Raw genomic sequence first — 115,343 nt, forward strand, 5'->3', positions numbered from 1 at the left:
TGCTAGGTGCTAACAAATGTTTTAATAATTAAGCTGGCAGTGCCAGCTTTTTTGCGTTTATACGGATACTTTTCATAAATGTTCTAATGTACTTTCATTTAAAAAACGACTTAGCTTTCTCAGATTTAAGCCCTCATTTATTTCTCATCCTTTCCTCTTTGTGCAATAAAATTTTAGTGAATTATTCACAAAGAAATTAAGGTTCGCTGCGCTTAAAGAGCTAGCCTACACAAATAGAACCGATTTGATTAATTATTGGCTCTATTCGTATCACTGCAGTGCCCTTCCTTTTAATACATAATCATTTTGACAGCGGTTGCTAGCAATAATGCGGCGAAGATTTTTTTGACTAACGAGACTGGTAAGTAATGGGTGGCTTTGGCGCCTAACGGGGCGGTAAACCAGGATGTGCAAATAATACCGAATAACGCTGGTAAATACACAAATCCAGCAAATCCATCTTCTAGTGCAAAATGGCCGCTACCTGAGCTGATGTAACCAATTGAACCAAATAATGCGATAACAATGCCGCATGCGGATGCACACCCTATGGCTTTTTTCATATCGACTGAGAAGAACGTTAACAATGGTACCAAAAGCGCGCCTCCGCCAATACCGATCATCGCAGACAAGCCGCCGGTGATAGTGGTCATAATGGCTAACACACCTTTATTGGGCATGTCACGCTCAACCGATGGCTCACGCTTATTACTTACAAACATCTTTATCGCAATAAGTACCACTGTGACAGCAAACACTAAGCGAACAACCTGCTCAGGTAATAGTGCCGCTATAAAGCCACTGATAAGCGCCCCCAGTGCAACGCCCGTCATTACCCAAGGAGCAAGAGTCCATGGAACATTGCCATTTTTATGATGTGCGATTGCGGAAGACGTTGATGTAAATAATATTGATGCTAATGACGTTGCAATTGCGGCAATAACGATTTGCTCAGCTGGTAGAATTTCAAAATGCAGTAAAATAATACTCAACACAGGAACAATAACCAGTCCGCCCCCAATACCTAGCAGCCCTGCTAAAAAACCTACGCCACTGCCAAGTAAGGCGCAGTATAAAATCAACATTATCAATTCACTCATTGCGTTTATCTCTTATTATAATTTGGGAGCACTCATGCTAAATGAATGCGATTCTATTTCCTATTGAGCAGCTATCACTCACCATATTGGCCGCGAGTATATCAATATAACTGATGCCTATTGATATATTTGGCTACATTAAGCCCTGAATAATCCTCATGTTTTAGATGAAATAAACACAAGACACCCATCTAGAAGTCTAAATGTTTGGATGGCCAAGTTGGAACTCTGTTTTTTCAAGTGCCACTTCAGATAATTTATCGCTAATGGCGTGCAATATTATTAGTTGATGAATACAGCTCATGTTTTAGGTGAAATTAAACCGTTTTTATTCATGTACCGATACACGTATAAATAGCTCAACTCTTAGAGGTAACACAGTTTTACAGCGGTTTTAATCAAGCCATCAGGCACAACACAAAAACTGTGAACATCACTTACCGAGAGATCAGTAACGTTAATTCGCTCAAGAGCACAGCATAAACGCAGGTTTTAAATCAGATAATTGGATACAGATCACCATGACTAAAGATTTCACATTTACTATTAAGAGTATTTGTCTCGATGAAAATTATCATCCAGCAGCTAATACACGTATCACTACCAATTTTGCAAACTTGGCCAGAGGCAGTTATCGCCAAGCAAACTTACGCAACGCCTTAAAAATGATCGATAACCGCTTTAATGCCTTGGCGCAGTGGGATAACCCAAAAGCGGATCGTTATTCTGTAGAGCTTGAAATCATCTCTGTTGATATGGATATTGCTGGCAGTGGTAATAGCTTTCCATCGATTGAAATATTGAAAACAAATATTGTTGATCATCACACTAACAAACGCATTGAAGGTATTGTAGGAAATAATTTTTCCTCCTATGTGCGCGACTATGATTTTAGTGTATTACTGCAAGAACATAATAAAGATCAGCCTAAATTTAGTATCCCTGATAACTTTGGCGAGCTGCATGGCAAACTATTTAAATATTTTATTAGTTCTGACAGCTACAAAAAGCACTTTAAAAAGCCGCCAGTAATATGCCTAAGTGTTTCGGATAACAAGACCTATCATCGTACTGAAAATCAACACCCTGCGTTAGGTGTTGAATATCAGCCAAATGAACCGTCTTTGACTGAGCAATATTTCAAAAAAATGGGCTTGCAGGTGCGTTATTTTATGCCGCCAAATAGTGTAGCGCCCTTAGCCTTTTATTTTGTTGGTGATTTGCTAAATGATTACACTCATCTTGAGCTTATTAGCACTATTAGCACAATGGAGACATTTCAAAAAATCTACCGACCAGAGATCTATAATGCCAATGCGACTGCGGGGAAATCATATCAACCAAATTTGAAGAACCTAGATCATTCACTCACGCAAATTGTTTATGACCGTGAAGAGCGCAGTAAATTGGCGAATGAACAGGGGAAATTTGCTGAGCAGCACTTCATCAAGCCATATCAAACAGTGCTTGAGCAATGGTCTGCTAATTACGCGTAATAGCGAGTTCAATCGTTAGATTCAATCGCAACTTAAAAAGTTAACCCAAATAAATGGCATTATTTATTATGAAAACATCTATTAGCAAAACAATATTACCGACTTCAACTGCAGGCAGCTTACCTAAACCTTCATGGCTTGCAGAGCCAGAGACTCTTTGGTCACCTTGGAAACTTCAAGGTGATGAATTAATTGACGGCAAACACGATGCATTACGGATCTCTCTACAAGAGCAACAACGTGCAGGTATTGATATTGTCAGTGATGGCGAACAAACACGCCAACACTTTGTTACCACATTTATTGAGCACCTTAACGGTGTAGATTTTGAAAACCGTAAAACGGTGAGAATTCGTGACCGGTATGATGCCAGTGTACCTACTGTGGTAGGTCCTGTTAGTCGTATCAAACCTGTTTTTGTTGATGATGCTAAGTTTTTACGCAGCCAAACCAAACAACCGATCAAATGGGCGCTACCAGGTCCTATGACCATGATAGATACACTTTATGATGACCATTATAAAAGCCGCGAACAGCTCGCTTGGGAATTTGCCAAAATTCTTAATCAAGAAGCCAAAGAACTAGAAGCTGCGGGGGTTGATATCATTCAATTTGATGAGCCTGCATTTAATGTGTTTTTTGATGAAGTAAATGATTGGGGAATTGCGTGTTTAGAAAAAGCCATTGAAGGCCTTAAATGCGAAACGGCCGTACATATTTGTTATGGTTATGGTATCAAAGCCAATACAGATTGGAAAAAAACGTTAGGCTCAGAATGGCGACAATACGAAGAAGCATTTCCAAAACTGCAGCAATCTAATATTGATATTATCTCATTAGAATGTCACAACTCTCATGTACCAATGGAACTACTTGAACTTATTCGCGGTAAAAAAGTAATGGTAGGCGCCATTGACGTTGCCACCAATACCATAGAAACACCAGAGGAAGTGGCAAATACGCTACGTAAAGCACTGCAGTTTGTCGATGCTGACAAGCTCTACCCGTGTACTAACTGTGGTATGGCTCCGCTACCTCGCGCAGTTGCAAGAGGTAAGCTCAATGCGTTAACCGCAGGCGCAGAGATTATTAGAAAAGAGCTGGCTCAAAGTAATTAAAATCTAATTTATTTCATGAGGTGGAGTAACCACCTCGTCCTAATTTATTTTCAACAATTAGACTTACTACAAATACAATAAGCCTATATACACATAAAGTATTTAATACCCGCGCTTTTGCCAAAACTCAATTTCTGACATTGACTCTTGTTCAAACACTGAAAATGTTTTATCTGCAATCAGTTTGCCGTTTAGCTCTATGGTCATACGCCAGTCACCTATTTTATTGCTGATGGGTTGCCACAAGGTATCACCTAGGTAAAAGTGCCAGTCATTGTCTTTAACGTATTCAAAGCCGTCAAATGGTGGCATTACCTCACCATCAGCATCCGGTATATCAGGATGGTATATACAATAATGAAGTTTTTCGCCTTTGGCTTTTTTAATATTAATGATAAAACCAAACTCCACATCGAGTTGTGCCGGTACTTTTGTGGTAAATGCTTGAATTTGCGGTAAGGCTTTTGATGATGAGTCCCACTTTGTATAAATACCAAAGCTTTGCATAGTGATTGCGGGCTTAGTTTTTGCCATTATTTATCCTTTTTTTGATGCATTAGTTTAACGTATTTACACGGCAAAATTAAGCGCCAAAACGTTTAGGATCTTTAGGATAGAAAAAATCAGGCTGGCGATCACACAAGGCAAACTCACGGGTATTTTTGTAAGGTAGTTTCATAAACCCGGCAACCCCCACATCAGTAATGCTCACCGCATATTGCATCAACTTATTAAGCAAGCGCTTAAACTGTGCTTCTTTAGTGCCATCTAACAAACGATAATAATGATGTATTTTCATTCTATCTGGTAAAGCTTCAAAAATAATGCAGCCGGTATGATGTATTTGGTTTAACTCAAATACGCATTTGATCACTTTTTTAGGTAGCTGCAGTTGCTCGTCCGGATCTTTACCGTCTTCAAAATAAGAATGTGGTCGGGTGACTTCTGAGCTTTTTAAATTCATTACCTCATAGTCAAGCTCTGGAAGTTGTTCAAACTTAAATGCCCCTGTGCCATCACGCTCCAGTTGAATGGTCTTTCTTGCATCAAATAAACAACACTTAAATAAGCCTTTTTGATGAATGCCTTGTGCCAACATCACGGTATTATTAACCGCTTGGGTAAAAGCATGGCCTAAACTTTCATCATGCATGATCAGTGATGATTCAACGAACAGTGATTCTTCTTTCCAATGAAAGCTTAAGCCCCCTACTACTGGGTATTTTGCTAATCGGCTGATAGAGGCTAAAAATGCTTTTTCAGTATCACCGGTATCAAACAGGAATTCTTTATAATACCGGTCCAATTGAGCGTCATTTACATCAAGCAGTTGTTGATTGTGGTCGGCTTGGCGTAAAAATTGTTTACGTGAGCTATAAACCACAGTATCAGGTCGTTCGTCATCGTTACCAAACCAAAATGGAATATTGGCTCGCACATTTTCAGCTAAATTGAGCTCTGGTAAATATGCTTTAGCCATAGCAGGCATATTACGCATAAAGTAATCACCCGCCCCGTCTCTTGTAATTTTATTTTTAGAGAGCATACCGTCAATCACTTTTGCAAGCTCCATAGGGAGCCCTAATGAACTGGCTGGGATCACTTGCGCGCCAAATCGGCATGACTGTGCAGAAGCCAGTGCGTATAAGGTGGACGCCACGCCTTGCTCATCAAAACGCGGCGATGATTTAGCACCTGACATTTGCTCATCACCAATAAAATACACATCCCCCATCCGCGCATTGGTGGTACTTAAATCGCCAGACATTAAATCCATAAAGTTACTGGTAATTGGCTCGCCATTACTGTCTATTTGGGCATACACAGAGCTGCCCCAGTCCACCAGCGATAAGCCTTGGGTATGTTCATCCCACACTAGATTAGAAGGCTTGATATCGCCATGCACAATCGGTTGTGGCGTTATGCCATTTTGCTGAGTGCGAAGGTCTATTAATACATTACGCAGTTTTAGCGCTAAACTGGTGATTGCTGCGGCGCTAAAGCGGCCTTTTTTAAGTGATACTTTTTCTAAGTCTTCGCCCAGCGCGCGGGCCATCATTAAAATGCCCTGCTTTTTTATCCGTTCAAAAGCATAAAACTTAGGCACTAATGGGTTATCAACTTGCGAGAGCATATACGCTTCGTCCTCAAGTCGATCACGTACACTTTGCGCCAAGGTGATACGTGAAAATTTAAACACCCAAGGAAGTTTACGCTCATCTAAACCCGCAAATACAAATCCAAAAGCACCCGAGCCAATCATTTCAACCTGGCTGTAGCCTAAATTAGTGAGTTGCTTAATACAGATATTCAACCATTGGCGGTGTTTTTTTGCGTCATGGTGCGAAAGCAAATAGACCGACTGCTCTTCATTGATATAAAAATTGCGGATTGCTTTGGTTTTCACTGCGAGGTCTCAACGTATTCTAAAAAATGTAAGGGATAAGGGTGAAGCTAGCTTATTGATTATTAATTTTTTAGTTCTAAATTTCTAGTCATTTAGCCTCAGCTTAGCGTGTCCTGACATTTTGCGCAAAAAAAGTGTAAAAAGGCAATCTGTGTTAAAAAATAATGCACCCAACTCACTAAACGACAGGTGATACTCTTTATTCATGGTAATTGCTTAGTTAGATATTACAGACTTTCTGATTGGTAAAATAAAAGAAAAAAAGCCGCGTGATCAGCGAACTGATCACAACAGCTTTTAACAACCAGAATCGTTATAAATTAGAGTGCTTGTTCAAGCTCTGGTAGCACATCAAATAAATCTGCTACTAAACCATAATCCGCCACTTGGAAGATTGGCGCATCGGGATCTTTATTGATAGCCACAATCACTTTAGAATCTTTCATACCCGCTAAGTGCTGAATTGCGCCACTAATACCTACAGCAATATATAAGTTAGGCGCAACGATCTTACCGGTTTGACCCACTTGCATATCGTTTGGTACAAAGCCTGCGTCAACCGCAGCACGAGACGCACCAATTGCCGCGCCTAGTTTATCGGCAATACCATTAAGTAATGAGAAGTTCTCGCCATTTTGCATACCGCGTCCACCTGATATAACCACTTGCGCAGCAGTTAACTCTGGGCGCTCAGATTCGGTTTGCTCAACACTTACAAATGCGCTTAATTCACTGCTAAACACAGAATCAACAACACGACTCTCAGCGGGAGCTTGCTCACTTTGCAGATCAAAGCTACTTGCACGAACGGTGAGCACTTTTTTGCTATCCAGTGATTTTACAGTTGCGATGGCATTACCGGCATAGATTGGGCGTTTAAATGTATCAGCGTCAACCACATCAATGATTTCTGAAATTTGTGCAACATCAAGTAATGCGGCAACACGTGGCATAAAGTTTTTGCCCGTTGTAGTAGCACTAGCAACAAGATGCGAATAATCTGGCGCAAGCGATAATACTAAATCTGCGATGTTTTCAGCTAACTGATGCGCATACTCGCTATGATCAGCCACCAGCACGGTGTTTACACCTGCAATACTGGCCACTATTTCACTCATTGGTGCTACGTTTTCACCAGCAATTAGTACATCAACAGCAAAACCAAGCTTTAATGCTGCGTTTATGGTTTTAGAAGTTTCAGGCTTTAAACTGCCATTGTCATGATCTGCTATAACTAATGTTTTCATTTAAATCACCTTCGCTTGTGTTTTTAATAAATCAACTAACTGCGCTACATCATCAACAATGATACCGCCACTGCGTTTTGCCGGTTCATGTACCGCAACAAGTTCGATACGCGGGGTTAAGTCTACACCTAAGCTATCAGCTGCAATTACCTCAAGTGGTTTACGTTTGGCTTTCATAATATTTGGCAATGATGCATAACGAGGTTCATTCAAACGTAAGTCTGTTGTGACTACAGCCGGTAACTTTAATGCCACTGTTTGTAAACCGCCATCAACTTCACGCGTCACATTAACAGTGCCATTTGCTATGTCGACCTTTGATGCAAACGTACCTTGCCCGCGCCCGGTAAGAGCCGCCAGCATTTGACCTGTTTGATTGTTATCTGAATCAATCGACTGTTTACCTAAAATCACCAGTTCAGGGGCTTCTTGCTCGACGATTTTAGCAAGCAACTTTGCAACGTGCAGTGATTCTAATTTTTCGTCAGTCTCAATATGAATCGCTTTATCGGCGCCCAGTGCCAGTGCTGTACGTAATTGTTCTTGAGATGCTTTAGCACCAATGGTTACAGCAATTACTTCAGTGGCAGTGCCCGCCTCTTTTAAGCGGATAGCTTCTTCAATGGCAATTTCGCAAAATGGGTTAAGTGCCATTTTCACATTAGTTAGATCAACGTCGCTATTATCTGCTTTAACGCGTGCTTTTACGTTGTAGTCGATAACTCTTTTTATTGGAACGAGAACTTTCATAGGAACTCCATAATTATTTAAACCTACAAGCTAACGTGTACGTCAACCTATTTATTTTATGAAATCAGACTACCTCCTGTTGACGTAAACGTCAACCTAAAATAACCTTAAACTATTCATCGCCTGTAACGTTTCATTTGCAAGTATGAAATTGCCCTCGTAAAGGCACAGGTCCGTCACATAAAAGAGGTTAATATGGTCGAACGCGAAACCATGGAATTTGATGTCGTTATTGTCGGCGCAGGCCCTGCAGGCTTAGCTACCGCCATACGATTAGCGCAACAAGCACGAGAAAAACAACAAGAGTGCATGATCTGCGTGGTTGAAAAAGGCTCCGAAGTGGGCGCCCATATTTTATCGGGCGCAGTATTTGAAACCACCGCTTTGGACGAGTTACTGCCCAATTGGCAAGAACTTGGCGCACCAGTGACCACTAAAGTAACCAGTGATGAAATATATTGGTTTAATAATGACAGCAAAGCCACCGCTATCCCTCACTTTGCCGCACCTAAAACATTTCATAATACTGATAACTATATTGTCTCTATGGGTAATGTATGCCGCTGGCTTGCAGAGCAAGCAGAAAACCTAGGGGTTGAGATTTTCCCAGGTTTTAGCGCACACTCACTGATTATTGAAGATGACACAGTAAAAGGCATTATTACCGGCGATATGGGCCTTGATAGTAATGGCAATGAAAAAGATGGCTTTATGCCTGGCATGGAACTTCGTGCTAAATACACTGTATTTGCTGAAGGTTGTCGTGGTCACTTAGGTAAACAGCTGACCAATCAGTTTGCACTTGATCAAGATGCCTCACCGCAACATTATGGTTTAGGCTTTAAAGAAATTTGGCAAATCGATCCTGCTAATCACAAGCAAGGCACGGTAGTTCATGGCACCGGTTGGCCCTTAAGTGCAGATACTAACGGTGGTGCGTTTATGTACCACAGTGATAATAATCAAGTTGTAGTCGGCTTAATTGTTGATTTAAATTACTCAAACCCGCATTTAAGCCCGTTTGATGAATTTCAGCGCATGAAACACCACCCAATATTTAAAGATGTATTAGCCGGTGGCGAACGTATTGCTTATGGCGCTCGTGCGATTGCAAAAGGTGGCTTGCACTCATTACCAAAAATGCACTTCCCGGGTGGTTTGTTGGTCGGCTGTGACGCGGGCACCTTGAATTTTGCCAAAATCAAAGGCAACCACACAGCGATGAAGTCAGGTATGATTGCCGCTGAGGTGATCTTTAACGCGCTTACAAACGAGCAACAGCATACTGACTTAGTTGACTACAGCGAAGCATTTAAACAAAGTTGGGCTTATAAAGAGCTATACCAATCACGTAACTTTGGCCCTGTGATGCATAAGCTAGGAAAATTTCTTGGTGGTGCGTATAACACCCTTGATCAAAATATTTTTGCAGGGGCATTACCTTTTACTTTTAAAGATAATATCCCAGATCACGCAACGCTAGTTGATAAAAATCAGGCCAGTGTCATTGATTACCCGAAGCCTGATGGTCAACTCAGCTTTGATAAATTATCTTCGGTGTTTTTATCAAATACCAATCATGAAGAATCTCAGCCGTGTCATTTAAAACTAAAAAATAGCGCTATTCCTATCTATGTTAACTTAGTTAAATTTGACGAGCCTGCTCAGCGCTATTGCCCGGCGGGTGTGTATGAGATACAGCAAATTGCCGGCAAAGACGAGTTTGTGATCAATGCACAAAACTGCGTGCACTGTAAAACCTGCGATATTAAAGATCCGAGCCAAAACATCACCTGGGTAACACCTGAGGGAGCCGGTGGTCCCAACTACCCAAATATGTAATCTAAATACAATTAAAGCGCTTGATACAGCGTTAAAATAATATTTTACATATAAATTATAAACCTATCCTAAATTGCAGGGGCTTCGGCCCCTTTTTTGCGCTATGCTAATAAGAATTATATATGAGTGAGATATTTTTATGCCGTCGTCTAATGTTGTATTCCGTTTTTTAGCAGAGCCCACCGATGTGAATTTTGGCGGGAAGGTTCATGGCGGTGTCGTCATGAAGTGGATTGACCAAGCAGGTTATGCCTGCGCTGCTGGTTGGAGTGGTCATTACTGTGTCACTGTATCTGTCGCTGGGGTTAAATTTCGTCGCCCTATTCTAGTTGGTCAAATTGTTGAAGTTGAAGCTAAAATTGCCCACACTGGCAAAACCAGTATGCAAATCTTTATACAAGTTCGCTGTGGCGATCCGAAAACGCGTAATTTAGTTGAGACTAACCACTGTGTAATTAGCTTTGTTGCCATGGACGAAACAGGTTACCCCGTAGCAGTGCCAGAATACATCGCAGTGAGTAATGAAGACAAAAAATTAGAAAACTACGCAATTAAGATGAAAGAGATTGCCATAGAAACTGAAACTTTATTGCATAAATCAGAACCCTGATCACCTAAACTATCTATCTGTAAAAGCTACACTCTAGTCAGAAATCTTTTCTCCAGCCAAACTGAACGAGCGTTTAAATAGCGCTCATTGGTGTACTTTGTATGCTATAAAAGACTATAACTGGCTGTTTTAAAGCCAAATTAATCATGGCACGCACCATGCAATATTAAAAGTAACCGGTAATTTAAAGGTTATATTTTTTATTTTGTAAAGGAGCTATTAAATGATTAAATCAATTTCACTTTCTGCTATCTCATTAGCATTGTTAGGTTTTAATACTGCAGCTAGCGCAGAGACAACAAACATGGATTACCCTCGCGTATATACCGGTATTGGTTACGGCCAATACTCATTCCAATTTGAAGATTCTGAAAACGACATCGATTTTGACGACGACTCACAGATGCTCAAAGGCTATGTTGGTTCACAATTTAATAAGTATTTGAGTTTAGAACTGGCCTATCAAAACTTTGATGAAGTAAGTGATATAGATAGTTACGCTGAGGTAGATGGTATCTCCCTTGCTGCACGATTAGCAGCACCAATAACAGAAAGCTTTTCTGTCTACGCTAAAGGTGGTTGGTTAGAATGGGACGCCGAGGTCACCAGTGATATTCCAGCCCTTGGTGAAATATCAGCCGATCAAAGTGGTGGCGATATATTCTACGGTGCAGGTATTGAATATGCATTTACCAGTAATATGCAAATACGCTTTGAGTACGAGCGTTACGAATTAGAAGACGATATTGATCCAGATATGGACGTGGCATCAGTATCTGTACAATATATGTTTTAAGGAATGCTTAACCTGTTCTGAGGTTATTTAGCAGTAAAAGGCAGCTTCGAGCTGCCTTTTTTGTTGTTAGCGGTTAGAATATCGTATCTTTAACAGTAATTGAGTTTCATGAGCGATTTTCAACTAACGGCTATTGGCCATATTCAATCTCCTTATAAACAAAAGTTCGCCATTCCTCGCCAACCGCGTTTAGTTCCACAAGCAAAAGCTAAGTTGGTATTTGTTGCTGATTTTAACCGTGAAGAATTTGTTCGTGGTTTAGATGAATTTAGCCATATTTGGTTATTGTTTCGCTTTCATGAAACTGCTGATAAAGGCTACTCAGCCATGGTTAGACCACCGCGTTTAGGCGGTAATGAGCGCAAAGGCGTATTTGCCACACGCGCGACCTTTAGACCCAATGCCATAGGCATGAGTGCCGTCAAGCTTGAAGGCATAGAGTATAAAAATGGCCAGCTGTGTTTATTATTGGCAGGCATAGATTTACTTGATGGCACCCCGATTTTAGACGTCAAACCATATTTACCTTATTCAGATGCCATGGTTGATGCCACTGCAGGCTTTGCTGACACGCGCCCAGAAACGCAAATGACCGTTGAGTTTAGCCCGCAAGTGCAGGCGTTTATTGAACAGCAAACCAACTTCCCAGAGTTGCATGACTTTATTAGTAATGTACTTAAGCAAGATCCTCGCCCTGCCTATAAAAAGCAAAAAGAGGGTGAACAAAGTTATGGAATGACCTTGTATGATTTTAATATCCGTTGGCAAGTAAACGACGAGCATAACTATGTCACTAGCATAGAAAAAAGTTAGAAAAACACACTTAGCGCTTTAGTGTAAAAGCAACCGCTGCTAAACTGAGTGCCCAATTGAAATAATAATTTTATAACTATCGGAATAAACATGCGTACCAGTCAATATATACTCGCAACACTTAAAGAAACGCCATCAGATGCTGAAATTGTATCGCATCAATTAATGTTAAGAGCGGGCATGATCCGTCGCGTCGCGTCGGGCCTATATACTTGGTTACCCTCTGGATTACGCGTGTTACGAAAAGTCGAAAACATTGTGCGTGAAGAAATGGACAAATCAGGTGCAATCGAAATGTTGATGCCTGTTATTCAACCTGCGGATCTATGGGAAGAGTCTGGCCGTTGGGAGCAGTTTGGCCCAGAACTTATGCGTTTTACTGACCGTCACAATCGTACTTTCGCGTTAGGACCAACCCATGAAGAAGTGATCACCGACTTTGTTCGTAAAGAAGTAAGTTCGTATAAACAATTACCGCTTACTTTGTATCAAGTACAAACAAAAGTGCGCGACGAACGTCGTCCTCGTTTTGGGGTTATGCGCGCGCGTGAATTTACTATGAAAGATGCCTATTCATTTCATTTAAGTGAAGAATGTTTAGATGCAACTTATCAAGTAATGCACAAAGCATACTGTAATATATTCGATCGCTTAGGCCTTGATTACCGTCCTGTTATTGCTGATACCGGCTCTATCGGTGGTAGTGTATCTCATGAATTTCATGTGTTAGCTGAATCAGGTGAAGATGCTATCGCCTTTAGTGATAAAAGTGACTATGCAGCAAACATCGAAAAAGCAGAAGCATTAGCGCCAAGTGAAGCGCGCCCTGCTGCCGCAAAAGAATTAAAAGTATTCCCAACACCTGATGCGAAAACTATCGACGAGCTAAAGAAACACTATGGTGTAAAACCTCATCGCAGTGTTAAAACACTGATTGTTTACGGCGCGCCAAATGAAGATGGTCAACGTGGTTTAGTTGCATTAGTAATACGTGGCGATCATGAGCTTAACGAACTTAAAGCTGAAAAACATCCATTAGTAGATTCTCCACTGGAAATGGCAAACGAGGCTGACATAATTGCAGCCATTGGTGCTAAACCGGGTTCATTAGGCCCTGTTGGCTTAACAATGCCAATTTTAGTAGACCGTACAGCCAACGTAATGGCTGATTTTGTAGCCGGTGCCAACAAAGATGACGAGCATTACAGCGGTATTAACTGGGATCGCGATGTAACTGAGTATGAAGTTGCTGATCTACGTAATATTGTCGAAGGTGATCCTAGTCCATGTGGTAATGGTACTTTACATATTAAACGCGGTATCGAAGTTGGCCATATCTTCCAGCTTGGTACTAAGTACTCAGAAGCGATGAAAGCGGGAGTATTAAACGAAAGCGGTAAGAACCAAATAATGACTATGGGTTGTTATGGTATTGGTGTATCGCGTATTGTCGCAGCGGCTATTGAGCAAAATAATGATCAATACGGCATTATTTGGCCACAGCCAATCGCCCCGTTCGATTTAGCCATTGTGCCAATGAATATGCATAAATCGCATCGTATACCGGATATCGCTAATAACCTTTACGACGGTTTAAAAGCCGCAGGCTTAGACGTGTTATTTGATGACCGTAAAGAGCGCCCAGGTGTGATGTTTAACGACATGGAATTACTCGGTGTACCTTTCACGTTGGTAATTGGTGAGCGTAATCTTGATGAAAACAAGGTTGAGTTGAAAAATCGCCGTACTGGTGAAAAATTAATGATAGATATTGATACCGCTGTTGAAGCAATCAAAGCGGCCATGAACGCTTAATCATCAGCACCTTCTGAAAAAAAAACCGCGTAATGCGGTTTTTTTGTTTTTGCACGATCATTAATTGTCATAGATGTTTCGTCAAACAGTCTTATAAACGTCATTCAAGTTGCTTAACTTTGTTGTTATTACACCGTGAGTAACCTCCTATGCACGACATCGAAAAAAGTGATAAAAAGTACTACCCAGCTGTTTGGATATCCGATGTACATTTAGGCTATAAAGATTGTCGAGCAGATTACCTACTCGACTTTTTAAATAGTATTGAGTGCGATACCCTTTATCTAGTGGGTGACATCGTCGATTTATGGTCGATGAAGCGAAATTTTTATTGGCACCCTAGTCACTATCAAGTATTAGCTTGTATTCAAGCCAAAGCAGTTCAAGGTACTCGAGTGATTTATATTCCCGGCAATCACGATGAAACATTCCGACACTACGTCAATAACAGCCTATTTGGTATTGAAGTCCACCAGCAGTTTATTCACACAACCAAAGCCAACAAACGATTTCTTCTGGTTCACGGTGATGATTTTGACTCAGCAACTAGGTATAACAAACTGATCAGTATTGCCGGTGATACAGGTTATGACTTTTTACTGTTTTTAAATCGCTGGACTAATCGTATTCGACGCCTATATGGTGGTAACTATTGGTCACTTGCTGCTTGGATAAAAGCCCGCGTTCATAAAGCGCGTGAAGCAATAGAGGCATTTGAAAATGCTGCTATTCATGAGGCTAAAAAGCAAGGCGTAGACGGTATTATTTGCGGTCACATTCATCACCCACAACTCAAAGTCGTTGATGGCATTGTTTACTGTAATGATGGCGATTGGATAGAAAGTTGTACCGCAGTAGTAGAGCAAGAAAATGGTCGTATCGAATTGCTACACTGGTCTGACACTCAAACAGTGATTAATTCTGCTGATATTACCAAACTTAATCAAAATCTTGGTGGACCAAAGGCTAAACCTGAAAAATCAGTAGCTTAAAATTTAGACTGTGTGGTTTATTTTAACCACATAGCTAATTTATCTTTCAAAACTTTTGGCTTTATGGGTTTGGTAATATAATCATTCATACCAGCTGTAATACAACGCTCTCTGTCACCTGCCATAGCGCTGGCTGTCATAGCGATAATAGGCACTTTTGCATAGTCAGCACCAGCTTTGCTGCTGCGAATTGCAGAGGTTGTGTCATAGCCATTGAGGCTTGGCATTTGGCAATCCATTAAAAGCAGATCAAATAAAGGTGTGTGCTCTGTATTTAATATTTCTAGCGCATCTAGGCCATCGCTGGCACATACAATAGTGACACCGGTATTTTTTAATATTGCTTTGGCAACTTCAAGGTTGATCATATTATCATCAACCAATAATACCTTAAAGTTTGATAAATCGTATTCAACATATTCTGTTTGCTCACTACCTTGGCTAGCAACCAAAAAACTATTATTAACACCAAACAAACTTGCTAACTTATAGCTAAATTGATCTTGAGTAAGCGGCTTATTTAGCACATGGCAATTTTCAGGTACCTGCTCTTTGGCTTTTTTACTAAGCAGTAAATCACGCAAGATTAATACATATTTTTTATTCTGCTTATTACATAAATTAATCAGTGTTTGTAAGTATGGGTGATCATTATCAACAACCAGTAAATCAACTTTTAACTCTTGATATTGTGCTTGGTAGTCAAATCGTTGAATATTATTGGCCGCTACTTGGCAATTTTTAATCAATAAATTAGTGACATTGTTATATACACTGTCGCTATCTATCAGCACGCCAACCTGAATATCTTTTGCCAACTCAACGGCAGTATTAAGTCTTTTCTCAGCTGCAATATGTAATTGCACTTGCGCTGTAAAACAGCTTCCCTTGCCCTTTTCACTGGTTACACTAATATCACCGCCCATCAATTGTGCCAGCTTACGACAAATTGATAAACCAAGCCCTGTACCTCCAAAGTGGCGAGTGGTACTGGTGTCCTCTTGAGTAAAGGCCTCAAACAGCTTATCGATATTTTTTTCAGCAATGCCGATGCCTGAGTCTTCAATAACAAAGCTCATTAATAACTTTTCTTCAGTAAGATACTGACACCCAACAGTCAAACTGACTTCACCTTGATGAGTAAATTTGAATGCATTATTAAGTAAGTTTATTAATATTTGTTTTAATCGGTGGCTATCTCCGACTAACATACGGTCAATAACTTTATCAGTATACAAAAACACTTCTAAGCCTTTACGCTGTGCTTGCAGTGCCATTGAGGTGATCATATCACTGCATACAGTAATCACATCAAAACTGTGATTATCAATACCAAGTTTACCAGCTTCGATTTTTGAAAAATCCAAGATGTCATTAATCAATGTCATTAATGAGTTAGCGCTGCTATTGGCCAGATCTAAATATTGCTGTTGCTGCTGCGTTAGCGTGTCCTCTTTGAGCATTTCCAGCATCCCTAATACACCATTCATAGGCGTACGTATTTCATGGGAAATATTAGCAATAAAATCACTTTTAGTTTTACTGGCTGCCAAAGCTTGTTCAATCGCACTTTCAAGTTCAGTTGTGCGTTGTTGCACTTTTTGCTCTAACGTACTATTGAGTTTTTCAAGCTCAACTTGGGTCTGTTTAAGTGAATTAATGTTTCGTAAAATCGCTGCTACTTGGTAGCGCTGGGTAAAGATATCAAACACGCTAGTAAGTGTAATTGAGTAAAAGTGTTGTTGATCTTGCGGGTCAATAAATACGCCTTCAAATGATGGTTTTGATCCCTGTGCTATTGTTTCATCAATACATGACTTATCACCTTCTGCTAGCGAAAATAATTGCGTAAACTGGGTGTGATCAATAATGATATCAAAGCACTGTAATGCTGTTTTATTAGCATTACTGATAAGGCCATCCTCTTGTACTGTTAAAATTGCATCGAGAGAATTTTCAATAATCTTGTTATTACGCTCCTTCAAGGTGTGAAGCTCTAATTTGCGGTTTATATACCTTTGGTATAACCACACTAATAACCACAAAGCAGTGAAAAGTGAAATAATTACCAACACAAAATGATCACGGCGCTTAGCAACGTCTGTTAACAAAATATCGGTATTAATTGATACCGCAAGTTCAAGGGGCAACATGCTAATGTTATTTTCTAAACTAATACGTTGTTTTAAATAATAATGACTTGGTAAATCATGAAAAGGTAAAGTCGCTTGGCTGCTCATATCTTGGCTTTGACTAAATACACTTGACCAAGTAATGTCTTGACCAAACTCAAAACCAAATCGTAGTTTAGGATCTGGGTGAAATAAAAACTGCTGCTGATCATTTAACAGATAAACATCAACCCCAGCAGATGAACTAAAAGTAACACTATTAAATAACTCGTCAGCAAAATAATTTGTTACTAATACAGCAAATACTGCTCCTTGTTTATTAAATACCGGCTTCGCAACTCGGTAGGTGCTCACGTAGGGTATCTGAATTTGACCATGCTCTCGATTATAGTTAATCGGTGATATATAGACAGATTCACTATCTAACCTGCTGGCATTAAGCATGTAATCCCGTTGCCCTTTTTGTTGTAATAAGTCTCCCTCGAGGCGCACCACAACATCATTGATCCTATCAACACGGACAATTTCTTGACCATTATCAGCAAGGGTAATATATCAGGCTTGTAATAGCTGCTGGTCAGTGCGCATAAAGCCACTAAATATTTCAGCTAAGCGCGTTTGCCATATTGCGATGGGCGTATTTAATAGTGGATCAATAAGGTTATTTGCAGCGGCTCGACTAATACCACTGATAGGCGGCGTGACATTTAAAAAGTTGATTGACGAGACACTATCTTTTAAATGCCCTTTTAATATTTGTGCTTTTGTATCAAGCTCTTGCTGTAGTGTGGTTTGGGCAATCTGGTAAACATCTTTGCGTGCTTTTTGCTCATAAATATATAAAGCAGGAGTTGCGAAGATGAAAAAAACAGCAAAGCTAATAAAGAAAGTTTATTACTGCGAAATAAATTAGAAAATGTCAGAGGGTAGCGCATCAAAATTGCCAGTTTGCTTTCAAAACAAACTATATTATAGAGCAATTAAAAAAGTTATCTTTGAGCTTTTTATCGATTCTTAGTTTTAACCATGAAACTATAAATAAGTAATAAAAAATGACGAGCTATCCCGTCATTTTTTATTATTTAACTGAGAGTATTGTAACAACTACGCCCAGCCTACCTCTTTACAACTTGTTACCTAAATAAGACTTCTTCTTTATTAAACCATTTAACACAAAATGCTAATAGTGCACCGGCAACAATCACGGTCGCTAAAAAGATTAGTCCAAGTAACGTGTAATCAATCGTACCTTTGATAATTTCTTTAATCGCTAAAGCCACATTAGTAACCGGAATAAATGCGGTTTTAGCTGTTAGCTCAACATTCGGTAATAAAGCAACAATGATAGGAAATATCACCCCCATGCTCAGTGGTGTCATATAATTTTGTGCTTCTTTAAAACTACGCGCATAAATCGATATTGCTAACGCAAGAGAAGAAAAAATCGCCGCTACGGGTAATAAAATAATAAAAATGAGTGCCAGATCTAATACGCGTAATGAACTAAATGCTGTTTTTATAACATCCAAATCAATGAAAGAAATCGCGATACTGATCCATACGCCCATACTCAACACGGTTATCGTTGTGGTGGCGATTGACGCTGCAAGTAAAGTAATAAATTTACCTAATACAAGTTGCGTACGGGTGATTGGTGTCAGTAGTAACGTTTCTAATGTGCCGCGTTCTTTCTCACCTGCACCTAAATCAATTGCTGGGTATGTTGCTCCCATCAAAACTAATGGGATCAGTAAGTAAGGAATAAAGCCGCCTATTTTCTCACCTAAATTTTCTCGTTTATCAGCGGTATCAACTTTTACAACTTTGATTGGATCAATAATCGCACTTTGTTGCTCAACTGAAACACCATAACTCAATAGTTTTTCAGCTCTTAGCTTATTACCAAATTCTTTAGCAAGCTCTGTTACTCTGTCGAATAAAAAGTTAATCGCTTTGGCATCGTTATAAACCACTTGCCACTGGCTCTGTTTTGCGTCATCAAGGTTTTGTTTGGCATCTGCGGGTAAGAAAATACCCATATCAATGGTGCCAGCTTTAACGGCCTCAGTAAGCTCTGCAACTGTATTAAAGGTGTGTTCACCTTTGTATAATTGAAAACTTTTATGGTAAAAAACTTTATCTGTGAATGATTGCGCATATTCGCCATTGATAATGGCATAGGTATGAACTTTTTGTTCGGCTTCAAGTGTTGCTTGAGAACTAATAAATGCCATCACCGCAAATAATAATGGAAAGATAGCAACTGGCAATGCGACAATAAAAATGAGTGTTTTTTTATCACGTAATAGCTCTTTTAATTCCTTTTTAAATACTTCAAACATTATTTTTCTCCGTCAAAATATTCATAAACGCTTGATTTAGTTCGTCGCTTTTACCCACTTTTTTAAATTCGTCAAGACTGCCGTCAAAACAACTGATACCTTCGTTGATCACCGCAACGCGGTCACACAGTAGCGCTACTTCATCTAAATGATGGGTTGAAAATATAACAGGAGTCCCTTGCGCTTTAAGCCGTTTGATAAACTCGATCACCGTTTGAGTGGTCATTATGTCTAATCCAGTGGTCGGCTCATCAAGTACTACGACTGCCGGGTGGTGCACAACTGCGCGGGCTATATTGGCTTTTTGTTTCATACCCGTTGATAAATTATCAGCACGTTTATCAATAAAGCTATGCATGTCGAGTAAATCAAATAACTCTTCACACCGTGACCTAATCGCGTCTTTACTCATACCGTGCAGTTTTGCAAAATATTCGATATTTTCTTTTACCGTTAAACGGCCATATAAACCGGTACTACCAGATAGAAAACCAATAGACTTACGACCAAATAGTGGTTTTTTTATGATGTCTTCACCAGCAATAATTATTTGCCCTTCATCGGGTTTTAACGCTGTCGAGATCATTCTTAGCGTGGTGGTTTTTCCTGCACCATTAGGGCCGAGTAAGCCCAGCACTTCGCCTTTATTACAATGAAAGCTGACATCTCGCACCGAATGAAAATAATCTTTATCTTCACGGGGATCTATTTTATCGACTTTGTTTTTTTTATGGTCTTTAGTTAGCTTAAATTTCTTTTTAAGCCCCGTAACTTCTATCATGTTCATGTCCTTCGTTTTGGTCTAAAGTAATCTGTATTACTATAAAACTCGGGGTTATTATTATCATACCAGCCTGGTACGCCTAGCAGTGGTAATGGTGAGAGCTGGCTATTGTCCCTTAAACAGTTATCGACGCTAATCATCTCATAAAGGGTTTGATCAATATACTGATACTGCTGGGCTAAATCTTTACAAAATATGTCACTCGGTACTTTTACAAATAATGCTTTACCTGTCAGACCAATATACGGCTTTGTTAGCATTTCATAATTAGCGTGGCCGAACATAAATGGCGCAATGGTTTTCCCCCACAACGCTCTTTGCTCAATAAATGCCTGCTGCCATTGATGATTTTTAAGTAACGCAGGCCAAATTTCATCACTTACAGCAAGTACAACCCCACATTCATCAAACAAGGTTAAGGCATTGCGGTGTTTTGAGCGTACTTTAGTGCCGTGAAGTGTGATCTCTTCTACATGACGTTGATTGATCAATGCTTTAGTTTTAGGAAATAAACACCAGATAAGTCCACCAAATAAGTCATGCCAATTTTGTTGTCGCGTTGGTACTTTACCGGTATCAAAAATGATTTGCTCATAATAGCGCTCTTCCTCACTAAAGCAGGCGTCATCAACAAAGCGAATTGTTTGCTGATTTGCATTTTTAGCATCTAAAAATGATGAAAACCACGCACATTGCGGCCAGTCGGATAAACCATTTAAAGAAAACAGTGTATTTAAATGGCTAAATGCACCATTTTCTAAACTGTGGCTATGCCATTGTTCGTAAGGGGTAAAACGCTTCATGAGTATCTTTAGCTTTACAATTATTATGGTTGGAGTTTACCGCAAAAACTGGTTCTCTTTAATAGAAGTTCTTATACTGAGCTCACTTAAAACAAAAAAAGAGCGACTATGAAACGTTATTTTTCTCTGACACTCCTTGCAACTGCGGTACTTGCAGGATGTGCAACAACAAGTCTCACCTCTGATGATGTTAGCAAAGGGTATTATTCAATCAAGGCCCAACAACTCGCAGAGCATGTCAAAGTGCTTGCCTCCGATGAATTTGGAGGCCGCGCTCCATCTTCAAAAGGTGAAGAACTCACACTAGCTTACCTTACTGAAGAATTTAAAAAACTAGGTTATCAACCAGGTAATGGCGACAGCTTCTTACAAGAAGTTCCGTTGGTGTCTCTTGAAGCAGATCCAAACATGGTGTTAACTATCGGCGGCAAAGATTACCAGTATAAAAAAGACATGGTAATGGGCAGCAGTCGCATTAGCGAACGCCAAAGTATTAAAGACTCTGAACTGGTATTTGTTGGTTATGGTGTTAATGCCCCAGAATATAATTGGAATGATTACGCAGGTTTAGATGTTAAGGGTAAAACTGTGGTGATCTTAGTCAACGACCCTGGTTTTGCCACTAAAGATCCTGCTTTGTTTACCGGTGATGCCATGACTTACTATGGCCGTTGGACTTACAAATACGAAGAAGCCAGCCGTCAAGGTGCTGCTGGGGCTATCATCGTTCATGAAACTGCACCGGCCTCTTACCCTTGGTCTGTGGTTGAAAACTCATGGAGCGGCGAGCAGTTTGGTTTTCAAAAAGAAAACAATAATATGGACAGAGTCGCTGTTGAAGGTTGGGTAACCACAGAGGTTGCTAACGAGCTTTTCACTAAAGCAGGTTTAGATTTTGCCAGTGCAAAAGCCAATGCAGCAAAAGGCGCTTATCATGTTGATATGGGCGATTTAACAGCGTCTGTTGCGGTTAAAAACACCATCAAAAAATCAATTTCATATAACTTCATTGCGACTTTACCCGGTAGTGAAAAACCAGATGAGCATATTATATACTCAGCACACTGGGATCACTTAGGTACTGATAAAAACCGTAAAGGCGACCAAATCTACAATGGAGCACATGATAACGCGACAGGCACTGCAGGCTTAATTGAAGTAGCAGAAGCGTTTGCAAGCTTACCAAAGCACCCTAGCCGCTCAATGACTTTTTTGGCAGTGACAGCTGAAGAGCAAGGTTTATTAGGATCTAAGTATTATGCTGCACACCCAGTGATAGCAGCAAATAAGACAGTCGCTAATATTAATATGGATAGCTTGAACTTGTTAGGCAAAGTAAAAGATATCAGCGTAGTTGGTATTGGTAAATCAGAAATGGACTCGCTATTAGCACAGGCAGCTAATGCACAAGGGCGCACCGTCTCGGGCGATCCTAAACCATCTTCAGGCGGGTACTATCGCTCTGATCATTTTGCTTTCGCCAACATGGGTATTCCAGCGATGTATGCGGGTGGTGGCAGTGAAGCACTTGACGAAGATACGGCTAATTATCGTAAACGCATGAGCTTAGTGCTACGTGGTTGTTACCATCAACCATGTGACAGGTACCGTGACGAATGGGATCTATCGGGAGCTGTACAAGACTTACAACTGTTTTATCAAGTAGGTTTTGACATTTCTGAGCAACCACAATGGCCCAAATGGAATGCGAACTCAGAATTCCAAAGAAAATAACGCAAATGATATTGATTTTCATTTAATTTGAATCTAAAGTGCAACTTAGATAGTTTTTAGGTTGCACTTATGTTTTCACTTTCACTGCCCAAAATTAGTTTTCCAACGTCCACACATTTTATTACCAGTAATAAACGGATAATATTACCGCTATTGTTGTTGTGTTGTTTAGCGTATGCTCCTTTGCGAGCAATGACATTGACGGCAATGAGTGATGCGTTTTTTCAAGTTAGTATATTTGTTGCCGCCACTTTATTTATCTATTACTACGCCATCGATCGGTTGCCTCACTTAGAGCTTGGCTATTTAAGTCAAAAATCACCCTTGTTAGAAATTAGTTTTGCTTCATTACTCGGTGCTTTACCTGGCTGCGGAGGCGCCATCATAGTAGTGACACAATTTACCAAAGGACAAGCGAGCTTTGGCTCTATCGTTGCGGTATTAACAGCGACCATGGGGGATGCTGCATTTTTACTATTAGCAACGAAGCCGCTTGAAGGCTTACTTATTATGATTATTGGCCTGAGCGTTGGTATTATCAGCGGCTCCTTAGTCAATGCTTTTCATAAGCAAGATTATCTTCGCCCAGCAAAAAATGATTATGCTGATGAGTGCTTAAATCAGCCTAGTAAGGCAATTATTGTCAGCAAATCAATTTGGCAAATTATTATAATGCCCAGTCTTATTGTGGCAATAATGATTGCTTTCAATACTGACTTTTCAGCCTTTGACGCTCTACTTGCTGAGTCAATTACCTTATTTGGCGCTATTATGGCGCTATTGGCTGTGACCACTTGGGCGCTGTCGTCTAAAGGTCAAAGCTATCAACAAGTAACTTCAGAAGAAGAAACTATAACGCCCCCTTCAAAGCTATATAAAGTTTTACAAGACACCCATTTTGTCACGGCATGGGTAGTTGCCTCGTTCATGCTATTTGAGTTATTAGTTACATTTGCCGGTGTAGATTTAAAAGCCTGGTTTACCCACTATGCATACTTAGCCCCTTTAGTTGCCGTTTTGATTGGTTTTTTACCTGGCTGTGGACCACAAATAGTGGTAACTACATTGTATATTCAAGGCATCATTCCCTTTAGTGCCTTAGCTGCGAATGCAATATCAAATGACGGCGATGCCCTTTTCCCTGCAATCGCAATGGCACCACGTGCCGCATTTGTGGCAACAATATATTCGGCAATTCCCGCTTTACTCGTTGGTTATGGCTTATATTTCTTTGGGTTGTAAGTCACTGACATAAAAAAGCTCAGCGACTGCTGAGCTTTTCATTATACCAATCGTGTTAAGTTACTGACCATTTATAGCGACAAATAAATACAGTGATAACAAGGCATAAATTTTGACATGTAGTTGTTCTACTTGAAAAATTATAACGCAGTTAGCGCTTTATTTAGCTCGCTAGAATGGTTAAATATTTAAGTCAATTGGTATTATTCATTATTTAATTAAACAGTAGCGGATTCTAGAGCAACTTCTTTTGGATTTGGGCCATGATCGTTCTCCCCTTCTTGCGAATTTTGTGCATAGAAAACAATTAAAACAATCCAGCCGATTACTGGTACTAACCAAAGTAACTGCCACCAACCTGAACGATTCGTATCATGAAGACGACGAGCACCAGCACTTAGACCTGGGATCAATAGCGCGAGGCTATAGATAGTGCCAATAAACATTGTACCTAATAAGCTATCAACTGCATTACATACAATTGAGAAAATCGTATTAAATAATACGAACATCCAGTAAGCTTTACGACGGCTACGACCTGAAAAATCCGCGTAGCTGCGCAACGCATTCATATAATGTTCCATTGTATTTCCTTAGTGTTATTTTTTATATTCCCTAATAGGGCCTTTATTACTTTTCAGTAACCCTTGTATATTAATTAAAAACAACTATTTGTAAAAGAAAAACCAGCATTAAGCTGGTTTTAAAATAGGTAACGTTTAAAGTTAACTCATTGCCATCATCATTTTGGCTGGGTTCTCTAAATACGATTTCCACAAATTATTAAAACGTGCAATCGTGCCGCCATCTATCACGCGATGATCACCAGACCAACTGACTTGCATAATAGCCTTACTAACAACCTGACCTTGCTCATCAAAACGCGGGAGATGTTGTAATTTACCCAATGCCACAATCGCCACTTCTGGCTTGTTGATAATTGGCGTCGCAACTGTGCCGCCAATCGCACCAATATTAGAAATGCTAATTGTGCCACCTTTGAGATCGTCAGGGCTAACACGTCCTTCACGGGCAGCATCCGTCAATCGCGTTACTTCATTGGCTACATCAACAATACTCTTTGTTTGACATTGTTTGATATTTGGCACTAACAAACCAATTTTAGAGTCAACTGCCATACCGATATTGTGATCATCAAAGTAGCTAAGCTCAGTGCATTCATCATTTATTTTCGAGTTTAATACCGGAAATTCTTTCATAGCCAGCGATAAGGCCTTGATGAAAAATGGCATCATTGTCAATTTAACGCCTTGTTGCTTATATTGCTCTTTTAAATCACTGCGCAAAGCAATCAAAGTTGTTAAATCAATCTCATCACAAAATGTAAAATGTGGGATAGTCGTTACCGAAGCAACCATTTGTTTAGCCATTGCTGCTTTGATGCCTTTAATTGGCTCAATGCGCATGCCGCCAGTGTCGCTAGCTGTGGTTTTCGTAACGTCAGGCTTCGTTTGCAGTGGTGATGTATCAATACTATTTGGCACTTCCCCTTTCACAAACTGTTCAATGTCCTCTTTGTAAATACGGCCATTCTTACCACTGCCTGGGACTGTGGTTAGATCAACATCAAGTTCACGTGCTTTGCGTCTTACTGCCGGTGATGCGACCGCCTTTTTATTAATTACAGGGGCTGTCACTGACTTTTCAACTACTGCTGGTTTTTGCTCTACCGCTTTGGTTTGTGCTTTCACTAATGCATCATTGATATCGACAACGTTTGCTTGAGTGCCTGCAATCGACATTTGAAAAAGTGGACTGTGTACTTGTGCAACATCCCCTTTAGCATAATAAAGTTTTACCACTGTGCCGGTATATTTAGCTGGAATTTGTACGAGTGCTTTATCTGTCATTACATCACAAACGGCTTGGTCTTCTTCTATCAAATCGCCTTCGCTGACTAACCACTCAACAATTTCACACTCAACAATTCCTTCACCAATATCGGGAAGGATAAAATCCTCAACGACTTCAGAGTGAGTATTTGTTTGCGTGTGCTCTATTACGCTGGTTGTTTCTGGTTGAGTATGATCGGCTGTAGTCTCACCAGCTACATCCATTGCAAACAGCGGGGCATGCACTAAAGCAATATCCCCTTTAGCATAATAGAGCTTACTGATCACACCATCATGAACCGCAGGAATTTGCACCAGTGCTTTGTCTGTCATTACATCACAAATCGGTTGATCTTCAGCTACGGTGTCGCCTTCGGCTACTAACCATTCAACAACTTCACATTCAACGATGCCTTCACCGATATCCGGTAAAATAAAATCTTTTGCCATGATGACTCCTAAAATTCGACCGATTGCTTGATTGCTGCGAGCACTTTCAACGCATCAGGTACATATTCTTTTTCAAGCGCTAATGGATACGGAGTATCTAAGCCGCAAACACGTAAGATAGGTGATTCTAAATGCAAAAAACATTCTTGTTGGATTGTCGCCGCAATTTCTGCACCAAAACCATTAGTGATTGGTGCTTCATGGCTAACAATAAGTCGCCCTGTTTTTGTCACTGAGTTAACAATCGTTTCCATATCCCATGGTAAAATACTGCGTAGATCAATCACTTCACAACTAATACCCTGCTCACTTGCACGTTTTGCAGCATCTTCGATGATTTCCATCTGTGCGCCCCAAGCAAGTAGTGTTACATCCGTACCTTCACTAACTATTTCAGCTTTACCAAGTTCAATGCTGTAATCTTGTTCAGGAACTTCACCCGTTGATGCACGATATAAACGTTTAGGCTCAAAGAAAATAACTGGATTATCATCTTTAATTGCAGCACGTAATAAGCCCTTTGCTTGGTAAGGGTTGCGAGGGACAACAATCTTAAGTCCCGGGGTATGTGCAAAATAAGCTTCAGGTGATTGCGAATGATATAAACCACCGGCAATACCACCACCGTAAGGAGTACGGATAGTCAGGTTGCCAACATTAAACTCGTTACCGCTACGATAACGAAATTTAGCAGACTCATTTACTATTTGGTCAAAGGCTGGAAAGATATAATCGGCAAATTGAATTTCAGCAAGTGCTGGTGCGCCAAACGCTGCTAAGCCATTAGCAAAACCCATGATCCCTTGTTCGGTTAATGGTGTATTAAATACACGGTGCTGACCATATTTCTCTTGTAGACCAGACGTTGCGCGAAATACGCCGCCAAAATAGCCAACATCTTCACCAAAAATACACGCTTGCGGATGTTCAGCCATAGTTATATCAAGGGCTGAATTAATCGCATGTAACATATTCATTTTAGCCATTACTTAATTCTCCCTGCAGTCACTGGGTAAGCATCGGGGTGTTGCTTGATATGCGTTTTCAATTGCTCGTATTGACGTTGCAAAGAAGGGATCGGTGTATCATATACATCCGACACCAACTCTTCTAAGGCCGGTTTTGCAATCACTTCAGCGCGTTTTAATGCGGCTAGGATATCTTCACGAATTTGCTCTTTGGCTTTATTGTCTTCTTCTTCATTAAGCCAGTTTTGCTTAATTAACCATTTGCGAAAACGTTCGATTGGACAAGATTGATAATTTGCTTCTTCGTCTTTTGAACGATAGCCACTAGGATCATCTGATGTAGAATGCGCGCCAAGGCGATATGCAATCGATTCAATTAAAATCGGCTCACCTGTTTTAGTGGCAAGTTCACGGGCTTTTTTAGTTGCGGCATAAACAGCAAGTGCATCAGCACCATCAACACGAATCGTTTTAATACCGTAACCTACGCCACGAGAAGCGATGCCGTCGCCCTTAAATTGCTCATCCGCAGGAGTTGAAATCGCATAGCCGTTATTGCGAGCAAAAAATATAACCGGTGACTTATGCACTGCGGCCATATTTAAACCAGCATGGAAGTCTCCTTCTGAAGCAGCCCCTTCGCCAAAGTAACAGATAGTTATGTTATCTATCGTTGAGCTTAGTTCACCTGATTTTGCATCTATGTGTTTAATTTTCTGCCCGTACGCGTAACCTGTTGCTTGCGGTATTTGAGTACCTAGCGGCGATGAGATAGTCATGTAATTAAGTGCACTTGAACCGTAGTGAATTGGCATTTGGCGACCTTTACCTAAATCCAACTCATTTGAAAACATTTGATTCATAAACTGATCAAGTGTGAAGCCACGATAATGAAGTGCAGCCTGCTCACGGTATTGCGCCATGATCATATCGTCTTGATCAAGTGCCGCAGCAGACGCTGTCACTGCCGCCTCTTCGCCTAAACATTGCATGTAAAAGCTTACCCGGCCTTGGCGTTGAGCAGCTTGCATACGCTCATCAAGTGCACGAATAAAACGCATTGTTTCATATAACCGCAGCGCAGTACTTTCATCAATATCGGGGGCTGTTGCACCGTCGTGGATATCGCCATCCTCGTTTAAAATACTCAAGGTCGGAATATTTAAGGCATGACCGTCAATAAATGAGAGATCATGACTAATATTCAGCGATACGTTATTTGGATTGCTCATAACCTACCTTCTTTTGTTGTCGTAAACAGTACAAGTCAGTTGTTATTATTGGCTGTGCTCTGCAGGATAAACTTTGCAGAAACTGTACTGTATTTAAATTAAAGCTGCTAACACTTTACGTTAACGTAAAGTGTTATTCAACTAATCATAGACGAAACAAAGTTAATTGGCGACAGTGGCATTGGAAAGTTAACTATACAAAAGCATAAAGTATATACAATCATATAGTTAATGATTTGAGCTGACCTGCAAAGCAACAAATTAAATAATATTATCAGTCAGTTGTAATGGTATTACCGTTAATAATGCACGTTGTCCAAGGGCAACATCGGCATTAGGAAATATAATTGCTTCGCCTTCAACATCTGCGTAATAACAGGTCTGACCATCCGTTGCGAGTAAATCACCTTTGCTAAACCCGGTAAAATTCTCGGCATCATCCGAAAAAGGAAACGAAAAATCGTGTTCAGTGCGATTGATTGATCGGTGCACAGCAAATAACTCAAAGTCACTTGCATCAAATTCTTTATATATCACTTCTTTTTGGCTAATTAATGCGATTAGGGTCGCTTTGGTTTTCGCAAAACGACTCATATCATTTTCACCAAACGGTTTTACTTGACCAAGTTCAACGGTAAATGAATCTGCACCATGAACAAAAGAAGAATAGTAACTAAAAGTGGTGGCTGGTGATTTCATCATTAGCACCGTATTTACTCCACAGCTTAATAAAAACTGTAGTTGCGACTTTTTCCACGGTTTACCATGTAAAAAGGGATATACAGCAAATTTATCATTTTTTGAACCACGAATAGCAGTATGCAAATCGTAATGACAGCGCTCTCGCTGCTGACCGCCGCGTTGATAAAAGTCACTAACATATTGTTCAAGCTTGGCCGCTCGTGTGCGCTCATTATTCATCTTTACACCTTCGACAGTGTGATGACCATTAAATAAACGGTTTAGATTTTCTTCTACAAAACGCTTATCAATATTAATTGATTGCGGGTTACCAAAAATAAACAGTACACGCTGTGCTAGTTGTAAATCGCCTAAGATAATACGCTTAATTAATTCATCGCAAATTTCAATAGGTGCTGTTTCATTACCATGGATCGCACTTGAAAGTACCACATCGATTGTAGTTGCGCATTTTGGTTGAAACTCTATAACGCCAGTGTCATGAATAGTTACAGTGGTACCATTACTTAAAGTAAAAGCACTCGGTGCTAAGTGCCATTCATTATTACGGCTGAGAGTTAAAAAATCGCCTTGCTGTTGTAATTCGTTTAAATACTCTGAGTTGGCTGTCATAATCCAAATGCCTTCATATTATTATGCAAATGAGAAACAAAAACGGCTGAATAAATCAGCCGTTATAAAATTGTCTAAGCGTTATTAACTAATCACTGAATCAACCAACTTCTTGGCTTCTTTTTCTAATAGCGCTAAATGTTCTTCACCTTTGAATGATTCAAGGTAAATTTTATAAATGTCTTCAGTCCCTGATGGACGCGCTGCAAACCAGCCGTTTTCAGTAACTACTTTTAAACCACCAATAGCGGCATTATTACCAGGCGCATGAGTTAGCTTTTGTAAAATAGGCTCGCCCGCAAGTGTATCTGCCGTAACATCTTTCGCACTTAGCCCTTTAAGTCGCTCTTTTTGGGCAGAACTTGCAGGTGCATCTATACGTTTGTATATAGGCGCACCAAATTCGAGCTCAAGCTCTTTATAAAGTGCTGATGGAGTTTTTCCTGTTACAGCTAAAATTTCCGCGGCTAATAAACCCATGATGAAACCGTCTTTGTCGGTATTCCATACTGTACCGTCAAAACGAAGGAATGATGCCCCGGCACTTTCTTCACCGCCAAACGCGAGTGTTCCAGTACTTAGCCCTTCGACAAACCATTTAAAACCAACAGGTACTTCTTGCACTTGACGATTATTACGGGCAACTACTCGGTCAATCATCGCACTTGAAACAAGTGTCTTGCCAATTTCAACGTCTTTGGACCAATCACGATGATTTAATAAGTAATCAATGGCAACCGCTAAAAAGTGATTAGGATTCATTAAGCCGTCAGGAGTTACAATACCATGGCGATCATAATCTGGATCATTGCCAATGCTTATATCAAAATCATCTTTAAGGGCGATTAAGTTTGCCATCGCATAAGGTGATGAGCAATCCATACGAATTTTGCCATCTTTATCAAGTGGCATAAATGCAAAGCGCGGATCGACACTTTCATTGACGATTGTTAAATCTAAAGCAAATTTTTCGGCGATAATAGGCCAAAAGTTGATCCCTGAACCACCGAGCGGATCAATACCCACTTTAATATTTGCCTTTGCAATCGCTTTTACATCAACAACATTAATCAAATCTTCAATATAAGGAGTCATTAAATCTTGGTATTTAATAAAACCTGAACGGGCAGCTTTTGCAAATGGGAATAGCTCAACTTCAACTAAATCTTCTAGTAGTAGTTGATTTGCTCTGTCTTCTATCCACTTAGTAACGTCAGTATCTGCCGGGCCACCATTAGGTGGGTTATATTTAAAACCGCCGTCTTCTGGAGGATTATGTGAAGGTGTAACAACAATACCGTCAGCTAATTCATGAGGATGTAATTTGTTATGACACACGACCGCGTGACTAATCACCGGTGTAGGTGTAAAATCGTCGTTTTCTTGAGTGATCACTTGTACTTCGTTAGCAACAAGTACTTCAATCGCTGAATTGTAAGCCGCCTCACTTAACGCGTGCGTATCCTTACCTAAGAATAGTGGTCCAAAAATATTATTTTGTTTTCGGTAATCACAAATTGCTTGAGTAATGGCGAGAATGTGAGATTCATTGAATTTCACATCATATGAACAACCTCGGTGCCCTGAAGTACCAAAAGCAACACAATGTTCAGGGTTTTGCTCTAGATCGGGTTCATTTAAATAATAAGCAGACACTAATTTTGGTACATTTACTAAATCTGATTGTGTTGCAGGTTTCCCTGCACCGGAATGAATCGCCATTACATTTCCTTTATAAGTAGTCTCGAATTTTTTCAGCTTGTTCAGCACTGTAGCCTAAGCCAAGTGCCACTTCGTGTAGCATCATTTTCTTACGGGTAGTATTTGAGTTGGTCATTACCCAGTATTCACTGTCGGTAATGTTTTTTGGATTCATACTGCTGCCACTGTTTACTAACGCTTCTTTGCTGGTTGCGAAGTAAACGCGATCACGCCCTTGCACATCCAATACCGCTGAAAAATCAGTTTTATGAGTTCTATGTAAAGCAGATAAAATAAACAAAAAGCGCCCTACTACGCCTTTTTGCATCGCCAACTCTTCTTTATTGAGTATATTAAAAACACTGGCATGCGCTTGTGTCAATGGTGTGACAGCGGCTGACTTTTTATTCTCGGTCGATGAGGTGTTTTCAGTTGTTTGAGTCGTCTTTGCAACCTCATGCGTGACGGGCTGTTCTGGTTTTTCTTGCGCGGCTAAATCATTTTCGCCGTGAATATTTAATAAACGACGTAAAATAGTTGAGGCGCTTTCGCCTATACTTTGAGTGTTACTTGCAATGTATTGATATAACTCGTCGTCTATGTCAATTTTTTTCATGTTATTCCTGTCGTTACGGGTCACATTTTTTTCATCCATGCTGATTATACCCAAACCTGATTTAATTCTCTATGTTTTGCAATTTGTTATTTCACTAGGCAAACTAGGCACACTTTTATGAGATTGGTTTTGGAAACTGTGATGCTGTTAAATTACAAACAAACTGGCCAAGGGCCGCATGTAATTTTGATCCATGGATTGTTTGGTTCACTGGAAAATTTAAATGTTATAGCCAATGCATTGGCAGAAAATTTTACAGTAACGAATCTTGATTTACGTAACCATGGCCGTTCACCACACAGTGATATTATGGATTACCCGGCAATGGCTGACGACGTACTCGCCTTAATGGACCATTTAAGTATTGATAAAGCCCATTTAGTCGGTCATTCTATGGGCGGGAAAGTTGCTATGCAAATAGCACATATTAATCCAAGCTCAGTAAATAAGCTCGTAGTATTAGATATCGCTCCTGTTGCATATCAAAGTCGTCATGATGATATCATTGCGGCATTAAAGCTGGTAAAAAGCCATGCTATTAATGACCGCAAAGAAGCGGATAAATTAATGACGCAGCTAATACCTGAATTAGGTGTTCGCCAGTTTTTGCTAAAAAGCTATGCGAAAAACGAACTTGGTGAACTGCAGTGGCGCTTTAATTTGACTACCCTAAGTGAAAAATATCGCAATATTTTAGCAAATATTAAAGCAAATGATTCTTGTTTATGCGATACTTTATTTATCAAAGGGAACGATTCTGATTATATATTGCCTGAATATCGTGAAGCTATTATGGCTCAATTTAGCAACGCAAAAGCAAGAATTATTCATGGCGCAGGTCATTGGTTGCATGCCCAAAAACCAATGGCGGTTAATAAGTCTATCAATGATTTTTTAATGGCTTAATAAAGCAAAATTTAATCACGTATTTTTGACTTAGCGCACTAAATTATTACAATTTTATATGCTATAGTACGCGCCGTTTAATTTAAAGGTTATACGTTGATGGTCAGTCAGTTAATTAACGAATTTGATACCCTTGGGTTGTACTTTGGCTTAGCCGGTGTGTTCTTTTTTATCGGTATGGCTATCCAAGACGTACTAAAAAAAGGTAATGTGCCTAAATTTGGCCGTTATGTAGTATGGCTTGTGCTATTTTTAGGGTGTTCTGGTTTTATCGCTAAAGGACTTATTCAAGTTTTTTGGCAAGGTGCGGGTGTGGGTTAACCATGGCTAAGTCTGAAACAGATAGAACAACGCTCGATTTATTTGAATACGAAAAACGCCCCGGCAGACCAAAAACGAATCCCCTACCAAGGGAGGTTCAGTTAAAGGTAAATAAACGTAATCAAATAAAAAGAGATAAAGCACGTGGTTTAAAGCGTGTCGAATTTAAAGTTTCATCGCAGTTATATCAAGCGTTAAGCGATATGGCCGATGCACAAAATATTAGCCGCAGTGCGCTGATTGAAACTATTTTACAAGAAAGATTGGCTATTGATAGATAAAAGGTTTTAAATCCATGGCAAGTGTAGGTATTTTTTTCGGAAGTGACACAGGTAACACAGAACACGTAGCTAAAATGATCCAAAAAGAATTGGGTAAAAAGTTAGTGGCTGTGCATGATATTGCTAAAAGTTCAAAAGAACAGATCGCAGAATTTGATTTAATCTTATTTGGCATTCCTACTTGGTATTATGGTGAAGCACAATGTGATTGGGATGACTTTTTCCCTGAATTAGAAGAAGTTGATTTTGAAGGCAAGCTTGTGGCTATTTTTGGCTGTGGCGATCAAGAAGACTACGCTGAATACTTCCTTGATGCGATGGGTATGATCAATGACATCGTTACTGAGCGTGGCGCTATTGTTGTGGGTCATTGGCCAACACAAGGGTATGATTTTGAAGCCTCGAAAGGCATGGCTGATGACAACCATTTTGTTGGTTTAGGCATTGATGAAGACCGTCAACCAGAGCTTACTGAACAACGTGTAAAAGCATGGTCAGCACAAGTTTATGAAGAAATGTGTTTAAGTGAACTTGCTGATTAAATGCACTTTATTGCTAGTAATCGTATAAAATAGTGACGTTCGTTTTCCTATTACACATTTTATAAGTATTTCTAGCAATTGATCTTTGCACTTAATGACTAGGCACGTTATTCTTATCGTTGCTAATGTGTCGTGTACATCTTTGTAAGGTGTCTAGTATAACCAAATATAATTGAGACAGATTTAATGACTGATCATAACTTGGAATTAAAAAAAGCCGGCTTAAAAGTAACTTTGCCGCGTATTAAAATTTTAGAGATTTTACAATCTCCAGATAACCAACACATCAGCGCTGAAGATGTTTACAAAATTCTTTTGGACCTAGGTGAAGAAATTGGCCTTGCTACTGTGTACCGCGTACTTAACCAATTTGATGATGCGGGTATTGTTAGCCGTCACCATTTTGAAGGCGGTAAGTCTGTATTTGAACTCTCTGGTAGCACACACCATGATCACCTAGTATGTTTAAAATGTGGTAAAGTTGTTGAATTTGAAGATGAAATGATTGAACGTCGTCAACTTGAAATTTCAGAAGAAAATGGTATTAAATTAACCAACCACTCTCTTTATCTGTATGGCGAGTGTACTGACACTGCAGCATGTAAAGCATTTGCTGATAGCCAATAATTTATTAGCTGAATAAAAAAAACCTGCAAATTGCAGGTTTTTTTATGTCTGTTACTTTTATCCCCTCGCCTTTGAGCGAAGGGATAAAAAACTACTGCTGTGTTTTAGTCCAAGAATCACGTAAACCAACTGTTTGGTTAAATACAATGTTCTCTGACTTAGTATCACGGCTGAAGTACCCTGTACGTTCAAATTGAAAACCTTGTGCAGGCTCTGCATTAGCAAGTGATGGCTCAAGTTTTGCGTTTGCTAAAACCACTAATGAATCAGGATTTAAAGTTGTTGCAAAGTCTTCAGCTGCTGCAGGATTTGGTACGCTGAATAACCGATCATATAAACGAACTTCTGCGGTGATTGACTCACTGGCTGACACCCAGTGGATAACGCCCTTCACTTTACGTCCATCAGTTGGATTTTTGCCCAGCGTTTGTGGATCATAGCTACAGAAAATCGTGGTTATTTCGCCATTTTCGTCTTTTTCAACACGCTCTGCTTTAATAACATAAGCACCACGTAAACGAACTTCTTTATCAAGTACTAAGCGCTTGAATTTGTTATTTGCTTCTTCTTTGAAGTCTTCACGTTCAATATAAATTTCACGGGTGAACGGAACATCACGACGACCCATACTTTCATCATTTGGATGATTTGCAATTGATAAGGTTTCAACGGTATCAACAGCATAGTTTTCAATGATGATTTTAACCGGATCGAGAACGGCCATGGCACGTGGAGCATGTTCGTTTAAATCTTCACGGATACAGGCTTCAAGCATGCCCATTTCAACCATGTTTTCTTGTTTGGTTACGCCAATACGTAAGCAAAATTCACGAATTGATGCTGGTGTATAACCACGACGGCGAAGACCTGCAATGGTAGGCATACGCGGATCATCCCACCCTTCAACATACTCATTGACCACTAAATCATTTAGCTTACGCTTTGACATTATAGTGTATTCAAGGTTTAACCTTGAAAACTCAATTTGTTGTGGATGACATTCAAGACTGATGTTATCTAACACCCAATCATATAAACGGCGGTTATCTTGAAATTCAAGTGTACACAATGAATGGGTAATACCCTCTAGCGCATCTGAAATACAGTGCGTAAAGTCATACATTGGGTAAATGCACCATTTATCACCGGTCTGATGATGGTGTGCAAATCGAACACGATAAATAATAGGATCACGCAGCACCATAAATGAGCTGGCCATATCGATTTTTGCACGTAGTACACACTCGCCTTCTTTAAATTCACCAGCACGCATTTTTTCAAATAGTGCTAGGTTTTCTGAAGGACTAGTATCACGGGTTGGACTATTTTTACCAGGCTCTTTTAACGTGCCGCGATATTCACGCGCTTGATCAGCTGTTAAAAAGCAAACATAGGCTAAGCCTTTATTAATAAGCTCTACAGCATAGTCATACAAAGTATCAAAATAATTTGACGAATACTTTATTTCACCATCCCAGTTAAAACCTAACCACTGAACATCTTCTTTGATTGAATTAACGTAGTTAATATCTTCTTTTTCAGGGTTAGTATCATCAAAACGTAAATTACATTGACCACTGTAGTCTTGCGCTATACCAAAATTTAAACAAATTGATTTAGCATGACCAATATGTAAAAAACCATTTGGCTCTGGTGGAAAACGAGTATGTGTAGACGCATGTTTACCTGATGCTAAATCTTCATCAATACGGGTTCTTATAAAGTTACTTGGGCGATTCTCAATTTCCGCCATAGGAATACAATCCTCACAATAGTGCATGGTGACAAAACTACTGCATTATACCCAAACCACCCCAAGATGCGAGTTTCAGTTGGAATTAAAAGCGATTTAGGCAAGGCATTGATTGCAAATAATAGTGGTTCTATTGGTAAAATCAATAACGCAGTATAAATCGCTTTTAAACCAACCCGTTGGGCGTTTCGCAGGCACTTACTCTCATCGTTGTTACTTCTTAAAAGGGACTGCCATTGTTGCAAAGTAACGCCTTGATATTAAGCCCCTGTGAAACGCTGAATTCTGCATATTGAGGTGGTTTGGGTATATTATAAAAACAAACTTTAACATACAGTAATAGATGCGGGTTTATTACATATTGTGTGCTTAGCGGAAAATACTAGCTAAAGAACCACGACTGGGTTGTTATTTAATCTCTTAATGACGATAAATTGTTCTAGCGCAATAAAACAGTCATTCAACCAAGCTACAGTGACGTCATTAAAGTAATTCTTTTAAGGAGAAAATAATGGCTTCACTTTCACAGCATCGCGTTTATATCCCAACTACTGCACGCGCAAACCAATATATCTTAGCGGAGTTCGTACCCAGTGCCGATTTATACGCACGTTTTAGTAATATACAGCAATGTTATGAACGTTTAGCACGACAGCTATTCTCTTCATGTGATGAATACGAGCTACACAATGTACATTTGATAGCAAACGATAAGCTCCCCGTTGTTAGGTTTCATGAAGAGTCGTATTGTTTACAAACAGAAAAACAAATTTTATTCTTTTATAACCCGCGTTACCATGAAGCGCATAAATGCATTTACGACAGCAGCAAACCCAGTAAAAAAATTCGCTTACTCTTCCTTGCTACTGGTGAAGACTTGCGTGCGAATGCTGCCATATTCCATACTCGGGTTAAAAAAGTACTCGAATACCTACAAAGCACATTATTGATCGATGAAGCAGCAATAAAAGTGCGTGATCATCAACATTTAACCTATGACTTGTTCGCCAAAGCGAAAGGATGTAAAGAAAGCTACGGTTATAAACTCAGAGGACTCTACCCTCGCTACCAAAGCCGCCATTGTACACTCCCTGCAGAACATAATGAGATGACCTATACGACATTTGCGATCCCAATAACACGTACTATTAAAACTCAGTTTCATCATTTACTTAATAAGCCAACATTCACAGAGTTTTACCAGCACTTTTATGACGCATTTATTAAGCAATGCGCCGCCAAAAATTTACATTTAGCGGCGATGATAGCAAATGGTACGATGCCAATAATTAGAAACAGTAAGACTGATAACAACGATGGCAATCATGAATTGCAAAAGCTAAGTTTTTCAACCGACGATCAAAAAACGCAATATAGTCATTATTGGCATGATGAAAAACTAGTAGATTCACTGCATTTTGTTATTGTTGCCAGTGAAAAAGACGAACAAGGAATTGGCCACGGTCGGTTTATGAATCAAGTTGAAAGTGTGATCCGTACACTCATCGAACCATTATCTATTAATATAGAGCGCCAAGATATCACTGTGCGATTTTTTCAACATATCAATCATTATCTATAATAGCGAGCTTGTCGATAATGAACCCCTTAAGCTAAGTTCAGGTTAACTACAGACCTTATCCCTGCCAGTATTTTTAGCATGGTAAAGGTTTGTGTCAGCAACTTTTAATAACGTATTAAGGGCGAGTCCTGGCTGCATTTGTGCTACACCAGCACTGCTTGTTAAAGTGATTTTTTTATCGGTCAAGCTTAACGATTTTAAACAAATGCATAAGTTACCGATAAAATCATGCCCTTGTGCAAGTGTTAAGTTTGGCATTACCACAATAAACTCTTCACCACCAAAGCGAGCAAATTGATACTCAGTATCAGCTAACTGCTCTGTAAGTAACGCGCTAAAAGCAATTAGGGCTTGATAACCGATATCATGACCATATTGATCATTTACTTGTTTAAAATGATCAATATCTAAAATTGAAACTGAAAAGTTTTGTTGCTTCCCGATAAGTTGCGCTGCAATAAAATCGAGAATATAGCGACGGTTATGAGCTCCAGTGAGTGGATCTGTATTTGCTCTGCGTTGGCTTCGTAAATATGCTTTGCGTTGATTTAATGCGAAAATTGTAATGCTTAATATCGCTAATATACCAATAACAGAATAGGCTGCTTGTAACTGTCCTTCTTTAGCTAACTTATCTAAAGTAATTTGTTGGTATTTTAATTTCTCTTCAGCCAACTGCAATTTGATATCTTGTTGAGTAGATTCAAATCGTGAGCGTGCTTCTTGCTCGAGTTTCTGCTGCGTTGTTTCTTTTGCTTGCTCTGTAAGCTTAATCAATAACTTCAGTGCATTAGTAGCCTCTGCAAAACGACCTAATTGTTCTAGGCTTTGCGCCTTTAAGCTGAGTGTATTCCGGCTGTAACGGTTATTAAGCGGCCTATCGTAATCAGTCAACAATAACTCTGATGCTTGAATATATTCAAGTGCTTGCTCTGGTTGCTGTAATGCTAAGAAAGTTTTAGCAAATCCATTATTTAATGCAATTATATGCGCTGGATTTACAATCACTTTATTGACATAACTTTTAGCCAAGTATAGTAGTTGCAACGCTTGCGAATATTTTTTTTGCTTCAGAGCAACATTTGCTTTACCAGCTGGCGCTAAAAAAAGATAGCGCGGTGCTTTTACCATTGCTGATAACATTATCATTTCTTCATAACAAGCCGCCGCTGAATCAAGTTTTTCGGCGCGCTCATATGTCATGCATAAGATATAGATAACAGGCAAACCATTGACAACATTGCCGTTTTTACTGGCGAGATCGCGTGCTAAAACTGCATATTGCTCACCTTTCTCAAATAGTGACATGGTCGAATAATATGCAGCTAAACTATCATAAACATAAAGCATGGTAGTTGATGACATATTCGCAGTTTTGGCTTCAATGTAGGCATTTTCGATAATTTCTATTGCTTTAGGGTATTCCTCTTGCCAGAGCAACAGAGCCCCTTCAATTGACTCAGCTTGTACCAACATCTCTAAATCGTTTGCTTGAATAAAGGCATTTTGTGCTAAGCGGATTTGTTTAATACTTTCAGGTAACAGCCCTTCTTCTAAAGAAAAAACACTCCGATACATTAACCAATAACCTTGGATCCAATCATCGTCTTTAGGCAGTTGTTGTTGGGCAAGTTCAAAGTAACTTTGTGAACGTGCGATATCACCTTTAAATAAATACAGCCGCGCTAACAAAGTATTATTATAAGCGTGTTCAGTGGTAGAAATACGCTGAGCTGCTTGTGTAATAACTAATTCTTCGATCAACTGATTTGGTTCAGCTAATGCGCGTTGTTCGGTTACTAAAAATGCGGTACGAAATGAAGTAGATGAAAATAAATTGAAAGAGCAACAAAAGCATACAAGGTAGACTGTAAAATAAATTATTCGCATTACTGCTAGATCTTCCAATGATAAAAAGCAATCGCACATTATAACGGCAGTTTTGATTATTACCAGTAGAGTTTATTGAAACAAGCTATTGATTTTTATTATTAAATAAACAGCTAGAGATTCGGAAATTTATCATTATCTAGACATAATACTTTATAAATAATGGCAAAAAAAAGGCTCACTAAGTGAGCCTTTTTTCAAAACATAACAGGTTATTACCAGCCAGTTTTTTCTTTAAGTGCTTTACCGATATCAGCAAGTGAACGTACAGTTTTTACGCCCGCAGCTTCTAATGCAGCAAATTTCTCATCAGCAGTACCTTTACCGCCAGCGATGATTGCGCCAGCATGACCCATACGCTTACCTTCTGGTGCAGTAACACCAGCAATGTAAGAAACAACAGGCTTAGTAACGTTAGCTTTGATGTACTCTGCAGCTTCTTCTTCTGCAGTACCACCGATTTCACCGATCATTACGATCGCTTCAGTTTGTGGATCTTTTTCGAACATTTCTAAAACGTCGATAAAGTTAGTACCAGGAATTGGGTCGCCACCAATACCAACACAGGTAGACTGACCGAAACCTGCATCTGTAGTTTGTTTAACAGCTTCGTACGTTAAAGTACCAGAGCGAGAAACAATACCTACTTTACCAGGTTTGTGGATGTGACCAGGCATGATACCAATCTTAGTCTCACCAGGAGTGATAACACCTGGACAGTTAGGACCGATCATACGAGTACCTGTTTGATCTAGTTTAACTTTAACGTCAACCATATCAAGTGTAGGGATACCTTCAGTGATACAAACGATTAGCTCGATGCCCGCATCGATTGCTTCTAAGATAGCATCTTTACAAAAAGGTGCTGGTACATAGATAACTGATGCAGTTGCACCTGTTGCTTCTACAGCATCACGTACAGTGTTAAATACTGGAAGACCAAGGTGCGTTTGACCGCCTTTACCTGGGCTTACACCACCAACCATTTGTGTACCGTACTCAAGCGCTTGCTCTGAGTGGAAAGTACCTTGGCCACCGGTGAAACCTTGGCAGATAACTTTTGTATCTTTATTGATTAATACAGACATTATTTGCCCTCCGCAGCAGCAACAACTTTTTCAGCCGCGTCTGTTAGTGATTCAGCAGCAATGATATCTAGACCAGAATTCTTAAGAACTTCACGACCTAGCTCAGCGTTAGTACCTTCTAAACGTACAACTACAGGTACGTTTACGCCAACTTCTTTAACTGCGCCAATGATGCCTTCAGCGATCATGTCACAACGAACGATACCACCAAAGATGTTAACTAAAACAGCTTTAACGTTGTCATCTGAAAGAATGATTTTGAATGCTTCAGATACACGTTCTTTAGTCGCGCCGCCGCCAACATCTAGGAAGTTTGCAGGCTTACCACCATGTAGGTTTACGATATCCATAGTACCCATTGCTAGGCCTGCACCGTTAACCATACAACCAACGTTACCGTCTAATGCAACGTAGTTAAGTTCAAAACTTGCTGCATGTGCTTCACGTGCATCTTCTTGTGATGGATCGTGGAAATCACGCATTTTAGGTTGACGGTAAAGTGCATTACCATCGATACCGATTTTGCCGTCAAGACAGTGAAGGTTACCTTCATCAGTGATAACAAGCGGGTTGATTTCAAGTAGTGCGAAATCGAAATCAGTAAACATTTTACCAAGACCCATGAAGATCTGTACGAACTGTTTCATTTGTACTGGGTTAAGACCCAATTTAAAACCTAGTTCACGTGCTTGGTAAGCTTGAGGACCTACTAATGGGTCGATCTCTGCTTTGTGGATAAGCTCTGGTGTTTCTTCAGCAACAGTTTCAATTTCAACACCGCCTTCAGTAGACGCCATGAAAACAACTTTGCGAGATGCACGGTCAACAACTGCACCTAAGTACAATTCGTTGGCGATATCAGTACAGCTTTCTACTAAAATTTTAGCAACTGGCTGACCATTCTCGTCTGTTTGGTAAGTAACTAGGTTTTTACCTAACCAGTTAGCTGCAAACGCTTTAACTTCGTCGATAGTTTTAACTAGCTTTACACCGCCAGCTTTACCACGTCCACCTGCGTGAACCTGAGTTTTAACAACCCACATATCACCGCCGATTTTCTCAGCAGCTGCTGCAGCTTCTTCAGGTGTATCGCAAGCGAAACCTTGAGAAACTGGTAAACCATATTCGGCAAAAAGTTGTTTTGCCTGATACTCATGCAAATTCATGATGCTTTATCCAATTTTTTATACTAAAAGAGCTGACTATTTTTATAAATAGACAGCTATCCCAAATTGCGCACCTAGTATAGATCCCAAGGCTTAACATGAAAACCCCAGTACGACCAAAGGCGCAAAAAAAAAGCTGTGAATATGACTCACAGCTTATATTTTATACTACTGAATTAAACATCCAGTAATAAACGAGTTGGATCTTCAAGTAACTCTTTAATTGTTACTAAGAAGCCAACAGATTCTTTACCATCTATTTGGCGATGATCATAAGATAATGCCAAATACATCATAGGAAGAATTTCAACTTTACCATTCACAGCCATTGGACGATCTTGGATTTTATGCATACCCAAAATTGAAGACTGCGGTAAGTTGATAATAGGTGTTGATAGTAACGAACCGAACACACCACCGTTAGTGATAGTGAAGTTACCACCAGTCATGTCGTCAAGTGTTAACTTACCATCACGACCTTTAAGTGCTAATTCACGAATACCTTTTTCGATTTCAGCAACAGATAGCTTATCGCAATCTTTTAGTACTGGAGTCACTAGGCCACGTGGCGTAGAAACTGCAATGCTGATATCAAAATAGTTGTGGTATACGATATCATCGCCATCAATTGATGCATTTACGTCAGGGAAACGTTTTAGTGCTTCAGTAACTGCTTTTACGTAAAAAGACATGAAACCTAAACGGATACCGTGACGTTTCTCGAACACTTCTTGATACTGCTTACGAAGATCCATGATTGGTTTCATGTTAACTTCGTTAAATGTCGTTAACATTGCAGTAGAGTTTTTCGCTTCAAGAAGACGATTAGCAATGGTTTTACGTAAACGTGTCATAGGAACGCGTTTTTGTGTACGGTCACCCATTGGTGCCGCTGGCGCTGCTTCAGCTTTCGCCGCAGGAGCTGGTGACTTCAAGAATTGATCAACATCTTCTTTTGTCACACGACCATTTTTACCAGAGCCTTTAATTTTAGAAGCATCTAGGCCTTTTTCTGCGATTAAACGACGCACTGACGGTGTTAACACGTCTGAACTATCGCTAGAATCAGCAGCTGGAGCTTGTTCTTTTGCTGCAGGGGCTGCAGCTGGTGCGCCACCGGCTTTAACTTTACCGATAACTTGGTCACCCAGTACTGTATCGCCTTCTGCGTGAATAATTTCACCCATTACGCCATCTTCTTGAGCAACAACTTCAAGAACAACTTTATCAGTTTCGATATCAACTAGGTTTTGATCGCGTGTTACTGCGTCACCTGGTTGCACATGCCAAGTAGCTACTGTCGCGTCTGCGACTGATTCTGGAAGTACAGGTACTTTAATGTCCACTTCTTTACCTTCTGATGCTGGTGCTGATTGCGCCGCTGGCGCGTTTTCTTGTTTGTCTGAAGCTGGTGCAGCTTCGCTCTTTGCGTCTTCAGTTGGCGTAGCTGCATCAGCCTCACCAATGATACCGATCACTTGGTCGCCAAGTACGGTTGCACCTTCTTCTTGTGAAATTTCAGTGATCACACCGTCATGTGGTGCAACAACTTCTAAAACAACTTTGTCTGTTTCGATATCTACTAAGTTCTGATCACGGCTTACTTTGTCGCCAACACTTACATGCCATGTAGCAACGGAAGCATCAGCAACCGACTCAGGAAGAACAGGAACTTTAATTTCTGTGCTCATTGCTTATCCTTTATTTTCAATAGTAAGCGCGTCTGCGACAAGCGCTTGTTGTTCTTTAGTATGCACTGACATATAACCACACGCTGGAGAAGCAGAGGCTTTACGACCTGCATATTTAAGCTTCGCACCTTGTGGGATTGCATCTACAAAGTGGTGTTGTGAACAATACCAAGCACCTTGGTTTTGCGGCTCTTCTTGACACCAAACAAAGTCTTTCACATGTTGATAACGCGCCATAATGGCTTCCATTTCATCATGTGGGAATGGGTATAACTGTTCAACACGCACAATAGCAACATTCTCTTGCTCAAGCTTACGACGCTCTTGTAATAGCTCGTAGTAAACCTTACCACTACAAAATACTACGCGTTCTACTTTCTTAGCATCAATATCATCGATTTCATCGATCATATTATGGAATACACCTTCTGCAAGCTCTTCAAGCGACGACGTTGCAAGTGGATGACGTAACAATGATTTAGGTGTCATAACAATCAGTGGGCGACGCAGTGGTCTTACTGATTGACGACGTAACATTGCATATACTTGTGCCGGTGTTGAAGGCACACATACTTGCATGTTGTGATCAGCACATAGCTGTAAGAAACGCTCTAAACGTGCTGAACTGTGTTCAGGACCTTGCCCTTCATAACCATGTGGCAATAAAATGGTCAGTCCACATAAGCGGCCCCATTTTTGCTCACCTGAACTTAAGAATTGGTCAAATACAACTTGTGCGCCGTTAGCAAAATCACCAAACTGTGCTTCCCACAGTACTAGTGATGTTGGCTCTGCTGTCGCATAACCATATTCAAACGCCACAACCGCTTCTTCTGAAAGCACTGAGTCAAATACTTGGAAAGTACCTTGATCTTCACTTAAGTGCTGTAAAGGCGTGTAAGTGGCCCCATCAGTTTGACTATGTACAACTGCATGGCGGTGGAAGAAAGTACCACGACCTGAATCTTGGCCTGTTAAACGAATATCAGTACCTTCAGTTGCGATCGTTGCATAAGCAAGTGTTTCTGCCATACCCCAATCAAGTGGTTTCTCACCGTTAGCCATTAATTTGCGATCATCGTAAATCTTTTTAACGCGAGACTGAGCTTTATATTGCTCAGGGTAACTTGCTATTTTGTTACCTAGTTCTTTTAATTTTTCAACTGGAACGCTGGCATCGTAATCAACACTCCATTCATGGCCAACATACTTAGCCCAATCAGATGAGTGTGATGTTTCTGGTTGAATTTCTTCAACAACACAATTGCCTTCGTCTAAACCATTACGGTAGTCATCAGCCAGTGCTTTAATTTCATCTTCAGTAAACGAGCCTTCAGCCATTAACTGATCTGCGTAGATCAAACGTGGCACTGGGTGTTTTTTGATTTTTTGGTACATGATCGGTTGAGTCGCATTCGGCTCATCCGCTTCATTATGGCCGTGACGACGATAACAAACTAAATCAATAACCACATCACGTTTAAATTGATTTCTGAAATCAAGTGCGATTTGCGTAACAAATGCAACCGCTTCAGGGTCATCTGAATTAACGTGGAAAATAGGCGATTGCACCATTTTTGCGATGTCTGTACAGTAATCTGTTGAACGTACATCGTATTGTTTGCTTGTAGTAAAACCAACTTGGTTGTTCACTACAATGCGAATACTACCACCACAACTAAACGCATTTGTTTGCGATAAGTTAAAGGTTTCTTGAACAACACCTTGGCCTGCCACTGCCGAGTCACCATGAATGGTGATAGGTAGTGCTTTAATACCTGAACTGTCACCCAAACGGTCTAAACGTGCACGAACCGAGCCCATAACTACTGGGTTTACGATTTCAAGATGCGATGGGTTAAAGGCAAGAGCCATATGAACTTTGCCACCTTTAGTAGCAAAATCCGAAGAGTAACCCATGTGGTATTTAACATCACCTGAGCTTAATGTTTCTTTATGCTTGCCAGCAAACTCATCAAATAGTTCTGATGGGTTTTTACCAAGTACATTGACAAGAACATTTAAGCGACCACGGTGAGCCATACCAATAACCGCTTCTTGTTGGCCACTTTCGCCAGCACGGTGAATAAGCTCTTTAAGCATTGGTACTAATGCATCACCACCTTCAAGTGAGAAACGTTTAGCACCGGGGAACTTAGCCCCTAAATATTTTTCAAGACCATCCGCTGCGGTTAATCCTTTAAGGATACGCAACTTTTCATCTTTACTGAATGTTGGACGTGATTGCACTGACTCTAAACGTTGCTGTAACCAACGCTTTTCTTCAGTTGATGTGATGTGCATATACTCAGCGCCAACAGAACCACAGTATGTGGTCATTAGAGCTTGATATAACTCACCTAAAGGCATGGTATCGCGGCCTACGGCAAACGATCCCACGTTAAATTCACGGTCAAAATCAGCTTTAGATAATTCATGATATTCAAGCTCTAAGTCTCGAACACGTTCACGTTGCCAAATGCCCAATGGATCTAGGTTGGCATTTTGATGACCACGGAAACGGAAAGCATTTATAAGCTGGAGAACTTTGACTTGTTTAGGGTCACTGCTTCCACCTTCTGCTACCACTACTTCTCTATGCTTGTTTTTCGCAAGCGCCGCAAACTGTGCACGAACTTCTGAATGCTTAACTTCAACATCCACACCATCAACTTTTGGTAATTGTTCGAACACTTCTCGCCATTCTTCTGGCACAGAAGTCGCATTGTCTAAATACGCTTCATAAAGCTCTTCTATATAAGCAACGTTGCCGCCGTTTAAATGTGAAGATTCTAGCCATGCCTTCATCACACCTTCGTGCATTTATAAGCCCTTTTCTTTAGCGCAGAAATTAATTGTAATAACAAGATGGCCAATTCACATTAGCCATCTTACATTTATCAAGATTATTAAACCGAACGGCTTATTAACATTGATTTGATTTGTCCGATTGCCTTAGTTGGATTAAGACCCTTAGGACAAACGCTAACACAGTTCATAATACTGTGACAACGGAACACGCTGAATGCATCGTCTAAATCAGCTAAACGCTCTTCAGTTGCCGTATCGCGGCTATCAGCCAAGAAACGGTAAGCATGAAGAAGACCAGCTGGACCTATGAACTTGTCTGGATTCCACCAAAACGAAGGACACGATGTTGAACAACATGCACATAGAATACACTCATACAAGCCATCTAACTTATCACGTTCTTCGATTGATTGAAGACGTTCACCCGCCGCTGGCGTGTCATTAATTAAGTATGGTTTAACTTTTTCGTATTGAGTGTAGAACTGACTCATGTCAATAACAAGGTCACGTACCACAGGTAAACCTGGTAATGGACGTATTACAATTTTACCTTTGCCATTTTTTTGTAGCGTAGATAAAGGAGTAATACATGCTAAACCATTTTTACCATTCATGTTAACACCGTCAGAACCACATACACCTTCACGGCATGAGCGACGGAATGATAACGTTGGATCTTGCTCTTTTAATAATAAAAGTGCATCCAAAACCATCATGTCGTGGCCTTCTTCCGTTTGCAAAGTATATTCTTGCATACGTGGGGCGTTATCAACATCTGGATTATAACGATAAACAGAAAATTGTACTTGTGCCATCGTCTCGCTCCTAGTAGGTACGTGCTTTAGGTGGAAATGCTTCGCGCAGTTTAGGCGCATAGTTAACATCACGTTTGCTCATTTCATCCGTTACCGGATTGAAAACAGAGTGACATAGCCAGTTTTCGTCATCACGATCTGGGAAGTCAAAGCGAGAGTGTGCACCACGGCTTTCTGTACGGAAGTTTGCAGCGACTGCAGTTGAGTACGCTGTTTCCATCATGTTATCTAGCTCTAGACATTCGATACGTGCAGTGTTGAAGTCTAATGATTTATCATCAAGACGCGCATGCTGCAGACGTTCACGAATTTCTTTAAGTTCTTTAAGACCTGCTGCCATTGACTCACCTTCACGGAATACCGAGAAGTTAAGTTGCATACATTGCTGTAGATCTTTCTTGATTTGGACTGGATCTTCGCCTTGACCAATTGTTGAGTTTTCCCAACGATTAAAGCGAGCAAGTGACGCTTCTAAATCTGACTCAGAGGCATCTTTAGATACTTCAACATCATTTAGGTATGTACCTAAGAAGTTACCAGCTGCACGACCAAATACCACTAAATCAAGCAATGAGTTACCACCTAAGCGGTTTGCACCGTGTACAGATACACAGGCAATCTCACCAACTGCAAATAAGCCTTCAACTACTTTCTCATTGCCTTGGGCATCGATTTTTAGTACTTGCCCATTTACATTGGTTGGTACGCCACCCATCATATAATGGCAAGTAGGAATTACTGGAATTGGCTCTTTAGCAGGGTCAACGTGAGCAAATGTTTTAGCAAGATCACATACACCAGGAAGACGTAGATTAAGCGTTTCTTCACCTAAGTGATCAAGCTTAAGCTTAATGTGTGGACCCCAAGGACCATCACAACCACGACCTTCACGGATTTCTGTCATCATTGAACGAGCAACAACATCGCGTGACGCTAAATCTTTTGCATTCGGTGCATAACGTTCCATGAAACGCTCGCCATCTTTATTTAAAAGATAACCACCTTCACCACGACAACCTTCAGTTACTAGCGTACCCGCACCAGCAATACCGGTTGGGTGAAATTGCCACATTTCCATGTCTTGCATAGAAATGCCGGCACGAGTTGCCATACCAACACCGTCACCAGTATTGATGTGTGCATTAGTCGTTGATGCGAAGATACGACCTGCGCCACCCGTTGCTAGTACAACAGCTTTAGATTTAAAGTAAACAACTTCGCCGGTTTCGATATCGATTGCAGTACAACCAACAACATTACCATCATCGTTTTTAACTAAATCTAATGCATACCATTCAGAAAATACATTGGTTTTGTTTTTAACGTTTTGCTGGTAAAGAAGGTGTAATAACGCATGACCAGTACGGTCAGCTGCAGCCGCAGTCCGTGCAGCTTGCTCACCACCAAAATTCTTCGATTGACCACCGAAAGGACGTTGGTAAACACGGCCATTTTCAAAACGAGAAAATGGTAGACCCATGTTTTCTAATTCAGTAATTGCTTCTGGGCCTGTTTTACACATATATTCGATAGCGTCTTGGTCACCGATGAAATCGGAACCTTTAACAGTATCGTACATGTGCCATTCCCAGTTATCTTCATGTGAGTTACCCAAAGCAACCGTAATACCACCTTGTGCAGACACAGTGTGAGAACGGGTTGGGAATACTTTAGAGATAAGCGCACAGGTTTTACCTGATTCAGTGATTGCAAGTGCTGCGCGCATACCCGCACCACCTGCGCCAATCACAACGGCATCAAATTCACGAACAGAATATTTCACTTAAACACCCCATAAAACGATTAGACCAATAGCTACGTATGCAACGGCCATAAGGTTTAATACAAACCCTAAAACAGCGCGTAATGTTGCATTTTTCACGTAATCAGTCAGTACTTGCCAAAGGCCAATACGGGTATGAACCATAATGCAAACGAGGGTAATTAACGTAAACCCTTTCATTGCGAGGTTTGAAAACAGGCCTTGCCATGCTTCAAAAGTAACTTCTGGTGTACATAAGAAGTAGCCGATAATAAAAATCGCATACGCGGTAATTACTAGTGCCGTGGTACGTAATGAGACATAATCTTGTACACCATCACGCTTTAGAGTTGCTTGATTTAAAACCATATCCACACCCCTGCTAGAACAGAAGCCACAACGCCAAGTGCCATAGCAATTTTAGCGCTGAGGTTACCTGATTCAAGTTCTTCCCAATGTCCCATATCCATAATGATATGACGAATACCGCCGATAAGGTGGTATGCCAATACGGAAATGGTGCCCCAAGCTATAAATTTGGCAATGAATCCGCTAAACAGACCCTTGACGAATTCAAAACCTTCAGCAGAAGAAAGAGACTCAGACCAAGCCCAAATGACAAACGTTAAAGCAAAAAATAACGCAACACCGGTGACGCGGTGAAAAATTGATGCTTTAGCCGTTGCCGGCATTGATATAGTTGTTAGATCTAGATTTACAGGTCTTTGCTTTTTCACAGTTACTTGCCCATCTTGCCCACTAGGAGCTCATCTACTTGTTTTTCTTAACCCACCAGAAAACGATTTTTCTGATGGAACTATCTAAGTAAAGCTTTTTGTTACGACTAAAATTCACATTTTTGCAAAGATTAGCTGTAAAAATAACGTTTACCTACAGACAATACGGTATAAAACCTTCGATAGTATATATAGCCAAAGGTCTTTTTACAATTCTTGTTTAGTTAGAGCTATTTGCGAATTAGCCAATGGTATAATATTTAATCCCGTCAGAATATTTATTATACATTTGTGCATAATGTTTATAAAAATTGACTTTAACCCCCTCTTTCACGTTAAAATGAAAAGGATGTGCTTAAACAGATTCAGAACATAACAATCAGAGTTGTTATCTTAATAGGAGATAAATAGATGGCGGATAAGAAAGCCACAGTCCATATTGATGGTCTAGATCCAATCGAACTTCCAATTTACCAAGGTACTGCTGGTCAGGATGTAATCGATGTACGTACGTTAGGTGCTCACGGTCATTTCACATATGATCCAGGTTTCATGTCGACTGGTTCTTGCGAATCTTCAATTACATATATCGACGGTGGCAAAGGGATATTACTTCACCGTGGTTACCCAATTGAACAACTAGCCGAAGACTCAGATTATGTTGAGTTGTGTTATTTACTGTTAAACGGTGAATTACCAACTAAAGAGCAATATACTGATTTTGCATCACAAATCACACATAGCACGATGCTTGATGAGAAAATTGCAAACTTCTTCCAAGGCTTCCGTTTTGATGCCCATCCAATGGCTATGCTATGTGGTGTAGTTGGTGCATTATCATCTTTTTATCATGAAGATCTTGATATTACTGATGCAACACAACGTAAAACAAGTGCTGTAAAATTAATTGCTAAGCTTCCAACTATCGCAGCGATGGCTTATAAATACAACGTAGGTCAACCATTCGTTTACCCACGCAATGATTTAAGCTATGCAGAAAACTTCTTACATATGATGTTCTCTGTACCAGCTGAAGAATATAAAGTTAATCCAGTGACTGCTAAAGCAATGGATAAAATCTTTATGCTTCACGCTGATCACGAGCAAAATGCATCAACGTCTACAGTACGCTTAGCTGGTTCTTCTGGTGCTAACCCATATGCATGTATTGCCGCAGGTATCGCATCACTTTGGGGCCCTGCACATGGCGGTGCTAACGAAGCATGTTTAAACATGTTAGAAGAAATTGGCTCTGTTGATCGCATCGACGAATACGTTGCTAAAGCAAAAGATAAGTCGGACCCATTCCGTCTTATGGGCTTTGGACACCGTGTTTACAAAAACTTCGATCCGCGTGCAACTGTAATGCGTCAAACCTGTCACGAAGTACTTGCTGAGCTTAATATTCAAGATCCGTTGCTAGATATTGCAATGAAACTTGAGCAAATTGCATTAGAAGACCCATACTTTGTTGAGAAGAAACTTTACCCTAACGTAGACTTCTACTCAGGTATTATCTTAAAAGCAATTGGTATCCCAACAAGCATGTTCACTGTGATTTTCGCAATGGCACGTACTGTTGGTTGGATCACACACTGGGACGAGATGTTATCTCAACCTGGTCATAAGATCAGCCGTCCACGTCAGCTATATACTGGTCACACACACCGTGATTACGTAGCAACAGACAAGCGTTAATTTTATAGTTGATGCTAAATAGGGCCGCATTTGCGGCCTTTTTTGTATCTAGTCCTTGAGAAATATCACAAAGCCATTACAATTCCGGTTCAGTTTTTAATTCGGCTTTGGTGTGCTTGATGTTGAAAAGTTATGTTTAATATAGAAAAAATTCGCGCAGACTTTCCTGCCCTAAAACAACTCATCAACGGGCAACCGCTGGTCTATCTTGATTCGGCTGCAACCACCCAAAAACCACTGTCAGTTATCAGCGCGACTGAGCATTTTTACGCACGTAATAATGCTAACGTTCATCGTGGCCGCCATACCTTAAGCGAACAAGCAACCCACGCCTATGAACAAGCAAGACAGACCGTTGCCAATTATTTTAATATCGACGCAAATGAGTTAGTTTGGACCAAAGGAGCTACTGAGGCAATAAACTTAGTTGCGAATGGTTTAACTGAGCAGCTTGATAATGATTCAACCATCATCATTTCAGCCTTAGAGCATCACGCTAATATTGTGCCATGGCAACAGTTAGCAAAGCGCACGGGAGCAAAGCTGCTGGCACTTCCGTTACAAAAAAATGGCAGCTTTGATGTTCAAGCATGTGTTGAATTCATCAGTCAGCATAAGCCATCTGTACTTGCTATCACTCACGCGTCTAATGCACTTGGTAATATCACAGATCTTGACCCAATATTACATGCCGCAAAACGCCATGACGCAATTACCTTAGTGGATGGTGCGCAAGCTGCGCTGCATTTACAGCCAAATTTACCTCAACTTGGTTGTGATTTTTATGTTTTTTCGGCTCATAAAATGCTCGGGCCGACCGGATTAGGAGGATTATATGGTCGTTATGATCGATTAAATAGTTTAGCTGTGTATCAAACTGGTGGCGAAATGATTGAAACTGTTACATTAGCAAAAACAATATTTCGTCAGGCACCAGCAAAGTTTGAAGCAGGTACACCAAACATTGCTGCAGTGATCGCTTTTGCAGCTGCAATCGATTATCTAACCAGTTTAAATAAGACTAATGTATATACTCATGAACAAGTAATTTTTAATTATGCGGCAGAAAAACTGCAAGCCATCGCAGGAATTACCGTTTATAGCAACATTGAGAACAATATTGGTACCCTTTGTTTCAATTATAAAGACGAACACCCTTTCGATATAGCAACACTTTTAGATGGTTATGGTATAGCAGTTCGCAGCGGTCATCATTGTGCGCAGCCATTAATGCAACATTTAGGTATTAATGGCAGTGTTCGAGCCAGCTTTGCATTTTATAATAACCATAGCGATGTTGATTTATTTATCGCTGCTTTGCAAAATTGCTTAGAGTTATTAGACTAATTATGGATAAGACATGATTAAAACGTTTAAAGAAATTGCTTCATCGCTTGAGAGCTCGCCATCATGGCAACAAAAATACCGTGAAATAATGCTACTAGGTAAACAATTACCAGCTATGCCGGCTGTTTTAAAAACCAGCGATGCCCTTGTACCTGGCTGTGAGAGTAAAGTTTGGCTGTATTTGGATTTTGATCTTGAAGAAAATTGCTTGGTTATTATTGGTGACTCAGATACCCGTATAGTAAAAGGGTTATTAGCGATTATTCTGTCGCTTTATAATGGTTTAACCCCTGAACAAGCTATTAACACTGACGCATTTGCACAGTTTAATCATTTAGGGCTTATCCAGCACCTTAGTCCTTCCAGAGGCAACGGTATTAAAGCCATGGTTGAGCGTATTCAAACCATGGCAGAACAGAAAAACTAATTTTTCACGGTACGTGCGCAGCGATCTAAATATTTACGTATTGATTTTGCTGCGACAAAAAAACCAAAACTTCCGGTTACCATAGTCGCTGAACCAAAACCGTTGTTACAATCCATATTCATGGAGCCATCAGCCCCCTGTTTAGCATGACAAACGCTGCCATCAGTACTTGGATATACCAATTGCTCAGTTGAATAAACACAATCGATGTTGAATTTTCGCTTTGGATTGCTACTAAAGTTGTACTGCTTGCGCAAAATATATCGGACTTTTGCCAGTAATGGATCATGGGTGGTCTTTGCTACATCACCAAAAGTGATTTGACTCGGATCAGTTTGACCGCCAGCACCACCGGTGGTGATCACCGGTATTTTGTTACGTTTACAATGCGCTATTAATGCCGCTTTTTCTTTTACTGCATCAATGCAATCTATGACATAGTCAAAACCACTTATATGCTCACGAATATTATCTAAAGTAATAAAATCATCGACAACACTGACCTCACACAGTGGATTGATCAATTCACAGCGGGCCTTCATTGCGACAACCTTTGCTTCACCCACCGTGCCTGTTAATGCATGTATTTGCCGATTCACGTTGGTTGCACAAATATCATCAAGATCAATTAAGGTTATTTTACCAACTCCAGTACGTGCTAGAGCCTCTGCCGCCCACGAGCCCACGCCACCAATACCAATAACACAAAAGTGGGCTTGTTGTAGCCATTCAAATTCAGTGTTGCCATATAATCTTTTGATACCACCAAAACGGATATCGGTTACTTTTTCACTCATTTACCAATCCAGTTGCCATGGTGTCTGCCAAGGCTGAAAATTTTCATGTTCAATTAATGTTGTAAACTCATCATCGTAATGCGGTAACAAACTAAATTGCTGTAGTTTACCTTGCCACACAAAACTTAGTGCAAAAGCATGTAAATAGGTGCGCTCAGCAGCAGTACCACCGTATATTACATCACCTAAAATCGGCGCAGAAAGGCTTTTTAGCGCGACCCGTAATTGGTGCGTTTTACCCGAGTAAGGCTTTAAGATAAATGCCCTTCTATTGGCTTTAAAATTAATAGAATAAAAGCGAGTTATGGCTGGGTTTTCTTTACTTGTTAGTAGCTTATAGGTACTACGGCGTGATTTAGCCATATCCCCTTTGATCCAACCTTGCTTTTTCTTCGGTTTGCAATCACTTATCGCCAAATAAAACTTATTAACTTGATGAGCAGTAAATAAAACTGTCAGCTTTGCAGCCGCTTCACTACTGCGTGCTAAAATTATTAGCCCCGATGTCACTTTATCAAGGCGGTGCACAGCATATAACTTTTCTGCGAGTTGTTGCTCAGCGAGTACTACAAAACCTGGGCCTTCTTCACTATGGAAATTAAGCCCGGCAGGTTTTTCTATAATATAAAAATCAAGGTGCTTTGCTATAACCTTGAGTAATGTGAACGTGTTCACCACTTAATGACTTTGCAGTATAGCAATTACACGCGCTAAATCATCAGGCGTATCAACCCCTGCTTGGGGTGTTATTTTTGCCTGTTCTATTTTTATTTTATAGCCATGATATAAAACACGTAATTGCTCAAGAGATTCAAGTTGCTCTAATGGGGATGGCGTCAGTGAGATGTATTGTTTAATAAAACCAGCGCGGTATGCATAAATACCCACATGACGTTGAAAATCTTGTGTGTCTAATCCGTTATTCTCACCAGTGTACATATGACTACGATCATAGGGAATGCTGGCACGAGAAAAGTACAGTGCATTTTTATTTACATCGCTGACGACTTTAACTGCATTGGGATTAAAGATCTCATCGACATTCTCAATGGCGGCACTCAAGGTCGCCATTGGCGCACTTGAATTAGCAAGTAAAGCTGCAACTTGCGAGACATTTTCAGCGGCTAATAAAGGCTCATCACCTTGCACATTCACTACAATAATATCGTTATTAAGTGATAATAAATCAACAACTTCAGCTAGCCGTTCAGTGCCTGACTGATGATCATCTCGAGTCATTAAGACATTATTAGTAAAGCCTTTGACAACATCAAAAACCTGTTGATGATCGGTGGCTATTACGACCTTACTAGCCCCTGACGCCATCGCCTTTTCATAAACATGTTGAATCATAGGTTTGCCACAAATATCAGCAAGGGGTTTACCTGGTAGACGACTCGATGCAAAGCGCGCTGGAATAACGACTACGAATTCCACTTTTCAATCTCTTCTAAGCTCAATTCACGCGCTTCATTTTCTAGTAATACAGGAATATCATCTCGAATAGGGTAAGCAAGTTTTGCAGCTGTGCTGATCAATTCACTGTTTTCTTTGTCTAAACGTAATTTGCCTTTACACACTGGGCAAGCAATTATTTCAAGTAATTTTGTATCAAAGGCCATCTAGGATCCCTTTTTCTCTCAGTAATAAGTTAAGTTTAGATACCACCGCAGGGGATGGCTCTGCGTCAACATGTAAAAAATACCACGTTGGTTTTGCAAATGAGTGACATTTTACCGCATCTTTCTCCGTCATAAACACTATTTCATCATTAAATTTTATGAAATCTTGTGCTGTATAACCATAATGATCTCGAAAATGATGACAACTTAGCAATGTAATGCCTTGTTGACGTAAGCTATTTTCAAAACGTTGTGGATTACCAATGGCGCTCACTGCGTGACCTCTCAAAAGCGGGACTTTAGTGGCTATATTAGTGGCAACATTTACTAAATCAGCACTTCTTAGCTGATAATTAAACATGGCATTCCCCCCATTTTCAATAACCAAATCAACTAATTTTAAACGTTTTTGTGTTTCTCTCAGTGGCCCCGCAGGCATTAACAAGCCATTGCCAAAACGTCGTTGACTATCAACAATACAGCACTCTATTGTTCTGGCCATTTTATAATGTTGCATACCATCATCGGAAATAATCACATCAAGCTGATGTTGCGCAATTAATTGCTTTATATTAGCTTGTCGATCTGGGCCTACAACTACAGGGCAGTCAAGCCTGCGTTGAATAAGTACCGGCTCATCACCTGCCTGAGTCGTATCAGTATGCTCAGTCACAGTGAGTGGATAGCTATCACTGTTGCCGCCATAGCCTCGACTAATAATGCCAACCCTTAAGCCACGCTGCTTTAGGTAATTCGCAAGCCAGATCACAAAGGGAGTTTTCCCGTTACCACCGACGCTAATATTACCTACCACGATAACTGGCACAGGGCTTTGGTATGCCTTCAATAAACCTAGCGCATACGCTAATTTACGCAGATTACTTATAAACCAAAATAATCCACTCAGTGGTAAAAGTAATACGGTAAGAAAGCTTATACCTCGATACCAGCTTTGTTCTAATTTACTCACCCGTGCTCACCAAATTGCATCTTGCAAAGCGCTGCATACGTGCCATCATTAGCCAGTAAGCTGATGTGATCACCACTTTCTATCACTTGACCATTATCAATAACATAGATGTGGTCGCTTTGTTCTATTGTTGATAATCGGTGAGCAATCACAATAGAGGTTTTATTTTTCATTAATGCTTCTAAAGCTTGCTGGATCAGTTTTTCAGACTCTGTATCTAATGCAGAAGTTGCTTCATCTAAAATCAAAATTGGTGCATCTTTTAAGATTGCTCTTGCAATCGCTATACGCTGGCGTTGCCCGCCAGATAACATAACGCCATTTTCACCGACCATGGTATTTAGACCGTCGGGTAAATCTTTCACAAACTCCCACACATGTGCTTGTTTTGCCACATTCAAGACCTCGTCATCACTAAGTGGACGTGCAATACCATAACTGATGTTATTGGCAATGGTGTCATTAAACAACACTACTTGCTGTGATACTAGAGCAAATTGGCGACGTAAATCTGTTAACTTATAATCCGCCAGTGGCACGCCATCGAGTAAAATCTCGCTTGGCGGTTGTAAGTCATAATAACGTGGTAATAAGTTTGAAATAGTTGATTTACCAGAACCTGAACGCCCAACTAACGCAATACTCTCGCCCGCTTTTATAGTGAGCGATAAGTTTTTTAATACAGCTTCTGCTTTCGTTGGGTAATTAAAGGTGACATTTTTAACTTCAATCATACCTTTTACTTTATCTACACTAATTGTACCAACGTCTTTTTCGGCCTCTTGGTCAAGCACTAAAAAAATGCTTTGCGCTGCAGATATGCCACGCTGTAAATCGCTATTTACATTAGCTAATTGCTTTAAAGGGCGTAATAACATCATCATCGATGAAATAAGCACCACAAAATCCCCAGAGCTCACTGTATCAATCATTGATGGCATAGAAACCACCCAGAGAATAACTGCCATTGCACTTGCAGCCAAAATTTGAATCACAGACACACTAAGTGCTTTAGTGGCATCCATTTTGATACGCTGCTGACGATTATGATTATTAATTTTTGCAAATTGGGTTATTTCTTGCTGTTGACCGCCAAAGCCATGAATAACTTTATGGCCACTGAGCATTTGCTCTGAGCTACGGGTAACTTGCCCCATTGCCGATTGAATATTTTTAGAGATAAGACGAAAACGTTTTGATACAACGGAAACAATAACTGCCACCAGGGGGATTATGATCAAAAAGATTAATGACAGCTTCCAACTTGTATAAAACATAACAGCCAGTAAAAACACCACAAATGCGCCTTCTCTGACTACTATAAGCATTGCTTTGGTGATCGCTTGCTGCACTTGCTCGGTATCGAACGTTATTTTTGAAATTAAATCCCCAGTTGAATTTTGATCATGAAAGGCAACGGGTAAATGTAAAATATGCTCAAATAATTGCTGACGTAACGAGCGGACAACTTGTGAACCCACATAACTTAAACAATAAGACGAGATATAGTTAAAAATACCCCGGCCAAACACTAACGCGATGACAACAAATGGTGCGTATTTTAATACTTCAGCGTTGCGTTGATTTAAGCCCTGATCTATAAATGGCTTCATTAGTTGGATAAATAAAGCATCCATAGCTGAGTAGCCAATCATGCCAATCACAGCAAAAATGGCAACGCTTTTATAATCCCCCACATACGTCAATAAACGCTTATAAATTTGTGATGTAGTTTGGTCCATAGTACTCTCTTATTCATAATCTGTGGCTATTGTAGCCTCCAGTTGCACAAAACTAAACTCAATCTTTTAGAAACCAATAACTTTCATCTTCACGAGCTAGGTTTACTGTGTAGTGATGTTGATAAAACTCAATTTTAACCTGCCCTTTTTCAGCTGTTGTATATTGTAAAGCGTGCTGCTTAGCATAACGTGATAAAACTTCTGTACGTGGAAATTGCCACTGCCCTTTATATGCCGTTGAATGAATAACAACCTCAGGAGCAACCGCATGAATAAATGCATCACTTGATGAGGTATTACTACCATGGTGAGGACTCAATAATACCGTACTTTTAAGCACACCTTGCTGCTGGATTAGTTGTGCTTCTCTTTTTGTTGAAATATCACCAGGAAGCAAAACACTGAACCTGCCATCACTGATATGCACTACACAAGAGTTATCATTGTCAGTTATTAAATGCTGTGCCGGCTCGCTCACGGTAATGATTAAGTCATAAAAACTATATTCGCCCGCTCTGCAAACTTGCTCTGGGCCAGTTGGTTGTAGCAATTTAAAAGTATGCTGGTAACCATGCTCTAACCAATGGGTAAGCCCTCCGGCATGGTCTTTATCCATGTGGCTAATAAGCGAAACTTCAACATCAATACCGTTTCTTTTTAAATAGGGTATTAAGGTGCTATTGACCCGCGTAAATGTATTAAAATAAATTGGGCCAAGATCATAAATAAAACCTTTGTCTTGATTACTGACTAACACCATGGTGCCATGACCCACATCGAATACATTAAGCTGCCAGCGCGGTTTGGTCAGTAAATAGTGATCGAGTACAACCAGTAGTAATGGTATGCATGCCAACAAACGCCAGGGCAAAAAACACACAATTATTGCTGCAATATAGCTACTAACAAGCAATTGCTGGCTAAAATTTGTGGTATCAAACCAACGAAAATTCTGTGGGATCAACAATAAGAGCTGATAAATATGCTGTAATAATGAATCAAACACACTAATCAACCCGCTAATATCAATAAATACACTGATTGCGGAAAATAATACTAAGCAAGGCATGATAATAAAACCAAGTAATGGGATAGCCACTAAATTAACAACTAAGCCAATTACGCTGACCCCATTGAAATAATAAAGCGATAGCGGTAATAAACCAATAAACAAAGCAAACTGTAGGGTAATGAGTGTTTTTATGATGGCTAAAAAGCCGGAGCTGGTTATGGTTATGACACTAAAAACCCAAAAGATAATTGCTACCGCAGTGAATGAAAAATAAAGTCCTGGATTAAGTAAACTAAATGGGTCGATGAGCAATACACATACTAATGCAAACAAGATAAATCGCCAGCGCAGTGCCTGTTTAGCAAAGTAATAAATAACTAAATAACATCCTAACATGATCAAAGCGCGAGTTGCCGATACGATAAAACCACTTAAGTACACATAACTAAAAGCAAGCACAAATCCACCTAAACTATAAATAAGCGACAAATTGATCTGCTGTACTGTTGGTTTAACCACAAAAATAAAAAAACTTATTAAGTAGCGGGTTATAAAAAAACCGATACTAAACATCAAGCCAATATGTAATCCAGAAATGGCTAATAAATGGCTAATACCAAATTGTTGTAATTCTTGCTTTTGTGAAAAACTCATAGCACTGCGGTCGCCAGTCATTAGCGGATAATACAGCCAATTTAGCGAGTTATGTTGGTAGGTGTGTTTGATAAAATCACGGTATTTTTCAATTAGGTCAGCTTCATAGTTATTAGAGATTTCGATAATACTACCAACTTGCTTGCCTTTAAAAAATAGTCGCTCACTAAATGCGTAACGCTCTTTATCAAACACATCATAATTTTTTTGGCTGCGATATTTTTCTAATTCAAGCCACGTTTTAACATGATCACCCACCTTAAGTAACTGGTCGTTATTAAAAGTCAGCAATGCAAAAGGAGGCTTAATATTTGATAGAGGTTGATTATCTATCTTATTGAGCCGAACTTTTAAATAATAGTGATCACGCTGAGAAATAACCTCAACAATCGTAATATTACTTAGATATGGTTTATTTTCATCCAAAGCCAAGCTGGAAATTGCGTAGAAGCTGGTAAAATGTACCCATACACACAAAATTCCACAAATAAAACCTAACAATACACTGTAAAACGGCTTAAAATAGAGACTCGCAATTAACAGAGATAACGCGAAAACTGTAAATACAAGGGTCTGATAATAAAAAACGGTTATAATACAACCAACGACAAACCCAACGCTTAACCAAACAGATGTAAATGGTTGCTTTAAATGGCTAAAAAAACGATCCAACGGTTTTTACCCGATCACAATAAAGTTAAACATCATAAATATTTAAAAATTTTTGGTCGTTTACTCCACGATGCCAATCTATGGCATTTAAATCGTCGTTCAGCTCGTGGGGCATTTTCCGTCGGTTTATTCTTTGCTTTCATTCCGGTTCCTTTTCAGATGGTGCTTGCTGCTGCATTGGCAATTCCGTTACGAGTAAATCTTCCTATTTCTGTCGCAGTAGTTTGGATCACTAATCCGCTAACCATGCCACCTATCTTTTATTGTTCGTATTTAATTGGCACATTAGTGTTAGGACAGCCGGAACAACATTTTGCATTTCAACCAAGTTGGCAATGGTTTATGGAAAGCTTAACAACTATTGGCCCTGCTTTTTTAGTTGGCTCTTTGATCAGTGCTTGTATCGCATCAGTAATAGGCTACTTCGGTGTTGATTTACTATGGCGTCGTTCAGTGCGTAAAGCATGGTTAAATCGTCATAAAAAATAACTGTTTCTAATTTAAAGTATAGACAAAAAAAAACCCTGCTTAGCAAAGCAGGGTTTTTTTTCAATACTAAGTGACCGTTAATGCTGGATCACCCAGTAATAATTTCAAAAACTAACGAAATATACGACGTAGACCAACTAGAGGAAGTAATAATAACGTATACCAAGGGAAACTAGACGATTGACGCTCATATGTGTCAGTTTCAGGATCAGAGCAGCTATCAATAGTCCCATTAATAGGAGATAACTTCACTGGCACAGCAATACTTTCGTATTCTATCTCACCATTAATATCACGAACAATACCACCTAATGAATCAGTTTTTTCTACTGTTTTAGTAGCAACACCAAAAATTTCATTTTTATTGTTAATCACTTTCGCTTCTGCAACGACATAACCATAACGAGTTTCACCGTCTGCTTCATAGCAAGGCAGTAAATCATTTATGTTTGTAATCGCATCTTCACCAATCTTGTACAGGAAACCTTCTCGGCGACGCGCACCAACATTAAATACGTCAGTTTCACCTTCACCAACAATATAACCATTATCATTAATATCATTGGCAACTGAAGTAGAACTATTAAAGAAATCTTTTGGGAATACAGTACTGCTGCTGGCAATATCATGATAGAAAAACTTAAGACGATCAGCGCCTTCAATTCTTTTTATACCATAGCCAACAATAATGTTATTTTCATTAATGGCTACTGACTTACCACCAGTCCAATCATCTTCTTGATTGAGGATTTCAACAACGTTACCGTCTTTGTAATAAACAGGTAATGCTCTGATTGTTGACGATCTATCATTATCACGAATGTCAGAGTAACCAGCAACAATGCCATTACTATTAACAGCGAGTGCATTACTTATAAATGCAAACCCGTCATCCTCTTCTGGCGTAAGGCCTAAACCAAGCGGTTCAGTTTTAGTAATATTTAAGTTTGTATCAAGTGTCCACTTAATAGCACGGCTATCAAACAGTCGTGATGATGTACTTCTATGCAAATTTTCAATACAAACACTGACAGGTTCATCTTCACCATCACAGTTATCATCAATATTTTCTTGTCTATCAACTGGGATCCCCGTTGATACTTGCCCGACTACAATATATCCTGTGTTGGTTTTAACTATACCGTTGGCTGAACTTAAGCCGCCATGTTCAGAATATTCTGGCACTAATGGCACATTTAAACCGGATGGTGATATAACAACGCCACGGGAGATAAAATCACGCACAAATTGTGTTTCTTCTTCAGTTTCACCATCAGGAAGAAAACTGGTTTTTTCATAAGGCGCACTGCCCCAACCTACCGTAATACCGTCTTCTGCTACTGCATTATAGTTATTGCTAACTGATCGTGTTAGGCCATCATAATCAACTGATGCAACATCAAAAAGAACTTGTTCTTGCGCTATACCGTCCAAAATATTGTAACCGATGATATTAGCCAATTTTTGATATTCTGGGTTGTTAGCTTGTGCTGATAAAAATGAAAGCATAAAACTATGTGCGTCTGGGTTAGTCGCCGCTGCATTATTGTTTTCAATATCATCTAAGGTAAAGGTAATTTCTTTATCAATTAACTCAAAGTAGTTTTCTTGGTTGCTATATGCATTTTTAATTAAGTTATCTGTAAAATCGATGTAACTCACATCTATGGGTAAGTTATATAAGCCGTTAGACTGCCCGATAATATAGCCGCTTTCGCTGACATCTTTTACGTAATTATGCTTGGCTTCGTCTAAAGAACTCAGCTCTGTCAACTGATATGTTGCACTGATTGCTGATGTACTCATCGTAGCTAGAATACTAGCCGCGAGTAATTTATATTTCATTTTAGTCCTTACTACTGATTCTTTAAATCTTCAAGTTCTTCCCAGCGCTCCAGAGCGGCTTCAAGGTCAGACTCAAGTTGTGCTAAATGGTTCAATTCTTTGGTTGTCGCACTGGCATCTTGTTTAAAGAAATCAGCGTCATTAACCACAACTTGCTGCGCTTCTAATGCTTGTTCAAGTTGTTCCAGCTTACTGGGTAATTGTTCTAATTCAAGTTTTAATTTGTAAGAGAGTTTATTACTTTTGTTATCTGCTTTAGCTACAGGAGCTGGTGCAACGACTGCTTCTTTTTTAGCAGGTGTAGTTAGCTGTTTTTTTTGTTCCTGTGATAAATAATTAGCATAGGCTTCATAATCACTGTAACCACCGACAATATCTGTAATTACCCCATTACCTTCAAATGCCCAAACACTGGTACAGGTATTATCAATAAACTCACGGTCATGGCTTACAATTAACACGGTTCCCTGATACTGATTAATAATATCCTCTAACAGCTCGAGGGTTTCTATATCTAAATCATTGGTCGGCTCATCAAGCACAAGAATATTTGATGGTTTTAAAAATAGTTTAGCTAATAATAAGCGATTTTTTTCACCGCCAGAGAGTGCTTTAACCGGTGTACGAGCACGCGCAGGCGGGAATAAAAAGTCTTGTAAATAACCGAGTACATGACGTGAGCGTCCGCCCATCATTACTTCTTGCTTACCTTCGGCAACGTTATCTTGTACGGTGGCTTCTTCATCAAGCTTTTGGCGGTATTGATCAAAGTAAGCAAACTCTAAGTTCACCCCTTGCTTAACAATCCCTGCATCAGCTTCAATATCACCAAATAGCAGTTTTAATAAAGTCGTCTTACCAATACCATTAGGGCCAACTAAGCCAATACGATCGCCACGCATAACTAAAGTAGAGAAGTCATTGGCAATTACTTTGTCTTTATTAAATGCATGATTTAGATGTTTAGCTTCAAATACTAATTTTCCTGAACGGTCTGCCGTTTCAATATTGAAGTCAGTTTTACCCACTTGATCAACACGCTGTTTGCGTTCATTACGTAGCTGTTTAAGCTCGCGGACACGGCCTTCATTACGCGTTCGACGTGCTTTTACACCTTGGCGGATCCACGTTTCTTCTTCTGCTAAGCGTTTGTCAAATAATGCGTTTTGCGTTTCTTCTACTTTTAAATCATGGGCTTTTTGCTCTAAATAAGTAGCATAATCGCCAGGGTATGAAATCAGCTTACCGCGATCTAAGTCTAAGATCCGCGTCGCCACTGCACGAATAAACGCACGGTCGTGAGAAATAAAGACAATACCGCCTTTAAACTCTTTTAAGAATTGTTCAAGCCACATTACACTTTCCATATCTAAATGGTTAGTAGGCTCATCAAGTAATAATAAATCCGGCTCACTGACAAGTGCCCGTGCAAGGGCAACTTTGCGTAACCAGCCACCAGAAAGTGATTCAAGTTTGGCTTCTGGTGCTAATTCTAACTGTGTTAATACAAGTTGAATTCTACTATCAAAACGCCAACCATCTGCAGCTTCGAGTTGATTTGATAAACGTTCAAGTTTATTAAGTAGTTTATCTGTGCAGTCAGTTTGTAACTCAGTGCTGACGTGATGAAAATCAATTAATAAATTTGCAATCTCAGGCATACCTTGAGCAACATAATCAAACACCGAGCCACTAGCTCCTTTTGGTGGATCTTGCTCTAGACGAGATATTTTAATACTACCTAACTGATTTATTTCACCATCATCTAAAATAACTTGGCCATCAAGGACTTTTAGTAACGTTGATTTACCCGCACCATTACGACCAACTACACACACACGCTCACCAGTTTCGATGACGGCATCAGCGTTGTCTAACAGTGGATGCGTACCATACGCGAGTTGAGCTTTAGAAATTCTAATTAAATCCATACTATCTGTTTACTCTTATTCTGTTTGCGTAAAAAACTGACGCACATCTTGCGCAGTGAAAGGCCAAAATAATTGCGGGCCTTGATCGCTTTTTAAAACGGGTATACTGGTCTGATATTCTGTAATTAATTCTTCATCACTCATAATATCAACAAGCTGTAACAGATCATCACCCAACAACGGCGTGATCAAGCCCTGCGCTTGCTCACATAAATGACAGCCATCGGTATGATACAAAATCCACTTAGCCATGGGTTATCAACCAGCTATTATGTATTTTTTTATTGCGTTTAAAGTCAGGAGAAATCGTCTGCTCTGAAATATTAACAGCTTTTAAGCCTAAGCCAATCAAGCCCACTTCATCCATGGTGAAGCCACGCATATTATTCGAGAAAATCAACGTGCCAGATGGACTGAGAATTTTTTTAACCCATGTCAGTAATTTAATATGATCATTTTGTACATCAAAAGCATCTTTCATGCGTTTTGAATTTGAAAACGTTGGCGGATCTAAAAAGATCAAATCGTATTGGCTTGTGGCATGCTCAAGCCACTTCAAACAATCAGCCTGTTCAAAACGATAACGGGTATTACTGATATTGTTCAGATCAAAGTTATCTTGGCCCCATTTTAAATAGGTTTTTGATAGATCAACCGTGGTTATCGCTTTAGCGCCACCCAGAGCTGCATGTACAGAGGCTGTCCCTGTGTAGGCAAATAAATTCAAGAAGCGTTTATCTTTGGCATTTTCTTGGATATAACGACGAGCTAGACGATGGTCTAAAAACAAGCCAGTATCTAAGTAATCAAATAAATTGACTTTAAACTTCGCGCCAAACTCCTCAACTACTTGAGTACGATTTTGCTTAGCCATTGGTGTGTATTGCTCTTCACCTTTTTGCTTTTTACGTACTTTTACAGCAATATTTCCAGGTGCGATATTGAGCTGCTGTGAGGTTAACGAAATCACGTCTTGTAAACGTTTGTGCGCTGTTACATCGTCAATTTCTTTCGGCGCAGCGTACTCAAATATTACCGCTGAATCACCATAAATATCAACGGCTACATTGTATTCAGGGATGTCAGCATCGTAGACACGATAGGCCTGCACATCATTTTGTTTGAGCCAATTTTTCAAGCCTTGCTTATTCTTTTTAACCCGATTAGCAAACGACATTGAACCTTCAAAGTTCAATGCAGGCTTATCTTCAGTTGTTTGGCTGACTTGTTTGTCATCAAGTTGATATAAATTAAGTACCACATCAAGAGGACCATTTTTAAATTTATAACGCTTGAGTTTCACCAGTTTTAATAATTTAAATAAACTCTCATCCATGCCTAGTAGAGCAAGTTTCCAGTTATTAAAATGTTTTTTAAAGCCTGTACCTAAAGCACTATGTAAACTTACCAACTCAGCCATCGAACCAATACGTTCACCATACGGTAAATTTGAAATAACCACACCTGGTAATTTTGCCACTGAGGTAAGCTTAGTTGCATCGCTTTGTTTAAACTTGATCACATCACCTAGATCAGCTCTACGAGCATTATCTACTGCTTTGCTTAGTACATTAGCGTCATTGTCATGGCCAATAAGCCATAGTTTAGGATCTGTAATTTGTGCTGTAAGCTGCTCTTTTAACTCTTTGTATTTAGCAATACGGAAACTTGGTAAGCGCTCAAATGCAAATCCCTCACGGAATAAACCCGGCGCTTCATTACGCGCCATGCCAGCAGCTTCAATCAAAATAGTACCTGCACCACAGCAGGGATCAAATAGCGGCTGTTGAACATTGTCAAGCCAACCACTGCGTTTGATCAGTGCTGCCGCTAAATGCTCTTTAATAGGTGCCTTACCTTGACCTTCTCGATAACCACGTTCAGATAAACGCGGTCCTGAATAATCGATATACATGGCCACACCTTGACGCGATAAACGCGCAACAACGCGTACATTGGCATCTTGTTTATCAACGTTTGGCCGCTGTTCAAATAAATCATTAAAATAATCAACAATCGCATCTTTGATCACTAAACCTGAGAACTGGGTATTTTTAAGTGAGTCGTTGGTACCATTAAAGTCGACTGCAAAAGTTTGCGTTGGACCAAACCATTCCTGCCAAGGCTGTGAGCGAGCAAAATTGTAAAGGCTTTCTTTATTATTTACGCCCTCTTTCTCTTCGATCAACATCAGCACTCGTGTCGCGAAGCGGCTCATTAAACAGACCTTTTGTGCTAATGTAGTGTCGGCGTCAAAACGCACAGAACCGACTGTTTGTTTGGTCACCGTAGCGCCAATGTCAGTAAGTTCATCAACCAATAAATTTTCGATTCCGATAGAAGTAAGTGCGATAAAATGCAAAGTAATAACCCTTAATAGCTAATTGCGCTGGATTATAACATAGGTTGGGCGACAAACACGCGATAAACAAAGGAACTACAAAAAATATGCTTAGGCTGTTTTACTGTTTTGTGCGTGGTTATAAATTGGATGGACACGATTGTTAAGTATACGAATAGCTTCAAATTGATTAAGGCTTAAGTTTTCATCAAGCTTAAAATGCTCAGATAGACAAATGCATAAAGAGGCTTCTTTACAGTGGTCAACAATCAAAAACTCACCACTTTGTTCGCTAGTTTGCAATTTTATAACTGCTTCTATACTGGGCTCATTGCCTTTGTAGGGTTCGAAAAACCAACTTTTTGCCAGCATTGGCTTTAAATAAAATTTAGCTGCTGTCGCATTGAGCGCAATTTGACATAGCTGTGCTCCATTCCATAGATTAAATCCAGCAAGATATTGGTAAACCTGCTGATAAAAGGCGGCATCTTCTAAACTAAAGTTAGGTTGGGTTAAAATAGCATCGGTGAGTTGACGTAGTTTATAAGGCGTGCACAGCTGCATATCTTGATCTAAATCGATCAATAAACGATTTCTTACTGGACAAGCAATCCATTTCCACTGCTTTGATGCTTGTAACATGCGTTCCCTACGCCCCTACTAATTAATCTTATGAATATTGTAGTATAGCGGCTTTTGACCAATTAATATATATTTCTTTAGAACATTTATTGAACGATCAAAAGCTTAAATAACGGATCCTTATAAGCCTTGCAGGATCGTTTTTACCAATTGCGGTCCTTTATATATAAATCCAGTGTATACCTGTACAAGATCTGCACCTGCTGATAATTTTTCTTTCGCACTGGCAGCATCATCAATTCCGCCCACTCCAATGATCGGCAACTTACCTGCGGTTAAACGTTTTAATTCTTGCACTACATGAGTGGATCGCTCACGTACTGGCTGACCTGACAGGCCTCCGGCTTCATCAGCATATTGTTGTCCATGCACCGCAGCGCGCTCTAAGGTAGTATTCGTCGCTATTACACCATCGATGTTGTTATTTAATAATGATTCACTAACTTGAGCTATTTGCACAGCATCAAGGTCTGGAGCAATTTTTACTAGCATTGGCACTTGTTTATTATGTTTGGCGATCAAATCAAGCTGCTCATTTTTAAGGCTTTGCAATAGATCATCCAGTGCAGCACCATATTGCAGATCACGAAGTCCAGGCGTATTTGGTGATGAGATATTGACAGTAATATATGAGGCATGTTCAAACACTTTACGCATACAGTGGATGTAATCGTCTTTACCTTGTTCATTTGGGGTATCTTTATTCTTACCAATATTGATACCTAGAATGCCGTCGTATTTAGCAGCCTTAACGTTATTAATTAGGTTATCAACACCTTTATTATTAAAGCCCATACGATTGATAATTGCATTTGACTCTGGCAGACGGAAAATACGCGGCTTGTCATTACCGACTTGTGGACGAGGTGTCACAGTACCTACCTCAATAAAGCCAAAACCCATCTTTGCAAACGCATCAATACATTCTGCATTTTTATCAAGGCCAGCTGCTAATCCTACTGGGTTTTTAAACTGTAAACCTAAAAATTCGACTGGACGATCTGCCACTGATTGCGACCATGCAGCACTGAATGGGGTATTGTTAAAACGGCGTAAGTTATGAAGTGCAAATTCATGGGCCCATTCCGCATCACGGGTGAACATAAAACGGCGAGCAAGATCGTAAAACATGAAATAATCCTCTTAATAAAAAAATACCCCAGACTAGGCTGGGGTATTGTATAACAATTTTAACGATTAACTCATTATTTTCATGTGGGAAAATAATCAGTCAGTATCAATTGCTTATTTTGCAGATGTATCACAGTTATGACTAAGTAGCATAAGTTCACGTAATGCAACTGAGAACTTAGCAAAATCATGACTTTGTGAAGTCTTAAATTCAGCTAACATTTGCTTCCAGCGTTGTAGTAATAAATCTTGGCTGTCCATCCACTGATCAATTTGACCGTCAACATCTTTGTTATCACCAGCAAAGTTATTTAAAACAACTTCAGATAGTGTACGTTGTTGCCAATCAAGCTCTTCACGGTATGAAGCGCGGGCCAATGCTTGCCAATGATTCGCCACCGGCTGATGAGTAATTTGGTCAAGGAACCAATGCAGTCCCATCCGTGCACCTAGTTTGAAGTAGGTATTAGATACCATATCAATACTACGCCCTGAATTTGCAGCAACTTCTGCTAAGTCCATTACTGAGAACAAGCTAGAGAGCGATACAATACGTGTTGCAAGCTCAGCTGGCACTGCACTTTCAATAAGCTTGTCTGCGGCAGCAGATAAACGTTCACTTTCTTTTTCAACCATGTAGTTAGTTAAGTTTGCACTTAAATCAGCGAAGGTCGGTGCAAAGAAGGCAATTGTTTGCTCAATATTTTGCGCTTTATTGCGATGACGTAAGAACCAACGTGTTGCTCGGCGTACTGTACGACGTAACTGATACAACATTTCAGTTTGCACTGCGGCTGGGATCTTGTTATCAAGATCAACAATTGCAGACCAAGTATCACGCATTTGGAATACTTCACTGGCAACAGAGTAACATAACGCTATTTCAGCTTCGTTCGCGCCAGTTTCTTCATGCATACGTACCATGAAGTTCAGACCCATATCGTTAACGATATTATTAGCTAATTTAGTAGCAATAATCTCTTTACGCAGTGGGTGATTATCCATCGCAGTATTGAACTTTTCACGTAGTGGTAAAGGGAAAGACTTCACTAATAGCTGACGATAATATGGATTTTCTGTGATGTCGTCAGTCACGAGTGACTCTTTAAGTACCATTTTAGCGTACGACACAAGCACAGATAACTCTGGGCGAGTTAAATCTTTACCCGCTGCAGCGCGTTCTGCCAACTCTTCATCGCTTGGAATAAATTCAATTGCACGATTTAACTTGCCATCTTTTTCAAGGGCATGAATAAAGCGTACTTTTTCTTTAAGCGTTGATGAGCCTTTTGATTGCGTAATTGACAGTGTATGCGTTTGGCGATAACAATCTTTCAGTACCAGTTGTGCAACTTCATCGGTCATTGAATACAGTAGTTCATCACGTTGTTTACGCGTTAAATCACCGGCTGTAACTAAACCATTAAGTAAAATTTTGATATTTACTTCGTTATCAGAACACGCAACACCACCTACGTTATCGATGAAGTCAGTATTAACGCGACCGCCTTTAGCAGCAAATTCAATACGTCCTAATTGGGTTGCACCTAAGTTGCCACCCTCACCGAGTACTTTTGCACCAAGCTCACTACCATTGATACGTAGGGCGTCATTTGCACGGTCGCCTACATCTGCATCGCTTTCTTTACTGCTCTTGATGTAAGTACCAATACCGCCATTCCATAATAGATCGAATTCCATCATTAAGAATGCTTTGATCAACTCGTTTGGTGTCATGCTGGCTTTTTTAGTGCCCAACATTTTTTTCATTTCTGGCGTTAAAGTGATTGATTTAGCCGCACGTGAGAACACCCCGCCGCCCGCTGAAATCAAGTCTTTGTTGTAGTCTTCCCACGATGAACGAGGTAAGTTAAATAGGCGCTCGCGCTCTGGGTAAGACGTTGCTGAATCTGGGTTTGGATCAACAAAGATATGCATGTGGTTAAATGCCACTTGTAAACGGATATGCTTGGATAACAACATACCATTACCAAATACATCCCCAGCCATATCACCAATTGCAACTACCGTAAAATCAGTTGTTTGTGTATCAATGTCCATTTCGCGGAAATGGCGTTTAACCGATTCCCATGCGCCTTTGGCCGTAATACCCATTTTCTTATGGTCATAACCTACTGAACCACCTGATGCGAATGCATCACCTAGCCAGAAGTTATATTCATTGGCAATGCCATTGGCAATATCAGAGAAAGTAGCTGTACCTTTGTCAGCTGCTACAACCAAATATGCATCATCTTCATCATGACGAGTTACATCAACCGGCGGCACAATTTCACCTTGGATAATGTTATCTGTGATATCTAATAAACCACGAATGAAGATTTTGTAACACTCTTGGCCTTCTTTGAAGAATGCGTCACGATCCGTTGGCAGTTGTTTACAAACAAAGCCGCCTTTTGAGCCTACAGGTACAATAACTGTATTCTTTACTTGTTGTGCTTTAACTAGACCTAGTACTTCCGTACGGAAATCTTCACGACGATCTGACCAACGCAAGCCACCACGCGCAACTTTACCACCACGTAAATGCACACCTTCTACACGTGGAGAATAAACAAATATTTCAAATGCTGGTAATGGCAATGGCATATCTGGAATTAAGCTTGGATTTACTTTGAACGACACATAAGACTTAAACTGACCTATGTCATCTTTTTGGAAGTAGTTAGTACGCAGCGTAGCAATGATCATATCGACGTATAAACGAATAATACGGTCATCATCTAAGTTAGCAACGTTTTCAAGTTCTACATAAATTTGCGCAATTAGCTTATCAAGCGTTTTAACACTAGCAGGGCTTTTAACAGAGAACTTTTTAGCAAATAAATTAACAATTTGCGAACCAATGTGCGGGTAATTAGCTAATGTGCTCTCGATGTAGGTTTGCGAGAAAGTAACCCCAACTTGGCGCATGTATTTTGCATAAGCGCGTAAAATTGAGGCTTCGCGACCAGTTAAGCCACCCATTAACACTAAACGGTTAAAGCCGTCATTTTCTAAACGGTTACTCCACACACTAGTAAGTGCGGCACGAAAACGTGCTGATACTTTATCGAAATCTGCAATGCCTTTGCTATCAAGTAGCATTGAGAAATCCATGATCCAGTTGATACGGCCATCGCTGGTTTTAACCGAATAAGGCGTTTCACCAATGACGCGCAAGCCAAAGTTTTCAAGCATTGGCATAACGTCTGATAAATGGATTGGCTCATCTTTGTGGAATAAGCTCAAACGTACAATGTTGCTGTTCGCTTCTTCTTGCGGACGGTAAAACAACATTTCAAGCTTGTTATCGTTATTCAATAGTTCAAGCTTTTCAATATCAACAACAGCGGCACTTGGCAGTACTTCATCTTTGTAAGAACGAGCAAACGCATTACAATATTTGCGGTTTAATTCGTTACCACGTGCTTCACCAGCAGACTCTAACAGTGCTGATTGTAATTTATCTTCCCAAGTACGAGCGGCTTCTACTAAATTATTTTCGATGTCTTTCACGTTATATTCTATATTGTTGTCAGTCACACGCACGGTATAATGAGTACGCGCCAGTGTAGACTCAGAGAAGAAGGTAGTAAATTCGACTTTATCGTCTGAATTAAATGCATTGCCTAAAATATCTTGTGTTTCACGGCGCAGTGCTGTGTTATAACGCTCACGCGGTACATAGACCATGCAAGAGAAAAAACGACCATAGGCATCTTTACGCACAAATAAGCGACACATATCGCGCTCTTGTACTTGTAAAACACCCATTGCAACTTCAAGTAACTCGCTTTCACGGGCCTGAACAAGTTCATCACGCGGATAGGTTTCAAGAATATTTAATACCGCTTTATAAGCATGAGTGCCTTTGGCAAAATCACACATTTCCATGATGCGATTTATTTTACTTTTTAAAACTGGCACATCAGCGGCGCTGTTGTTATAAAAACTTGATGAAAACAACCCGATGAAACGGTCTTCGCCAATCACATTCCCCTCATCATCAAAACGTTTAATCCCTACATAATCTATGTATGCTGGGCGATGTACGCGTGATAACGAATTGGTTTTTGTAAGGATCAACAGGTTATTGCTACGGGCTTCTTGACGGGCAACTTCTGGTAATTCAGATAACAGGCGAGAATGCTCTTCGGTTGAATTCTTCATCAAACCTAAGCTGCCCTCGATTTTACCTTTGAGCTGGTAATCGCCTTGTACTGGCGACAAATCGTATTGGCGATAGCCCATTAATGTAAAATTATCTTTTACTAACCAATCTAAGAATTCAACAGTCTCTGCAACTTCACTTGCATTGTTGTTATGATTACGTTTTGGTAATTCTTTACTGACCGCAATTAACTTTTTGCGGATCGGTTGCCAATCTTCTACCGCAGTAGACACATCGTTCAACACTGACTCAAGCTCTTTTTTGAACGAGTCAATCACTGAAGAATCTGTTTGGCGATCAATTTCGATAAAAAACACTGTTTTTGTAGAGCTAGACTCTTGTTCGGCTTTTAAATTTGATAAAGCCGAAATTTTAGCGTTTTTATCGCGTTGAATCTTAAGTGGGCTGTGTAATAGCAAGTGAGATGCGATATTTTCGCGGGTCATCGCCATACGAACAGAATCAACTAAAAATGGCATATCTTTAGCGATAATTTCGACGATTGTGTGTGATGACTGCCAGCCATCTTTTGCTACTTCAGGATTGAAAACGCGGATCACCGCATCATCAGAGGTATTTTTTTCTAGCGAGTTCCATAGGCTAAGTGCAGCGCCATATAAGTCACTATCATTGCGATGTGCCAAATCTTCTTTAGACATATTGCTGTACAAGGATTTGGCGAATTTCTCAACGAGTAACACATTATCAGCGTGAACTTTTTTCTGGATCAGCTTACAGACATTATCTAAGATAACCGAGGCTTGCCCTTCATTTCGTGTCATTACATGTTCCTTAAATCTATACCACCTACTTAGATGGAAAATTTGTACAGCAATTTATTGTGTGGAGTCAGGCAAATTCTAACCCTTTTAAAATTAATAAACAGCCCTTTCGATGAAAACATTTTAAGCATTTCAGCTATTTGGTCATCTATTCACAAATTATAGATATAAATGGCCTTTACAGGCCATTTAGGAGCAAAATTATTCACATTATTTTTTCTGGTCAGTCCAGATCAAACTACCAATTGCTGGTAAAAGTAATACTGCGCCAAGCATATTGACTAAAAACATGAAGGTTAACAATATTCCCATGTCCACTTGGAACTTAAGATCAGAGAAAATCCAGGTGCTCACACCAATAGCTAACGTGATACCGGTAAATAACACCGCACTACCACGCTCAACGAGTGCATTACGATACGCCACTGGTAAGGCAACACCTTGCTTTAATTGCCCCATCATCGATGACAAAATATAAATCCCATAATCCACCCCAATACCTACACCTAGTGCAATCACTGGCAACGTTGAAACCGTCAGACCGATTTCAAGTTGTACCATTAAAGCTTGCGCAAGAGTCGATACAATATACAAGGGTAACACTACCGCTATGGTCGCTTTTACACTCTTAAAGCTAATCAAGCATAAAATAATAACTGCACCATAAACGTATAACATCATTGGTAATTGTGCAGCAGAAACTGATTCATTCGTCGCAGCCATGACGCCGACAGGCCCTGAGGCCAACTTAAACTGCAGCATATCGGTTTGTTCTTCAATGGCAAATTGCTTAACACTGGCAATGATATGTTCAATGGTCTGCGCTTTATGATCATCTAAAAAGATAATCACTGGCATAACTGAACAATCACCATTGAGTAAACCGGTACTGGTTTCGACTCGTGAGGTAGATTGCACCAAACTTGCTGTATTACGAGGCAAACTTTGCCATTTTAAATTACCTTCGTTATACCCGGCATTAACCGACTGCGCTACTGAGCTTAAGGATACTGCTGATTGAACACCTGCTAAGTTTTCAACTTTATATTGAAAACGACTAATGCGATCCATTACGTCGTGCTCTGTACATGCTGCAGGGTAAGCTTCGACAATCACTTTTAGAATATCGGATGAAATTGTATATTTGTCCGATATTAAAAAGGTATCTTGGTTATAACGGGCATCTTGATGCAATGACGGTGCACCTGCATGTAAATCGCCGATATGCATTTTCCCTGCTTGCCAATAACCTACAGCAAACAATACTAAGGTGCAGCCAATAATGATTTTCGCGCATTTTGGATCCGTGGCTTTGACTAACAGATCACGAATTGAATCAAGTAAGTTTGGTTTTTCGCTGTTGCCTGATTGAATATGAACTGTGTTTTCAAAGCGCATATACGATGCCCATACTGGCAATAAAATCAAATTAGTAAAAATAATAACAGCCACACCTAAACTTGCTGTGATAGCCAGTTCACGAATTATACCTATATCTATGGTTAGTAACGTCAAAAAGCCGACCGTGTCTGACAGCAATGCAATACCACCGGGTATTAACAGCGATCTAAAACTAGCCTGACAGCAAAGACGCGTATTACTGCTTCCTTCGGCGACTTTTTTACCTATTGCATTGATCATCTGTACGCCATGACTTACGCCGATTGCGAACACTAAGAATGGTACTAGAATCGACATTGGATCTAGACCAAAGCCTAAGCTCGACAATATCCCCAACTGCCAAACCACGGCAATAATTGAACAGGCTATAGGTAAAATAGTGAGCTTGATGCTGCCGCAAAATAACCACACCATGATGAAAGTAAACGCGATAGCAATAGCAAAAAATAACACAACCCCTTTCGCACCTTCGGCAATATCACCGGCCATTTTGGCAAAACCAATAATGTGGATACTTACTTTATCAGTGCTCAATGGCTCTCGAATTTCGCTTTCTAGCTTTTGTGCAAACGCTAACGTATCTAATTTTTCTTGCGTTTGCGGATCAGTTTCCATCAACTGCGCGGTTACCATCGCACACGAATAATCAGAGGCAATCATCCTGCCTACGACTTTCGCTTTTTCGATATTCTCTTTAACAACCGCTAAACCTCGTTGATCAGCAGTAAAATTGGCGGGAATAATTGGCCCACCCGCAAAGCCGTCTTCAACAACTTCGACAAAACGTGCACTGGGTGAAAAAATTGAATTCACTAACGGACGATTCACCCCAGGAATAAAATATAACTGATCATGAACGGCTTTTAATTGGGTGAAAAACTCAGGATTAAAAATATCACCGCTATCATCACACACTGAGATCAAAATACTATTTGCGCCACCAAATTGCTTTTCATGCTTTAAATACACTTTCATATAATCATGATTAAGTGGAATATTTTTATTAAATGAAGCATCAAGTTGGATTTGTGTGGCTTTAAAACCTAAAAAACATGTTATTAAAATAAAACTTATCACCATCATTAATCGATGACGAAAAACTGCTTTCTCTAAAAAATTGACGATTGTGTGCATTATGGAGCCATCCCCTTCACTTTAATGCCATTTTCTGATGCCATAACCAATTGATTTTCAAAAATAACGGCATCAAGAATTGCTTTACCATCCGCTAACTGCTCAATAGTAAGTTGATTATTTTTATAGTGGAAAATCACACCGCTGTTGGCAAGTAACAACCATTGATTATCACCGCTAGCGATAATACTATTGATTGTGGCGGTTTTATTATTACTTATTGGTTGCCATTGCTCACCTACCTGACGGCTAAAAATATTGCCTCTTAAACCCGCAACTATTTCTTGCCCTTGTTCATCGCTGGCATAAGCAAAAAAGGAACCCCGGTAGATTTCTTCATCGCGTTGCCATGTTTTTCCGTTGTCTGTACTGTGCGCTAACAAACCCATTTCGCCCACTAACATAAGTTTATCTTTTGTTGTGACAATACGATTAAAGTGCGGCAATATTGATGCAGTTTCGGCTTCATAGCCTTGTGGATCTGATTCTTTTAAATCATTTAAGTAATCTCTATCATCTGCAAATAATAAAGAATCCAGAAAACGCTTTTGCCAATGTTTGCCACCATCACTGGTTTCATAAAACATACCATAGGCACCCACAGCAAAGCCGTGAAGTTCACTGGTAAATAAAATATCTAAGCAAGGTTTATCTAATTGCGTGTTCACCTGTTGCAACTGCCAGTTTGCACCACCATCATTGGTATGAATAATAGTCGCATCATGCCCGCAAGCCCAACCAAGTTCACTGCCACTGAAGGCAACCGCCGTTAGTAACACTTGCGTTGGAACGCTCGCTTGTTGCCAATTTTTTGCATTACTGCTTGTAATTATAGTGCCATGTTTTCCGACAGCGACCAGTTGCTTTCCTGTGTATTCAATATCAGTCAACAGGGTTTTATCTGCTTTAGTTGCGACAATTGCAGCAAGTGGTTCAGCTGCAATAGAAAGAGTTGAAAGGCTCGCCACAGCGGCAAGACCTGCATAAAGCATGTACTTCATAAATTAAAATCGCCTTGAAAAGAATGTGTTTGTCGGTATATAACGTGCAGTCGGGGGACTCGGTTAGTGTCATGACCCAGTGCGTGTCAGAGTGACAAACGCGATTTGAAATAATAAAAAAGCACCTAGATAATTCCAGGTGCTTAGAGTGTATTAACGACCTTCGCGGCGCAGTGCACTTGAGGTAAATTCATTATCATTAAACGATTGTGAGAAATCATACATTTTCTCTTGGTTATCTAAACCAATCGCTAGGTAACGGCGTGAATTCAAATCGTAGTAAACGTCTAACGTACTCCAGTTAGTGAGCGCATCGTAATAGTTAATTGTATGAGCCATCGCTACACGGTACATTTGGTCACGGTTATCATAGATATCCGTCACTTGAACTTGCCAGCTATCTTCATCAATATAAAATACGCGCTTCTTATAAATATGACGAGTGTCGCCTTTCAGATCTGCTTCTACAACCCAAACACGGTGTTTTTCATAACGCACATGTTCCGGGTTGATGTGACCGGCCATCAGAATATCGTCATACTGTAACTTATCACTGTGTAGCTTATAACTATTGTATGGTACATAAAGCTCTTGCTTACCTTTGAGCGTCCATGTATAGCGGTTTGGCGAACCGTTAAACATATCGAAATCATCGGTTGTACGCAAGCTATCAGCTGCTGTTCCTGGTGCATCATAAGCAACATTAGGCGCGCGACGAACACGACGCTGGCCAGAATTGTAAGTCCACGCTTGTCGTGGAGTTAAAATTTGGTCCATGGTTTCATGAACTAATAGCGCCGTGCCAGCTAAACGCGCAGGTTCGGTGACTTTTTGTTTAAATTTAAACAAAATATTAGATTCTTGTAACTCTGCAGGTGTTGCTTTTGGATCTGAGTACTTAACTAACAGTTGCTCATCAAAGCCAACCATATTATACGAACCTGAGGCTGTTGGAGCCGCTTGACCGCCAAAACGCTCAATTGACAGACCACGGTAGCGTAATAAATGGTTCCAAATTGCCTCTAAGCCAGTTTTTGGAATAGGAAAAGGAATGCCAATAGCAGTATTTTTTATCCCATTACCTTCTTCAATCAACTCTGCAGTTGGTGCGTATTGTTTTGTTGCATCATAGACAAACTGTGGGTTTGAAGCACTGCGATGAGTAGTATAGATGTTCATTTTAAACGTATCTGGATACGCTTCAAAAAGAGCTACTTGACCAGGACTTAAATTTGCTTTGTATTTATCAACATTTGATTTATCAATGGTGAAAAGTACTTTGTCGTCAGCATACGGATCTGGATGATGCATTCCCGGCGTATAACCTGCCGGTGCTTTAGTAATACCACCTGTCCATGCCGGAATTGAGCCATCAGCATTACCCGCTTTTTCAGCACCTAATGGGGTTAGATCTGCACCTAAGCGCGCAACTTCTTCGCTCGTCATTTTTGCAACGACCGCTGTTGTAGAAAATAAACTACATAGCGTTAGTGCAATGAGGGTAGGTTTTTTTATCATCATGATACCCTTAAATTGAATATTTAATATTAAAAGAAACAAAATCACGGTCTGAGAAAGTATTGGTATCTCCGCCACCCCAGAAAGAGTTGTAGCTAAAGTCAAATGACCATGCATTTTGATAATTAAAGTTGGCTGTCACTCCAAGTGACTTGCGATCTTCAATAAACAAGAACATCGGGTCTGGTGTGTTACCATTTACATCATGTGAGAAAACAAAGCGAGGTGAAAAATTAACTCCTTTAAAGAAGTTGTAATAATCGCCTTTAGCAATTAAGCGATATCCCCATGATGATGCTGTCGCAAACTCTTTTTGTTCGGGGCCATTAGACAAAGCCATATGAAGTGTTGAGTAATCATCTGCATTAGGGCCGGTCATAATACCGCTTCGACCAGTGCCTGAAACATTTAAACGCATTTCATCGTATTCAGGCATATTATTTATGCGCACGCCGCCAATTTCACCCACTACAGCCCAGCTATCTGCACCCAGTGATGGGCCAAATAAATGTGTTGCTGTAAACTGCAATTGGCTAGTATTACGCTCAATATAACCTTTTGCTAATTCCCCAGGGCCTACAACACTAACTGCGTTACCCTGACTCATTTGTGAAATACCGGCAAACTCAGGACGAAGTCCCGCTAACGCTAATTGCTCAGGCATAGCAGCATAAAGCAATTCTACGTCATCGATTTGTAGTGGTTCGTCTTCACGGAAAGTGAACTCACCAGCAAACGCCGTTTCACCAATTGATGTATTAAAGCTTAACCCATACAATTTAATATCTTCTGGATACTCATTGGTTGCTTTAGCAAATGCTTTTAAATCAGAGACATTGTCAGAGGTAATTTTAGTCGTTGCTAACATGGCTAAATCTTGGGCCAGTGACGCTTGTGTAAAGTTAGATACGCGACCTGAAATAAGAGGACGGCGGCTATGGTAGTTTACATGGTAAAGTGCAACTTCAGTGTCATAAAAATCTGGTAAGAACATACCTAAACGTAAACCATATTGACCACCATCATCAGGTTCAGTTTTACCATCATCCCCTTTGCCTTTAAGAGCGACTTTAGTAGGGTATGCCAGATAAGTTTGTGCCAATAATGCTTGCCCTGCGGGACTTGCAGGGTCGATCCCTTTAGCGGCAGCAGCTTGACCAAAGGTAGTCATCAAATTATTTAAGCTATCAGTTAAAAACGCTAAATCGATATCTGGGTTGGAGGTAAAACCAAGCTGTACATTTTGCTGATAACCATTTTCAGCGGCAAAGTCATTGGTTGAAAAATACGTTCCAGCTGCAGGTAAACGTGTTTCATGCCATTGGTATTGGTAAAAGCCTTCCAAAGTCACATTTTCAGTGATCCCTAAAGATGCCCATAACATACCAACTGGAATAAAAGCTTCTTTAAGCTCTGCACCCGGCGCTTTTAACCGATCAATATCGACCGGATTTACGTTAATACCGTGAGAAATTAATGTACTTTCTCCCCAGTTTATAACTTGTTGTCCTAGACGAATAGAAAGTGGGTTATTGCCGTCATTTAAATCAAAGTTAGCCCATACGTAAGCATCTAATAGACGAATATCTGCGCAGCTTTGTTTCTTTGTGTCTTTATCATCACAAGGATCAACTCCTTGCCCTGAAGTTGGATTAACATAGGCACGATCGCCATCCATCAATTCAAAATCATAAAAATACATAAATCGAGTAAATAGACCATAGTTATCTTTGTTGATAGATAAATCATGCGTCCCTTTCAACAGCTTTGAAAAAGATTCACCGCTATCAAAGTTCAAATCACCAGCGTCGCCGTTATTAGAGTAAGAGCCAGGTTGGGCCCAGACATCTTGCGCTGAATAAATTGGATTTAATACAGAGTTATAACCTGTCCAATCAAAAGACGGGTTATTACTTTTACCTATTAAGTTAAAGTTTCGGTCTTCAACACGGATACTTTGTCCATAAGAAAAAGCAGAGTCGAAGGTTATATCAAACCCTCCAGCCTCAAACGTTGCAGCCTGTGTGTGTGCTGCTGATAACCCTAAAGTAGCGGCTGCGATGCCTAGTACTAGTTTATTTTTAACAAAAAGCGATCTTCTTATCATTGTGTGTTCCCCCTGTCGCGGGTAATTTTGTGATCAAGTTATTGTTTTTAGTGTAGTCGTAACGATAGAAGCGAAATAAAGAAATTACAAATAGAACGCGTTCAATCGGTCATAATTTTTCTGTTTAGTTGACGTTAACCTAATGGTAAGACGTCCTACCAGATAATTTATACACGTAAATTAACAATAGGACAAATCGAATTAACAAAAAAACAATATTATAAGTGATTATTTTAAAATATTGTTTTAGGCAACACGCTCCAAACGTAAAAATTTATACTCTGGAGTAAGCAAAAGTCGAAAGCGCCCTCTTACCCCTAAAGAGGAAATAAAAGGACGCAAATGGCTGGCGGCAAAACGTACTTTTTTGCCACCATCTTCAATTACTTGAACTGATGTATACTTACCTTCGTAGTAATCCATGCACTGCTTGTAGGTTAAGTTCAGTAAAAAATAATATTCGATCATAATTTATTGTAGTGCTTTATCAACTTTTTCAAACAAGTCATCACTTAAATTATCAAGCAAAGCTAGGCGTTGCAGCTGAGCTTTGATTGCAACTGAACGTACCTCATCATATCTGCGCCATGACATAAATGGCGTTAACATACGTGATGCATTTTGGGGGTTGATTGCATTAAGCTTAACTAGTAAGTCACCTAGCAATTGATAACCTGTACCATCTTCACGGTGAAACTGTGCGGTATTAAAATGACTAAAACTGCCCACTAGTGCCCTGACACGGTTTGGGTTTGAAAAATCAAAACAAGGGTGATCATATAACTTTTTGATATTACTAATGGCGTCATCGCCACCTTGCATTGCTTGCAATGCAAACCACTTATCCATCACTAACACATCATGGCGCCACTGACTGTCAAATTGGTTTAACAACTCTTTTGCTAATGGATTATCAGCTTTTACCACTGCACTGAGCGCGGCGAGTACATTGGTCATATTGTGTGAATTAGCAGTACTAACAAGAAGTTGATTGATATCAAGCTCATTAATTTTTGCCAAATAATGCAAGCACATACCTTTTAATGCACGTATAGCGACAGCTGTTGCACTTACAGAGCCGTCATCAATTAAACTTTGATAACAGTCTAAGAACTCACTACGCAGTTGCTGAGCAATTTGTAACTCAAACTGATTTGTCACCGCAACCAATTGATCCACAGGGATCACATTAAACTCAGCTGCGAGGGTATCAAAACTAGGCAGTTTTAATAATTCAGCAATTAAAGCTAAATCTCCCTCCTGATCAACTAATAAACTACGTAATGCAGTAATAATTGCTGGATCCAATTGATTATTTTCAGGTGTTATAATGGCCCCTTTAACCGCCCCAATGAACAATTGTTGTTGAGCATCCCAACGCGAAAAGTCACTGCGCGCAAAGCGCATAATGTGTAATAATTCAGTGGCTGTATTTTGTTGCTCAACAATACACGGCGCAGAGAAATCCTCTAGTAGCACCGCTACAGGCTTCGCGGTTAAACCATCAAAGCTAAACGTTTGCTGCGCTGTTGTGACATCTAAGACATGATCAAGTGGCTGTCCTTCAAACTGTAAAGAGACAGACTCGCCCTGTTGATTAAGTAGCTCGATAGCAAATGGGATATGTAATGGCGCATTTTCTGGCTGATTAAGCGGTGCCAGCTGCTCTATATGCAGTGAAAAAGTACCACTGAGCTTATCATACTCTTGTTTTACGATTAGCCGTGGTGTGCCAGCTTGGCTATACCAACGTTTAAACTGAGTTAAATCGATACCTGAGGCATCACTCATAGCCGCAACAAAATCATCACAGGTAACGGCTTGCCCATCATGACGCTGAAAATAAAGTGCCATGCCCTGCTGGAACTTTTCTTCTCCCAATAACGTGTGCATCATACGGATAACTTCAGCGCCTTTGTCGTACACAGTTACTGTATAGAAGTTATTCATCTCAATCACTTGTTCGGGACGGATCGGATGTGCCATAGGACCGGCATCTTCACTGAATTGATGAGTACGCATTACTTTAACCGCATCAATACGATTCAGTGCCCGCGAGCCTAAATCACTGCTAAACTCTTGATCACGAAAAACTGTTAAGCCTTCTTTTAACGACAGTTGAAACCAATCACGACAAGTCACTCGGTTCCCTGTCCAGTTATGAAAATACTCATGGCCAACGATTGACTCTATGGTGTGATAATCTTTATCAGTGGCGGTTTCTTGATTAGCCAACACACATTTAGAGTTGAAAATATTCAGACCTTTATTTTCCATCGCGCCCATATTGAAAAAATCCACAGCAACGATCATGTAAATATCTAAATCATACTCAAGATTAAAACGCTGCTCATCCCACTGCATTGATTTTTTAAGTGATGCCATCGCATGAGGAGTTTTCGGTAAATTCCCTTTATCAACAAACAAGGCTAAATCTATTGTACGACCACTTTGCGTAACAAAGGTATCTTCAAGTACATCAAAGTCCCCTGCAACAAGTGCGAACAAGTAACTTGGCTTTTTGAATGGGTCTTGCCATTTTGCAAAGTGACGGCCATTGTCTAATTTGCCTTCCGCTAATTTATTACCATTTGATAATAAATGAGTAAACTGCTCGTCAGCAATAATAGTCACGTCAAAGCTTGCAAGTACATCTGGGCGGTCAAGATAATAGGTTATTTTTCTAAAGCCTTGCGCTTCACATTGTGTACAATACGCACCGCCAGATAGATATAAACCTTCTAAAGATGTGTTAGTTTTTGGCGCTATTTCATTAACGATTGTAAGCTGGCATTGCGCTGGTAGATTATGGATCACAAGCTGCTCATCAAGTAGGTCATAATCTGTATATGCGTTGTTATCTACAGTAATTGAGATCAGCGTCAAATCAATGCCATCAAGCACTAAATCTGCCACACATGCTATTTTTTTCGTGATCGTCATTATACTCGTAACACGGGTGTTTAACGGCAATAAATCGAAGGTCAAATCAATGTGATCAATTAAAAATGGTGGAGCTTGGTAATCTTTAAGATACTGTGCTTGAGGTTTTTTTAATGCAGTCATGTGAAACTCCAAAGTGGCTCCTCTTAGCAGAGGAGCGTATAATTTATGGCTATTGTTTTGGCTTAATACGTAAAATTTTAATGCCTAGGTAAGCATAAATAACAGCTAGTAATGGATTTATAAGATTAAAAAATGCATATAGCGCATAATCAAATGGGTTGATCAATAATACACTTTGCATATATGCACCACAGGTATTCCAAGGGATCAGGGGACTGGTGATCGTCCCGCCATCTTCTAATGTTCTTGATAAATTAACGGGTTTCAAACCACGCTTTGCATATTCTTCTTTAAACATCCGACCAGGGACCACAATAGCGATATACTGATCTGCAGCAATTACATTGGTACCAATACAGGTCGCAATAGTAGCAGTAATTAAAGAGCCAGTGCTTTTCGCAATTTTAAGAATACTTTTTACAAAAATATCTAATAAACCTGTTTTTTCCATAATGGCGCCAAACATCAATGCCGTCATAATCAGCCACGTTGTGGTTAACATGCCAGACATTCCACCACCACTGAGTAATGAATCCATTTTTTCATCGCCTGTGAGGATACTAAAGCCATCAAAAAATGTACTCCAAACCAATTTAAAATAACCGACAATTTGCCCCTGAGAGCCATCAATTTGTGTTGCAATTAGGTCTGATTGAAAAATCATTGCCCATACTGCACCAAGTACCGCACCGATTGAAATTGCCGGAAATGCAGGCATTTTTTTAATTGCTAACACCAGTAAAACAATCAGTGGCACCAGCATCTCTAAACCTATATTAAAGTTTTGTTGTAGAATAGCGGTTATTTCATCAATACGCCCAGCCTCACTTGACGCTGTAGCATTAAAGCCCATAAAAATAAAGATGATTAGTGCAATCACAAAACTTGGTACAGTCGTCCATAGCATATGATGAATATGCTCGAATAAATCAGCTCCCACAACCGCAGGAGCTAAATTTGTTGTTTCAGACAGTGGACTAAGTTTATCGCCAAAGTAAGCCCCAGATATTACGGCACCGGCCGTCACTGTTTGCTCTAATCCAAGGCCTGTAGCAACACCGAGTAGCGCTACACCTATTGTCGCCGCCGTGGTCCAAGAGCTACCAATACTCATTGCTACAATGCCACAAATTAAACAGCTTGCTGCGTAAAACCAACTAGGATTAATTACCTGTAAACCATAATAAATAAGCGTAGGTACAGTGCCTGACAGCAGCCAAGTGCCGATCAGCGCGCCAACCATTAACAAAATTAATATAGCGCCCAAAGATAGAGTGATCCCCTCTATCATCGCTTGTTCAAGTTTTTTCCAAGTATAGCCATTTTTAAGGCCAATAAGTGCAGCTGTAAATGTAGCAAACAGTAGCGCAATTTGATTCGGCCCTGATGACGAACTATCGCCAAATAAATAGACCGCAGCACCTAATAAACAAATCAGTACAGAAATTGGGATCAAGGCATCGAAAAAGCTGGCCTGTAGGATGGGTTTTTCTTTTTGTGAATTCAAAATTGAGACTCCTACGCGCATTTTTATGCGCGTTTAATTATTATTTTTTAGCACAGACGCGACGCTTAGCCTAACTAAGTTACTTACTTTTGTCAGCGTTTAATCAGTAATTATAGCAATATCAAGAGTTTTAGGCAGCAAAAAAGGCGCCAAAGCGCCTTTTTTATTAATATGTAAAACAAGTTATTTCTTAGCTACACGACCAAACTTAATATAATCTTGGGTAATTAATGCAGCTTCTTCTAGGAATGGATCTAAGTCGTCTAAGACATCAGGCGCATCATCCAAGCTCTCAATCGGTTTTTCACCTAAACGAGTAAGCCTTTCATTAGTACGAGCTAATGCACGCGCTTCACCATCGTCTTTTTCTTTAATACGCTGCGCTTCTACAAGAGAAATAGTTTTCCGGTCTTTCTCTTCTTTATAACGCGTAATATCTTGAAAAACATAGTTAAACTCTGGTTCTGATTTAATGCGTTCAGCATGCGCTTTGCTTAAGTAAGCAATGGCTGGGTGTAAGTCATCAACCGAGTTATATTTGGCGCGTACGATACTGTCCCACGGTAATGCATTATCCTCTTGGCTTTCGCCCCATTCCGCTGGATCAATTGCTGATGGGAATGAAATATCTGGGATCACACCTTTATGCTGTGTGCTACCACCATTGATACGATAAAACTTTGCAATCGTATATTGCACACTGCCAAGTGGATTATCGTATAAATCGTAAGCACGGCCTAAGCCCTTATGCTGCTGCACAGTGCCTTTACCAAACGTTTGCTCACCAATTATTACTGCTCGACCATAGTCTTGCATCGCTGCGGCGAAAATCTCAGAGGCAGATGCGCTGTAACGATCAACAAGCACCGTAAGGGGGCCATCGTAAAACGTAACACCATCACGGTCTTTTTGCTCTTCAATGCGATTATTTAGAGTATGAATTTGTACTACTGGACCTTGGTCAAAAAACAAACCAGATAGTTGTGTTGCTTCATATAATGAACCACCACCATTTTGACGTAGGTCAATTATAATGCCATCTACTTTGGCTTCTTTTAATTTCGCCAATTCTACTTTAACGTCTTTAGACAAGTTGTTGTAGAAACCAGGGATCTCAATAACACCTATTTTGCTGGTTAAATCAGAATATTTTGCTTTGAATACTTCTGATTTTGCAGCTCTATCTTCGAGGCGAATTTTATCGCGAATAATTTCAACTACTTTAGGCGCGCCATGATCATCAGCACCTTTTAAGTATTGTAAACGCACCTTAGTGCCTTTTGGTCCTTTGATTAAATCAACTACGTCATCTAAACGCCAGCCAATGACATCAACAAATTCTTCTTTGTCTTGAGCAACGCCGATAATACGGTCATCAGCTTTAATTTGCTCCGATTTATCAGCAGGTCCACCTGGAACCAAGCTGCGAATAACCGTGTAGTCTTCGTCGTAGCTTAGTACTGCACCAATACCTTCTAGTTCAAGATCCATGTCCATTTTGAACTGTTCAGCTCTGCGTGGCGATAAATAGGAGGTATGTGCTTCAATACTTCGCGCAAAAGAGTTCATTACTATCTGAAATACATCTTCACTATTGGTTTGCACTAAACGTTTTTGTGCATTGTGATAACGCTTAGTTAATAATTCTTTTATACCAGGCCAATCTTTGCCGGTCATTTTTAATCGTAGTGCATCATATTTTACACGTTCACGCCAAAGCTCATCTAACTCAGCTTGCGTTTGTGACCAATCAGCATCTTCACGATCAAAGTAATATTCATCCGCATTATCAAAGGTCATTGGTGTTTCAAGTAACTTTAAAGAATACTCATAACGCTCAAAACGACGCTGCATGCTTAGGTTGAAAATATCAAAGGTAAAATCAAGTTTGCCGGTCGTTAATGCATTATCAAATTGGTTGCGGTATTGCTCAAATGAGGCAATATCCGCAGCCAAAAAGACGCTTTTATTAAAATCAAGGGATTCGATATAACGGTCAAACACTTTACTTGAAAGTGCGTCATCAAAACGAATTGGTTTATAATGTGCACGAGTAAATAAGTTTGTCACCCGTTTGCTAGCCGTACTATGCTGACTCTCTTGCGTAAGTACTGGCAAGTCTTTTGCTGTAACTACATCATTAACATCAGCAATATCTGATGCAAATAATAAACCTGAATACAGGGCGGCAACTAACGGAATGAGCTTAAACTTCTGACTCATACACAACTCCTTAATTTATATACAGCTTAAATAATGTACAGGCTGTCTGCTTTAGTTTTAACTTGCATGCCAGTTACCAACTCTACATGAACGTCTTCTTTGTTCACTTCAGTGATTACTGCATTAACAAGGGCTTGGCCAAGTTTAACTTTAACTTTGTTATTAACCTTGACCTCACTTGCTGGTAAAGGTTCAATTTTACCTGAACGTTTAACCGGCGCAGCTTTTGCTGGTGTGGTATTAACTTTAGCGTTTTTATCGCCTGGTTTAGCGAATTGGCCTGGTTTCTTTTTGTAAGATTTTGTGTCTGAATCATTACGTGGACGTTGTGACTTTTTACGTTTAGCCATTTTCGCACGACTTTCTTCAAGTGCTTTTTGAGCATGATCAATATGTTCTTGCTCCACTTTAGCACCTTGATTTCCATCAAGATCAATACGAAACTCAGACTTAGTAACAGCTTCTAAATAACGCCAGTTAGACGTATACTTTCTCAGCGCTTGACGTACTTGCGTCTTACTTACTTTTTCAGAACCTTCAATTCGCTCAGCGATATCTTTAAAGATACCTACTTTCAGCGGCTTGATACCGTCTTTTTGTTTAAAACATTCTGGGAATTCTTGGTATAAAAATTCCAATACTTCATTAATATCTTTTAGCTTGTTTGTGGTTTCCATTTTAGAACCTATTTATCACATCTTTTCATCAAGGGACGAATCGACGTAGTGTGTTACCCAGTCGACCAACTCTTCAAAGTCGGCTTCAATTACAGCCATATCGCCTCGAAGGTGTTCCCAAATACCGTTAATTATTTCATCAATTAATTCACATTCAGTGTCATCAGGAAGACGATCCCATGCAATATGAATTAAATCGTTGAGCGTTTCCGCTACATGCTCTTCATCCCCTTCCCAATCACCTACATCAGTGATGGCAAACAGATAATCCTGTACATTTACTAAGTCTTTCATGCAATAGTTGCCTCAAAACATGCGACGAGTGCTTCTAAACCTTGCTTATCATCAACATCAAACCTAGCAATACTTGGGCTGTCGATATCTAATACAGCAAATACTTCACCATTTTTATGAATAGGTATTACTATTTCAGAATTAGACGCTGCATCACAAGCAATATGACCTGCGAATGCATGTACATCTTCAACTAGTTGAGTTTGTGCAGTTGCAGCGGCAGTTCCACAGACACCCTTTCCGACAGGAATTCGGATACATGCAGGATTACCTTGAAACGGACCAAGCACTAATTCAGTTGGTGAATCCATCAAATAAAAACCAGCCCAATTTACATCATCGAGTGACGTAAATAACAGCGCGCTAATATTCGCCATATTGGCAATAATGTTAGGTTCACCAGTAATTAGCGATTCAGTTTGTTTAACTAATGACTGGTAAAATTCTTGCTTTTGCATACCAAACTACTTCTTATCAAACATACAGTAGCTAAAGGTACTCTTTGTCGCCAATAATTGAAACCTTTTCAGGGCAAAAAAAAGCAATTTGCCCTAATTTTCAGCAAGCTTGGTTAATAATTCTGCTATTGAGGAGGTTGTTGTTTTATCGCACCTAACCTTAATCCATATAAAAACAGTCCCGCCGCTAAAGCTGACATCGCGGTATTAATTAAAAAGACCATACCACCTGTTGCACTGAGTAAGTAACTAAAAATTGCACCACCGAGTAAACCTAATGTCAGTACTCCCGAATAATTAACTTTCGCGTACTTGTACATCAATAAATATCCGGGTACTACAAAAGCAGCCATGGTTAAACCGACAATATGCGCGTTAGCTATCGCACTCATAAGTAACTGGAAAAAGGTAGTCAGCGGATCGGTATTGAGCGTTAATGCATAATAAACTCCTAACACACTGCCAATGATCACAGGTGAAAGTAATGATAACCCAACACTTTTTGCAAGCCGATGTTTCATAATGCGTCCTTAAAATCATACCTGAATAAATACTAAGGATGCATGATGTTTTACAACATCGAAATAGAGACTATGGTCGTAATTTACGATGATAAATCATACAGCAATCATGATAGGGTAATTTTGATGCCCGTTTAACCTAAGCAAGATCCAGTTTTAAACCGTTATAGAGTTTAGCGTTATTCACTTTACAGAAAAGTATAATTTTGCCTCTTTATATACAGAGGCTATAAATTTACAGTTGATCGATTTTTCTCGATAAATCAATGCTACTGTGGTCACTATTTCTTCAAGTTCAATGACTCTTGCAACTAGAATCTCTAATTTCTTTTGCATCGCTAAGACAGTATCGGTTCTCTTTGCTTGTTCTAAGAAAAACAACTCTCTTTTAACTAATGTTTTCTAAAAAAGTAATGTTTAATTATTAGCAATAATACAAAAGGTGAACTAAAAACTATCATAACCAAAACAATCCAAGCATCATTATCTCCATTAAATATTTTGAGTGGGTGTTCTAATAAACAGAGTCGAACTATGTGGTTGATTTTGAAATAGTGACGAGAGTATTACTTCACGCTTTTTCCCACGTCGGATATGTAGGTTAACGTAAACGATACTCAGAATAATGGCTTTTGCTTTGAATAGATTTTTTTAAATCGCCAGCTGCGCCACCAGACATATTAAATATAACGTAAGCCGCATTCGCAATATAACCAAGTAAACCATGTATCTGCTATTGTTGAGATGGTAACAGCCATTTGCGCTGAAATGACATCATGTCATTGATAAATATGACACAAGCAGAATATTATAGTACTAATTAGTGCTGCTGGGATGACCCCAAAGATAAAAACGAAACAACATACCAAACAAAGCAGCTCTAAAGACTAGCTCTTCAAAAAAGCCTGCATATATGAATCTGTTACAACCTCTGATATAGAAAGATTTAGCTCATTACTTAAAAAAACGTAGCCTATTAACATAGGTATACAACTTACTAATGCCGCTGATAAATAGTGTTTGAAGTCTTCTATATTACTACCTCACGCGTCATACCAACGAATGTGTATAGATTCAATGGAGCATTAATAAAGGTTAAGCACTAGGCCTTTTTTTTATAAGATCGAAAGATAGGGATTCAAACCCAAACTCTCGAATAAAATATTTGAAATAAATGACTTACTAACATAACAATTTTTAAATAAATAACGTAAACAAGACAAGCAAACACCTAACTCAAAGGTAATATTGTTATTCACCATTACGACCATAATGAGTTTGCATACTTTGCTCATGCTCTAGACTGAAAGGCACTGAGGGATCAAAAGTGGGTGCATCTTTTACTTGCTGCTGCGTCATATCAACATAGATTTTAGAAGTGGGCCAACTCACCTCTTTAATCCATTTTGGGGCAATCAAAACCAGATGACCCAACCACCAATTACTGGTGTTAATAATCAAATAACGAATTTCCCAGGTGTCGGTATCTATCAACATACCATGTAAGTGACCCAGATCACCGTCTATGACATCAAGTTTATAACCCGTTACTGCATTACTACTGCGTAGATGATGATCATTATCTTGAGATAATGCAGCATCAACATCTGCGAAATTATCTGGTGCATCTAAGTTATCAGGCTTTGGTGCGACACTATAATAACCAGGTGACATCATATTAGGACTTGAATAACCACCCCATATATCAGTGTTATCGCAATAATGTGAGTAACCATAATATCGCATGTATTCTAGCTCACACTGCCTAGAAACTGGTTTTTCGCTATCCATGTCAGGGCAGTTTTTAACTTGTTTTCTTGAAATTGTAACAGTGAGCGTCTGTGGTTTCTGATTCAACTCTTTGATTGATATAGGTGAAAGCAATATTTTTTTACTTAATAGCCAAGATCCAGTTTCGACCACCAGATATCGGATCACCCAATGTTTATCATCAAAGTAAAAATCTTTGGTAAGCCCAATATCTCCATCCGATGCATGAATAGCTAAATTTTTTAAATTATTCAGAGTATGTAACATGGCGTATTTGCTCCAGATTAAAAATGATAAACAATAAATCATTGTTTCGCTGATAGGGTTTTCATCTAAAAGCTTGCAACCAATTTCCCATTAAATCTGTTCGCTTTCGCACAGAACTGGCATGAATAAAAGCCTAGTCTAGATTTATCTATAAATTTTAAGGTGAACTGAAATGGCTAAAATAAAAAATTAGAGTTAGCAGCCCATCGCAACGATATCATCGAAGACGTGAATAATTTAATTAAGAAGTATCGCGCTATTTTTGACTGGGATGTACCCGATATATATGAAAGATTAGAAACAATTTAATTTTGAATGAAGCTCATCAATGGCTTGATAATATTAACAATGAATAAATTTCAACGGCCTATCAAGCTAGCAAAAAAGTTCGCTCTGGAATGAGTTACCATATTACGCTCAAAAATAGATCATAATAAATATCAGATTCGCGACGTATTGGCTGTTAGTTTACCATTTTTTATGTCAGAACAGGACGTCATTGGCCAGACCAATAAAAGATGTGCATCAACACTCCCACGATCAAACTTAGATTCTGATTCACAGTTAAAAGAAAAAGCATTGGGTGCACCACCAGATAATAATAAAACAGTCATTATTGCTTTGAACAAGAATGGTGTTCTGATATCGCAGGTCAGAGAAGAGTCACAGCGCCCCGATGAATGATATTACCAAAGCCTTGCAAGTAGCTAACAACTCCACCGATAACGATTAACTTATCAGATAAAATCGACCAATAGTTTAGCGTATGATTTGATCCGTTAATTTATTTAAAGGCTTATGCGGATTTATATGAAGTGCATGTTATTTGGCGCATTATGAAAATACATTGACTTAGTCAATCTTTATGGAGAACTTCAGAAACAAAAAGGCCGTTGATTATCAACGGCCTTTTTGTTTTATATGGTGGAGAGATAGGGATTTGAACCCTAGAGGGGCTATAAACCCCTGCCGGTTTTCAAGACCGGTGCATTCGACCACTCTGCCATCTCTCCGAAACATTTATAAATCACGAATAAGAGTGTACTCGCAATTATTTTAATTAGGTGGTGGAGAGATAGGGATTTGAACCCTAGAGGGGCTATAAACCCCTGCCGGTTTTCAAGACCGGTGCATTCGACCACTCTGCCATCTCTCCGCACGGCCTGCATAATAGAGAAGGCAGTGCTCTTTGTGAAGCTTTTTTTTCAAAAAAGTGTTCAAGTGCTTAAAAAATCATTGATTTGTTTATTCTTAACTCACCCCTGAGTAAAAATCACACTAAATTGAACTTTTCTTTTTAATTATCGGTCTATTGAACTACAAAGGTTTGCCCAAATATAGAAGTCTTGGTAATCTAACTTCAGTTTAATTATCGGAACTTACAATAGGTTTCTAAAGGAGCTCTAAAATGGCATTTAATCATTCGTACAATACCGCTAGACCGGTTATGTCGACCATTGAAACAAACAAGGTACTTAAAAACACCTATTTCTTACTGGCCATGACATTAGCATTTAGTGCTGTGACGGCTGGTATCTCAATGGCATTACAACTACCTTATTTTATGGGGTTAGTTTTTACTCTTATTTCATTTGGCCTTTTATTTGTTGTAAATAAAAAAGCCGAAAGCGCGTCAGGCGTTGCATGGGTATTCGCTTTTACGGGTTTAATGGGTGCGGGACTTGGTCCGTTACTTAACCATTATGCAGCGATGCCAAATGGCCCAATGCTTATCATGCAAGCGTTAGGATCAACTGCACTGATTTTCTTTGGTTTGTCTGCGTATGCACTAAATACTAAAAAAGACTTCTCTTTTATGGGCGGTTTTTTAACGGTAGGCCTTATTGTTGTGATTGTGGCCAGCATTGTTAATATCTTCATCGGCAGCTCGCTAATGTTTATGGTATTAAATGCAGCGGTTGTATTGATCATGTCTGGCTTAATCTTGTTTGATACAAGCCGCATCATCAATGGTGGCGAAACAAACTATATTCGCGCTACAGTCTCTTTATATTTAAGTGTATATAACTTGTTTACCTCATTGCTTGCACTGCTTGGCGCAAATAATGACTAATTAAATAGTTCTGTTAAAATAGCCCCTCTTTAGGGGCTTTTTTATTGGAATAGTTTTGGCACGATTTGTACTTTCTCTGCACAGCGCACCATCGGATCATGATACCACGCAACGTTTGGTTAAATTTGCACAAGCATGTTTAACACAAGGGCATAACATTGATGCCATTTTTTTGTATCAAAACGGCGTTTTTCATGCCAGCGAGCAACTAGATTTGGCAGCTGATGAATTAGCAATTAACGCTTTATGGCAACAATTACATGAGCAAGGGATTCATCTTATGTTGTGTGTTACTGCTGCCGAAAAGCGTGGCCTTGATATAAATAATACCGGTTTTTTTGCAGTCGCAGGGTTAGCTGAGTTTGCAATGCTTGCCAGTGATGCGGATAAATGGGTGCAATTTAAATGATCAATGTATTAGTTTTAAGCCACCATAGTCCTTTCGATGATTTACATATTCGTGATGCATTAGATATGACATTAATATTCGCTGCTGTTGAGCAAAATATTAGTTGGTTATTTAGCGGCCCTGCGGTACTTGCCCTAAAAAAACATCAACAACCTGAGCATATAGGTTTAAAGAACTACTTTAAGACCATCAGAACGCTAGAAATTTACGATGTTGAAAACATTTATGTATGTGAAAAGTCTCTGCTCGAGTATGGCCTTGATAAACATAACTTGTTAGTAGAAGTAAAAGCGCTTAATTATCAGCAGCAGACTCAACTTATTGCCCAGCAACAACACATAGTGAACTTATGAGCACTTTACACATATTTTCCAAGCCACTTGGCTATTACAACACGGATCAATTAGTTAACCTGATCCAGTCAACAGACAAAGTATTATTATTAAGTGACGCATGCTTTGCTATTGCCCAATTTAGACAGCTTGCAACGCACTTATTAATACTTGCTGATGACGCCAAGGTACGAGATATCACAATCAATCAGCCCGATCACTCGCTTAGTTATGACGACTTTGTCGCACTAACATTAGCAACATCTCACTCTATTACGTGGTAATACATGCTTGAATTTAATAATCAAATTATCGACACGGATAAACAAGGTTACTTACTTGATCACTCGTTATGGAGTGAACAATTAGCCTGCGTTATTGCCGAGCAAGAAAACATTGAATTAACCTCCCAACACTGGGAAGTGATTCATTTTGTGCGTAATTTTTATTTGGAGTACAACACCAGCCCAGCAATAAGAATGTTAGTTAAAGCAATGGCAAAAGCACTGGGTGAAGATAAAGGCAATAGTATTTATCTGTATACTCTTTTTCCTAAAGGCCCAGCTAAGCAAGCAACTAAAATTGCTGGCTTACCAAAACCCGCACGGTGCATCTAGCAATGACAACAGCTAAACCAAATAATACAGCAAAACGCCGAAATAGCGGCCGTAGCTATAATCGCGGTGCAATTACAACCAAAAAAGTGAATAACTCAATAAAGCGCGAGATAAAACCAGCCATTGCCGCCAGTGAGCGAAAAATTGTCTTATTTAATAAACCATTTGATGTGCTGTGCCAGTTTACTGATGAAGCAAACAGACAAACCTTAGCTGACTTTATTACCATTAAAGATGTATATGCTGCAGGACGATTAGATAGAGACAGTGAGGGCCTGCTATTGCTCACTAATTGTGGGAAATTACAAAACACTTTAACAGCGCCAAACAAAAAAACCAGTAAAACTTACTGGGCACAAGTTGAAGGTGAACCAACTGATGCAACAATTAAACAACTGTGCCAAGGCGTCGAACTCAAAGACGGATTAACATTACCAGCCGTTGTTAAACGCATAGATGAGCCAACTTTATGGCCACGTAATCCTCCCGTTAGAAAGCGAAAAAACATTCCAACCAGTTGGCTCAGTATTACCCTTACCGAAGGACGTAATCGCCAAGTAAGAAGGATGACAGCACATATTGGCCACCCTACTTTACGTTTAATCCGCTATCGTATTGGTGACTATACGTTAAAAGGAATTGATAATGGCCATTTTAAAATAATCGCAGATGAACTATAAACTATAGCTGCGCTTGAGCGCAGCTATTTTAAATATGCCTAGCAGCGCTCAGCTGATTTTTTGTATCAATCTTCACTAACAACGATACAATTACGCCCTTGTCTTTTTGCTTGGTACAAAGCTTTATCTGCCGCATCAACAAAATAGATATAATTGCCAGTTTGGGGATTATGCAAAGTTTTAATGCCCATGCTTAGTGTTATATAGCCAATATCTGTATATTCATGCTTAATGGCTAATTGATTAACTGCTTGCTGGATTTGTAATGCACTATGTAAAGCCTTTCAATATCAGTATCATTTTCTAACGCAAAGCTAAGAGCTTGTTGCCACGTTTGTCGCACCCACAAGATAATGTGGATCTGGGTAAGCATTAAGCCACCAATCATTAAGTGTTGGAACATCGTCAACAGTGTAACCGAACACATCGACAAAGCGTTGGTTTATAAGGATTATTCCTTAGCGAGCATACATACATTACACATCGGTATTGGCACTTGCATAAATAATTAACGTACTCACTCAAATCATGCTGACGGGTTAGTGGTTTATTATCTTGCGCTGAATAATCACTATTTTGCACGATAACAGCATTATTTTGACTCGTTTTTACACGCATCGATAGCGCGAAATGCCATTCTTGCCACCAGGTTGCTGACTGTGAAACGAGAAAATACTCAGACTCACTTGAAGTTTTCAAATTCACGGCAACACTTTTAAGTAGGCAATCTACTTTTCTATATTCAATTACTCCCAATTGTTGATAATTTAAAAGAATATTTTCAAAAAGCCTATACGCATCAACTCTTAAAATACTGCGCGTGTCATCAACCATCACTGTTAATTGTGATTTAGAATTACCAGCATATTGTGCAACGAAGTTAATTATTGATTGTTGATAGAAAATATAGTCCATATATATTGCCCATTAATTACGTGTGCATAAAAACATGCACTTGGAAGTACACCAGAATAATTTAAAGGAATGTAAGCAGATGAAAATATTCGGCGTGAGAAAATTCGTAAAGAGCAGTTGATTAATGTAAACAATATAAAAGTGAAATCGCAATTTAAAAATACCCTTAATAACTTTATCAGGTCCAGTAATTTACGTTATTTTAGCAATAAAACTTAGCCGCTGTTCATTAAACAAACAAAAAACTATCATGTAAGAATAAATAAGGGTAGATTTATCATCTGACAGTGTATAAAAGTGCTAGCTCTTATATATTTTAACAATCCAAAAAGACGACTTTGTGGCGCACAATATGCTTATTTTGTTAAATAACTCAAGTATGTTACTACACTGCCGTTATACATTATTGTATGAAATTATACTCTCGACTTAAAAATACGGTATTAACTACATTATCGCGCGCATGGGATTAGATGCTAAATGGATATGACCAATGAAGAACTAAATTTTATATCAGATCTTTTCCAAGTGACGGTTCCTTCAAAATTGAGGGACAATCATACACTGACATTACAAAGCTCTATCCCTGCCAATATTGCTGAATTACTAAATAATACAAAATTAACACTACTGGCTGAAGTTGGCGATTATCAATTATGGTTTCCACTTGAAATTAGAATTGATAAAACAGGCGTTGTAACCCCTGTATTAAGCGCACCAGAGGTCATCGACACACAAGGAATAAAGCGCTGTTGGCGTGGCGGGAACCTCAATATTCAGAGCCAAGACTTTGAAGTTGAATCAATCTCAAGTACTGGACTTTTTCTAAAATCAACGACTCAAAAAGCTCCTTTAGCGATTGAGCAACAGATAAAATTAACCCTTCCAAACAAAAAAAATATTACTATCGACATCAAACCGGTACGTTTTAGTAAGCGAGGCATGGCTGCCAAGATCACTCATATTCATCAAGGGAAAGAACATCTAAGGGCTTATTTATTTGAAGCCCATAAGCGCCAAAATGCCAATTTATATGAGTCCACAAACAGCTTATAAATATAATTCACAGTTGTGTATTAGTCGCAGCTAGTTGCAGTGAGGTTAGTACAGCGATAAGCTAAACCTTTATTGTAATAAATGAAGGTTCTATGAGCGAAAATAACTATCCAATAGGTACTCAAGGCACGCCTTGGAATGATAAAGATAAACAGTGCTGGTTTAACCTACAAACGATTAAACGTAGTTATCAATCTGAAGTTGTAACTTTAATCAACGAACTGGATAATGATTTCGAGGTTGAGCAATATGGTGCGCTCAGTTTTGATCCTACTCGCTACCCTCTTTTTATTATTAAATCAAAACAGTGGGCATCGAATAAACCGAGCATATTGATCACCGGTGGCGTACATGGCTATGAAACAAGCGGTGTTCATGGCGCATTACATTTTATGAAAACGCTAGGTATGAAATATGCTAAAGAGTTTAACTTACTGGTTGCTCCTTGTATTAGCCCGTGGGGATATGAAACCATTAATCGCTGGAACCCAGCAGCCATAGATCCAAACCGTTCGTTTTATTCACCAAGCCCAGCACCAGAGTCAGCAGCACTAATAAATTATATTAAAGCACAAAATATACCTTTATTAGCGCATATTGATCTGCATGAAACAACTGACACTGACAACAGTGAGTTTCGCCCTGCACTTGCGGCTCGTGATGGCAAGGTTAACACTAATTGGAATATTCCTGATGGTTTTTATCTTGTCGCTGATAGCAATAAACCTGAAGCGCAATTCCAAAAAGCGATTATTGACACTGTTGCTAATGTGACTCAAATTGCCCCCAGTGATGAAAACAATCAACTCATTGGAGTGCCATTAGAACAACATGGTGTGATCAATTATGCAGCACGAGAACTCGGTTTATGCATGGGCTTTACAGATGCACAGTATGTCACGACGACAGAAGTGTACCCAGATAGTCCGACGGCAACAGATGAGCTATGTATTACAGCACAGGTGGCTGCAATTAAAGGTGCATTAGATCACCTGCTTACAAAATAATTATTGCGAGGGTCTATTGGTAATTATATTTAGGCCCTATTCTGACATTTTTAATCTGGTTATATATTATTCACTGATTAATTAATGCAAATTGATAAAAAATTAAAAAATACCTAGACTCCGCGTTTAAATTGTATAAAATTCGCGCTCTTAAATTTTCTCACAAGGAAGCACGTTGAAATTTAGCAATAAACATGGGCAGGTTAGTTTACACCGCGAGCAAAATATAATCATTGCTAATTTTTGCGGGAATCTTAATGCAAGTTTAGTAACCTCATTTAGCAATGGCTTATTTGAGCAGGTTAGTCAGCTTGCCAATAAACCATGGGGATATATCAGTGATTCTCAAAATTTGTTGGCTGCAACTCCTCAGGCAGAGCAACAACTTACAGTGTTGGCCTCTGCCATGGTTCGTAATGGATGTATTGCTAGCGCTTATATTTTTGATTCAGCTATCGTAATCAATCAAATGCAACGCATTATTCAAAATGCAGGCCTTAGCGTGGATGTTCGCCATCGTCTGTTTAAATGTTTAGTGCAAGCTAAAACCTTTGTTCACCAAACAATGAACGATAATGCAGCTCAATTTCACTCTGCATAACTTAGTTACGATAAAACACACTGCTTATTGATGTATTAATACTGCTATCTTCTTCGGCTGTGATCACAAAATCAAGTTCATTGAGCTTACTTGGTAAATCATAGCCATCGGCAACCACAGTGACCGGGATGCGCTTCATTTGACCAGGCTCGACAGCTGTAAGTTGAGGGCTCTGTAACTTAGCCACATCAAGACCGGTAATCGCTACTCGGTAATGCAGTAACTGTTGTGTTTTATTAATTATTGTCAAGGTGTAAGGGTTTTCAACTAAGCCCTCATAATTTACTCGATATAATGCATTACGATCACGCAGTACTGACACTTCGATTGGCGTGCGTTGAACTAACCACGCTAACATACTGACCATTAATAAAACCGTGAGTGCGCCATAACCAACCAGTTTCAACCGGTATGGATTAGTTTGCTCGCCAGCCATCTGTTTTTCGCTTGCGTACTTGATCAAGCCTTTTTGATAGCCAAACTTATCCATTGTGTCGTCACACGCATCGATACATAAACCACAGTTAATACATTCATATTGTAAGCCGTTACGAATATCAATCCCTGCAGGGCACACTTCCACACATAAATTGCAATCTACGCAATCACCTAAATCTAACGCTTTAGGATCGGCCTTACGTTTACGTGGACCACGACTTTCCCCACGCGCACTATCGTAAGTGACAAGTAATGTATCTTTATCAAACATTACAGCCTGAAACCGTGAGTATGGACAAGCAATGGTGCACATTTTTTCTCTTAAGAAACCGGCATTTCCATAAGTACAAAAGGCAAACAAAAATACCCAAAAACTAGTGATGCCCGACCATTGCAGAGTAAACATATCCCCATACAAGCTTTTAGCCGGAATAAAGTAAGCCATAAATGACGTTGCTGTAAACAATGATATGATTAACCAAGCGCTGTGCTTGATTGTTTTTTTCTGCCATTTTGATAACGTCCACGCGGATTTATCTAACTTTATACGTTGATTACGTGTTCCCTCTATACGTTGCTCCACCCATGAAAACATCAGCATCCAAATTGTTTGTGGGCATGTATATCCACACCATACCCGGCCAAGCCAATTGGTAACAAAAAACAACGCAAAAGCGCCTAACATAAATAACAACGCCAAGATCATAAAATCTTGGGGCAGTAAGGTCAGCCCAAAAATAGCAAACTTTTGACTCGCAACATCTAGCAATACCGCTTGCTGGCCTTTGTATGGGATCCAAGGAATAAGAATGAATGTAAGCATGAGTAACCAACCAAGGTTACGGCGAATACGCTGGAAAAATCCTTTTTGCTCACGGATATAAATAGGCCCTTCATGCTTATAGGGCTTGATGATCATATCTTCTTCTTTAATATCAAATTTCATAATAACTACTTACTGTGACGGTTAGGCCTGTAAGTTTGCAAGTTTCAGACCAAACTGAAATTAAATTAAGCAACTGAATATTAATGAATTTTTATTTAATAAATTCGCTAAAATCGCGATATTTAGCGAGTGTCGTGATATTTAACGATTTTTACGGATCATCAACTTGCGCATTTTTGATCGTAACGTACTCTCCGGCATGCCTAATTTAACTGCCGCGCCTTGACTGCCAGAAATTTGCCAATTTGATAGCTCTAATACTGCGATGATATGCTGTCTCTGCGCTTCGTCAAGGCTCAGATCCGTGTTTAGGTTAGCGCTAGCATTGGCATCAAGTGGTTGCGATAACTGCAATACAGACTGCTTTGATAAAATAGCCTCTCGCTCTAGTACATTCTGTAATTCACGAATATTACCCGGCCAATCATACGCTTGTAGCTGTGTTATGGCTTTTTCACTGAGTCCTTTGAGCTGTTTACCAAGACGTTTATTTAATTGCGCAATCAAATTACTACACAAGTATGGGATATCTTCTTTACGCGCTTTCAGTGGTGGAACTGTTATTGGAAATACATTTAGTCGATAATATAAATCTATTCTAAAGCATCCTGACTGCACCATTGCCCATAAGTCACGATTAGTCGCAGCAATTACACGAATATTAACTTTACGTGTTTGGCTACTGCCAACACGTTCAAATTCATGCTCTTGCAATACCCGTAACAACTTACTTTGCGCTTCAAGAGCAAGCTCTCCAATTTCGTCTAAAAAAATGGTGCCATTATTAGCCAACTCAAAACGTCCTTTACGATGCTCCTTAGCCCCCGTAAAAGCCCCCTTTTCATGACCAAATAACTCAGATTCAAGTAAGCTTGGCGTAAATGCGGCGCAATTGACCTTAATAAAGGATTGCCCACTGCGCCCACTTAAGCGATGTAAGTTACGAGCGACTAATTCTTTACCTGTGCCGTTCTCACCTAAAATCAACACAGTGCTATCGGTCGGGCTAACAAGTTTTATTTGCTCAAGCATGGTTTGAAATACGTGGCTTTTGCCTACCAAACCAGACTCTTGCCAATCTTCATTAAGTTCTGCTATCAAATAGCTATTTTGCTCTTTTAATTGCTCACTTAAGTGATTCACTTGCGCTAAAGCATCACGCAGTGCGTGCTCTGTCTGGTGTTGTTTTGATACATCGCGAAATATCGCGACAGCGCCGATCAACTGATTATTTTTATAAACGGGTGTAGATGTATATTCTACCGCAAAACAGCTGCCGTCTTTACGCCAAAATACCTCATCTTTAACATGCCGATGCTTGCCGTCAAACATAGTGCAATAAATCTGGCATTCATCTGCTGGATATGGCCGCCCGTCAGCATGACTATGATGATGGTACTGATGAATTTTTTTACCCAGCAACTCATCTGCATGCCATCCAGTCATGCGTTCAGCAGCGGGGTTTACAAATACCGCATTACCACTTAAATCAAAGCCATATATTCCCTCACCAACAGCGTTGAGTAATAAAGTTGGATCGTCTAAAAACTGTTTTATCATTGCTTACACCGAATTCGCGAAATATCGCGTTCATTATGCCTATAATGGCGAAGATTTGCACCCTAAGTGACTAAATCATACCGCTCATTAAAGCGAAACTATCCGTCGTTTTGCTTCATCATGAACCGCATCTAAAGTAACTGTAAGACTTCAGCACTCATTATTAATCAATTGAAAATAATATTAATAAATACCCAACTATCATCAAGGAAAAGTTAATCAACTTGTAATTTTACTATATTAGCTTTGCAAATATGTATTAACTGCAGTGTCTGCACACTTCTTATTTAATTATTGCATAATCTTTGCTTACAATTTCATCTCTGGTAGTAGTTACATTCTTGGTTGTAACCGATTAAACTCAAAAAAAACAATATTGTAGGGATCACATGTCGTTAATTATTAACAACCTTGAAAAACACTATAAAACGGTTACTGCGGTTAATAAGTTGTCATTTGATGTGCAACCAGGAGAGATTTTTGCTTTACTTGGCCCCAATGGTGCGGGGAAATCATCATTAGTAAAAATGATCGTTGGTTTTTCCTCTCCAGATAGTGGCTCTATTCAACTCAATGATGCAGGACAAGCGTATTCATCTATTCCGGCACATTTACTGGGCTATCTACCAGAAGACCGAGGCCTCTATCCAGAAAAAACAATAAAACAAAATCTACAATTTTTTGCAGCATTACACGGCGTAAAAGATAGCGAATTTACGCAGCGCTGTGACTATTGGTTAGCTAAATTTAATTTAACCGCACGCTTGAATGACCCCTTAAAATCACTTTCTAAAGGGAACCAACAAAAAATCCAATTGATCACTGCAATTTTACATAAGCCCAAATGGGTAATTTTAGATGAGCCATTTTCTGGCTTAGATCCTATTAATCAGGAATTAGTTGTTGAATTTTTAGCGCAATTAAAACAGCAAGGCATGACCGTTATTTTAAGTGCACATCAGATGGCGATGGTAGAAAAACTTGCTGATCGGGTATTGCTATTAAATAAAGGTGAAAGTGTTTTATACGGCAAACTCAGTAATATACTTCAAAGCGCGCAAAATAATAGTATTCAAGTCGTATTCAACGATCCAATTAATCAAACTTACTTTGAGCAACTATGTGAACATTATTGTGTAGAGCAAATAAAAGCACAGCAACTAACTATCACCCTAAAGCAACACCAATCACTTAACCAGTTACTTCCTCAGTTAATCAGCATCGGGGAAATATGTGAACTCAAAAATAAAGCTCAGTCACTGCATGCAATTTATTTACACGCAGTAGCTGAGCATAACGCTAAACTGGATCAAGGAACGACGCTATGAATAAATCATCGCTTACACAGCAACAGCTCTGGATTGTTGCAAAATGGGAGTTCTTGCATTTTTTTAAATTAAAACAAGAAATTATTTCGAAGTTGATCATGCTCGCTATTGGTGGAGTTATTTATTTTTTTGCCACTGCAAACAGTCAACTTGAACAAGGTTATCATTTAGCAAGCAACCTCGAGTTTAGCGTCAAAACAGAGCCTACATCGACACAATTTAAGTTTACCAAACATGATGATTTAACTGCCATCATTGCAAATTTAGCTGAGGATACTGGCTATGATGGCGTACTTAAGTTTGACCAAGCGACTCACTCATATACGTTAATAACGGCTGTAAAATCAGCATGGCAAACAACATTGCAATCGCTCCTTAGAGCGCAATTGCAACAAGCTCAATTTGATAGTTTAGGCTTAAGCGAGCAACAACGACTAGGATTGACGAAAAATATTTCAATTGAACATAGGGTACTTGACGAGCTTTTGAAAAATCAAGCTGATCGTAGTCAAACATACACAGCATTTGGGGTACTGATATTATTATTTGTTGCGATGTTTGGGATCTTTGGCCAAGTCTTTGTCAGTATTACCGGTGAAAAGCAAAACCGCGTAACGGAGCAATTGCTAGCCACCATGACACCACAAACATGGATAGATGGTAAGCTACTTGGGCAAATATTACTTGCAGTAAAAACCATGATTGGCACCTTGCTATCGATTATTTTATCGATGCTATTTTTTACCGTTATCATTAAACAACAAGCCCTCAATTTAGACTTTATTAATTGGTCATTACTGCCTTGGTTGTTAGCCTATGCGATTGTAGGTCTTGGCATCTGCGCTGCATTTATGGCTGCGATCGCAGCGGGTATTGATGATCCTAATCACAGTAGTAAAAGTGCCTTAATGATGCTGCCATTGGCACCTATTGTGATTGCATTTTTTGTTATCGATGCACCAAACAGTGTTTTAACAATCGTGCTTAGTTACTTGCCGATCACGGCATTTGCGGTTATGCCGGTGCGCATGTCATTAGTTGAAATACCAATTTGGCAAGCACTCTTATCCCTGCTTCTCAGTATTGGCTGTTTTTATTACTTACGTATATTTGCCGCTCGTATTTTTAAAATGGGTATGAATATGTACGCAAAAGAACCGAGTTTAAAGGCTATGTGGTTGAGTATCTTTAAATAACAAAACATATAGGCAGATAGCGTTGCGTTATCTGCTATTTAATGATTGTGAGTTTTGCTATTTATAAAATCAGTGAGAGCAAATAGCACACCTGATATCACAAAAGTAACATGAATTATTACTTTCCACATCAATTCATCACTTGAGTGACTAGTAGAGCTTATAAACACCTTTAACAGTTCGACTGCAGAAATGGCAACAATTGCGCTGATCAATTTCATTTTAAGACCAGAAAAACCTACTTTACCCATCCATGCAGGGCGATCTTCATGATTACCAATATTTAATTTAGAAACAAAATTTTCATAGCCACTAAAAATAATTATTAATAATAATCCTGCCAGTAATGCGGTATCAACCAAGGTCAAAATACCCACCAGTAGTTGCTCATTAGTAGCGCTAAATGTATTTATCGCCATTTGATACAGGTATTTAAAAAACTTCAAAAGTAACAGTACAATTGCAACGAGTAAGCCTATAAAAAAGGGAGCTAGTAGCCAGCGGGCTCGAAAAATAAAGCTTTCAACAAACTGTTCTAGTTTAGATGCAACACGAGGTGTGGTGTCAGGTAGTTGGCTTTGAGACATAATTACTCCTAAATTGATAGCTGGCGTAAGATAGCATTGATTAACATAAGTTTCTCATTATTTTACCGTCTCTTATTACATTATATTTGTCTTTACGATAAAAATATTTCGTTATCTTTTATTGTCATTTCGTTTAAGAATCACTTACCAACAGCATGTTGCTTGATTGGATCACTGTTGTTTTTGAATATAAAACAGCAGTCACTACATTTTTTAGGAATACACGAATGAAAAAAGCATTGCTAGCGCTTATCGTAGCGCCATTATTTGCAGTTTATGCAACTTTTGCTGTTGCTGACGATGCTGTTGAAGCTTCCGCCGAAACAATTAAAGAATACACTGAGATGTGTTTAAACTGGGCCAAAGACGACGACATCAGCAATGAAGAGCTTAAACCATACGTACTAAAGTGCGTAAATGATGAACTTGAATCAGAAGGCTATAAAAAAGTCACTGACGTAAAAATCTAACGTCAAAAATGCCTCTAAAGGCATAATTTTTGATATAAAAAAACCGGAATTGACACAAGGGTGTGCATTCCGGTTTTTTTGTTTTCAGAGCTTAGTATTCTACTCAGCGTCCTTTTTTGTTTTTGCAGCGGCTTTTTTAGGTGCGGCTTTCTTGACTGTTGCCTTTTTAGCGGCTGGTTTTTTCTTAGGTGCGGCTTTCTTCTTTGCCTCTTCAACCCACTTTCCTGCATTGAAATGTGCAGTCCAGCCTGTTGCTTTACCGTCAACCTCAGTCATTACATATTGTTCTTTATTCTTACGGCTATAACGAACAATTGCTAAGTTACCATCAGGATCTTTTACTGGTGCATCAGCTAGATAATAAAACTTAGGTGAAATACGATCTCTAAAACGCTGTAACTCTTCCACCTTAGGGGCACGAGTTTCACGTGATTTAGGGAAGGTATTCGCTGCTAAGAAAATACCTGCAGCGCCGTCACGTAGCACAAAGTATGCATCCGATTTTTCACACTCTAATTCTGGTAACTGAACAGGGTCTTCTTTTGGTGGCGCTGCTTCGCCGTTACGCAGTAATTTACGGGTGTTTTTACACTCATCATTACTACAGCCAAAGTATTTACCAAAGCGCCCTGATTTAAGCTGCATATCTGATGAGCATTTATCACATTCAATGATAGGGCCATCATAGCCTTTAATTTTAAACGTGCCCTGCTCAACGACATAGCCCTTACAAGCAGGGTTATTACCACAAACATGTAATTTACGAGTTTCATCTATCAGGTATGAATCCATTGCCGTTTCACAAATTGGGCAACGCTTCATTTGCATCAATGTTTCGGTTTCGACATCTTCAACGTCAGCGGCAACCGCTTCATCACCTGACACTAAGTTCATAGTGGTAGTACAACGTTCTTTTGGCGGTAAATTATAACCTGTACAGCCTAAGAAAACGCCAGTAGAGGCTGTTCGAATACCCATTTTTCTGCCGCATGTTGGACAGTCAATATCAGTTTCGACCATTTCATTTTTACGCATCCCACCTTCATCTTCTTCACCACTGGCTAAAGTCAGTTGTGTAGAAAAATCAGCGTAAAACTTGTCAAGTACCTGTGTCCAGACACGCTCACCTTCAGCGATGTCATCTAACCGGCCTTCCATTTTTGCAGTAAAGTCAAAGTTCATCAGATCAGTAAAGTTCTCAACTAAACGATCGGTGACAATTTCACCCATTTTTTCTGCAAAGAAACGACGGCTTTCAACACGGACATATCCACGATCTTGTATCGTTGAAATAATCGATGCATAGGTAGATGGACGACCAATACCACGCTTTTCAAGTTCTTTTACTAAACTCGCTTCACTAAAGCGTGCTGGCGGCTTAGTAAAATGCTGTTTTGGATCAAGTTCAACAAGGCTTAATATCTCGCCTTCTTTAATAGCTGGTAGTGATTGATCTTCTTCGTTCTTTTTTCGAACTGCTGGTTGTACTTTAGTCCAACCATCAAAACGTAACACCCGTCCTTTGGCTCTTAATTGGAAATCGGCGGCAGTAACAGTTAATGTTGTTAAGTCATATTCAGCAGGGACCATTTGACACGCAACAAATTGACGCCAAATTAACTCATAAAGCTTTTTAGCATCCGGGTCTACGCCTTCTAGGTGACCAGATAACACAGTAACACTTGAAGGACGGATCGCCTCATGCGCCTCTTGTGCATTGCCTTTTGAACTATAACTAATAGCTTCTTTTGGTAAATACTTATCACCAAACTGCTGCGAAACATACTCGCGACACATTGCAACTGCATCTTTCGACAAGTTGGTTGAGTCAGTTCGCATATAGGTGATATAACCTGCTTCATACAAACGTTGCGCTAACATCATGGTCTTTTTAACGCCATAGCCTAAACGCGTACTCGCAGCTTGTTGCATTGTTGAAGTAATTAGTGGCGCACTAGGACGACTTTTACTTGGCTTTTCCTCAACACTAACAACTTTATATTCAGCTTGCTCTAAAGATGCAGTAGCTGCCATAGCTTGCGCTTCATTGACTGGCTTAAAGGCTTTATCACCTTGCTTGAACACCTCTAAACGAAGTGCCGACTCTGTATTTTTCACATCGGCATGAATATCCCAGAACTCTTCAGGAATAAACGCTTTAATTTCACGCTCGCGCTCAACTAACAAACGTACTGCGACAGACTGTACTCGTCCAGCGGATAAACCACGGGCAACTTTTTGCCACAATAATGGCGATACCATAAAGCCTACAACACGATCTAAAAAGCGACGAGTCTGCTGGGCATAGACCATGTCGGTATTTAGCTCACCAGGGGCCTCAAAGGCGGCCTGAATGGCATTTTTAGTTATCTCATTGAATACGACACGCTTATACTTTTCTGGCTCTCCACCGATAATTTCTTGCAGGTGCCAAGCAATCGCTTCTCCTTCCCTATCCAAATCCGTTGCGAGATAGATTTGGTCGGCGTTTTCAGCGAGCTTTTGTAATTCTTGAACAACTTTTTCTTTACCTGGTAATACTTCGTAATGTGGCTCCCAGCCTTTATCTGGATCAATCCCCATTCGAGCTACTAAATTTGTATAATCACGCTGTTTTTTGTACGCGGCCTTTTCTTCTGGTGCCATTTTACGTACTTCTGCAGGTGTTTTTACAGCAGCCGTTTTGGTTTTGCCTGAACCGGAGGTAGGAAGATCTCGTACATGCCCAATAGAGGACTTGACGATAAAATCGTTTCCTAAATATTTATTAATTGTTTTAGCCTTAGCAGGAGACTCTACAATTACTAGCGATTTGCCCATAGTTGCCTATTTCTAACCAAGTATTTTAAATGTGTTTTGCCCATTTACGGGCGCGAATATTTATAGGTATATCTACAAACACCAATTGTTACAAGCTTTTAATACAAACTTTTCTGCTTTTAATGAATAATTAAACAATTATTGTCGTTAATTTAGACAAAACGGTGTTTTAAGGTATTTGCAGTGGAATATATAGAATAGCAACAAAAATGCCAACCTTATGGTTGGCATTTATTTTATTTAAATGTTTGAAACTAGCTAACCATCATCACTAATTTGTAATTGTGCAGTGGTATTGTTCTCTTTAGGCGAAGTAAATGAAAGCTTTAAAAATCCAATAGATTTTTTATTCGGCTCCGCTTCACGACTTATAGAAAGGCCAATTAATGCAGCATTTGTTGCTGAAGAATTGCCAATCACAAATCCGTCTGTACCACTGTAATCTCCGTTTTCTGTACTTATCTCAACATTTGTTTCCGCAGCTAACGGGTTATTGTAAATATCAGAGTAATAAAAATTAAAAGATAACGAAGCTAACTGAACACCCGAATCATAGCTTGCAATATTGAGCTCTGTGATATCACACATTTGATCGTTAACACTCTCCTCAAGACCAAGAATCACCTCAGATGTAGTCCCAACATCATATTGATTAGTGATGTTTTCACAGCTATCAATACTATTGGCTACTCCCAGAGCATTTATTGAAAGATTTCCAGTGGGATTACCAGCGTCATCTAACTCAATTTCAGCTAACGCCGCAGCAAACTTATTACGTAATGATTCTTTGTCAATTACAAAACGGTAATAAACTGTACTGCCGGACATAATAACTTCAAATGAACGGCGTACATCAATAAGCTCTTTATTACACATGTTAGCAGCCTGTGCTGCTTCGGTGCATAATAACCCATTATATTTGCCATCTAGTAATGTATGCATACCGTTAGAGTCTATATCACCTATTGGCTCCTCAAAATGGGCTCCGTTCGTTGCAAACTCACTACATGGATCAGTATCTGAGCCATCTGTACAGCTTTGTGCATCTTTAGTTAATGAAGCTGTCACTGGGTCATAAATTGCCGATAAACCGTCGTAAGTTCCGCTCTCATTATGATCAACGAACGCTTCATTTAAGTCATAGCCTGAATAGTATTCATTGCTATCGAATAGGCCATTACCATTAATATCAATAAAAGACTCTTGCCCTTTAGCTGTAACTAAAACTGTAGCACGTGCCCCAAGCGGTACACCTAATTCATTCGTGTTAGCATTCAAAATCCCATCAATACAAGGCGCAGGGTTATTCTTATATAAATCGCAGTTACGTGTTTCTTCAACCAATCCTGCAAAATTTGCATTTGCATTTAACTGAGTAAGTGTGACGGCATTACTTTGTACAAATGTAGGATTAGTAACGCCAACTATATCCTCCAAATATTTTGCTTTAACACGTAGCAGCTTTTTAGGGTTGTAATCAGATAATTTATTTCCCCATTTATTTTCAGTAAATGGTCTAGGGTTCTGGCTTCGCCATTGCACTGTACATGCACCATCAACAGAGAGACACTCTAGTTGTGGATTGCCCTCTTCACCATCTAAAGTACCAATAGCGCCCCCCTCTGTTGTTAAATACACTGAGGTACCATCTGGAACCGGGTTATTAAAATGGTCTGCAATGAGCACTGTTATATCAAACGTTTCATTATCGTATTGCAAAGTCTCTGTAGCATAGTTAGTAATCGAAGCGGTAAAACTATTATTATCAGGAAGCCCTGTACTAATAGAGAGTAAATCAGACACGGTGATAATTTGCTGATCCAATGACACCAACGACAAGTTACCTGTTGGACAGCTTACTCCTTGGTCACGGTCTGCCTCTGCTTTTTGGCATTGCGTATATACATCTTGCCAGCAAGTTACATTATCATTTTGATCGGCTGGTATTTGCTCATCAGGAATAAAACATGCTTGCACTCGCACTGCCATCGGCACAAAACCTGAATTCACTTGAACTCGGGCCAAGCCAGCAGCATCAGTGTCAACACTATGATGCGATAAACTGATCCCACCATTAGTAGAAGTAAGACGGAAATCTAAGCGTTTACTCGTAACATCTTGGCCAATTTTGTCGATTAATTTAAATGTTAGTTCACTATTTTCTTTACGACCAACACCACCAGTACCCTTTAACGCAATTACATTTTGAGTCGCTGAAATAAATTCAATCGACGCCACATCAGCTTCAGAAACAGGAATATTAACTGACGCTATTTCGGGCGTGCCCCCTGTTAATACTGTTGCAATAACAGTATCACCTTGTGCACTTTTACAGCCATTTGTTCTATATGTTGACGTAGCAATACCACCAATACTGATCGCTTTTTCATCAACAATTGATTTACCACTCTCAACACAACTTGATGTAAACTGAACATCAAAAGGCGTTACGATTAAATCATCATTAGTATCTCTAATTTCAACAGTTATAACGGTTGTTGCACCTGCAGCTAGTGGCTGATATTGACCCTCAATTGGATTACCTAAGCTATCTAATAAATTAGGCAAGCCATTATCTATTGATACTTTTAATTCTGCCGTACTAATTGAAAATGCTTTATTTAAGTTTGTATCTTTTGCTGTAGCAGTTAGAGTACCGGCTCCACTACTTGCTCCTGGTTGTAGTTTTAATAGCGCAAATCCAAAGTTATCAGTTAAGGCTTTTCCTGAATCAGGAAGTAATTGACCTAAATCTGTAGATAACTCAGCAATAATCCCTGAAATACCATCACCACTACTGGTGTCTACAACCTTAATGAGTACGTCAATAAGTGAATCGGATGAAAATGTATTGGTCACTGTACAACCACTAGAAGGGTCTAGCGGATTTAATGCGACAGTATTGCGATTTGTATCCCAATTAGCATTACACCCTTGGAGAAGTTTAATATCTAATTCTGCTTGAGCACTTTCAACCGGAGCATCGTCACCATTTGAAACAAAGCCAGCTGTTTTTGTTATTATCTCGTTACTTTCAGATTCATAGCTTGCAACAACTTGACCAGCTCCTTTGAAGTTGCCACTGCTTAGTGTTACTACGGCTACACCATTCTGATCAGTTAATGCAGTACCTAACTCTGGGGTGATTTTACCCGTGAATTTAGATGTAAAACTAATTAATTGAGAAGCAAGTGGCACACCATCATCTCTTAATGTAGCAGAAACAACACCTTTATTATCTTTACTAACCGGATTTAGCTCTGTAAATACTGCTCCATTTTGATCTAAGATATTTAGCTCTAGAGTTATAGTACCCGAGACCCCTGTATCACTACCCTGGCCACCCGTAGTCTGAAAATCAAAAGTTCCAGAATAAGACTCCCCACCGACATTATAAGTGGCAGTCACTTTACCTGCTCCCGCATCTTTACCTGCAGTAAGTTCGATTGTCGCAATACCATCATTTTGAGTTAATGCTGAGCCTGTTGTGGGCTGTAATAGGCCAATCCCATCTGTCAGCGTGAACAAAATACGCTTGCCAGCGACTATTTCGCCATTTTGCTTTAAAGTTGCTCTTAAGTCTAAAGGCGCTTGACTTGTTACACTATTTGAAATTGCTCCGGTATCTTGGCTATAGCCTTGAAGAGTAACTGTATAAGTGTCTTGGGCTGTACTGTCTTGATCACCTGTCGACGTAAAAGTAAAAGGCTCTGTGGTGTTAAACGTTTCACCATTAATTGTGACCGACGCATTAACGGTACCGGCTCCAGCTGTATTACCCACGGAAAGGTATATTTTAGCGCTACCATCAGTTCCAGTCTTGACAGTGCCTGATTCAGGATCAAGCACACCATATCCGCCATCAGTAGTAAAAGTGACAATTACATTAGGTGCTGCTACACCATCTTTCAATAACTTAGCCACGAGCACTAAACGTTGTTCAGAAGAAACGTCGTTAGCAGCTTCACCAGTGGTTTCTGACAAACCATTAATACTTAGTGTATATGAAGGAGAATCAGTGCCCCCTCCATCAAGGCCTCCACCGTCCTTTTCAAGTGTTCCACCGCCACCACACGCAGTGATAAAAAAACTTAACAGTATGACACTGAGCCATCGCATTAAAGGCATTGCCCTCTCCCTAGCTTTGTTATTAATTATTTAAATAATACATTTACTCAATATTAACCTATAACACGCTTGGAAATCACAACTTTTATTTGTTTTTTGTTGTTTTTTTGATCCATATTTTTTTTTCATATTTATCGATTTTTTCTGTATAAAAATCTGCATGCTGGTAGGCTATGGCAAATTTATAAAAAATAGATTGTTACTATGTCAAAAATCCGTTCAATGAGTTTAACCACCCGTATCATGATAGGTATGTTTCTGGGGGTTGCTGTAGGCTTCATATTCCAATCAATATTAGCTGGCGAAGACGATTATCTAATCCCACTTGGATTATTCTCTTTGCCAATTAAAGGCTTTTTTGTTGATGGTTTATTTCATATTGGTGGACAAATTTTTATCGCCAGTTTGAAAATGTTAGTTGTACCACTGGTATTTGTTTCACTTGTTTGTGGTACATGTAGCTTAAGTGATCCGAAAAAATTAGGCCGTTTAGGCGGTAAATCAATCGCTCTTTATCTTATTACTACCGCAATTGCAATTACGGTTGCGATTACCTTGGCATTATTAGTTAATCCAGGGGAAGGGATTAACTTACCTTCTGAAGCGACGTATAGCGCAAAAGAAGCACCAACCCTTGCACAAGTAATCATTGGCATGTTCCCAACCAATCCAATTGATGCCATGGCCAGTGGAAACATGTTACAAGTTATTGTATTTGCATTACTATTTGGTATTGCCATGGCTCTTGGCGGCAGTGCTGGTAAACGAGTAGCGGTTGTTTTTGAAGATTTGAACACCGTGATATTAAAGTTAGTTACCTTATTAATGAATGTGGCTCCTTATGGGGTGTTCTGCTTAATGGCGAAGCTATTCACCACTATCGAGTTGAACTTGATAGTCAGCTTAGCTAAATATTTTGGTGTTGTGGTGGCTGCACTATTTTTCCATGCCTTCATTAATTACACTTTGCTACTGAAGTTTTTAACTGGATTAAACCCAATTATCTTTTTGAAAAAAATGAAACATGCTTGTTTATTTGCATTTAGTACTTCAAGCTCAAGTGCAACAATGCCTATTACACTTGAAACAGCCACTAAAAAATTAGGGGCAAAAAACTCAGTTGCGTCATTTACAATTCCACTCGGTGCCACTATTAACATGGACGGCACAGCAATCATGCAAGGTGTGGCTACGGTATTTATTGCACAAGTCTTCAGTGTTGATCTAACAATTTCAGATTACTTAATGGTAATTTTAACCGCCACTTTAGCGTCTGTAGGCACCGCAGGTGTTCCTGGCGTAGGCTTGATCATGCTTGCCATGGTCCTGAATCAAGTTGGTTTACCTGTTGAGGGCATTGCCATCATTATTGGCGTTGATAGGTTACTTGATATGACTCGTACGGCGGTCAATGTCACAGGCGATTGTATGGTGACATGTGTGGTTGCTAAATCTGAAGGTGAACTAGATGAGGCAGTATTTAACGACCCAAATGCAGCCAAAGACTTAGAGGATTATCACAAATCAACTGACTAAAGTTGTGCGTGTAAAAATGAAAAAAACCCGCAAATTTGCGGGTTTTTTATCATTTAATAGCTTTAACCTTTATGGGTTTAGCCCTTTAAAACGAGACAATAATGATATACCGGTTTTGTTAACTGTGTTACTCAACCCGATAGCAAGCTTGTCGCTTAAGCTCTTTTTAACTTTGTATTTAATTTTATATATTTGTCGCTCATCTTGATACTTAAGTAATGTGTCATCACTGGTTTCTATGGTATCGACTAGACCTTTTTCAAGCGCCTGAGTCGCAAACCAGTGCTCACCAGT

General features: G+C 39.6%; 93 protein-coding genes, 2 tRNA genes and 1 pseudogene (1 of these 96 running past the window's edge). 33 read left to right on the forward strand and 63 right to left on the reverse strand.

Going from position 1 to position 115,343, the window contains the following annotated elements; all coding sequences use genetic code 11:
- Positions 1-290: 290 nt before the first annotated feature.
- The gene (locus H5203_RS03150; protein WP_182819369.1) at positions 291-1,100 is read right to left on the reverse strand and encodes a sulfite exporter TauE/SafE family protein; all 810 of its coding nucleotides are present in this window, start codon (positions 1,098-1,100) and stop codon (positions 291-293) included.
- Between the two features lie 521 nt (positions 1,101-1,621).
- Between H5203_RS03150 and H5203_RS03155 the strand changes: the two genes are divergently transcribed.
- The gene (locus H5203_RS03155) at positions 1,622-2,596 is read left to right on the forward strand and encodes a DUF1852 domain-containing protein (RefSeq protein WP_182717840.1); all 975 of its coding nucleotides are present in this window, start codon (positions 1,622-1,624) and stop codon (positions 2,594-2,596) included.
- A 68-nt stretch (positions 2,597-2,664) separates the two neighbouring features.
- Entirely contained in the window at positions 2,665-3,714 is a 1,050-nt protein-coding gene (locus H5203_RS03160) for a methionine synthase (protein ID WP_182819370.1), read from the forward strand.
- A 102-nt stretch (positions 3,715-3,816) separates the two neighbouring features.
- On the opposite strand, the gene H5203_RS03165 is transcribed toward H5203_RS03160, so the two are convergent.
- The 4 genes from H5203_RS03165 to H5203_RS03180 form a co-directional block, all read right to left on the reverse strand.
- Complete coding sequence (locus H5203_RS03165) at positions 3,817-4,248, reverse strand: DUF3859 domain-containing protein (RefSeq protein ID WP_182730930.1); 432 nt, start codon at positions 4,246-4,248, stop codon at positions 3,817-3,819.
- Positions 4,249-4,297: 49 nt separating this feature from the next.
- Positions 4,298-6,121, reverse strand: coding sequence for a protein kinase domain-containing protein (locus tag H5203_RS03170; RefSeq protein WP_182758804.1), 1,824 nt, complete (start codon positions 6,119-6,121; stop codon positions 4,298-4,300).
- 320 nt (positions 6,122-6,441) lie between these two features.
- On the reverse strand, positions 6,442-7,368 hold the full coding sequence (locus H5203_RS03175) for an electron transfer flavoprotein subunit alpha/FixB family protein (protein WP_145233926.1): 927 nt from the start codon (positions 7,366-7,368) through the stop codon (positions 6,442-6,444).
- On the reverse strand, positions 7,369-8,118 hold the full coding sequence (locus H5203_RS03180) for an electron transfer flavoprotein subunit beta/FixA family protein (protein ID WP_149981096.1): 750 nt from the start codon (positions 8,116-8,118) through the stop codon (positions 7,369-7,371).
- A gap of 195 nt (positions 8,119-8,313) precedes the next feature.
- On the opposite strand from H5203_RS03180, the gene H5203_RS03185 reads away from it, so the two are divergent.
- The 6 genes from H5203_RS03185 (at position 8,314) to H5203_RS03210 (ending at position 14,986) form a co-directional block, all read left to right on the forward strand.
- A complete protein-coding gene (locus H5203_RS03185) occupies positions 8,314-9,960 on the forward strand; it encodes an electron transfer flavoprotein-ubiquinone oxidoreductase (RefSeq protein ID WP_182819371.1) in 1,647 nt (548 codons plus the stop codon).
- A gap of 139 nt (positions 9,961-10,099) precedes the next feature.
- Complete coding sequence (locus H5203_RS03190) at positions 10,100-10,570, forward strand: acyl-CoA thioesterase (RefSeq protein ID WP_145233918.1); 471 nt, start codon at positions 10,100-10,102, stop codon at positions 10,568-10,570.
- A 223-nt stretch (positions 10,571-10,793) separates the two neighbouring features.
- The gene (locus tag H5203_RS03195; protein ID WP_145233916.1) at positions 10,794-11,366 is read left to right on the forward strand and encodes an outer membrane beta-barrel protein; all 573 of its coding nucleotides are present in this window, start codon (positions 10,794-10,796) and stop codon (positions 11,364-11,366) included.
- A 108-nt stretch (positions 11,367-11,474) separates the two neighbouring features.
- Positions 11,475-12,179, forward strand: a complete 705-nt coding sequence (tsaA, locus tag H5203_RS03200) for a tRNA (N6-threonylcarbamoyladenosine(37)-N6)-methyltransferase TrmO (protein ID WP_182819372.1) — start codon at positions 11,475-11,477, stop codon at positions 12,177-12,179.
- Between the two features lie 90 nt (positions 12,180-12,269).
- Entirely contained in the window at positions 12,270-13,994 is a 1,725-nt protein-coding gene (locus H5203_RS03205) for a proline--tRNA ligase (RefSeq protein WP_149981092.1), read from the forward strand.
- 149 nt (positions 13,995-14,143) lie between these two features.
- Positions 14,144-14,986 (forward strand): UDP-2,3-diacylglucosamine diphosphatase, encoded by an 843-nt coding sequence (locus H5203_RS03210; RefSeq protein ID WP_182734736.1) that lies wholly within the window; start codon positions 14,144-14,146, stop codon positions 14,984-14,986.
- Positions 14,987-15,003: 17 nt separating this feature from the next.
- On the opposite strand, the gene H5203_RS23110 is transcribed toward H5203_RS03210, so the two are convergent.
- The 4 genes from H5203_RS23110 to H5203_RS03230 all read right to left on the reverse strand — a co-directional run bounded on the left by H5203_RS23110 (position 15,004) and on the right by H5203_RS03230 (position 21,047).
- Positions 15,004-17,613 carry an ATP-binding protein gene (locus tag H5203_RS23110; protein WP_310736540.1) on the reverse strand — a complete coding sequence of 870 codons (2,610 nt, stop codon included), beginning with the start codon at positions 17,611-17,613 and terminating at the stop codon, positions 15,004-15,006.
- 638 nt (positions 17,614-18,251) lie between these two features.
- Entirely contained in the window at positions 18,252-19,460 is a 1,209-nt protein-coding gene (locus H5203_RS03220) for an ABC transporter permease (protein WP_182819373.1), read from the reverse strand.
- Positions 19,453-20,241, reverse strand: a complete 789-nt coding sequence (locus H5203_RS03225; protein ID WP_182734741.1) for an ATP-binding cassette domain-containing protein — start codon at positions 20,239-20,241, stop codon at positions 19,453-19,455. The genes H5203_RS03220 and H5203_RS03225 overlap by 8 nt, the downstream gene beginning before the upstream one ends.
- 2 nt (positions 20,242-20,243) lie before the next feature.
- The gene (locus H5203_RS03230; RefSeq protein ID WP_182819374.1) at positions 20,244-21,047 is read right to left on the reverse strand and encodes a DUF3025 domain-containing protein; all 804 of its coding nucleotides are present in this window, start codon (positions 21,045-21,047) and stop codon (positions 20,244-20,246) included.
- A gap of 108 nt (positions 21,048-21,155) precedes the next feature.
- Between H5203_RS03230 and H5203_RS03235 the strand changes: the two genes are divergently transcribed.
- The gene (locus tag H5203_RS03235; protein WP_182819375.1) at positions 21,156-22,781 is read left to right on the forward strand and encodes a M28 family metallopeptidase; all 1,626 of its coding nucleotides are present in this window, start codon (positions 21,156-21,158) and stop codon (positions 22,779-22,781) included.
- A gap of 69 nt (positions 22,782-22,850) precedes the next feature.
- Positions 22,851-24,023 (forward strand): putative manganese transporter, encoded by a 1,173-nt coding sequence (locus H5203_RS03240; RefSeq protein ID WP_182819376.1) that lies wholly within the window; start codon positions 22,851-22,853, stop codon positions 24,021-24,023.
- 218 nt (positions 24,024-24,241) lie between these two features.
- Here H5203_RS03240 and H5203_RS03245 read toward each other — a convergent pair whose 3' ends face one another.
- The 7 genes from H5203_RS03245 to seqA form a co-directional block, all read right to left on the reverse strand.
- A complete protein-coding gene (locus tag H5203_RS03245) occupies positions 24,242-24,607 on the reverse strand; it encodes a DUF805 domain-containing protein (RefSeq protein WP_182730938.1) in 366 nt (121 codons plus the stop codon).
- Between the two features lie 141 nt (positions 24,608-24,748).
- Entirely contained in the window at positions 24,749-26,326 is a 1,578-nt protein-coding gene (locus H5203_RS03250) for a dihydrolipoyllysine-residue acetyltransferase (protein ID WP_182819377.1), read from the reverse strand.
- A gap of 8 nt (positions 26,327-26,334) precedes the next feature.
- Entirely contained in the window at positions 26,335-27,312 is a 978-nt protein-coding gene (locus H5203_RS03255) for an alpha-ketoacid dehydrogenase subunit beta (RefSeq protein ID WP_145233893.1), read from the reverse strand.
- Positions 27,312-28,526: a thiamine pyrophosphate-dependent dehydrogenase E1 component subunit alpha gene (locus H5203_RS03260; RefSeq protein ID WP_145233891.1), complete on the reverse strand. Its 1,215-nt coding sequence runs from the start codon at positions 28,524-28,526 to the stop codon at positions 27,312-27,314. Before H5203_RS03260 ends, H5203_RS03255 begins: the two co-directional genes overlap by 1 nt.
- A gap of 261 nt (positions 28,527-28,787) precedes the next feature.
- On the reverse strand, positions 28,788-29,840 hold the full coding sequence (gene astE / locus H5203_RS03265; protein ID WP_145233889.1) for a succinylglutamate desuccinylase: 1,053 nt from the start codon (positions 29,838-29,840) through the stop codon (positions 28,788-28,790).
- Positions 29,841-29,924: 84 nt separating this feature from the next.
- Positions 29,925-31,562 carry a phosphoglucomutase (alpha-D-glucose-1,6-bisphosphate-dependent) gene (pgm, locus tag H5203_RS03270; RefSeq protein WP_182759827.1) on the reverse strand — a complete coding sequence of 546 codons (1,638 nt, stop codon included), beginning with the start codon at positions 31,560-31,562 and terminating at the stop codon, positions 29,925-29,927.
- 10 nt (positions 31,563-31,572) lie between these two features.
- Positions 31,573-32,157 carry a replication initiation negative regulator SeqA gene (seqA, locus tag H5203_RS03275; RefSeq protein WP_149981080.1) on the reverse strand — a complete coding sequence of 195 codons (585 nt, stop codon included), beginning with the start codon at positions 32,155-32,157 and terminating at the stop codon, positions 31,573-31,575.
- A gap of 141 nt (positions 32,158-32,298) precedes the next feature.
- On the opposite strand from seqA, the gene H5203_RS03280 reads away from it, so the two are divergent.
- The 5 genes from H5203_RS03280 (at position 32,299) to fur (ending at position 34,834) form a co-directional block, all read left to right on the forward strand.
- Complete coding sequence (locus H5203_RS03280; protein ID WP_182819417.1) at positions 32,299-33,063, forward strand: alpha/beta fold hydrolase; 765 nt, start codon at positions 32,299-32,301, stop codon at positions 33,061-33,063.
- A gap of 99 nt (positions 33,064-33,162) precedes the next feature.
- Complete coding sequence (locus H5203_RS03285; protein WP_054204660.1) at positions 33,163-33,384, forward strand: DUF2788 domain-containing protein; 222 nt, start codon at positions 33,163-33,165, stop codon at positions 33,382-33,384.
- Positions 33,385-33,386: 2 nt separating this feature from the next.
- Complete coding sequence (gene ybfE, locus H5203_RS03290) at positions 33,387-33,665, forward strand: LexA regulated protein (protein WP_016709654.1); 279 nt, start codon at positions 33,387-33,389, stop codon at positions 33,663-33,665.
- A gap of 14 nt (positions 33,666-33,679) precedes the next feature.
- Positions 33,680-34,207: a flavodoxin FldA gene (gene fldA, locus H5203_RS03295; RefSeq protein ID WP_145233882.1), complete on the forward strand. Its 528-nt coding sequence runs from the start codon at positions 33,680-33,682 to the stop codon at positions 34,205-34,207.
- Between the two features lie 186 nt (positions 34,208-34,393).
- The gene (gene fur / locus H5203_RS03300; RefSeq protein WP_145233880.1) at positions 34,394-34,834 is read left to right on the forward strand and encodes a ferric iron uptake transcriptional regulator; all 441 of its coding nucleotides are present in this window, start codon (positions 34,394-34,396) and stop codon (positions 34,832-34,834) included.
- 91 nt (positions 34,835-34,925) lie between these two features.
- Here the strand turns inward: fur and glnS are convergent, their stop codons facing one another.
- Positions 34,926-36,587 carry a glutamine--tRNA ligase gene (glnS, locus tag H5203_RS03305; RefSeq protein ID WP_145233878.1) on the reverse strand — a complete coding sequence of 554 codons (1,662 nt, stop codon included), beginning with the start codon at positions 36,585-36,587 and terminating at the stop codon, positions 34,926-34,928.
- Between the two features lie 511 nt (positions 36,588-37,098).
- Between glnS and H5203_RS03310 the strand changes: the two genes are divergently transcribed.
- Positions 37,099-38,169 carry a DUF3083 family protein gene (locus H5203_RS03310; RefSeq protein ID WP_145233874.1) on the forward strand — a complete coding sequence of 357 codons (1,071 nt, stop codon included), beginning with the start codon at positions 37,099-37,101 and terminating at the stop codon, positions 38,167-38,169.
- A 42-nt stretch (positions 38,170-38,211) separates the two neighbouring features.
- On the opposite strand, the gene H5203_RS03315 is transcribed toward H5203_RS03310, so the two are convergent.
- The 9 genes from H5203_RS03315 to sdhC form a co-directional block, all read right to left on the reverse strand.
- A complete protein-coding gene (locus H5203_RS03315; protein ID WP_182819378.1) occupies positions 38,212-40,059 on the reverse strand; it encodes a GGDEF domain-containing protein in 1,848 nt (615 codons plus the stop codon).
- A 215-nt stretch (positions 40,060-40,274) separates the two neighbouring features.
- Positions 40,275-41,147: a succinate--CoA ligase subunit alpha gene (sucD, locus tag H5203_RS03320; RefSeq protein WP_145233870.1), complete on the reverse strand. Its 873-nt coding sequence runs from the start codon at positions 41,145-41,147 to the stop codon at positions 40,275-40,277.
- Positions 41,147-42,313: an ADP-forming succinate--CoA ligase subunit beta gene (sucC, locus tag H5203_RS03325; protein ID WP_145233868.1), complete on the reverse strand. Its 1,167-nt coding sequence runs from the start codon at positions 42,311-42,313 to the stop codon at positions 41,147-41,149. The genes sucD and sucC overlap by 1 nt, the downstream gene beginning before the upstream one ends.
- A 176-nt stretch (positions 42,314-42,489) precedes the next feature.
- Positions 42,490-44,004, reverse strand: coding sequence for a 2-oxoglutarate dehydrogenase complex dihydrolipoyllysine-residue succinyltransferase (gene odhB, locus H5203_RS03330; RefSeq protein ID WP_145233866.1), 1,515 nt, complete (start codon positions 44,002-44,004; stop codon positions 42,490-42,492).
- A 3-nt stretch (positions 44,005-44,007) separates the two neighbouring features.
- Positions 44,008-46,827 (reverse strand): 2-oxoglutarate dehydrogenase E1 component, encoded by a 2,820-nt coding sequence (sucA, locus tag H5203_RS03335; protein WP_145233864.1) that lies wholly within the window; start codon positions 46,825-46,827, stop codon positions 44,008-44,010.
- A gap of 86 nt (positions 46,828-46,913) precedes the next feature.
- Entirely contained in the window at positions 46,914-47,630 is a 717-nt protein-coding gene (locus tag H5203_RS03340; protein ID WP_016709644.1) for a succinate dehydrogenase iron-sulfur subunit, read from the reverse strand.
- Between the two features lie 10 nt (positions 47,631-47,640).
- A complete protein-coding gene (gene sdhA / locus H5203_RS03345) occupies positions 47,641-49,413 on the reverse strand; it encodes a succinate dehydrogenase flavoprotein subunit (protein ID WP_145233862.1) in 1,773 nt (590 codons plus the stop codon).
- Positions 49,414-49,761, reverse strand: a complete 348-nt coding sequence (gene sdhD, locus H5203_RS03350; protein WP_145233859.1) for a succinate dehydrogenase, hydrophobic membrane anchor protein — start codon at positions 49,759-49,761, stop codon at positions 49,414-49,416.
- Positions 49,752-50,129, reverse strand: a complete 378-nt coding sequence (gene sdhC, locus H5203_RS03355) for a succinate dehydrogenase, cytochrome b556 subunit (protein WP_145233857.1) — start codon at positions 50,127-50,129, stop codon at positions 49,752-49,754. Before sdhC ends, sdhD begins: the two co-directional genes overlap by 10 nt.
- Positions 50,130-50,540: 411 nt before the next feature.
- Between sdhC and H5203_RS03360 the strand changes: the two genes are divergently transcribed.
- The 3 genes from H5203_RS03360 (at position 50,541) to H5203_RS03370 (ending at position 53,601) form a co-directional block, all read left to right on the forward strand.
- Positions 50,541-51,827, forward strand: a complete 1,287-nt coding sequence (locus tag H5203_RS03360) for a citrate synthase (RefSeq protein ID WP_145233855.1) — start codon at positions 50,541-50,543, stop codon at positions 51,825-51,827.
- Between the two features lie 132 nt (positions 51,828-51,959).
- Positions 51,960-53,174, forward strand: coding sequence for an aminotransferase class V-fold PLP-dependent enzyme (locus H5203_RS03365; protein WP_145233853.1), 1,215 nt, complete (start codon positions 51,960-51,962; stop codon positions 53,172-53,174).
- A gap of 13 nt (positions 53,175-53,187) precedes the next feature.
- Positions 53,188-53,601: a SufE family protein gene (locus H5203_RS03370; RefSeq protein WP_145233851.1), complete on the forward strand. Its 414-nt coding sequence runs from the start codon at positions 53,188-53,190 to the stop codon at positions 53,599-53,601.
- Here the strand turns inward: H5203_RS03370 and tcdA are convergent.
- Genes tcdA through H5203_RS03405 form a run of 7 tightly spaced genes read right to left on the reverse strand, consistent with a single transcriptional unit; the run spans position 53,598 to position 60,824 of the window.
- Positions 53,598-54,398 carry a tRNA cyclic N6-threonylcarbamoyladenosine(37) synthase TcdA gene (gene tcdA / locus H5203_RS03375; RefSeq protein ID WP_182730946.1) on the reverse strand — a complete coding sequence of 267 codons (801 nt, stop codon included), beginning with the start codon at positions 54,396-54,398 and terminating at the stop codon, positions 53,598-53,600. The two genes, H5203_RS03370 and tcdA, sit on opposite strands and share 4 nt — an antisense overlap.
- A complete protein-coding gene (locus tag H5203_RS03380) occupies positions 54,399-55,073 on the reverse strand; it encodes a TIGR01621 family pseudouridine synthase (protein WP_257325926.1) in 675 nt (224 codons plus the stop codon).
- 3 nt (positions 55,074-55,076) lie between these two features.
- Entirely contained in the window at positions 55,077-55,835 is a 759-nt protein-coding gene (gene kdsB, locus H5203_RS03385) for a 3-deoxy-manno-octulosonate cytidylyltransferase (protein ID WP_145233845.1), read from the reverse strand.
- A complete protein-coding gene (locus tag H5203_RS03390) occupies positions 55,823-56,020 on the reverse strand; it encodes a Trm112 family protein (RefSeq protein ID WP_145233843.1) in 198 nt (65 codons plus the stop codon). The genes kdsB and H5203_RS03390 overlap by 13 nt, the downstream gene beginning before the upstream one ends.
- A complete protein-coding gene (lpxK, locus tag H5203_RS03395) occupies positions 56,010-56,990 on the reverse strand; it encodes a tetraacyldisaccharide 4'-kinase (protein WP_182819379.1) in 981 nt (326 codons plus the stop codon). The genes H5203_RS03390 and lpxK overlap by 11 nt, the downstream gene beginning before the upstream one ends.
- Entirely contained in the window at positions 56,987-58,732 is a 1,746-nt protein-coding gene (gene msbA / locus H5203_RS03400; protein WP_145233839.1) for a lipid A export permease/ATP-binding protein MsbA, read from the reverse strand. The genes lpxK and msbA overlap by 4 nt, the downstream gene beginning before the upstream one ends.
- Before the next feature lie 58 nt (positions 58,733-58,790).
- Positions 58,791-60,824: a DNA internalization-related competence protein ComEC/Rec2 gene (locus H5203_RS03405; RefSeq protein ID WP_310736541.1), complete on the reverse strand. Its 2,034-nt coding sequence runs from the start codon at positions 60,822-60,824 to the stop codon at positions 58,791-58,793.
- Between the two features lie 225 nt (positions 60,825-61,049).
- Between H5203_RS03405 and H5203_RS03410 the strand changes: the two genes are divergently transcribed.
- Positions 61,050-61,559, forward strand: a complete 510-nt coding sequence (locus tag H5203_RS03410; RefSeq protein ID WP_145233835.1) for a DUF2062 domain-containing protein — start codon at positions 61,050-61,052, stop codon at positions 61,557-61,559.
- A 111-nt stretch (positions 61,560-61,670) separates the two neighbouring features.
- Here the strand turns inward: H5203_RS03410 and H5203_RS03415 are convergent, their stop codons facing one another.
- The 22 genes from H5203_RS03415 to H5203_RS03520 form a co-directional block, all read right to left on the reverse strand.
- Positions 61,671-63,404, reverse strand: coding sequence for a DUF3466 family protein (locus H5203_RS03415; RefSeq protein ID WP_182819381.1), 1,734 nt, complete (start codon positions 63,402-63,404; stop codon positions 61,671-61,673).
- 11 nt (positions 63,405-63,415) lie between these two features.
- On the reverse strand, positions 63,416-65,335 hold the full coding sequence (locus H5203_RS03420; RefSeq protein WP_145233830.1) for an ABC transporter ATP-binding protein: 1,920 nt from the start codon (positions 65,333-65,335) through the stop codon (positions 63,416-63,418).
- 15 nt (positions 65,336-65,350) lie between these two features.
- Entirely contained in the window at positions 65,351-65,587 is a 237-nt protein-coding gene (locus tag H5203_RS03425) for a glutaredoxin family protein (RefSeq protein ID WP_182730950.1), read from the reverse strand.
- On the reverse strand, positions 65,580-67,697 hold the full coding sequence (gene rlmKL, locus H5203_RS03430) for a bifunctional 23S rRNA (guanine(2069)-N(7))-methyltransferase RlmK/23S rRNA (guanine(2445)-N(2))-methyltransferase RlmL (RefSeq protein WP_145233826.1): 2,118 nt from the start codon (positions 67,695-67,697) through the stop codon (positions 65,580-65,582). Before rlmKL ends, H5203_RS03425 begins: the two co-directional genes overlap by 8 nt.
- Positions 67,698-67,787: 90 nt before the next feature.
- Positions 67,788-68,318, reverse strand: coding sequence for a cell division protein ZapC domain-containing protein (locus H5203_RS03435; RefSeq protein WP_145233823.1), 531 nt, complete (start codon positions 68,316-68,318; stop codon positions 67,788-67,790).
- Positions 68,319-68,438: 120 nt separating this feature from the next.
- Entirely contained in the window at positions 68,439-69,449 is a 1,011-nt protein-coding gene (gene pyrD, locus H5203_RS03440; RefSeq protein WP_145233821.1) for a quinone-dependent dihydroorotate dehydrogenase, read from the reverse strand.
- 114 nt (positions 69,450-69,563) lie between these two features.
- Complete coding sequence (locus tag H5203_RS03445; protein ID WP_182819382.1) at positions 69,564-74,405, reverse strand: NAD-glutamate dehydrogenase; 4,842 nt, start codon at positions 74,403-74,405, stop codon at positions 69,564-69,566.
- 210 nt (positions 74,406-74,615) lie between these two features.
- On the reverse strand, positions 74,616-76,940 hold the full coding sequence (locus H5203_RS03450; RefSeq protein WP_182757716.1) for an RND family transporter: 2,325 nt from the start codon (positions 76,938-76,940) through the stop codon (positions 74,616-74,618).
- Complete coding sequence (locus H5203_RS03455) at positions 76,940-77,941, reverse strand: YCF48-related protein (protein ID WP_145233815.1); 1,002 nt, start codon at positions 77,939-77,941, stop codon at positions 76,940-76,942. The genes H5203_RS03450 and H5203_RS03455 overlap by 1 nt, the downstream gene beginning before the upstream one ends.
- 153 nt (positions 77,942-78,094) lie before the next feature.
- The gene (locus H5203_RS03460; protein WP_145234104.1) at positions 78,095-79,459 is read right to left on the reverse strand and encodes a DUF1329 domain-containing protein; all 1,365 of its coding nucleotides are present in this window, start codon (positions 79,457-79,459) and stop codon (positions 78,095-78,097) included.
- A gap of 10 nt (positions 79,460-79,469) precedes the next feature.
- Positions 79,470-81,566 (reverse strand): DUF1302 domain-containing protein, encoded by a 2,097-nt coding sequence (locus H5203_RS03465; RefSeq protein WP_145233813.1) that lies wholly within the window; start codon positions 81,564-81,566, stop codon positions 79,470-79,472.
- A gap of 246 nt (positions 81,567-81,812) precedes the next feature.
- Complete coding sequence (locus tag H5203_RS03470) at positions 81,813-82,034, reverse strand: DUF2835 family protein (RefSeq protein WP_145233811.1); 222 nt, start codon at positions 82,032-82,034, stop codon at positions 81,813-81,815.
- Positions 82,035-82,037: 3 nt separating this feature from the next.
- Positions 82,038-84,632, reverse strand: coding sequence for an aminopeptidase N (gene pepN, locus H5203_RS03475; protein ID WP_145233809.1), 2,595 nt, complete (start codon positions 84,630-84,632; stop codon positions 82,038-82,040).
- A gap of 49 nt (positions 84,633-84,681) precedes the next feature.
- Positions 84,682-86,160, reverse strand: coding sequence for a Na+/H+ antiporter NhaC (gene nhaC / locus H5203_RS03480; RefSeq protein WP_145233807.1), 1,479 nt, complete (start codon positions 86,158-86,160; stop codon positions 84,682-84,684).
- A 162-nt stretch (positions 86,161-86,322) separates the two neighbouring features.
- Positions 86,323-88,362 carry a carboxy terminal-processing peptidase gene (prc, locus tag H5203_RS03485; protein WP_145233805.1) on the reverse strand — a complete coding sequence of 680 codons (2,040 nt, stop codon included), beginning with the start codon at positions 88,360-88,362 and terminating at the stop codon, positions 86,323-86,325.
- A gap of 26 nt (positions 88,363-88,388) precedes the next feature.
- Positions 88,389-89,039, reverse strand: coding sequence for an RNA chaperone ProQ (gene proQ, locus H5203_RS03490; RefSeq protein WP_145233803.1), 651 nt, complete (start codon positions 89,037-89,039; stop codon positions 88,389-88,391).
- A gap of 15 nt (positions 89,040-89,054) precedes the next feature.
- On the reverse strand, positions 89,055-89,333 hold the full coding sequence (locus tag H5203_RS03495; protein WP_064666123.1) for a hypothetical protein: 279 nt from the start codon (positions 89,331-89,333) through the stop codon (positions 89,055-89,057).
- The gene (locus H5203_RS03500; RefSeq protein WP_145233801.1) at positions 89,330-89,791 is read right to left on the reverse strand and encodes a GAF domain-containing protein; all 462 of its coding nucleotides are present in this window, start codon (positions 89,789-89,791) and stop codon (positions 89,330-89,332) included. The genes H5203_RS03495 and H5203_RS03500 overlap by 4 nt, the downstream gene beginning before the upstream one ends.
- Positions 89,792-89,916: 125 nt before the next feature.
- A complete protein-coding gene (locus H5203_RS03505) occupies positions 89,917-90,312 on the reverse strand; it encodes a hypothetical protein (RefSeq protein ID WP_145233799.1) in 396 nt (131 codons plus the stop codon).
- A gap of 1,251 nt (positions 90,313-91,563) precedes the next feature.
- The gene (locus H5203_RS03510) at positions 91,564-92,349 is read right to left on the reverse strand and encodes a PRC-barrel domain-containing protein (protein ID WP_145233797.1); all 786 of its coding nucleotides are present in this window, start codon (positions 92,347-92,349) and stop codon (positions 91,564-91,566) included.
- A gap of 922 nt (positions 92,350-93,271) precedes the next feature.
- A tRNA-Ser gene (locus H5203_RS03515) sits at positions 93,272-93,362 on the reverse strand.
- A gap of 52 nt (positions 93,363-93,414) precedes the next feature.
- Positions 93,415-93,505 (reverse strand) — tRNA-Ser (locus H5203_RS03520).
- Positions 93,506-93,757: 252 nt separating this feature from the next.
- Between H5203_RS03520 and H5203_RS03525 the strand changes: the two genes are divergently transcribed.
- Genes H5203_RS03525 through H5203_RS03550 form a run of 6 tightly spaced genes read left to right on the forward strand, consistent with a single transcriptional unit; the run spans position 93,758 to position 96,461 of the window.
- Positions 93,758-94,423 carry a Bax inhibitor-1/YccA family protein gene (locus tag H5203_RS03525; protein ID WP_145233793.1) on the forward strand — a complete coding sequence of 222 codons (666 nt, stop codon included), beginning with the start codon at positions 93,758-93,760 and terminating at the stop codon, positions 94,421-94,423.
- 55 nt (positions 94,424-94,478) lie between these two features.
- On the forward strand, positions 94,479-94,832 hold the full coding sequence (tusD, locus tag H5203_RS03530) for a sulfurtransferase complex subunit TusD (protein ID WP_145233791.1): 354 nt from the start codon (positions 94,479-94,481) through the stop codon (positions 94,830-94,832).
- The gene (tusC, locus tag H5203_RS03535; RefSeq protein WP_145233789.1) at positions 94,829-95,185 is read left to right on the forward strand and encodes a sulfurtransferase complex subunit TusC; all 357 of its coding nucleotides are present in this window, start codon (positions 94,829-94,831) and stop codon (positions 95,183-95,185) included. Before tusD ends, tusC begins: the two co-directional genes overlap by 4 nt.
- Complete coding sequence (locus H5203_RS03540; protein WP_145233786.1) at positions 95,182-95,448, forward strand: DsrH/TusB family sulfur metabolism protein; 267 nt, start codon at positions 95,182-95,184, stop codon at positions 95,446-95,448. The genes tusC and H5203_RS03540 overlap by 4 nt, the downstream gene beginning before the upstream one ends.
- 3 nt (positions 95,449-95,451) lie before the next feature.
- A complete protein-coding gene (locus H5203_RS03545) occupies positions 95,452-95,781 on the forward strand; it encodes a TusE/DsrC/DsvC family sulfur relay protein (RefSeq protein ID WP_145233784.1) in 330 nt (109 codons plus the stop codon).
- Between the two features lie 2 nt (positions 95,782-95,783).
- The gene (locus H5203_RS03550) at positions 95,784-96,461 is read left to right on the forward strand and encodes a pseudouridine synthase (RefSeq protein ID WP_182819383.1); all 678 of its coding nucleotides are present in this window, start codon (positions 95,784-95,786) and stop codon (positions 96,459-96,461) included.
- Positions 96,462-96,526: 65 nt separating this feature from the next.
- Here the strand turns inward: H5203_RS03550 and H5203_RS23185 are convergent.
- Together H5203_RS23185 and H5203_RS03560 are read right to left on the reverse strand one after the other, a co-directional pair.
- Positions 96,527-96,730, reverse strand: a pseudogene (locus tag H5203_RS23185) (GGDEF domain-containing protein); the annotation flags it as partial.
- A gap of 136 nt (positions 96,731-96,866) precedes the next feature.
- Positions 96,867-97,376 (reverse strand): hypothetical protein, encoded by a 510-nt coding sequence (locus H5203_RS03560; RefSeq protein WP_182819384.1) that lies wholly within the window; start codon positions 97,374-97,376, stop codon positions 96,867-96,869.
- A 480-nt stretch (positions 97,377-97,856) separates the two neighbouring features.
- On the opposite strand from H5203_RS03560, the gene H5203_RS03565 reads away from it, so the two are divergent.
- The 3 genes from H5203_RS03565 (at position 97,857) to H5203_RS03575 (ending at position 100,040) form a co-directional block, all read left to right on the forward strand.
- Positions 97,857-98,432, forward strand: a complete 576-nt coding sequence (locus tag H5203_RS03565) for a hypothetical protein (protein WP_182730960.1) — start codon at positions 97,857-97,859, stop codon at positions 98,430-98,432.
- A 92-nt stretch (positions 98,433-98,524) separates the two neighbouring features.
- Positions 98,525-99,439 carry a M14 family metallocarboxypeptidase gene (locus tag H5203_RS03570; protein ID WP_182819385.1) on the forward strand — a complete coding sequence of 305 codons (915 nt, stop codon included), beginning with the start codon at positions 98,525-98,527 and terminating at the stop codon, positions 99,437-99,439.
- 175 nt (positions 99,440-99,614) lie between these two features.
- Positions 99,615-100,040 (forward strand): hypothetical protein, encoded by a 426-nt coding sequence (locus H5203_RS03575; protein ID WP_182739246.1) that lies wholly within the window; start codon positions 99,615-99,617, stop codon positions 100,038-100,040.
- Position 100,041: 1 nt separating this feature from the next.
- On the opposite strand, the gene ccoG is transcribed toward H5203_RS03575, so the two are convergent.
- On the reverse strand, positions 100,042-101,424 hold the full coding sequence (ccoG, locus tag H5203_RS03580) for a cytochrome c oxidase accessory protein CcoG (RefSeq protein ID WP_182739245.1): 1,383 nt from the start codon (positions 101,422-101,424) through the stop codon (positions 100,042-100,044).
- Between the two features lie 141 nt (positions 101,425-101,565).
- The gene (locus H5203_RS03585) at positions 101,566-102,984 is read right to left on the reverse strand and encodes a sigma-54-dependent Fis family transcriptional regulator (RefSeq protein WP_149981042.1); all 1,419 of its coding nucleotides are present in this window, start codon (positions 102,982-102,984) and stop codon (positions 101,566-101,568) included.
- A gap of 389 nt (positions 102,985-103,373) precedes the next feature.
- Between H5203_RS03585 and H5203_RS03590 the strand changes: the two genes are divergently transcribed.
- Positions 103,374-104,312: an ABC transporter ATP-binding protein gene (locus H5203_RS03590; RefSeq protein WP_182819386.1), complete on the forward strand. Its 939-nt coding sequence runs from the start codon at positions 103,374-103,376 to the stop codon at positions 104,310-104,312.
- The gene (locus H5203_RS03595) at positions 104,309-105,508 is read left to right on the forward strand and encodes an ABC transporter permease (protein WP_182819387.1); all 1,200 of its coding nucleotides are present in this window, start codon (positions 104,309-104,311) and stop codon (positions 105,506-105,508) included. Before H5203_RS03590 ends, H5203_RS03595 begins: the two co-directional genes overlap by 4 nt.
- Positions 105,509-105,546: 38 nt before the next feature.
- Here H5203_RS03595 and H5203_RS03600 read toward each other — a convergent pair whose 3' ends face one another.
- Positions 105,547-106,095 carry a TIGR00645 family protein gene (locus H5203_RS03600; protein WP_145233766.1) on the reverse strand — a complete coding sequence of 183 codons (549 nt, stop codon included), beginning with the start codon at positions 106,093-106,095 and terminating at the stop codon, positions 105,547-105,549.
- Positions 106,096-106,322: 227 nt separating this feature from the next.
- On the opposite strand from H5203_RS03600, the gene H5203_RS03605 reads away from it, so the two are divergent.
- Positions 106,323-106,565, forward strand: coding sequence for a hypothetical protein (locus H5203_RS03605; protein WP_149981038.1), 243 nt, complete (start codon positions 106,323-106,325; stop codon positions 106,563-106,565).
- A gap of 99 nt (positions 106,566-106,664) precedes the next feature.
- Here H5203_RS03605 and topA read toward each other — a convergent pair whose 3' ends face one another.
- Both topA and H5203_RS03615 read right to left on the reverse strand, forming a co-directional pair.
- A complete protein-coding gene (gene topA, locus H5203_RS03610) occupies positions 106,665-109,385 on the reverse strand; it encodes a type I DNA topoisomerase (protein WP_145233762.1) in 2,721 nt (906 codons plus the stop codon).
- Positions 109,386-109,643: 258 nt separating this feature from the next.
- Positions 109,644-113,513 carry a hypothetical protein gene (locus H5203_RS03615; protein WP_182819388.1) on the reverse strand — a complete coding sequence of 1,290 codons (3,870 nt, stop codon included), beginning with the start codon at positions 113,511-113,513 and terminating at the stop codon, positions 109,644-109,646.
- A gap of 204 nt (positions 113,514-113,717) precedes the next feature.
- Between H5203_RS03615 and H5203_RS03620 the strand changes: the two genes are divergently transcribed.
- Positions 113,718-115,049, forward strand: coding sequence for a dicarboxylate/amino acid:cation symporter (locus H5203_RS03620; protein WP_182819389.1), 1,332 nt, complete (start codon positions 113,718-113,720; stop codon positions 115,047-115,049).
- A 69-nt stretch (positions 115,050-115,118) separates the two neighbouring features.
- Here the strand turns inward: H5203_RS03620 and sohB are convergent, their stop codons facing one another.
- Positions 115,119-115,343 carry the final stretch of a protease SohB gene (sohB, locus tag H5203_RS03625; RefSeq protein WP_182819390.1) on the reverse strand. 792 nt of this gene lie beyond the right edge of the window, so 225 of the gene's 1,017 nt are visible here — the last part of the coding sequence; its start codon lies beyond the right edge, outside the window; the stop codon is at positions 115,119-115,121.

The sequence above is a fragment of the Pseudoalteromonas sp. SG41-1 genome (genome assembly GCF_014164575.1).
GTDB lineage: Bacteria > Pseudomonadota > Gammaproteobacteria > Enterobacterales > Alteromonadaceae > Pseudoalteromonas > Pseudoalteromonas rhizosphaerae.

Excerpts from the sequence above, each read along its gene's own strand:
- H5203_RS03150 (WP_182819369.1), bottom strand. The coding sequence starts at position 1,100 with ATGAGTGAATTGATAATGTTGATTTTATACTGCGCCTTACTTGGCAGT.
- H5203_RS03155 (WP_182717840.1), top strand. The coding sequence starts at position 1,622 with ATGACTAAAGATTTCACATTTACTATTAAGAGTATTTGTCTCGATGAA.
- H5203_RS03160 (WP_182819370.1), top strand. The coding sequence starts at position 2,665 with ATGAAAACATCTATTAGCAAAACAATATTACCGACTTCAACTGCAGGC.
- H5203_RS03165 (WP_182730930.1), bottom strand. The coding sequence starts at position 4,248 with ATGGCAAAAACTAAGCCCGCAATCACTATGCAAAGCTTTGGTATTTAT.
- H5203_RS03175 (WP_145233926.1), bottom strand. The coding sequence starts at position 7,368 with ATGAAAACATTAGTTATAGCAGATCATGACAATGGCAGTTTAAAGCCT.
- H5203_RS03180 (WP_149981096.1), bottom strand. The coding sequence starts at position 8,118 with ATGAAAGTTCTCGTTCCAATAAAAAGAGTTATCGACTACAACGTAAAA.
- H5203_RS03185 (WP_182819371.1), top strand. The coding sequence starts at position 8,314 with ATGGTCGAACGCGAAACCATGGAATTTGATGTCGTTATTGTCGGCGCA.
- H5203_RS03190 (WP_145233918.1), top strand. The coding sequence starts at position 10,100 with ATGCCGTCGTCTAATGTTGTATTCCGTTTTTTAGCAGAGCCCACCGAT.
- H5203_RS03195 (WP_145233916.1), top strand. The coding sequence starts at position 10,794 with ATGATTAAATCAATTTCACTTTCTGCTATCTCATTAGCATTGTTAGGT.
- tsaA (WP_182819372.1), top strand. The coding sequence starts at position 11,475 with ATGAGCGATTTTCAACTAACGGCTATTGGCCATATTCAATCTCCTTAT.
- H5203_RS03205 (WP_149981092.1), top strand. The coding sequence starts at position 12,270 with ATGCGTACCAGTCAATATATACTCGCAACACTTAAAGAAACGCCATCA.
- H5203_RS03210 (WP_182734736.1), top strand. The coding sequence starts at position 14,144 with ATGCACGACATCGAAAAAAGTGATAAAAAGTACTACCCAGCTGTTTGG.
- H5203_RS03220 (WP_182819373.1), bottom strand. The coding sequence starts at position 19,460 with ATGTTTGAAGTATTTAAAAAGGAATTAAAAGAGCTATTACGTGATAAA.
- H5203_RS03225 (WP_182734741.1), bottom strand. The coding sequence starts at position 20,241 with ATGATAGAAGTTACGGGGCTTAAAAAGAAATTTAAGCTAACTAAAGAC.
- H5203_RS03230 (WP_182819374.1), bottom strand. The coding sequence starts at position 21,047 with ATGAAGCGTTTTACCCCTTACGAACAATGGCATAGCCACAGTTTAGAA.
- H5203_RS03235 (WP_182819375.1), top strand. The coding sequence starts at position 21,156 with ATGAAACGTTATTTTTCTCTGACACTCCTTGCAACTGCGGTACTTGCA.
- H5203_RS03240 (WP_182819376.1), top strand. The coding sequence starts at position 22,851 with ATGTTTTCACTTTCACTGCCCAAAATTAGTTTTCCAACGTCCACACAT.
- H5203_RS03245 (WP_182730938.1), bottom strand. The coding sequence starts at position 24,607 with ATGGAACATTATATGAATGCGTTGCGCAGCTACGCGGATTTTTCAGGT.
- H5203_RS03250 (WP_182819377.1), bottom strand. The coding sequence starts at position 26,326 with ATGGCAAAAGATTTTATTTTACCGGATATCGGTGAAGGCATCGTTGAA.
- H5203_RS03255 (WP_145233893.1), bottom strand. The coding sequence starts at position 27,312 with ATGGCTAAAATGAATATGTTACATGCGATTAATTCAGCCCTTGATATA.
- H5203_RS03260 (WP_145233891.1), bottom strand. The coding sequence starts at position 28,526 with ATGAGCAATCCAAATAACGTATCGCTGAATATTAGTCATGATCTCTCA.
- astE (WP_145233889.1), bottom strand. The coding sequence starts at position 29,840 with ATGACAGCCAACTCAGAGTATTTAAACGAATTACAACAGCAAGGCGAT.
- pgm (WP_182759827.1), bottom strand. The coding sequence starts at position 31,562 with ATGGCGATTCATTCCGGTGCAGGGAAACCTGCAACACAATCAGATTTA.
- seqA (WP_149981080.1), bottom strand. The coding sequence starts at position 32,157 with ATGAAAAAAATTGACATAGACGACGAGTTATATCAATACATTGCAAGT.
- H5203_RS03280 (WP_182819417.1), top strand. The coding sequence starts at position 32,299 with ATGCTGTTAAATTACAAACAAACTGGCCAAGGGCCGCATGTAATTTTG.
- H5203_RS03285 (WP_054204660.1), top strand. The coding sequence starts at position 33,163 with ATGGTCAGTCAGTTAATTAACGAATTTGATACCCTTGGGTTGTACTTT.
- ybfE (WP_016709654.1), top strand. The coding sequence starts at position 33,387 with ATGGCTAAGTCTGAAACAGATAGAACAACGCTCGATTTATTTGAATAC.
- fldA (WP_145233882.1), top strand. The coding sequence starts at position 33,680 with ATGGCAAGTGTAGGTATTTTTTTCGGAAGTGACACAGGTAACACAGAA.
- fur (WP_145233880.1), top strand. The coding sequence starts at position 34,394 with ATGACTGATCATAACTTGGAATTAAAAAAAGCCGGCTTAAAAGTAACT.
- glnS (WP_145233878.1), bottom strand. The coding sequence starts at position 36,587 with ATGGCGGAAATTGAGAATCGCCCAAGTAACTTTATAAGAACCCGTATT.
- H5203_RS03310 (WP_145233874.1), top strand. The coding sequence starts at position 37,099 with ATGGCTTCACTTTCACAGCATCGCGTTTATATCCCAACTACTGCACGC.
- H5203_RS03315 (WP_182819378.1), bottom strand. The coding sequence starts at position 40,059 with ATGCGAATAATTTATTTTACAGTCTACCTTGTATGCTTTTGTTGCTCT.
- sucD (WP_145233870.1), bottom strand. The coding sequence starts at position 41,147 with ATGTCTGTATTAATCAATAAAGATACAAAAGTTATCTGCCAAGGTTTC.
- sucC (WP_145233868.1), bottom strand. The coding sequence starts at position 42,313 with ATGAATTTGCATGAGTATCAGGCAAAACAACTTTTTGCCGAATATGGT.
- odhB (WP_145233866.1), bottom strand. The coding sequence starts at position 44,004 with ATGAGCACAGAAATTAAAGTTCCTGTTCTTCCTGAGTCGGTTGCTGAT.
- sucA (WP_145233864.1), bottom strand. The coding sequence starts at position 46,827 with ATGCACGAAGGTGTGATGAAGGCATGGCTAGAATCTTCACATTTAAAC.
- H5203_RS03340 (WP_016709644.1), bottom strand. The coding sequence starts at position 47,630 with ATGGCACAAGTACAATTTTCTGTTTATCGTTATAATCCAGATGTTGAT.
- sdhD (WP_145233859.1), bottom strand. The coding sequence starts at position 49,761 with ATGGTTTTAAATCAAGCAACTCTAAAGCGTGATGGTGTACAAGATTAT.
- H5203_RS03360 (WP_145233855.1), top strand. The coding sequence starts at position 50,541 with ATGGCGGATAAGAAAGCCACAGTCCATATTGATGGTCTAGATCCAATC.
- H5203_RS03365 (WP_145233853.1), top strand. The coding sequence starts at position 51,960 with ATGTTTAATATAGAAAAAATTCGCGCAGACTTTCCTGCCCTAAAACAA.
- H5203_RS03370 (WP_145233851.1), top strand. The coding sequence starts at position 53,188 with ATGATTAAAACGTTTAAAGAAATTGCTTCATCGCTTGAGAGCTCGCCA.
- tcdA (WP_182730946.1), bottom strand. The coding sequence starts at position 54,398 with ATGAGTGAAAAAGTAACCGATATCCGTTTTGGTGGTATCAAAAGATTA.
- H5203_RS03390 (WP_145233843.1), bottom strand. The coding sequence starts at position 56,020 with ATGGCCTTTGATACAAAATTACTTGAAATAATTGCTTGCCCAGTGTGT.
- msbA (WP_145233839.1), bottom strand. The coding sequence starts at position 58,732 with ATGGACCAAACTACATCACAAATTTATAAGCGTTTATTGACGTATGTG.
- H5203_RS03410 (WP_145233835.1), top strand. The coding sequence starts at position 61,050 with ATGGCTAAAAAAACGATCCAACGGTTTTTACCCGATCACAATAAAGTT.
- H5203_RS03415 (WP_182819381.1), bottom strand. The coding sequence starts at position 63,404 with ATGAAATATAAATTACTCGCGGCTAGTATTCTAGCTACGATGAGTACA.
- H5203_RS03420 (WP_145233830.1), bottom strand. The coding sequence starts at position 65,335 with ATGGATTTAATTAGAATTTCTAAAGCTCAACTCGCGTATGGTACGCAT.
- H5203_RS03425 (WP_182730950.1), bottom strand. The coding sequence starts at position 65,587 with ATGGCTAAGTGGATTTTGTATCATACCGATGGCTGTCATTTATGTGAG.
- H5203_RS03435 (WP_145233823.1), bottom strand. The coding sequence starts at position 68,318 with ATGTTACAAGCATCAAAGCAGTGGAAATGGATTGCTTGTCCAGTAAGA.
- pyrD (WP_145233821.1), bottom strand. The coding sequence starts at position 69,449 with ATGTTTTACGATCTTGCTCGCCGTTTTATGTTCACCCGTGATGCGGAA.
- H5203_RS03445 (WP_182819382.1), bottom strand. The coding sequence starts at position 74,405 with ATGACACGAAATGAAGGGCAAGCCTCGGTTATCTTAGATAATGTCTGT.
- H5203_RS03450 (WP_182757716.1), bottom strand. The coding sequence starts at position 76,940 with ATGCACACAATCGTCAATTTTTTAGAGAAAGCAGTTTTTCGTCATCGA.
- H5203_RS03455 (WP_145233815.1), bottom strand. The coding sequence starts at position 77,941 with ATGAAGTACATGCTTTATGCAGGTCTTGCCGCTGTGGCGAGCCTTTCA.
- H5203_RS03460 (WP_145234104.1), bottom strand. The coding sequence starts at position 79,459 with ATGATAAAAAAACCTACCCTCATTGCACTAACGCTATGTAGTTTATTT.
- H5203_RS03465 (WP_145233813.1), bottom strand. The coding sequence starts at position 81,566 with ATGATAAGAAGATCGCTTTTTGTTAAAAATAAACTAGTACTAGGCATC.
- H5203_RS03470 (WP_145233811.1), bottom strand. The coding sequence starts at position 82,034 with ATGATCGAATATTATTTTTTACTGAACTTAACCTACAAGCAGTGCATG.
- pepN (WP_145233809.1), bottom strand. The coding sequence starts at position 84,632 with ATGACTGCATTAAAAAAACCTCAAGCACAGTATCTTAAAGATTACCAA.
- nhaC (WP_145233807.1), bottom strand. The coding sequence starts at position 86,160 with ATGCGCGTAGGAGTCTCAATTTTGAATTCACAAAAAGAAAAACCCATC.
- prc (WP_145233805.1), bottom strand. The coding sequence starts at position 88,362 with ATGAGTCAGAAGTTTAAGCTCATTCCGTTAGTTGCCGCCCTGTATTCA.
- proQ (WP_145233803.1), bottom strand. The coding sequence starts at position 89,039 with ATGGAAACCACAAACAAGCTAAAAGATATTAATGAAGTATTGGAATTT.
- H5203_RS03495 (WP_064666123.1), bottom strand. The coding sequence starts at position 89,333 with ATGAAAGACTTAGTAAATGTACAGGATTATCTGTTTGCCATCACTGAT.
- H5203_RS03500 (WP_145233801.1), bottom strand. The coding sequence starts at position 89,791 with ATGCAAAAGCAAGAATTTTACCAGTCATTAGTTAAACAAACTGAATCG.
- H5203_RS03505 (WP_145233799.1), bottom strand. The coding sequence starts at position 90,312 with ATGAAACATCGGCTTGCAAAAAGTGTTGGGTTATCATTACTTTCACCT.
- H5203_RS03510 (WP_145233797.1), bottom strand. The coding sequence starts at position 92,349 with ATGTTACATACTCTGAATAATTTAAAAAATTTAGCTATTCATGCATCG.
- H5203_RS03525 (WP_145233793.1), top strand. The coding sequence starts at position 93,758 with ATGGCATTTAATCATTCGTACAATACCGCTAGACCGGTTATGTCGACC.
- tusC (WP_145233789.1), top strand. The coding sequence starts at position 94,829 with ATGATCAATGTATTAGTTTTAAGCCACCATAGTCCTTTCGATGATTTA.
- H5203_RS03540 (WP_145233786.1), top strand. The coding sequence starts at position 95,182 with ATGAGCACTTTACACATATTTTCCAAGCCACTTGGCTATTACAACACG.
- H5203_RS03545 (WP_145233784.1), top strand. The coding sequence starts at position 95,452 with ATGCTTGAATTTAATAATCAAATTATCGACACGGATAAACAAGGTTAC.
- H5203_RS03550 (WP_182819383.1), top strand. The coding sequence starts at position 95,784 with ATGACAACAGCTAAACCAAATAATACAGCAAAACGCCGAAATAGCGGC.
- H5203_RS03560 (WP_182819384.1), bottom strand. The coding sequence starts at position 97,376 with ATGGACTATATTTTCTATCAACAATCAATAATTAACTTCGTTGCACAA.
- H5203_RS03565 (WP_182730960.1), top strand. The coding sequence starts at position 97,857 with ATGGATATGACCAATGAAGAACTAAATTTTATATCAGATCTTTTCCAA.
- H5203_RS03570 (WP_182819385.1), top strand. The coding sequence starts at position 98,525 with ATGAGCGAAAATAACTATCCAATAGGTACTCAAGGCACGCCTTGGAAT.
- ccoG (WP_182739245.1), bottom strand. The coding sequence starts at position 101,424 with ATGAAATTTGATATTAAAGAAGAAGATATGATCATCAAGCCCTATAAG.
- H5203_RS03585 (WP_149981042.1), bottom strand. The coding sequence starts at position 102,984 with ATGATAAAACAGTTTTTAGACGATCCAACTTTATTACTCAACGCTGTT.
- H5203_RS03590 (WP_182819386.1), top strand. The coding sequence starts at position 103,374 with ATGTCGTTAATTATTAACAACCTTGAAAAACACTATAAAACGGTTACT.
- H5203_RS03595 (WP_182819387.1), top strand. The coding sequence starts at position 104,309 with ATGAATAAATCATCGCTTACACAGCAACAGCTCTGGATTGTTGCAAAA.
- H5203_RS03600 (WP_145233766.1), bottom strand. The coding sequence starts at position 106,095 with ATGTCTCAAAGCCAACTACCTGACACCACACCTCGTGTTGCATCTAAA.
- H5203_RS03605 (WP_149981038.1), top strand. The coding sequence starts at position 106,323 with ATGAAAAAAGCATTGCTAGCGCTTATCGTAGCGCCATTATTTGCAGTT.
- topA (WP_145233762.1), bottom strand. The coding sequence starts at position 109,385 with ATGGGCAAATCGCTAGTAATTGTAGAGTCTCCTGCTAAGGCTAAAACA.
- H5203_RS03615 (WP_182819388.1), bottom strand. The coding sequence starts at position 113,513 with ATGCCTTTAATGCGATGGCTCAGTGTCATACTGTTAAGTTTTTTTATC.
- H5203_RS03620 (WP_182819389.1), top strand. The coding sequence starts at position 113,718 with ATGTCAAAAATCCGTTCAATGAGTTTAACCACCCGTATCATGATAGGT.